At 42.2% G+C, this 112,261-nt stretch carries 124 protein-coding genes and 8 pseudogenes (2 of these 132 running past the window's edge); 75 read left to right on the top strand and 57 right to left on the bottom strand.

Annotated elements, in window-relative coordinates; translation table 11 throughout:
* Together ACRQ5D_RS24475 and ACRQ5D_RS24470 are read left to right on the top strand one after the other, a co-directional pair.
* Positions 1 to 1,089, top strand: a pseudogene (locus tag ACRQ5D_RS24475) (SulP family inorganic anion transporter); its annotated part reaches 23 nt to the left of the window's first position; the annotation flags it as partial.
* The gene (locus ACRQ5D_RS24470; RefSeq protein ID WP_431200858.1) at positions 1,078 to 1,701 is read left to right on the top strand and encodes an STAS domain-containing protein; all 624 of its coding nucleotides are present in this window, start codon (positions 1,078 to 1,080) and stop codon (positions 1,699 to 1,701) included. The pseudogene ACRQ5D_RS24475 and the gene ACRQ5D_RS24470, both read left to right, overlap by 12 nt.
* Before the next feature lie 8 nt (positions 1,702 to 1,709).
* On the opposite strand, the gene ACRQ5D_RS24465 is transcribed toward ACRQ5D_RS24470, so the two are convergent.
* The 7 genes from ACRQ5D_RS24465 to ACRQ5D_RS24435 all read right to left on the bottom strand — a co-directional run bounded on the left by ACRQ5D_RS24465 (position 1,710) and on the right by ACRQ5D_RS24435 (position 5,481).
* Complete coding sequence (locus ACRQ5D_RS24465; RefSeq protein ID WP_091164133.1) at positions 1,710 to 1,946, bottom strand: hypothetical protein; 237 nt, start codon at positions 1,944 to 1,946, stop codon at positions 1,710 to 1,712.
* A gap of 93 nt (positions 1,947 to 2,039) precedes the next feature.
* Entirely contained in the window at positions 2,040 to 2,216 is a 177-nt protein-coding gene (locus ACRQ5D_RS24460) for a histone H1 (protein ID WP_091164135.1), read from the bottom strand.
* A gap of 140 nt (positions 2,217 to 2,356) precedes the next feature.
* Positions 2,357 to 2,737 carry a glycine cleavage system protein GcvH gene (gcvH, locus tag ACRQ5D_RS24455; protein WP_091164137.1) on the bottom strand — a complete coding sequence of 127 codons (381 nt, stop codon included), beginning with the start codon at positions 2,735 to 2,737 and terminating at the stop codon, positions 2,357 to 2,359.
* Between the two features lie 98 nt (positions 2,738 to 2,835).
* Positions 2,836 to 3,429 (bottom strand): class I SAM-dependent methyltransferase, encoded by a 594-nt coding sequence (locus tag ACRQ5D_RS24450; protein WP_091164138.1) that lies wholly within the window; start codon positions 3,427 to 3,429, stop codon positions 2,836 to 2,838.
* A gap of 45 nt (positions 3,430 to 3,474) precedes the next feature.
* On the bottom strand, positions 3,475 to 3,996 hold the full coding sequence (locus tag ACRQ5D_RS24445; RefSeq protein WP_176844399.1) for a class I SAM-dependent methyltransferase: 522 nt from the start codon (positions 3,994 to 3,996) through the stop codon (positions 3,475 to 3,477).
* A gap of 65 nt (positions 3,997 to 4,061) precedes the next feature.
* A complete protein-coding gene (locus tag ACRQ5D_RS24440; RefSeq protein ID WP_129570022.1) occupies positions 4,062 to 4,442 on the bottom strand; it encodes a hypothetical protein in 381 nt (126 codons plus the stop codon).
* A 16-nt stretch (positions 4,443 to 4,458) separates the two neighbouring features.
* Positions 4,459 to 5,481, bottom strand: coding sequence for an LLM class flavin-dependent oxidoreductase (locus ACRQ5D_RS24435; RefSeq protein ID WP_091164142.1), 1,023 nt, complete (start codon positions 5,479 to 5,481; stop codon positions 4,459 to 4,461).
* Between the two features lie 486 nt (positions 5,482 to 5,967).
* On the opposite strand from ACRQ5D_RS24435, the gene ACRQ5D_RS24430 reads away from it, so the two are divergent.
* The 5 genes and pseudogenes from ACRQ5D_RS24430 to ACRQ5D_RS24410 all read left to right on the top strand — a co-directional run bounded on the left by ACRQ5D_RS24430 (position 5,968) and on the right by ACRQ5D_RS24410 (position 10,205).
* Positions 5,968 to 6,453: a helix-turn-helix domain-containing protein gene (locus ACRQ5D_RS24430; protein ID WP_431200638.1), complete on the top strand. Its 486-nt coding sequence runs from the start codon at positions 5,968 to 5,970 to the stop codon at positions 6,451 to 6,453.
* 73 nt (positions 6,454 to 6,526) lie between these two features.
* Positions 6,527 to 7,068: pseudogene (locus ACRQ5D_RS24425) on the top strand (YbhB/YbcL family Raf kinase inhibitor-like protein).
* Between the two features lie 18 nt (positions 7,069 to 7,086).
* The gene (locus ACRQ5D_RS24420) at positions 7,087 to 8,010 is read left to right on the top strand and encodes a ketopantoate reductase family protein (RefSeq protein WP_091164147.1); all 924 of its coding nucleotides are present in this window, start codon (positions 7,087 to 7,089) and stop codon (positions 8,008 to 8,010) included.
* 549 nt (positions 8,011 to 8,559) lie between these two features.
* Positions 8,560 to 8,811 carry a hypothetical protein gene (locus ACRQ5D_RS24415; RefSeq protein ID WP_432326889.1) on the top strand — a complete coding sequence of 84 codons (252 nt, stop codon included), beginning with the start codon at positions 8,560 to 8,562 and terminating at the stop codon, positions 8,809 to 8,811.
* Positions 8,790 to 10,205 (top strand): hypothetical protein, encoded by a 1,416-nt coding sequence (locus ACRQ5D_RS24410; protein WP_432326887.1) that lies wholly within the window; start codon positions 8,790 to 8,792, stop codon positions 10,203 to 10,205. The genes ACRQ5D_RS24415 and ACRQ5D_RS24410 overlap by 22 nt, the downstream gene beginning before the upstream one ends.
* 383 nt (positions 10,206 to 10,588) lie before the next feature.
* Here the strand turns inward: ACRQ5D_RS24410 and ACRQ5D_RS24405 are convergent, their stop codons facing one another.
* The 5 genes and pseudogenes from ACRQ5D_RS24405 to ACRQ5D_RS24385 all read right to left on the bottom strand — a co-directional run bounded on the left by ACRQ5D_RS24405 (position 10,589) and on the right by ACRQ5D_RS24385 (position 13,554).
* Positions 10,589 to 10,756, bottom strand: coding sequence for an ATP-binding cassette domain-containing protein (locus ACRQ5D_RS24405; RefSeq protein WP_431200637.1), 168 nt, complete (start codon positions 10,754 to 10,756; stop codon positions 10,589 to 10,591).
* Between the two features lie 4 nt (positions 10,757 to 10,760).
* Positions 10,761 to 11,159: pseudogene (locus ACRQ5D_RS24400) on the bottom strand (ATP-binding cassette domain-containing protein); the annotation flags it as partial.
* A gap of 1 nt (position 11,160) precedes the next feature.
* Positions 11,161 to 11,877, bottom strand: a complete 717-nt coding sequence (locus tag ACRQ5D_RS24395) for an ABC transporter permease (RefSeq protein WP_431200636.1) — start codon at positions 11,875 to 11,877, stop codon at positions 11,161 to 11,163.
* 67 nt (positions 11,878 to 11,944) lie between these two features.
* Complete coding sequence (locus ACRQ5D_RS24390; RefSeq protein ID WP_431200635.1) at positions 11,945 to 12,418, bottom strand: hypothetical protein; 474 nt, start codon at positions 12,416 to 12,418, stop codon at positions 11,945 to 11,947.
* Entirely contained in the window at positions 12,415 to 13,554 is a 1,140-nt protein-coding gene (locus tag ACRQ5D_RS24385; RefSeq protein WP_091164158.1) for an efflux RND transporter periplasmic adaptor subunit, read from the bottom strand. Before ACRQ5D_RS24385 ends, ACRQ5D_RS24390 begins: the two co-directional genes overlap by 4 nt.
* Positions 13,555 to 13,778: 224 nt before the next feature.
* Between ACRQ5D_RS24385 and ACRQ5D_RS24380 the strand changes: the two genes are divergently transcribed.
* The 5 genes from ACRQ5D_RS24380 to ACRQ5D_RS24360 all read left to right on the top strand — a co-directional run bounded on the left by ACRQ5D_RS24380 (position 13,779) and on the right by ACRQ5D_RS24360 (position 18,835).
* On the top strand, positions 13,779 to 15,191 hold the full coding sequence (locus ACRQ5D_RS24380) for a L,D-transpeptidase family protein (RefSeq protein ID WP_091164161.1): 1,413 nt from the start codon (positions 13,779 to 13,781) through the stop codon (positions 15,189 to 15,191).
* A 188-nt stretch (positions 15,192 to 15,379) separates the two neighbouring features.
* Positions 15,380 to 16,636 carry an NRAMP family divalent metal transporter gene (locus tag ACRQ5D_RS24375; protein ID WP_431200634.1) on the top strand — a complete coding sequence of 419 codons (1,257 nt, stop codon included), beginning with the start codon at positions 15,380 to 15,382 and terminating at the stop codon, positions 16,634 to 16,636.
* A gap of 59 nt (positions 16,637 to 16,695) precedes the next feature.
* Entirely contained in the window at positions 16,696 to 17,196 is a 501-nt protein-coding gene (locus tag ACRQ5D_RS24370) for a response regulator transcription factor (protein ID WP_431200633.1), read from the top strand.
* Positions 17,193 to 17,747 (top strand): Crp/Fnr family transcriptional regulator, encoded by a 555-nt coding sequence (locus ACRQ5D_RS24365; RefSeq protein WP_431200632.1) that lies wholly within the window; start codon positions 17,193 to 17,195, stop codon positions 17,745 to 17,747. The genes ACRQ5D_RS24370 and ACRQ5D_RS24365 overlap by 4 nt, the downstream gene beginning before the upstream one ends.
* 575 nt (positions 17,748 to 18,322) lie before the next feature.
* Positions 18,323 to 18,835 carry a flavodoxin domain-containing protein gene (locus ACRQ5D_RS24360; RefSeq protein ID WP_091164168.1) on the top strand — a complete coding sequence of 171 codons (513 nt, stop codon included), beginning with the start codon at positions 18,323 to 18,325 and terminating at the stop codon, positions 18,833 to 18,835.
* 110 nt (positions 18,836 to 18,945) lie between these two features.
* On the opposite strand, the gene ACRQ5D_RS24355 is transcribed toward ACRQ5D_RS24360, so the two are convergent.
* The gene (locus ACRQ5D_RS24355) at positions 18,946 to 19,959 is read right to left on the bottom strand and encodes a zinc-dependent alcohol dehydrogenase family protein (protein ID WP_208102480.1); all 1,014 of its coding nucleotides are present in this window, start codon (positions 19,957 to 19,959) and stop codon (positions 18,946 to 18,948) included.
* A gap of 357 nt (positions 19,960 to 20,316) precedes the next feature.
* On the opposite strand from ACRQ5D_RS24355, the gene ACRQ5D_RS24350 reads away from it, so the two are divergent.
* Positions 20,317 to 20,700, top strand: a complete 384-nt coding sequence (locus ACRQ5D_RS24350; protein WP_112653711.1) for a hypothetical protein — start codon at positions 20,317 to 20,319, stop codon at positions 20,698 to 20,700.
* 112 nt (positions 20,701 to 20,812) lie between these two features.
* On the opposite strand, the gene ACRQ5D_RS24345 is transcribed toward ACRQ5D_RS24350, so the two are convergent.
* The 12 genes and pseudogenes from ACRQ5D_RS24345 to ACRQ5D_RS24290 form a co-directional block, all read right to left on the bottom strand.
* The gene (locus tag ACRQ5D_RS24345; RefSeq protein WP_431200631.1) at positions 20,813 to 20,983 is read right to left on the bottom strand and encodes an SDR family oxidoreductase; all 171 of its coding nucleotides are present in this window, start codon (positions 20,981 to 20,983) and stop codon (positions 20,813 to 20,815) included.
* Between the two features lie 20 nt (positions 20,984 to 21,003).
* Entirely contained in the window at positions 21,004 to 21,192 is a 189-nt protein-coding gene (locus tag ACRQ5D_RS24340; RefSeq protein WP_432329851.1) for an SDR family NAD(P)-dependent oxidoreductase, read from the bottom strand.
* Positions 21,193 to 21,196: 4 nt separating this feature from the next.
* A complete protein-coding gene (locus ACRQ5D_RS24335) occupies positions 21,197 to 21,571 on the bottom strand; it encodes an SDR family NAD(P)-dependent oxidoreductase (RefSeq protein ID WP_432326882.1) in 375 nt (124 codons plus the stop codon).
* A 172-nt stretch (positions 21,572 to 21,743) separates the two neighbouring features.
* Positions 21,744 to 22,319, bottom strand: a complete 576-nt coding sequence (locus ACRQ5D_RS24330; RefSeq protein WP_431200629.1) for a hypothetical protein — start codon at positions 22,317 to 22,319, stop codon at positions 21,744 to 21,746.
* 1 nt (position 22,320) lies between these two features.
* A complete protein-coding gene (locus ACRQ5D_RS24325) occupies positions 22,321 to 22,737 on the bottom strand; it encodes an MlaD family protein (protein ID WP_431200628.1) in 417 nt (138 codons plus the stop codon).
* Between the two features lie 3 nt (positions 22,738 to 22,740).
* Positions 22,741 to 23,490, bottom strand: coding sequence for an ABC transporter ATP-binding protein (locus ACRQ5D_RS24320; protein ID WP_091164175.1), 750 nt, complete (start codon positions 23,488 to 23,490; stop codon positions 22,741 to 22,743).
* 3 nt (positions 23,491 to 23,493) lie between these two features.
* Positions 23,494 to 24,263, bottom strand: a pseudogene (locus ACRQ5D_RS24315) (MlaE family ABC transporter permease).
* Between the two features lie 243 nt (positions 24,264 to 24,506).
* Positions 24,507 to 25,841, bottom strand: coding sequence for a putative PEP-binding protein (locus tag ACRQ5D_RS24310; protein WP_432326879.1), 1,335 nt, complete (start codon positions 25,839 to 25,841; stop codon positions 24,507 to 24,509).
* Between the two features lie 38 nt (positions 25,842 to 25,879).
* Complete coding sequence (locus ACRQ5D_RS24305; RefSeq protein WP_431200626.1) at positions 25,880 to 26,128, bottom strand: PEP/pyruvate-binding domain-containing protein; 249 nt, start codon at positions 26,126 to 26,128, stop codon at positions 25,880 to 25,882.
* Between the two features lie 41 nt (positions 26,129 to 26,169).
* A complete protein-coding gene (locus tag ACRQ5D_RS24300; protein WP_432326876.1) occupies positions 26,170 to 26,907 on the bottom strand; it encodes a PEP/pyruvate-binding domain-containing protein in 738 nt (245 codons plus the stop codon).
* A 69-nt stretch (positions 26,908 to 26,976) separates the two neighbouring features.
* A complete protein-coding gene (locus ACRQ5D_RS24295) occupies positions 26,977 to 27,189 on the bottom strand; it encodes an Hsp20/alpha crystallin family protein (RefSeq protein WP_432329849.1) in 213 nt (70 codons plus the stop codon).
* 2 nt (positions 27,190 to 27,191) lie between these two features.
* Positions 27,192 to 27,407: a hypothetical protein gene (locus tag ACRQ5D_RS24290; protein WP_432326874.1), complete on the bottom strand. Its 216-nt coding sequence runs from the start codon at positions 27,405 to 27,407 to the stop codon at positions 27,192 to 27,194.
* A 143-nt stretch (positions 27,408 to 27,550) separates the two neighbouring features.
* Here ACRQ5D_RS24290 and ACRQ5D_RS24285 point away from each other — a divergent pair, with 143 nt between their 5' ends.
* From ACRQ5D_RS24285 to ACRQ5D_RS24275, 3 genes are all read left to right on the top strand, one after another.
* Positions 27,551 to 27,691 (top strand): hypothetical protein, encoded by a 141-nt coding sequence (locus ACRQ5D_RS24285; RefSeq protein ID WP_432326872.1) that lies wholly within the window; start codon positions 27,551 to 27,553, stop codon positions 27,689 to 27,691.
* Between the two features lie 4 nt (positions 27,692 to 27,695).
* Positions 27,696 to 28,988 carry an MBL fold metallo-hydrolase RNA specificity domain-containing protein gene (locus tag ACRQ5D_RS24280; RefSeq protein WP_431200624.1) on the top strand — a complete coding sequence of 431 codons (1,293 nt, stop codon included), beginning with the start codon at positions 27,696 to 27,698 and terminating at the stop codon, positions 28,986 to 28,988.
* A gap of 216 nt (positions 28,989 to 29,204) precedes the next feature.
* Positions 29,205 to 29,438 carry a hypothetical protein gene (locus ACRQ5D_RS24275; RefSeq protein ID WP_091164184.1) on the top strand — a complete coding sequence of 78 codons (234 nt, stop codon included), beginning with the start codon at positions 29,205 to 29,207 and terminating at the stop codon, positions 29,436 to 29,438.
* 86 nt (positions 29,439 to 29,524) lie between these two features.
* On the opposite strand, the gene ACRQ5D_RS24270 is transcribed toward ACRQ5D_RS24275, so the two are convergent.
* From ACRQ5D_RS24270 to ACRQ5D_RS24260, 3 genes and pseudogenes are all read right to left on the bottom strand, one after another.
* Positions 29,525 to 30,520: an AAA family ATPase gene (locus ACRQ5D_RS24270; protein WP_432326869.1), complete on the bottom strand. Its 996-nt coding sequence runs from the start codon at positions 30,518 to 30,520 to the stop codon at positions 29,525 to 29,527.
* Positions 30,507 to 30,971 carry an AAA family ATPase gene (locus ACRQ5D_RS24265; RefSeq protein WP_432329847.1) on the bottom strand — a complete coding sequence of 155 codons (465 nt, stop codon included), beginning with the start codon at positions 30,969 to 30,971 and terminating at the stop codon, positions 30,507 to 30,509. The genes ACRQ5D_RS24270 and ACRQ5D_RS24265 overlap by 14 nt, the downstream gene beginning before the upstream one ends.
* Before the next feature lie 144 nt (positions 30,972 to 31,115).
* Positions 31,116 to 31,394, bottom strand: a pseudogene (locus ACRQ5D_RS24260) (ATP-dependent metallopeptidase FtsH/Yme1/Tma family protein); the annotation flags it as partial.
* A 759-nt stretch (positions 31,395 to 32,153) separates the two neighbouring features.
* Here ACRQ5D_RS24260 and ACRQ5D_RS24255 point away from each other — a divergent pair.
* The 6 genes from ACRQ5D_RS24255 to ACRQ5D_RS24230 all read left to right on the top strand — a co-directional run bounded on the left by ACRQ5D_RS24255 (position 32,154) and on the right by ACRQ5D_RS24230 (position 36,881).
* Positions 32,154 to 32,669, top strand: a complete 516-nt coding sequence (locus ACRQ5D_RS24255) for a BON domain-containing protein (RefSeq protein ID WP_431200622.1) — start codon at positions 32,154 to 32,156, stop codon at positions 32,667 to 32,669.
* Positions 32,670 to 32,671: 2 nt separating this feature from the next.
* Entirely contained in the window at positions 32,672 to 32,821 is a 150-nt protein-coding gene (locus ACRQ5D_RS24250; RefSeq protein ID WP_431200621.1) for a BON domain-containing protein, read from the top strand.
* A 20-nt stretch (positions 32,822 to 32,841) separates the two neighbouring features.
* Positions 32,842 to 33,351: a nicotinate-nucleotide adenylyltransferase gene (locus tag ACRQ5D_RS24245; RefSeq protein WP_091164189.1), complete on the top strand. Its 510-nt coding sequence runs from the start codon at positions 32,842 to 32,844 to the stop codon at positions 33,349 to 33,351.
* 87 nt (positions 33,352 to 33,438) lie between these two features.
* Positions 33,439 to 34,275 carry a universal stress protein gene (locus ACRQ5D_RS24240; protein WP_091164192.1) on the top strand — a complete coding sequence of 279 codons (837 nt, stop codon included), beginning with the start codon at positions 33,439 to 33,441 and terminating at the stop codon, positions 34,273 to 34,275.
* A gap of 762 nt (positions 34,276 to 35,037) precedes the next feature.
* Positions 35,038 to 35,307, top strand: a complete 270-nt coding sequence (locus ACRQ5D_RS24235; RefSeq protein ID WP_432326866.1) for a response regulator — start codon at positions 35,038 to 35,040, stop codon at positions 35,305 to 35,307.
* A gap of 206 nt (positions 35,308 to 35,513) precedes the next feature.
* The gene (locus ACRQ5D_RS24230; RefSeq protein WP_091164199.1) at positions 35,514 to 36,881 is read left to right on the top strand and encodes a sensor histidine kinase; all 1,368 of its coding nucleotides are present in this window, start codon (positions 35,514 to 35,516) and stop codon (positions 36,879 to 36,881) included.
* Between the two features lie 192 nt (positions 36,882 to 37,073).
* Here the strand turns inward: ACRQ5D_RS24230 and ACRQ5D_RS24225 are convergent, their stop codons facing one another.
* From ACRQ5D_RS24225 to ACRQ5D_RS24205, 5 genes are all read right to left on the bottom strand, one after another.
* Entirely contained in the window at positions 37,074 to 37,754 is a 681-nt protein-coding gene (locus ACRQ5D_RS24225) for a phytoene/squalene synthase family protein (protein WP_432326864.1), read from the bottom strand.
* The gene (locus ACRQ5D_RS24220; protein WP_432326862.1) at positions 37,738 to 37,911 is read right to left on the bottom strand and encodes a squalene/phytoene synthase family protein; all 174 of its coding nucleotides are present in this window, start codon (positions 37,909 to 37,911) and stop codon (positions 37,738 to 37,740) included. The genes ACRQ5D_RS24225 and ACRQ5D_RS24220 overlap by 17 nt, the downstream gene beginning before the upstream one ends.
* A 357-nt stretch (positions 37,912 to 38,268) precedes the next feature.
* Positions 38,269 to 38,979 carry a MerR family transcriptional regulator gene (locus ACRQ5D_RS24215; protein WP_431200620.1) on the bottom strand — a complete coding sequence of 237 codons (711 nt, stop codon included), beginning with the start codon at positions 38,977 to 38,979 and terminating at the stop codon, positions 38,269 to 38,271.
* Between the two features lie 320 nt (positions 38,980 to 39,299).
* On the bottom strand, positions 39,300 to 41,816 hold the full coding sequence (locus ACRQ5D_RS24210) for a cation-translocating P-type ATPase (RefSeq protein WP_091164206.1): 2,517 nt from the start codon (positions 41,814 to 41,816) through the stop codon (positions 39,300 to 39,302).
* 415 nt (positions 41,817 to 42,231) lie between these two features.
* Positions 42,232 to 42,708 (bottom strand): universal stress protein, encoded by a 477-nt coding sequence (locus ACRQ5D_RS24205; RefSeq protein WP_432326860.1) that lies wholly within the window; start codon positions 42,706 to 42,708, stop codon positions 42,232 to 42,234.
* A 126-nt stretch (positions 42,709 to 42,834) separates the two neighbouring features.
* On the opposite strand from ACRQ5D_RS24205, the gene ACRQ5D_RS24200 reads away from it, so the two are divergent.
* The 4 genes from ACRQ5D_RS24200 to ACRQ5D_RS24185 all read left to right on the top strand — a co-directional run bounded on the left by ACRQ5D_RS24200 (position 42,835) and on the right by ACRQ5D_RS24185 (position 45,007).
* Positions 42,835 to 43,320, top strand: a complete 486-nt coding sequence (locus ACRQ5D_RS24200; protein WP_091164210.1) for a hypothetical protein — start codon at positions 42,835 to 42,837, stop codon at positions 43,318 to 43,320.
* An 8-nt stretch (positions 43,321 to 43,328) separates the two neighbouring features.
* Positions 43,329 to 43,814 (top strand): CDP-alcohol phosphatidyltransferase family protein, encoded by a 486-nt coding sequence (locus tag ACRQ5D_RS24195; protein WP_432326858.1) that lies wholly within the window; start codon positions 43,329 to 43,331, stop codon positions 43,812 to 43,814.
* A gap of 123 nt (positions 43,815 to 43,937) precedes the next feature.
* Entirely contained in the window at positions 43,938 to 44,453 is a 516-nt protein-coding gene (locus ACRQ5D_RS24190; protein ID WP_431200618.1) for an AI-2E family transporter, read from the top strand.
* An 11-nt stretch (positions 44,454 to 44,464) separates the two neighbouring features.
* Positions 44,465 to 45,007, top strand: coding sequence for an AI-2E family transporter (locus ACRQ5D_RS24185; RefSeq protein ID WP_431200617.1), 543 nt, complete (start codon positions 44,465 to 44,467; stop codon positions 45,005 to 45,007).
* Here ACRQ5D_RS24185 and ACRQ5D_RS24180 read toward each other — a convergent pair.
* The 6 genes and pseudogenes from ACRQ5D_RS24180 to ACRQ5D_RS24155 all read right to left on the bottom strand — a co-directional run bounded on the left by ACRQ5D_RS24180 (position 45,004) and on the right by ACRQ5D_RS24155 (position 49,683).
* Complete coding sequence (locus ACRQ5D_RS24180) at positions 45,004 to 45,540, bottom strand: cation transporting ATPase C-terminal domain-containing protein (RefSeq protein WP_432329845.1); 537 nt, start codon at positions 45,538 to 45,540, stop codon at positions 45,004 to 45,006. The genes ACRQ5D_RS24185 and ACRQ5D_RS24180 overlap by 4 nt on opposite strands.
* Positions 45,541 to 45,567: 27 nt before the next feature.
* Positions 45,568 to 47,181 (bottom strand): annotated as a pseudogene (locus tag ACRQ5D_RS24175) (cation-translocating P-type ATPase); the annotation flags it as partial.
* Positions 47,156 to 47,344: a hypothetical protein gene (locus ACRQ5D_RS24170; protein WP_432326856.1), complete on the bottom strand. Its 189-nt coding sequence runs from the start codon at positions 47,342 to 47,344 to the stop codon at positions 47,156 to 47,158. The pseudogene ACRQ5D_RS24175 and the gene ACRQ5D_RS24170, both read right to left, overlap by 26 nt.
* On the bottom strand, positions 47,335 to 47,688 hold the full coding sequence (locus ACRQ5D_RS24165; protein ID WP_431200615.1) for a cation-transporting P-type ATPase: 354 nt from the start codon (positions 47,686 to 47,688) through the stop codon (positions 47,335 to 47,337). Before ACRQ5D_RS24165 ends, ACRQ5D_RS24170 begins: the two co-directional genes overlap by 10 nt.
* A gap of 255 nt (positions 47,689 to 47,943) precedes the next feature.
* A complete protein-coding gene (locus ACRQ5D_RS24160; RefSeq protein ID WP_432326854.1) occupies positions 47,944 to 48,585 on the bottom strand; it encodes a universal stress protein in 642 nt (213 codons plus the stop codon).
* Positions 48,586 to 48,645: 60 nt separating this feature from the next.
* Positions 48,646 to 49,683 (bottom strand): zinc-dependent alcohol dehydrogenase family protein, encoded by a 1,038-nt coding sequence (locus tag ACRQ5D_RS24155; RefSeq protein WP_091164219.1) that lies wholly within the window; start codon positions 49,681 to 49,683, stop codon positions 48,646 to 48,648.
* Between the two features lie 907 nt (positions 49,684 to 50,590).
* On the opposite strand from ACRQ5D_RS24155, the gene ACRQ5D_RS24150 reads away from it, so the two are divergent.
* Genes ACRQ5D_RS24150 through ACRQ5D_RS24120 form a run of 7 tightly spaced genes read left to right on the top strand, consistent with a single transcriptional unit; the run spans position 50,591 to position 54,567 of the window.
* Positions 50,591 to 51,016 carry a ubiquinol-cytochrome c reductase iron-sulfur subunit gene (locus tag ACRQ5D_RS24150; protein ID WP_091164221.1) on the top strand — a complete coding sequence of 142 codons (426 nt, stop codon included), beginning with the start codon at positions 50,591 to 50,593 and terminating at the stop codon, positions 51,014 to 51,016.
* 12 nt (positions 51,017 to 51,028) lie between these two features.
* Positions 51,029 to 51,457 carry a thioredoxin family protein gene (locus ACRQ5D_RS24145; RefSeq protein ID WP_091164223.1) on the top strand — a complete coding sequence of 143 codons (429 nt, stop codon included), beginning with the start codon at positions 51,029 to 51,031 and terminating at the stop codon, positions 51,455 to 51,457.
* Positions 51,454 to 52,401 (top strand): FAD:protein FMN transferase, encoded by a 948-nt coding sequence (locus tag ACRQ5D_RS24140; RefSeq protein WP_243770778.1) that lies wholly within the window; start codon positions 51,454 to 51,456, stop codon positions 52,399 to 52,401. The genes ACRQ5D_RS24145 and ACRQ5D_RS24140 overlap by 4 nt, the downstream gene beginning before the upstream one ends.
* Before the next feature lie 3 nt (positions 52,402 to 52,404).
* Complete coding sequence (locus tag ACRQ5D_RS24135) at positions 52,405 to 52,632, top strand: DUF4266 domain-containing protein (RefSeq protein ID WP_090526062.1); 228 nt, start codon at positions 52,405 to 52,407, stop codon at positions 52,630 to 52,632.
* Positions 52,633 to 52,646: 14 nt separating this feature from the next.
* Positions 52,647 to 53,870, top strand: coding sequence for a DUF3570 domain-containing protein (locus ACRQ5D_RS24130; RefSeq protein ID WP_091164228.1), 1,224 nt, complete (start codon positions 52,647 to 52,649; stop codon positions 53,868 to 53,870).
* Between the two features lie 6 nt (positions 53,871 to 53,876).
* Complete coding sequence (locus ACRQ5D_RS24125) at positions 53,877 to 54,092, top strand: VIT1/CCC1 transporter family protein (protein WP_432326851.1); 216 nt, start codon at positions 53,877 to 53,879, stop codon at positions 54,090 to 54,092.
* Positions 54,007 to 54,567 carry a VIT1/CCC1 transporter family protein gene (locus tag ACRQ5D_RS24120; RefSeq protein ID WP_432326849.1) on the top strand — a complete coding sequence of 187 codons (561 nt, stop codon included), beginning with the start codon at positions 54,007 to 54,009 and terminating at the stop codon, positions 54,565 to 54,567. The genes ACRQ5D_RS24125 and ACRQ5D_RS24120 overlap by 86 nt, the downstream gene beginning before the upstream one ends.
* Positions 54,568 to 54,570: 3 nt before the next feature.
* Here ACRQ5D_RS24120 and ACRQ5D_RS24115 read toward each other — a convergent pair whose 3' ends face one another.
* A complete protein-coding gene (locus ACRQ5D_RS24115) occupies positions 54,571 to 55,233 on the bottom strand; it encodes a cytochrome b/b6 domain-containing protein (RefSeq protein ID WP_091164233.1) in 663 nt (220 codons plus the stop codon).
* Between the two features lie 141 nt (positions 55,234 to 55,374).
* Here ACRQ5D_RS24115 and ACRQ5D_RS24110 point away from each other — a divergent pair, with 141 nt between their 5' ends.
* The 7 genes from ACRQ5D_RS24110 to ACRQ5D_RS24080 all read left to right on the top strand — a co-directional run bounded on the left by ACRQ5D_RS24110 (position 55,375) and on the right by ACRQ5D_RS24080 (position 60,838).
* Positions 55,375 to 56,049: a response regulator transcription factor gene (locus ACRQ5D_RS24110; protein ID WP_091164237.1), complete on the top strand. Its 675-nt coding sequence runs from the start codon at positions 55,375 to 55,377 to the stop codon at positions 56,047 to 56,049.
* Positions 56,049 to 57,299, top strand: a complete 1,251-nt coding sequence (locus ACRQ5D_RS24105; RefSeq protein WP_129570051.1) for a sensor histidine kinase — start codon at positions 56,049 to 56,051, stop codon at positions 57,297 to 57,299. Before ACRQ5D_RS24110 ends, ACRQ5D_RS24105 begins: the two co-directional genes overlap by 1 nt.
* Before the next feature lie 116 nt (positions 57,300 to 57,415).
* A complete protein-coding gene (locus ACRQ5D_RS24100; protein WP_091164241.1) occupies positions 57,416 to 58,174 on the top strand; it encodes a hypothetical protein in 759 nt (252 codons plus the stop codon).
* Positions 58,175 to 58,303: 129 nt separating this feature from the next.
* Positions 58,304 to 58,474, top strand: a complete 171-nt coding sequence (locus ACRQ5D_RS24095; RefSeq protein ID WP_432326846.1) for a cation-transporting P-type ATPase — start codon at positions 58,304 to 58,306, stop codon at positions 58,472 to 58,474.
* A 101-nt stretch (positions 58,475 to 58,575) separates the two neighbouring features.
* Positions 58,576 to 58,881 (top strand): HAD-IC family P-type ATPase, encoded by a 306-nt coding sequence (locus tag ACRQ5D_RS24090; RefSeq protein ID WP_432326844.1) that lies wholly within the window; start codon positions 58,576 to 58,578, stop codon positions 58,879 to 58,881.
* A gap of 23 nt (positions 58,882 to 58,904) precedes the next feature.
* A complete protein-coding gene (locus ACRQ5D_RS24085) occupies positions 58,905 to 60,137 on the top strand; it encodes an HAD-IC family P-type ATPase (protein ID WP_432326843.1) in 1,233 nt (410 codons plus the stop codon).
* Positions 60,077 to 60,838 (top strand): HAD-IC family P-type ATPase, encoded by a 762-nt coding sequence (locus ACRQ5D_RS24080; protein WP_432326841.1) that lies wholly within the window; start codon positions 60,077 to 60,079, stop codon positions 60,836 to 60,838. Before ACRQ5D_RS24085 ends, ACRQ5D_RS24080 begins: the two co-directional genes overlap by 61 nt.
* A gap of 97 nt (positions 60,839 to 60,935) precedes the next feature.
* Here ACRQ5D_RS24080 and ACRQ5D_RS24075 read toward each other — a convergent pair whose 3' ends face one another.
* The gene (locus ACRQ5D_RS24075; RefSeq protein ID WP_176844400.1) at positions 60,936 to 61,805 is read right to left on the bottom strand and encodes a universal stress protein; all 870 of its coding nucleotides are present in this window, start codon (positions 61,803 to 61,805) and stop codon (positions 60,936 to 60,938) included.
* A 147-nt stretch (positions 61,806 to 61,952) separates the two neighbouring features.
* Here ACRQ5D_RS24075 and ACRQ5D_RS24070 point away from each other — a divergent pair, with 147 nt between their 5' ends.
* From ACRQ5D_RS24070 to ACRQ5D_RS24040, 7 genes are all read left to right on the top strand, one after another.
* Positions 61,953 to 62,771, top strand: coding sequence for a universal stress protein (locus ACRQ5D_RS24070; RefSeq protein WP_091164247.1), 819 nt, complete (start codon positions 61,953 to 61,955; stop codon positions 62,769 to 62,771).
* Between the two features lie 196 nt (positions 62,772 to 62,967).
* A complete protein-coding gene (locus ACRQ5D_RS24065) occupies positions 62,968 to 64,242 on the top strand; it encodes a hypothetical protein (RefSeq protein ID WP_431200609.1) in 1,275 nt (424 codons plus the stop codon).
* 28 nt (positions 64,243 to 64,270) lie between these two features.
* Positions 64,271 to 64,444: a universal stress protein gene (locus ACRQ5D_RS24060; protein ID WP_431200608.1), complete on the top strand. Its 174-nt coding sequence runs from the start codon at positions 64,271 to 64,273 to the stop codon at positions 64,442 to 64,444.
* Complete coding sequence (locus tag ACRQ5D_RS24055) at positions 64,407 to 65,150, top strand: universal stress protein (protein WP_431200607.1); 744 nt, start codon at positions 64,407 to 64,409, stop codon at positions 65,148 to 65,150. The genes ACRQ5D_RS24060 and ACRQ5D_RS24055 overlap by 38 nt, the downstream gene beginning before the upstream one ends.
* 617 nt (positions 65,151 to 65,767) lie before the next feature.
* Positions 65,768 to 66,238, top strand: coding sequence for an LOG family protein (locus ACRQ5D_RS24050; protein ID WP_432326837.1), 471 nt, complete (start codon positions 65,768 to 65,770; stop codon positions 66,236 to 66,238).
* Between the two features lie 28 nt (positions 66,239 to 66,266).
* Positions 66,267 to 66,398: a PAS domain-containing protein gene (locus tag ACRQ5D_RS24045; protein ID WP_432326835.1), complete on the top strand. Its 132-nt coding sequence runs from the start codon at positions 66,267 to 66,269 to the stop codon at positions 66,396 to 66,398.
* Entirely contained in the window at positions 66,352 to 67,455 is a 1,104-nt protein-coding gene (locus tag ACRQ5D_RS24040; RefSeq protein ID WP_432326833.1) for an ATP-binding protein, read from the top strand. The genes ACRQ5D_RS24045 and ACRQ5D_RS24040 overlap by 47 nt, the downstream gene beginning before the upstream one ends.
* A gap of 90 nt (positions 67,456 to 67,545) precedes the next feature.
* Here ACRQ5D_RS24040 and ACRQ5D_RS24035 read toward each other — a convergent pair whose 3' ends face one another.
* Positions 67,546 to 68,163: a universal stress protein gene (locus ACRQ5D_RS24035; RefSeq protein WP_431200855.1), complete on the bottom strand. Its 618-nt coding sequence runs from the start codon at positions 68,161 to 68,163 to the stop codon at positions 67,546 to 67,548.
* Positions 68,164 to 68,228: 65 nt separating this feature from the next.
* Complete coding sequence (locus ACRQ5D_RS24030) at positions 68,229 to 68,405, bottom strand: hypothetical protein (RefSeq protein WP_431200602.1); 177 nt, start codon at positions 68,403 to 68,405, stop codon at positions 68,229 to 68,231.
* Positions 68,406 to 68,628: 223 nt separating this feature from the next.
* Between ACRQ5D_RS24030 and ACRQ5D_RS24025 the strand changes: the two genes are divergently transcribed.
* From ACRQ5D_RS24025 to ACRQ5D_RS24010, 4 genes and pseudogenes are all read left to right on the top strand, one after another.
* Positions 68,629 to 69,060 (top strand): Hsp20/alpha crystallin family protein, encoded by a 432-nt coding sequence (locus ACRQ5D_RS24025; RefSeq protein ID WP_091164265.1) that lies wholly within the window; start codon positions 68,629 to 68,631, stop codon positions 69,058 to 69,060.
* Positions 69,061 to 69,138: 78 nt separating this feature from the next.
* Positions 69,139 to 69,723 (top strand): HdeD family acid-resistance protein, encoded by a 585-nt coding sequence (locus ACRQ5D_RS24020; RefSeq protein WP_143020713.1) that lies wholly within the window; start codon positions 69,139 to 69,141, stop codon positions 69,721 to 69,723.
* Between the two features lie 94 nt (positions 69,724 to 69,817).
* Entirely contained in the window at positions 69,818 to 71,005 is a 1,188-nt protein-coding gene (locus tag ACRQ5D_RS24015) for an acetate/propionate family kinase (RefSeq protein ID WP_091164270.1), read from the top strand.
* A gap of 20 nt (positions 71,006 to 71,025) precedes the next feature.
* Positions 71,026 to 73,412, top strand: a pseudogene (locus ACRQ5D_RS24010) (phosphoketolase family protein).
* Positions 73,413 to 73,719: 307 nt separating this feature from the next.
* Here ACRQ5D_RS24010 and ACRQ5D_RS24005 read toward each other — a convergent pair.
* The 5 genes from ACRQ5D_RS24005 to ACRQ5D_RS23985 all read right to left on the bottom strand — a co-directional run bounded on the left by ACRQ5D_RS24005 (position 73,720) and on the right by ACRQ5D_RS23985 (position 76,947).
* Positions 73,720 to 74,211: a hypothetical protein gene (locus ACRQ5D_RS24005; protein WP_143020714.1), complete on the bottom strand. Its 492-nt coding sequence runs from the start codon at positions 74,209 to 74,211 to the stop codon at positions 73,720 to 73,722.
* A 56-nt stretch (positions 74,212 to 74,267) separates the two neighbouring features.
* Positions 74,268 to 74,651 carry a BON domain-containing protein gene (locus ACRQ5D_RS24000; RefSeq protein WP_431200601.1) on the bottom strand — a complete coding sequence of 128 codons (384 nt, stop codon included), beginning with the start codon at positions 74,649 to 74,651 and terminating at the stop codon, positions 74,268 to 74,270.
* 140 nt (positions 74,652 to 74,791) lie between these two features.
* Positions 74,792 to 74,935: a BON domain-containing protein gene (locus ACRQ5D_RS23995; protein ID WP_432326829.1), complete on the bottom strand. Its 144-nt coding sequence runs from the start codon at positions 74,933 to 74,935 to the stop codon at positions 74,792 to 74,794.
* Between the two features lie 480 nt (positions 74,936 to 75,415).
* On the bottom strand, positions 75,416 to 76,159 hold the full coding sequence (locus ACRQ5D_RS23990) for a sensor histidine kinase (RefSeq protein ID WP_431200599.1): 744 nt from the start codon (positions 76,157 to 76,159) through the stop codon (positions 75,416 to 75,418).
* Between the two features lie 26 nt (positions 76,160 to 76,185).
* On the bottom strand, positions 76,186 to 76,947 hold the full coding sequence (locus tag ACRQ5D_RS23985; RefSeq protein WP_431200598.1) for a PAS domain S-box protein: 762 nt from the start codon (positions 76,945 to 76,947) through the stop codon (positions 76,186 to 76,188).
* A 343-nt stretch (positions 76,948 to 77,290) separates the two neighbouring features.
* Here ACRQ5D_RS23985 and ACRQ5D_RS23980 point away from each other — a divergent pair, with 343 nt between their 5' ends.
* Positions 77,291 to 77,737: a pyridoxamine 5'-phosphate oxidase family protein gene (locus tag ACRQ5D_RS23980; protein ID WP_091164280.1), complete on the top strand. Its 447-nt coding sequence runs from the start codon at positions 77,291 to 77,293 to the stop codon at positions 77,735 to 77,737.
* A 108-nt stretch (positions 77,738 to 77,845) separates the two neighbouring features.
* Here the strand turns inward: ACRQ5D_RS23980 and ACRQ5D_RS23975 are convergent, their stop codons facing one another.
* A complete protein-coding gene (locus tag ACRQ5D_RS23975; RefSeq protein WP_091164283.1) occupies positions 77,846 to 78,856 on the bottom strand; it encodes a metal-dependent hydrolase in 1,011 nt (336 codons plus the stop codon).
* Between the two features lie 279 nt (positions 78,857 to 79,135).
* A complete protein-coding gene (locus tag ACRQ5D_RS23970; protein WP_091164286.1) occupies positions 79,136 to 79,990 on the bottom strand; it encodes a universal stress protein in 855 nt (284 codons plus the stop codon).
* 476 nt (positions 79,991 to 80,466) lie between these two features.
* Here ACRQ5D_RS23970 and ACRQ5D_RS23965 point away from each other — a divergent pair, with 476 nt between their 5' ends.
* From ACRQ5D_RS23965 to ACRQ5D_RS23930, 8 genes are all read left to right on the top strand, one after another.
* A complete protein-coding gene (locus ACRQ5D_RS23965; protein ID WP_176844401.1) occupies positions 80,467 to 81,570 on the top strand; it encodes a S1C family serine protease in 1,104 nt (367 codons plus the stop codon).
* Between the two features lie 252 nt (positions 81,571 to 81,822).
* On the top strand, positions 81,823 to 82,215 hold the full coding sequence (locus tag ACRQ5D_RS23960; protein ID WP_432326826.1) for a helix-turn-helix domain-containing protein: 393 nt from the start codon (positions 81,823 to 81,825) through the stop codon (positions 82,213 to 82,215).
* 239 nt (positions 82,216 to 82,454) lie between these two features.
* Complete coding sequence (locus ACRQ5D_RS23955; protein WP_091164354.1) at positions 82,455 to 83,135, top strand: BON domain-containing protein; 681 nt, start codon at positions 82,455 to 82,457, stop codon at positions 83,133 to 83,135.
* Between the two features lie 253 nt (positions 83,136 to 83,388).
* Positions 83,389 to 83,736, top strand: coding sequence for a DUF3943 domain-containing protein (locus ACRQ5D_RS23950; RefSeq protein WP_176844402.1), 348 nt, complete (start codon positions 83,389 to 83,391; stop codon positions 83,734 to 83,736).
* A gap of 120 nt (positions 83,737 to 83,856) precedes the next feature.
* Complete coding sequence (locus ACRQ5D_RS23945) at positions 83,857 to 84,222, top strand: hypothetical protein (RefSeq protein ID WP_176844403.1); 366 nt, start codon at positions 83,857 to 83,859, stop codon at positions 84,220 to 84,222.
* A 104-nt stretch (positions 84,223 to 84,326) separates the two neighbouring features.
* Complete coding sequence (locus tag ACRQ5D_RS23940) at positions 84,327 to 85,163, top strand: universal stress protein (protein WP_091164364.1); 837 nt, start codon at positions 84,327 to 84,329, stop codon at positions 85,161 to 85,163.
* A 34-nt stretch (positions 85,164 to 85,197) separates the two neighbouring features.
* On the top strand, positions 85,198 to 86,046 hold the full coding sequence (locus tag ACRQ5D_RS23935; protein WP_091164367.1) for a universal stress protein: 849 nt from the start codon (positions 85,198 to 85,200) through the stop codon (positions 86,044 to 86,046).
* Between the two features lie 366 nt (positions 86,047 to 86,412).
* Positions 86,413 to 87,459 (top strand): response regulator, encoded by a 1,047-nt coding sequence (locus tag ACRQ5D_RS23930; protein WP_091164371.1) that lies wholly within the window; start codon positions 86,413 to 86,415, stop codon positions 87,457 to 87,459.
* 396 nt (positions 87,460 to 87,855) lie between these two features.
* Here the strand turns inward: ACRQ5D_RS23930 and ACRQ5D_RS23925 are convergent, their stop codons facing one another.
* The 6 genes and pseudogenes from ACRQ5D_RS23925 to ACRQ5D_RS23900 all read right to left on the bottom strand — a co-directional run bounded on the left by ACRQ5D_RS23925 (position 87,856) and on the right by ACRQ5D_RS23900 (position 94,884).
* Entirely contained in the window at positions 87,856 to 88,152 is a 297-nt protein-coding gene (locus ACRQ5D_RS23925; RefSeq protein ID WP_431200594.1) for a hypothetical protein, read from the bottom strand.
* 34 nt (positions 88,153 to 88,186) lie between these two features.
* Entirely contained in the window at positions 88,187 to 89,149 is a 963-nt protein-coding gene (locus ACRQ5D_RS23920) for an efflux RND transporter periplasmic adaptor subunit (protein ID WP_431200854.1), read from the bottom strand.
* Between the two features lie 179 nt (positions 89,150 to 89,328).
* Complete coding sequence (locus tag ACRQ5D_RS23915) at positions 89,329 to 90,585, bottom strand: TolC family protein (protein WP_431200853.1); 1,257 nt, start codon at positions 90,583 to 90,585, stop codon at positions 89,329 to 89,331.
* 54 nt (positions 90,586 to 90,639) lie between these two features.
* Positions 90,640 to 93,679, bottom strand: a pseudogene (locus ACRQ5D_RS23910) (efflux RND transporter permease subunit); the annotation flags it as partial.
* Positions 93,680 to 93,772: 93 nt separating this feature from the next.
* Positions 93,773 to 94,156, bottom strand: a complete 384-nt coding sequence (locus tag ACRQ5D_RS23905) for a hypothetical protein (RefSeq protein ID WP_091164379.1) — start codon at positions 94,154 to 94,156, stop codon at positions 93,773 to 93,775.
* Positions 94,157 to 94,500: 344 nt separating this feature from the next.
* Positions 94,501 to 94,884: a DUF302 domain-containing protein gene (locus ACRQ5D_RS23900; protein ID WP_431200593.1), complete on the bottom strand. Its 384-nt coding sequence runs from the start codon at positions 94,882 to 94,884 to the stop codon at positions 94,501 to 94,503.
* Positions 94,885 to 95,465: 581 nt separating this feature from the next.
* On the opposite strand from ACRQ5D_RS23900, the gene glgP reads away from it, so the two are divergent.
* Positions 95,466 to 97,130 (top strand): alpha-glucan family phosphorylase, encoded by a 1,665-nt coding sequence (gene glgP / locus ACRQ5D_RS23895; RefSeq protein WP_091164382.1) that lies wholly within the window; start codon positions 95,466 to 95,468, stop codon positions 97,128 to 97,130.
* A gap of 224 nt (positions 97,131 to 97,354) precedes the next feature.
* Here glgP and ACRQ5D_RS23890 read toward each other — a convergent pair whose 3' ends face one another.
* Positions 97,355 to 97,714, bottom strand: coding sequence for a DUF1304 domain-containing protein (locus ACRQ5D_RS23890; protein WP_091164385.1), 360 nt, complete (start codon positions 97,712 to 97,714; stop codon positions 97,355 to 97,357).
* A gap of 353 nt (positions 97,715 to 98,067) precedes the next feature.
* On the opposite strand from ACRQ5D_RS23890, the gene ACRQ5D_RS23885 reads away from it, so the two are divergent.
* From ACRQ5D_RS23885 to ACRQ5D_RS23820, 14 genes are all read left to right on the top strand, one after another.
* Positions 98,068 to 98,445, top strand: a complete 378-nt coding sequence (locus tag ACRQ5D_RS23885) for an RNA polymerase sigma factor (RefSeq protein ID WP_431200592.1) — start codon at positions 98,068 to 98,070, stop codon at positions 98,443 to 98,445.
* Positions 98,351 to 98,647: a sigma-70 family RNA polymerase sigma factor gene (locus ACRQ5D_RS23880; RefSeq protein WP_431200591.1), complete on the top strand. Its 297-nt coding sequence runs from the start codon at positions 98,351 to 98,353 to the stop codon at positions 98,645 to 98,647. The genes ACRQ5D_RS23885 and ACRQ5D_RS23880 overlap by 95 nt, the downstream gene beginning before the upstream one ends.
* A 177-nt stretch (positions 98,648 to 98,824) precedes the next feature.
* A complete protein-coding gene (locus ACRQ5D_RS23875) occupies positions 98,825 to 99,991 on the top strand; it encodes a FecR family protein (protein ID WP_091164390.1) in 1,167 nt (388 codons plus the stop codon).
* A gap of 290 nt (positions 99,992 to 100,281) precedes the next feature.
* Entirely contained in the window at positions 100,282 to 100,698 is a 417-nt protein-coding gene (locus ACRQ5D_RS23870) for a hypothetical protein (RefSeq protein ID WP_431200588.1), read from the top strand.
* On the top strand, positions 100,698 to 103,643 hold the full coding sequence (locus tag ACRQ5D_RS23865; protein ID WP_432329842.1) for a SusC/RagA family TonB-linked outer membrane protein: 2,946 nt from the start codon (positions 100,698 to 100,700) through the stop codon (positions 103,641 to 103,643). Before ACRQ5D_RS23870 ends, ACRQ5D_RS23865 begins: the two co-directional genes overlap by 1 nt.
* Positions 103,644 to 103,652: 9 nt before the next feature.
* A complete protein-coding gene (locus tag ACRQ5D_RS23860) occupies positions 103,653 to 105,146 on the top strand; it encodes a RagB/SusD family nutrient uptake outer membrane protein (RefSeq protein ID WP_091164398.1) in 1,494 nt (497 codons plus the stop codon).
* Positions 105,147 to 105,165: 19 nt separating this feature from the next.
* A complete protein-coding gene (locus ACRQ5D_RS23855) occupies positions 105,166 to 106,020 on the top strand; it encodes a DUF4843 domain-containing protein (protein WP_176844404.1) in 855 nt (284 codons plus the stop codon).
* A gap of 11 nt (positions 106,021 to 106,031) precedes the next feature.
* Positions 106,032 to 107,468, top strand: a complete 1,437-nt coding sequence (locus ACRQ5D_RS23850) for a PKD-like family lipoprotein (RefSeq protein WP_091164408.1) — start codon at positions 106,032 to 106,034, stop codon at positions 107,466 to 107,468.
* Positions 107,469 to 107,616: 148 nt separating this feature from the next.
* Positions 107,617 to 108,741 (top strand): TlpA disulfide reductase family protein, encoded by a 1,125-nt coding sequence (locus tag ACRQ5D_RS23845; RefSeq protein WP_091164411.1) that lies wholly within the window; start codon positions 107,617 to 107,619, stop codon positions 108,739 to 108,741.
* A 6-nt stretch (positions 108,742 to 108,747) separates the two neighbouring features.
* The gene (locus ACRQ5D_RS23840) at positions 108,748 to 108,969 is read left to right on the top strand and encodes a hypothetical protein (protein ID WP_431200587.1); all 222 of its coding nucleotides are present in this window, start codon (positions 108,748 to 108,750) and stop codon (positions 108,967 to 108,969) included.
* A 32-nt stretch (positions 108,970 to 109,001) separates the two neighbouring features.
* The gene (locus tag ACRQ5D_RS23835) at positions 109,002 to 109,325 is read left to right on the top strand and encodes a hypothetical protein (RefSeq protein WP_432326820.1); all 324 of its coding nucleotides are present in this window, start codon (positions 109,002 to 109,004) and stop codon (positions 109,323 to 109,325) included.
* Positions 109,313 to 110,626: a protein-disulfide reductase DsbD domain-containing protein gene (locus ACRQ5D_RS23830; protein ID WP_432326818.1), complete on the top strand. Its 1,314-nt coding sequence runs from the start codon at positions 109,313 to 109,315 to the stop codon at positions 110,624 to 110,626. Before ACRQ5D_RS23835 ends, ACRQ5D_RS23830 begins: the two co-directional genes overlap by 13 nt.
* A gap of 9 nt (positions 110,627 to 110,635) precedes the next feature.
* Positions 110,636 to 111,193 carry a TlpA family protein disulfide reductase gene (locus tag ACRQ5D_RS23825; protein WP_091164417.1) on the top strand — a complete coding sequence of 186 codons (558 nt, stop codon included), beginning with the start codon at positions 110,636 to 110,638 and terminating at the stop codon, positions 111,191 to 111,193.
* Positions 111,194 to 111,555: 362 nt separating this feature from the next.
* Positions 111,556 to 112,261: the 5' portion of a S1 family peptidase gene (locus ACRQ5D_RS23820; protein WP_432326816.1), read on the top strand. 416 nt of this gene lie beyond the right edge of the window; only the first 706 of its 1,122 coding nucleotides appear in the window; its start codon is at positions 111,556 to 111,558; the stop codon falls past the right edge of the window.

The raw sequence follows: 112,261 nt of genomic DNA, 5'->3' as shown, positions 1-112,261 counted from the left end.
GATGAATTTGTTCAGGCCCAAGCTGATTGACACCCTTAAAGGTTACACCCCTGCACAATTTTATAAGGATGTTGTTGCCGGAATAATTGTAGGTGTTGTTGCTTTGCCCCTGGCGATAGCTTTTGCAATTGCTTCGGGCGTGTCCCCCGAAAAAGGAATTTTTACGGCTATCATTGCGGGGGTAATTATATCCGCTTTGGGAGGCAGCAAGGTACAGATAGGAGGACCCACAGGCGCATTTATCGTTGTGGTTTATGGGATCGTTCAGCAGTTCGGTGTTAGCGGGTTGGTTATTGCCACATTTATTGCCGGAATCATTTTGATCATTATGGGGGTAGCTAAATTAGGTAATACTATTAAATACATTCCCTATCCGCTGGTCATTGGTTTTACTACCGGCATCGCCGTCATCATTTTTCTTCAGAAGTTAAAGACTTTTTAGGGTTGAAAATGGGAAATGTCCCTGCTGATTTTATCAGTAAATGGATCGACTATAGCCGGCACCTGTCTTCGTTGAACCTTTATGCCTTGTTTATCGGGGTTTTTACCTTACTGGTTGTTTTGCTGTGGCCCAGGGTAACCCGGAAAGTTCCTGGTTCGCTGATCGCAATTGTTATAAGTACACTGGTTGCCAGGTACTTCCATCTTTCGGTAGAGACTATTGGCAGCCGTTTCGGAGTGATCACTGCTACTTTACCGCACCCGGTCATGCCAGATGTAAGCCTGGAAACCATCCGGCAGCTGATCAGGCCCGCTTTTACCATCGCTTTGCTGTGCAGTATTGAGTCTCTATTATCAGCTGTTGTGGCAGATGGCATGACCGGCGGAAATCACCGGTCTAATACGGAGCTCATTGCACAGGGAGTGGCCAATATCTGTTCATCTGTTTTAGGGGGAATTCCGGCCACCGGCGCAATAGCAAGAACGGCTACCAATATTAAAAATGGCGGAAGTACACCCGTAGCTGGGATCATACATGCCATTACCTTACTTCTTATTATGCTTTTTATAGGCCAATGGGCAGCGTTGATCCCCATGGCAACACTTGCAGGTATATTGGTGGTAGTAGCCTGGAATATGAGCGAACTTGGGAATTTTATAGACGTATTTAAAGGCTCAAAAAGTGATGCTTCCGTTTTGTTGATCACCTTCGGCCTCACCATCTTAGTAGACCTGACCGTAGCTATTGAAATTGGGATAATTGTCGCCGCTTTCCTTTTTATGCGCAAAATGATGCAGTCCAGTTCCGTACAGCATACTATTTTGGCTCCGGATCAATTATCTGATGATGAATTTAACCAATCAGTTATCCCAAAAGGGGTCGACGTTTTTGAGATCAATGGCCCTTTGTTCTTTGGTGCGGCCTATAAATTTAAAGACACGATGAAAGTGCTGGAAAAACCCGCCCGGGTATTGATTATCCGGATGAGGAATGTACCCGTCATTGATGCAACCGGTATTAGGGTATTAAGGGACGTTCATCAGGAAATAAAAAAGAAAGGAACTAAGCTTATCCTGTCGGAGGCAAACAGCGAACAGGTAACTGGAGCACTAAAAAAGACGCGTTTATTATTTCAAATCGGGAAAGGTAATGTCCGGGACACATTTGAAAAAGCATTAAAACGAGCAGATGAAGTTTTATCGGACACTGATCCCTCAAAAAATCCTATGCAGGTTAATAAAGGCTTTGATCTGTTATAATCCTGTTATTAAATAGGGTAACGCAAGGTCACCGCTCTGCTTATGGCCAGCACCAACCCCTGATCAAGAGGACGATCTTTATCCGGGTCTTTTTCGATCCATAGTTTATTTAAACTCAGAATAAAGGTGTAACTTTTAGCATCTAAAAGAATTTCAAGGGTATGGTTCTTTTTACTCGGGGCAGCGATGATATAATAAATAAAATCTTGCTGCTGATAAGTAACACGTAGCGGAAATCCGATCATATATTGAAAAGAATGATTTATCTGGCTGTTCCTGATAAAATAACCAGGTCAGCTTTGACCTGGTTATTTTCCCAAAACAGTTCTTAAACTAATTTATTTATTGTTTTTCTTTTCTGTTATTTCTTTACGGATATCTGTTGCCATAACTTTTAATTGCTGCATAGCATTTCTAACCCTGGTTCCTGCAGCTTTGTTGCCTTTTTCGTAAAAGCTGAACATGTCTTTCTCTATGGCATCTATCAAATCTTTTGCCGCTCTAAATTTTTCCATTGTGTTTTGTGTTAAATAAATGATGTGTTTGATTCTATTTTTTTTAACCGGAAAGGTTAAATATTCGGCTTAATGTCCTCAAATCGCAACCCGGGGGATAGGCTCCATTCTTGTTGATAAAAAGGTATTTCCGCGGAGGGTTAGTTGCTTCCGATCTGTGCCAGGTATTGCTCTGCTGTCAACAGCGATTCGCGGTCGTCTGATAAGCTTACCAGCACTTTTATCATCCAGCATCCATAAGGGTCCTGGTTCACCAGCTCGGGGTTGGTTTCAAGCAAAGGATTTACAGCTATTACTTTGCCATTTACCGGCATGAAAAGGTCTGATACTGTTTTTACCGCCTCAACTGTGCCAAATATGGCCTCTTTAGCAATGATCTTATTCAGGCATGGGATATCAACGTAAACGATATCACCTAATTCCTTTTGTGCAAAATCGGTAATACCGATCAATGCATGGTCTTGCTCGAAGCTGATCCATTCATGGTCTTTGGTGTAAAATAAATTTTCGGGGTAATTCATGATTTTATTTTTTATCGTTCAATTATTATTTAATAAATATTGCCGCGTTCATCAGGCCTGATCTGAATGTTTTATATAGCAGGGCTGAACCAGCTCTTTTACTTCTTGATCCACATTTTCAGCACCGGGCTATAGGAATTGTTCATTAATTGATAACTAATCGGAATCTGTTTTTCCGGTGCATGGAAGGTAACCAACCGGGTACCGGCCGGTCTTTTGTTCAGCATTTCGTAAATGAACAAAGTATAGTAATTGTACAGATCAAACGAGGTATTGACGTTATAATCGATCCTGATGCTTGGTTCTATGTTTTCATAAAAAGGATTGAAAAAGTAAAAATGATCAAACAGGTCGTAGTCCAGGTTAGTAAGGTTACCATGCATAAACTGCACATTGGGTACACCTATCTGCGCTTTGGCTGATTCTGCATAATTGAACAACGCTTCCCGTTGCTCTATGCCATAAAAGGTAGCTTCCGGATGATAAACGCCAGACGCGATACAAAATTTACCGACACCGCTGCCAATATCCAGGATTCTGGCCCCCGGGGTTGCAAGGAAATTGCTGGCTTCGAGCGAAATGTCCAGGCCTGTCCAGTGCATTTGTGATAGTTCCCGGATATGTATCGGATACAAAGTATCGAAAGCCGCGTCTTTGCGGAAATAAGAAATGCTTATTGTATCGCTATACATAAAAAGGGAACTGTATGTTATTTATGTGTTTAAGTTAAATCCTAATTAATCTTTGACCCATAACTGAAGTAAGGAATCATAAGCGAGATCTTTCATGCTGTAATCTATCGGAATAATTTCTCCGAAACTCTGATAGGTTACTACTCTGGTACCCGAAGGTTTATCATTCAGCATCGATTTTAAATACCGTGAATAATAAGCGTAGAGGCCGTAAGAAGTCTCTATATGATCATCAATAGCATTCTCCTGGTCTAAATTTTCAAAGAAAGAATTATAGAAATAGAAATGGTCAAATTGATGAAAGTTAACCTGAGTGATATTGGCATGTATGAAACTGACATTGTTAATATCCAGGTATCTTTGTGTGGTTTGGGCGTAATGCACCAGTTCATGCCGCTGTTCAACCCCGAAATAAAAAGAATCAGGATAAAAATGCGCCGCGGTTAAGCAGAATTTTCCTATGCCGCTACCAACATCCAGTACTTTGGCGCCTTTTACTGCTAAATATTCGGCGGCCTTTTTGGCGATGGCAATAGGCGTCCATTGTTTTTGTGATAACGACTGCAAATGCTCCGGGTAGAGCCAGTCAAATTCCGCATCATTGCGGAAAAAACAATCATTGGGATTTTTTCTTAAAAAGTGTCGTCGCGCGCTGCTGCTGTTCTTCGGAACGGGCGGGAAATGCTGAAAATGGATATTGTGTGGGCACATGCAAATATATCCGCCATTACAGGCCGCTTTACCTGCAAGAAATCAATGATAAAGATGATATTTATCAGTTTTAGGTAGCAGGGTTTGGATAATTGAGGCAGGAATGATCCGACCGTAAACAAGTGCCTTCGCGACATTGTTGGCGAAGGCACTTGTTCAGTTAAACCATATGGCCCGCCACCGGCAGCAGGGAGAGCTATCACATCTGCAGGTGTGCCGAAAGCCGCCGCCATGATTTCATGGGCATACAATTCGAAGCGCGAATCATAGGCGCCTGCCATCAGGATGGCTGCATTCTGCAAGCGCTTATCAAGTGTTTTAACGCCAACCCAGCCCGGGAGCTACATGCTCCAGGATCGAAGACAGCACATGCACATTGTAGTCAACACCTAAGGTGTTAGGTATTGTCAAAAGCACCGTATCTGCTTCCTGGATGGCTTCATCTTTAGATAATTCGGCGATCAGCCGGTCCGGTTCGGCGGCGTAACTTCTGCCGAAGACCGCCCGCTTGTCTGCCTCGATATAACCGAAGCTGTCTGCTCCTTTCCCTTGCTGGCCAAAATAAAGCCTGTCCTGGTCGTTTACCAATGCAAAAACAGAACGGCTTACTGACACCCTTGGCTCGCGATCATGACCGGCCTTCTTCCACGCCTCTTTATACGCTCTGATTTGCTCGGCCTGCTGTACATGGAAAGGCTTGCCGCTTTCATCGAACTTTAATGTAGAACTTTGCAGATGCATTCCCTGTTCGGCTGCCCAAACGGCCGTGGCGTTCGAAGCGGCGCCCCACCAAATGCGTTCCCGCAGTCCTTTTGAGTAGGGCTCCAAACGTAACAAGCCCGGTGGATTTGGAAACATAGGGTAGGGGTTTGGCTCGGCGAAACCAACACCTTTTAATTTATCCAAAAAAGCCATCGCTTTTTTACGCCCCATATCCGCATCATTTTCGTCCTCAGCAGGCTCATATCCAAAATAACGCCAGCCCTCGATCACCTGTTCCGGAGAACCGCGGCTGATGCCCAGCTGTAACCGTCCGCCCGAGATCAGATCGGCCGCACCTGCGTCTTCAACCATATAAAGCGGGTTCTCATACCGCATATCTATCACGCCTGTGCCGATCTCAATCCGGCTTGTTTTTGCACCGATAGCCGATAGCAAAGGAAAGGGAGATGCCAGTTGAGATGCGAAATGATGGACACGGAAATAAGCGCCGTCAAGGCCGATTTCTTCGGCAGCAACCGCCAGGTCAATAGATTGCAGCAAGGTATCGGCCGCGGTACGCGTCTTATATGCAGGGTGGTCGGACCAGTGTCCGAATGATAAAAAGCCAATTTTCTTCATACTAACAACAAATCTAAGGAATGAATCGCTGGTTCGGTATCAGCGAAAAGTCAAGGTTTTAGTTCATGAACCGCGGGTTTTTATCCGCACTCATTTTGGATTGAGCGTATTTTGCGGTTTATTTGTTCCAAAAAACAGCATGGAAATCATACAGGTACCGGAAGTTACACGTCACCATTCCCACATTTCGGCTGGTGAGATCACTTTCGTGGATTATCATGATAGGGGCAGCGCTTTCCGTACGCGCGTTTTTTTAGCCGGTGCGCAGTCAGCTTTGTACAAAACGGTCAAAAACAGATCTATCGCGCTGCCGAAAACACTATTCTTACTCCGGGTTACGGCATGTTGATACCTGAGGGCAATTCAATTATTGCAGAGCACAGCAATAATGCCGAGCCCTATGGTAGTGTAATTGTCTTTTTCCGCGCAGCATCGGGCAGGAATTCACGGTAAGCCGCCCCGGCAAGGGGAGCCAGCGCCAGCGATATGCCGTATATTTATTTCAAGACCAATGCTTATATCAATGAGTATGTGCGCAACATCAAATCCCTGATCGCCGGCAGGCAAAGCCTTTCTTATGAAATGGCCTTACTCAAACTTACTGAATTGCTCACCGCGTTGCACGAGTTGGCGCCAGAACTTTTGAGCGGCATGTTCGGTACCCCTGCAGATATATCCCTTAAAACTGTTGTTGAAAATAACCTGTTGGGCAGTCTTACACTCGATGAACTTGCCTTTCTGAGTAACCGGAGTGTCTCGTCATTTAAGCGTGACTTCGAAAGAGATTACGGGGTAGCTCCTCAAAAATACATCCGGGAGCGGAAACTGGAAATGGCATGTACCGAACTGCTAAAAGGCAAGTCGGCCAGCGAGCTCTACCTGGACTACGGTTATCAGCACGTGTCCAATTTCAACACGGCTTTCAAAAGGAAATATGGCGTAACTCCGGCGAATTACCGCAAAACGCCATAATTTGAGCTTATCTCAATATATTCTGAACTTTCCGCAACAATTACCTTATGCAATGCGCAGGCATATTTGAGGCATGAAAAAGTTTATCCTCTTTTGCGTCTTTGCAATCAGTTATTACTGCTCTTCAGCACAGACATTCACCCTTAAAAGTGCAGACCTTGGCGGTCAGTTTACCAATGAATTTGTGGCCGGCAATTTTGGCTGCAACGGACAGAACCATTCGCCGCAGCTCGGGTGGTCAAACGCACCTGCAGGTACAAAAAGCTTCGCGGTTACCATGTATGACGCTGATGCACCCACCGGGAGCGGGTTCTGGCATTGGGTGATTGTCAATATCCCCCGATTGTTACAGAACTGAAACGTGGAGCAGGTGACCCCGAAGCCGGCGCGGTGCCGGCCGGTAGTTTGCAAAGCATTAATGACACGGGCGCCGCCGGCTACCAGGGTCCCTGCCCTGGTGAAGGAGAAGCACTGCATCGCTACATCATCACGGTTTACGCGTTGAATACAGATAAACTTGGTATTGTAACTGGCACGCCGGCTGCGTTATCAGGATACCTGCTTAACAAAGCGGCCCTGGCTAAAGCTTCCCTCGTGGTTTATTGCAAACGATAACCTGGAAACACAACAGATATGAAAACGATATATATTGCCGGAGCGGGCGTCATTGGCCGCACACTCGCGGTTATATTAAAGCATGCCGGTAAGAATGTGCTGTTGATCCGTGGAACTGTTGATGGCTTGCCGGGCACATCTGAAAGGATCAGGATTAACTTGCCCGACGGATCAGAAGTAAGTGAAAACATTGATGTAAAAACTTTCAGTCAAATAAAAACGATTGATGGTATTGTTGTCATCACCGCCAAATCATTTGCTAATAGCTCGTTAGCGGCGAAGTTAGCTTTGAAGGGAGTCCGTTATCCTGTCGTCCTTTTGCAGAATGGTTTGAATGTGGAAAAGCCATTCATCATGCTTGTTTTTACGCAGTTATATCGTTGCGTGTTGTTTGTGACGGGCCAGTTTACCGCCGATAACGTGGTACGGTTCAAGCCGGTAGCAACCTGCCCGGTAGGGGTGATCAATGGCAATGAGGAAAGTCTGGCAGCAGTCGTGTCAGAAATAAACAGCCCTGCATTTTCCTTTAAACCAGAATCAGACATCCAGGCAGTGATCTGGAAAAAAGTGATCGTCAACTGCGTGTTCAACTCTGTGAGCCCTTTGCTGAACATTGATAACGGTATTTTTCACCGTAATAATGAAGCACTGGCAATCGGAAAACGAATAATTAAAGAGTGTATCCAGGTGGCTAACGCTTGTGGAGTATCCCTTCCGGAGGAAGAGGTAACCGAGACCTTACTTGCCATCAGCCGTTCATCCGATGGACAATTGATATCTACCCTTCAGGACATCAATGAACATCGTCCTACGGAAATCGCCACCCTCAACCTGGAGATCGCAAGGATAGCCAAAGAGCTGGGTATGGAAGATATGGTAAAAGAAACGCGCCTTTTAGGAGAACTGACAGCAATCAAGTCAAGCTTAAGCCTGATTCAATAATTAGCCGGCCTTATATCTATCTATACTACAAACCGAAAGCAACTGACCCGGACAGTGTATTATTTTGCGCGGTTCAAGTGAGGGGCAAAATCTGTGGAGTTTTTGATAGTTGTCGTTTTATTTCGTGAGATACGCAAGGCAAGACAGCGGTTGATCGACCGGGTTTGCTCTAAAAGTGTTCGGAAGAAATAAAAAAAGCGAGGATTGTGCGATTCCCTCCCCTGGGAGGGTGTAGGGAAGGGTTTCATTCACAGACTTATCCGCCCGAAATGACGTATAAACCGCCCCCTGCCACCACGAAATCCAGCCGCACCCCTCCCAGTGGAGGGAATTAAAAATCTTCCGAACACTTCTGGGGTTTGCTCCGACAGACAGTTGGGGACGGTTACGGATACGCATTATATATCTTAGCAGGCTGTTTGAAAAAATCGAATTATTATAACTTAGCGGTTGCAATCGCTATAAACCAGCCAAACGGAATACTTGATCATCCGCGCGCAAAGCTACCGATACCTGTGCCCGGAAAATAAAATAAAAGCACTATCGTTTATGAGATTTAAAACTCTTTTGATCTTCACTTTAGCGGTAATGGCAGCGGTCGTTACCACGCCTTTATTCGCTCAAAAAACAAAGCCAGGCAATGCGCCTAAAATCGTTAATATTGTCAATTTTATCCGTGATATCGAACCACGTGATGCGAACATCACCAAAGATGTCCTGTACCAAACCGTGGTGAACCAGATTGCGCTGATGAAGCAATATCACCTGGGCGGAACTTTTTGTTACAGTACGATGCCCTGATCGATAAACGTTACCAGGAATTGCTGAAAACACTTCCGAAAGGCGAGTTTGAGATTGGAGGATGGTGGGAACTGCCGCAACCGCTGATTGAAAAAGCCGGGATCAAATGGCGGGGAAAATATGCCTGGGACTGGCATTCAGACATCGGTTTTTCTGTGGGTTACACGCCTGCCGAACGCGAAAAGATCATCGACGTTTATTTTGCTGATTTTAAAAGCATATTCGGGTATTATCCCAAATCCATCGCTTCATGGGTCATCGATGCGCATTCGCTGAATTACATGTATGATAAATATAAGATTGTTGCCTCCGCCAACTGTAAAGACCAGGTAGGTACCGATGGTTTCACCCTTTGGGGCGGTTACTGGAACCAGGCATATTACCCCAGCCGTTTGAATGCTTATATGCCTGCTCAGCATGCAGATAAGCAGTTGCCCGTGCCCGTATTCAGGATGCTGGGCAGCGACCCTATACGGCAATATGCCGATGGCAGCTCGGTAACCACGCTTGAGCCCGTTTACCCCTATGCGGGCGGAAATGAGCAGTGGATCAACTGGTTTTTGCAAACTTTTGCCGATGATTCCTCGCTCGGCTACAATTATACGCAGGCTGGGCAGGAAAATTCATTCACCTGGGATGCCATGAAAAAAGGGCTGGAATGGCAGATGCCGGTTATTGCCCGTCTCCGCAAACAGGGTAAGGTTCGCGTAGAAACCATGGCACAGTCGGGCGAATGGTTTAAACGTACCTACAAGGTAACCCCGGCTACTACTTTTACGGTAAGCAGGGACCTGGCAAACAGCGATAAAAAAACCGTTTGGTATAACAGCAGGTTTTACAGGACTAACCTGCTTTGGGAAAATGGAACGTTGCGGATAACCGATATCCACCTGTTTAACGAAACAGTGCCGGATAAATACCTGAATAACGTTACTACCGTTAATCAAAGTTTCTTTTACACGCTTCCGCTGGCAGATGGTTTTCAATGGGGAAAGCGCGGCAAACCCGAGGGCTTTCGCCTGATGATGAACGACGGGGGCGGGGAGGTGCCGGTTCAGGGAGGAGATCCTGTGTTCACAAATCTGAATACGACGACGGCCCATGCTTCATGGCCTGTTGGTAAAGGTTCTTTCGAAATCAATATGAGCGAGAAATCCCTGACCATCACGGCTGAGAACCACCCGGCCGGCGACTGGTTCCTTGACTTGTGCATCGCGGAAGGCGCTAAAACCCCGTTTAAACAATTGACAGGCAATAGCGCCCTGTATGAATTTGATGGGCATACCTACCGGCTTGCTATGCAGCAGGGCACTCTGGAAAAAAGCGCCAATGGCAGTTTATACCGCATCCGGCCACAACACCAGCGAGTTGTATTATTACTGGCAGATCAATAAAAGATCTGCCGGTAGCAGCTGCCGCCTGGTTGTGAGGCCGTGTCAAAATAAATTGATCCAGCCTCTTAATTTAAACCCGTTTTTGCCAATAGATCACTATAATTATAATAGCTGTAACTGTGAAATAATTTCAGGATGGCCCAATTCGTTGATTGGGAAAATGACTTGGCAGATCGTTCGACAAGACCAGGAAAGCCCGGATAAAAGCAAGAAAACCTTGGATGATGAGACTCGGCTGAGAAGCATTCTTACATGCCGATGCGGTTGCTGTTTTTTCAATTAGTTTATGATGGTTCCGTCTTCCATTTCAATAATTCTTTGGGTCTTACGCGCAAATTCACTGTCATGTGTAACTACAAGTATCGTCTGTTGATAATTGGTAATCAATTCGTTAAAAATATTAAAAACGATTTCAGTGTTTTTTTATCCAAATTACCGGTTGGCTCATCAGCCATGATGATTAGCGGATCATTGATCAATGCCCGTGCAATGGCTACCCTTTGCTTTTGCCCGCCGGATAATTGATTCGGCTTTTTTTGCTTCCGTTTCAATGCCTAATACTTTCAATTTTTCAAAAGCCCGGTGTTCAGTTTCTTCTGCGCTGTATTTCCCAAGTCTCAGGCCTGGGAGCATCACATTTTGGAGTACAGAGAATTCATTTAACAGGTAATGGAACTGAAATACGAAGCCTATTTTTTCGTTTCTTACGTAAGCCAGCTCCGGTTCGTTCTTTTGTTTCATACTGATATGATCAATCCTTAGGTCTCCTTCATAATCAGTGTCCATGGTTGAAAGGATATATAATAGTGTTGATTTGCCGCAGCCTGATTTTCCCATAATTGAGGCGAATTCGCCTTTATTAAGCGAAAAATTAACATCCCTCAATACTTTTACCGCTTTGGGTTCATAAAAGGTTTTTGAGATGTTTAAAGCTTCTAATATTATTGAGTCCATGTTATTTCCCTCTTATAATGATTACAGGATCAACTTTACTTGCTTTTTTAGAGGGAAAATATCCCGCAAAATAGGTGGTTAGAAAAGAGAACAGACCAGCGATAAAATAAAAACCTATGTTGAAATCAATGGGATAGGTTTTAATTGTGGGAAGCGCGGTTGTATTAAATGGGATGTGGTTTATGATAACAGATAAGATGAAACCCAGTATCAGCCCTGCCAGGCCGCCAAAAATACCTATGCCTAATGCAATTGTACTAAATATGCGACTTACATCTTTGCCTGAAAATCCTGTGGCTTTTAATATTGCGATTGAATCGAGCTTTTCATAAATCATCATATTTAGAATGTTATATATCCCAAAACCTGCTACAATCAGTAAAGTTACCCCAACTGTGTAAGATATCAGCGAGCGGATAAAGCTACCGGTATCAAATTGTGAATTGGCCGTTTGGATATCCATCGCATCTATATTAAATACCTGCCTGTAATAAGCTGCAATTTTCGGTGCTTCGGTGATGTTTTTTAATTTGACCTGGATGTCTGTGATATAATTGTTTGATTCGTCAAGTAATTTTTGAGTTGTTGCGATAGAGGTATAACTTTGCTTGTTGTCAATCTCTTCAAGACCGGATTGATAAATTCCTACTACTTTTAAAGGCACCTGGTTGCCATTAGCCGGGGTTACGTGAATGATGTCCCCCAGATGGACTATCATTTTTTTGCAATGCCTTTTCCTAAAATAATACTGTTGGGAGTGTTTTTCAGGTCAATGAATTTGCCCGCTATAATATAATCCCCAAATAAAAAAGTTCATTTTCCATATTCGGATCAATCCCGTTAATAAGCCCGGTGATATTAACCTGTCCGGTATTGTAGAATATTTGCGCGGTAATTAGCGGTGAAAGTCCCTGCACGCGTGGATCGAGTGCGATAGCCTCCATTATAGCCTTGCTATTGTAAATGCCCAGGCGCTTGTTCTGCGGCTTGACGGAGCTTACAAAGTTGTAACTGTGACGATATGCGTTGGTAAGGTCCACTGGTTGATGCCGTGCAGCTGCAATTTCATTATACAATCTGATATGGGGAGTGCGGTTTATTACCAGCCCATCTAAAAGCTTGTTTAAGCCACCCATAAAACTCAATAGGGCAATAAACATTGTTATGCTAAAAGTTACACCGGTTGCGGCAACAATCGTCTGTCTTAAGTGAGCTAATAATAAAGCTACCGCGATGTTCCAGGTCAGCTTAAAATTCATGGTATCGGTTTTATTAGTTCATCATTTAACTGGAGACCAGAAATTACTTCTACTTGCAGGTAATCACTAAGACCTGTTTTTATTTTAAGTTTTTCACCGTCGCTTCTTATCACAACGGAATCATTGAGCAAGTAGCTTCTGGGGATAAGCAAAGCCTTTTTTCGGGTTTGGATAATTATATTTGCTTCCAAGGTAGTGTTAGGATATAATTTTAGCGGCGGGGTAGTAAAAATAGCTTCAACTCGAAATGTTTTGGTGTGTTCGTTCATTTCCGGATATATTTTGGTCACTCTGGCTTCAAATACCTTGCCTCTGTAACTGTCCATCGTGACAAAAACGGTAAGCCCCGGATTTACCTTAACGATATCATATTCGTCCACTTGTAATTCAAGCAAGAAACTGTCGGCTTTGCCAATGAGGGCCAGCGGCGTTTGCGGGCCAACAGTTTCGCCCGGATTTTTGTAAAGGTTATATACTATTCCGGCTATATTGCTTTTAACAGTAAAGTCGCTTTCCTGTTGTTTGTTAATGCTGAGATTGTTTATGCTTTGCGCGGCGTTATAACGCAATTGCCTTTTCAATTCTGTGAAATTAATTATCGCTGTTTGTAAGGCTGTTTTTGAATTGACTACAGCTAATTCCCTTTCCTCAAGCTGTACTTTAGTACCGATCTGCTGCCCCCACAGTTCTTTTTGCCTGACCAACATTACCGAGTCGTTAAGCATCCTGTACCGGGCCTGATCAACCACGATTGCCGCTGCGGCCAGTTTATCTTTATTTAGCTTAAAGTCGGCAAATGAAGCCGATATCATCGCGTTTTCAACATTTAGCTTTTGATTTTCTTTTTTAATAGATATTAAGGGGGTGCCAGCAGTAACATATTGGCCTTCAGTTACAAATTGCTCCTGAATGATACCGCTAACTGAGGCAAAAGCTTGATATTGATCCTCGCTTTTAATTATGCCGGACGCATATACAGACTCTGATATGGAAGCAACTACCGGCCTTATTTTATCGCCTTTTAATTGACAGGAAACGCTGAACAGAAACGTGGATGCAGTAATTATCGCTTTTACAATATTTATTTGATGGTTTGTTATATTATCAGTAATACTAAAGCTCCTAACAATTTTCATATTGCTAATGTCATCACTCTTAAGTGTTTTAAGTTTGATAAATATCAGGATGAATAGTGACGGTGATCACACCAATTTAGTGGCAGTCATGATTTTATGATCTGCATCAACAAGCTATTTGATGTGTGTCATTCTTTTTGCTGAGTGTTATTCAAAACTTTACACAATATCAAGGTAGCCTTGGGCTGCACTGAAGAAGATTTGGATACTCACAAAATATTGCAATGAAAAAGTCGGTTCTTTTGTTATTCACTTTCAGTTCGTTTTTTCTGGTTAATGTATTTGCCCAGGAAAAGAAGGGGATTACCAATTACGCAATTAACGAACAGCTCAAAAGCGCTGCTACGTCGCAACAATTACATTACCCACAAAGCGTTACACGGTTTTATCGCCAAAACAATTACCTTCCGGTATGGACTAATCCGGAATCACGTCAAAACACCGGGAATGCAATGGTGCTTTTAGATTGTGTGTTACAATACGGATTATCGCATGATGATTTTCATCCTAAAGAGCTTCAGTTTGATATGCTCCGCGATATTTTGGAAAATCCAGGTTCGGTTAGTGACTCCTTAAAGGCACAGTTTGATGTTTTGCTTACAGATGCTGTCATTACCATGCTAAACTATTTGCATTATGGAAAGCTCAATCCTGACTACGGATCCGACAGGGTAGATCATGGAATGGATGTACCATTTCATGCAGAAGCTAAACTGCAGGACATTATACATTCGCCGGAGTTTGCGAAAGATGTTTTGGAAGTACAACCTAATGCAAAACTCTATACTGCTTTTCAGGAAATGCTGCACATAATCAGAGGACAAGCTCCGGATGATTGCTATGGAACCCCAGGAAATGATGTAATGAAAATCGCCGTCAACATGGAAAGAATCAGGTGGGCAAACGTTGATGACGGGGAAAAATATATACAAATCAATATCCCTACCTACGAGCTGACATTTCATTTGCCGGATACATTGGTGGTATTTAAAGCTATTGTCGGGACGCCACAAACTCCCAGCCCGACTTTGCAGAGCCAAATCACCTATTTTACTTCTTTTCCAGACTGGCTTGTTCCTGACCGGATATTTATCCGCGACATCCTCCCGAAAGCAATAGCTGATAGTTTGTTCCTTGATCGGCTTCAGATCAGCATTTATAATAAGGCTGGTCAATTAACAGATATCACTAACGCCCAACTTAAGAGCATATTGGCTTCACCCCAGGGCTATTACGCTAAACAGGCTCCCGGCTGTGATAACACCTTGGGATCGCTGGTTTTTCATTTTCAAAATGTGTACAACATATACTTAAACCAAATTGCTGATCAAAAGCTGTTTGAAAAAGATAAACGTGATTTAAGTAATGGTTGTATCTGGTTAGATAATGCTGCCGGGCTCGCCGCGTTATTGCTCAAACATGACGCTTCAGACCAAGGCGACAAATTGTTTAAAATTCTTAAAAAATCAAAGACACATAATTTCGTGCTTAATAAACCTGTTCCTATAAAAATCACTTACCTGACATGTGACATAAAAAAAGGTGAATTAATCAGGTTTGAGGATATCTATAATATGGACACAAGCCTTGAATTGGCTATTTACGGCAAGCTTCAACGCAATACGAGCATAAGATAAGCTTCGTTTTGCGCAAAAAATGTTAAATCAAATTTTGAACCTTTAACTTATAAGCGGCCACTACTACCAGCGTCAAAACATAGTAGGTGATCAGAAAATTCATCATTTAGTGTATGGGAATAATATAATTTTCTGATATTCAAAACCATGAAAGGTAATCAACAGGTTAAGAAAAAAAGAACCGCTTTTTGAGATTTTTTTCAATTTTAGGCCCGGGCCTTACTACTGGTGCTGCTGATGATGACCCCTCTGGCATTGCTACTTATTCGCAAACCGGCGCACAGTTTGGCTACAATCAGCTGTGGACAGCGCTATATATGTTACCTTTTATGATTGCCGTTCAGGAAGCTTGCGCACGTATTGGCATGGTAGCAGGTAAAGGCCTATCAGCTGTAATTAAGGAACATTACAGCAAAACTGTTTTATATGCAGTTGTCGGCCTGGTATTAGTGGCCAATACAATCAATATCGGGGCCGATATAGGAGCTATGGCAGCTGCGGCCCAATTACTTATCCCAGCCTCATTTGTTGCATTAACATTGTTTTTTACACTGTTAACCCTTCTTCTGGAGATTTTTACTTCTTATCATTCTTACGCCAGGATACTAAAATGGCTTGCAGTAACTTTGTTGGCGTATCCCATAACTTTGTTTATTGTACATCAGCCATGGCTTACCGTCCTGAAAGCAACTGTTATCCCTCATTTTGAGTTAAATTTTAATTTTCTATTTATCATAACCGGGGTATTGGGAACCACAATTTCTCCATATATGTTTTTTTGGGAAGCCTCACAGGAAGTGGAAGAACAGAAAGAAAAAGAAAGGCTTTCGCGGCATAAACCCAGGCCCGGTTGGATGCAAATTAAAAAAATGCGTATTGATAACACTATCGGCATGATATTTTCAGAATTCACAACCTGGAGTATTATAGTGGTTGCTGCAACCGTTTTGCACAATAGCGGTGTAACTGACATAAAAAGTGCGTCTGATGCGGCAAGGGCAATAGAGCCGTTGGTGCATACCTTTCCTAACGCCGGATTTTTAGCCAAATTAATTTTTTCGATCGGTATTATAGGCCTTGGTTTATTGGCTATTCCGGTACTTTCAGGCTCGGTAGGATATGCCGCTTGTGAGGCTTTTAACTGGAAGGCCGGGCTTAATTTAAAATTGAAAAAGGCGCGCTCTTTTTATGCCGTCATATGCATTGCCACTTTAATTGGATTACTAATCAATTATATTGGCATCGATCCTGTTAAGGCATTAGTTTATGCGGCTGTATTAAATGGGATAGCAGCGGTACCACTATTGTTCCTGATTGCCAGGATCTCCTCTAACCCCAAAATCATGGGAGAGTACAATAGCAAGTTTATTTCCAAATTGCTGCTTTGGAGCAGTTTTGCTGCCATGGGGGCAGCTGCAATAGCTTTGTGTTATACATTGTATTAGCACGGGATTTGGACACTTCAATTTAATGATTTAAATTACACAATATACTGCTCACCGATATGAGTTTTAAAATCTTGATCATTGAAGATTCCGCGGATATTCGCGAGGGTGTAGTTGAAATACTGGGGCTGGCCGGCTACACCGTATTTTCAGCAAGTAATGGTAAAATGGGATTGGAATTGGCTAAAGTCCAGTTACCTGATTTAATACTTTGCGATGTCATGATGCCGGAAATGGATGGGTATGGTGTGCTGTTTATGCTCGGAAAATCGGCCGACACGGCTAATATCCCTTTCATTTTTCTTACAGCCAAAGCCGAACGGATCGATTTACGTAAAGCCATGGAAATGGGTGCTGACGATTACCTGACCAAACCTTTTGATGACGTCGAATTACTTAATGCAATTGAAAGCAGGTTGAAAAAGAAAAAGCAACAAAAGGAATTTTACAGTAAGGGGTTGGACGAACTCAGCAATATAGTTGCCAGGACTGATGGGTTGAACGAACTAAAGCGTGTTATCCGGGAACGCAAGATCCGTTTTTTAAAAAGAACCAGGTGATTTATTATGAAGGCGACAGAGGAAATGGACTATACGTTGTTCTTAGTGGAAAGATAAAGACCAGTAAACTGGCAGACGATGGGCGCGAATTGATTACTGGTTTACATATAGCGGATCAGTACCTTGGTATTCAGGCATTGCTTGCCGGCGAGGCATATTCAGAAACCGCAAGTGCCCTTGAGGATAGCCAATTGTGCCTCATACCAAAAGAGCAGTTACAGGAAATGTTGAACCTATACCCTGAAGTAACGGATAGTTTTATCAAATTGATGGCAGGCCAGATAAGGGAAAGCGAAGAGCGGTTACTACAACTTGCGTATTACTCTGTCAGAAAAAAGATGGCGGACGCGATTCTAAGGCTTTATCGCCAAAGCGATTCCCCAAATGAAGGCGTCCGGATCTCGCGTGAAGACCTGGCTGCACTTGCAGGTATGGCTACTGAAACAGTGAGCCGTACCCTGTCGGATTTTCGTAACGAGGGCCTGATTGAAAAGAATGGAAGTGTGATAACAGTGCTTGATCTGCAGCGATTGGTTAAAATGAAAAACTGAATTTGTCGAAAAAGACAGGCGTGCAATAGGGACGCTATTCGCAGAATTTCTGCGCTGAATTTATCTGTTTTTACCAATTAAAAATTACCACGGATAACCATACACTTTAATACCAGACAAAATCATCATCAGTACTATTATTGCTATCAAACTGATAGCAATCCAAAAGGTTATTGCAGTGTTTTTGTGATTCGTAACCATAGCTAATGAGTTAGTGTATGTAATTGATAAGATGGAACCTGCACCAGACCTTGCACAGGTAGCTTCAAATAATTGAATGCTTTTTCTAAGTGACTTTCTTGATCTGTTCTCATGCTCCCTGTTAATGAGTAATTAATATGTAAATAAACTATATATCAGCGATGTATGCTGTGATTTCTGTCAGCAAGATCATTGATTCTCGTCATGAATAACAGGGGAGTGGTACTCATAAAAGCTTTATGTATCTCGTTTCGGGTTAAGAATCGACCGACGCTATAGTCGGCTTTGGTGTAATTGATGGTTTAGGGATGACCATTGTCATTTTTGCATAAGCTCCGGTTCAGTAACTTGTATAACCAAATCAAATTACCGGTATGAATGGAATTATTATTTATCAGGGCAAATATGGTGCAACCAGGCAGTATGCGCATTGGCTTGGAGAAACATTGCAGATGCCGGTATCAAAAGTGGAGAATGTAACACCTGCAGTTTTAGCCCTTTATGATACCATTGTTATAGGCAGTTCAGTTTATATCGGCCGGCTGGTACTACGCGATTGGTTAAAGGAAAATGACATCAGGCTAAAGGACAAAAAGCTTTTCATTTTCATTGTTTGCAGCTTCGCAGTTAATGACATAACGCAACAACTGGAGATAATAAAAAATAATCTTGGTACCAAGATCAAAGATGTTGCCGAAATATTTTTCCTGCCCGGCAGGTGTGTCGTTTCCGGACTATCGTGGAAAGACCGGCTTATGCTAAAATTGGGCGCCTGGATTGAAAAAGATCCTGAAAAGAAATCAGTGATGCGTAATGGGTTTGATCATCTTGAGCGGAGCAACCTCAAACCGCTCATCGAAAATATTCACCGTATGGCTGATGACTGACTTTTATAGGTTTGTATGCATAAAGCAAGGTTTGTAAAAGGAGGTATTTATCGATAAAAGTAGCTGCTTATCCCAATATGTACACGTATGCCCAGTTAGCGAAATGTTAATTACATATCGTTCATAACCAATACAGCAGCTCCGCTAATTTGGCCTGATCTGAATTGATTTATCGCCTCATTGGCTTCAAACAAGCGGAATACCTTCGTTTGTGTTAATACTTCGATGTTTTTTAAAATAGAAAAGAAATTCAAACCATCCTGACGGGTTAAATTAGCTACCGACTTAACAGACCGTTCGCCCCAGAGCAAGCTATATGAAAATTCGGGTACATTGCTCATATGGATACCACCACAGATTACCTGGCCTCCTTTGTCTACATCTTTTAAAGCTTTGGGAATAAGTTCCCCTGCGGCAGCGAAAATTATGGCCGCATCCAACACTTCGGGTGGTACGTCGGAACTTCCGCCAACCCAGTGTGCACCCATGGTCTTTGCAAATCGTTGCGCACGCTCGTCCCCATCTCTGGTGAACGCGAATACTTGTTTACCCTGCGCTATAGCTACCTGGATCAAGATATGAGCAGCAGCACCAAATCCATAGAAACCAACATTTTTGGCCGATGGTGCGATCATGCTATAGGAACGAAACCCGATCAAACCTGCACAGAGCAGGGGCGCTGAAGCCGGCTGATTATATCGTTTGTCTAATATAAAACAAAAACGTGCGTCGGCAACCGTATATTCGGAATAACCGCCATCAATAGTGTATCCCGTAAATAAGGGGGCATCACAAAGGTTCTCCATGCCCAACAGGCAAAATTTACAACGCCCACAGGTATGACCGAGCCAGGGAACACCCACTAACTGACCGGAAGAAAGTTCAGTTACTGTACTGCCTGTTTTGACGATGGTTCCGATAATTTCGTGGCCGGGTATCAGCGGAAGCTTTGGTTTATCCAGTTCGCCATCTAATATATGGAGGTCGGTACGACAGATACCACATGCAATTATTTTGATCAGTACCTGATAGTCAGAAGGCTGAGGAATGGGAACCTGGCGATATACCAGTGGCCCGCCGGCTTTTTCAAGCACCATTGCCTGCATGTTACCAGTGTGTTTCATATTAATCTTTTATTACTTTACAATAATCTTAATATCCTGTTTCAGAAAGTTACCTGTTCATTAATATACCATTTGAGAGTAACCGATATATCGCAGATCTCCGGCTCTGTTGCCAGTAGATGGTTAGAGAAAAACATTTCCTCCGGCGAGGCATACCTATGCGTTACATTGCCGGCGCGCCAACAACCATAAAAATAGATTTTCGGCAAGTAAAAAAAGATGATATTATCGGCCTTTGAAAATGATAGTGGTCACTTGTCTTAAAATCAGCAACAATCAGTAATAACATGACCAATATCATTATCCTGGTTGCCGGATGTCATTCATCCGGAATAACGCGCGTTGTAACCTTGTGTTATGAAAAATCAAATCAACATTAAGCACATTAAGAACCTTAACAACGATGTGTTAAGGGGCATCGCGTTCTACACACAGGAGTTGGCTATTTTACAGGAAAGGTTGCAGGAGATTGCCGGCGACAATACGGCCCGCGAAGTACAGGAACAAGTGGAACATTTTCAGAATCAGTTCATCATCCATGAAAAATGCCTTACGGAGCTAAAACAAGACATTCACCGTAATGACCTTGACATAAAAGCAGATCTTTTGCTTTCCGGTACTATGGTTTCTGAAAGTATAGCTGCCGAACATTCCAGAGTTCATGAGCGCTATCTTAACGAAGAAAAAATATTCAACGATTTGCGCCACGAGTTTAACCGGTTTTCTGCGGAGTGGTTGTAATTGATTTAAGGAATAGTGACTACCGGGGTATGTTTCCTGTTGCTGCCACTGTAAAAACCGGTGGCAGCAATTAAACCAGAAAAACAAGCCAGAATTGTTTCTTGAACAAAGCTTAATATGCTGTCCAGCCTCCATCCGCTGTTAGCACGGAGCCATTAATAAAGCTTGATTTTACCGAAGCAAGGAAAAGGGCAACTTCAGCAATTGCTTCGGGAGCCGCAGCACCTGGTGCATTGCCTGTTCCGGCGTTCATCCTTTCAAAGCCAAACGGATTGGGTTCCATGCCAAAAACGATATTGGTATTTACTCCCCCGGTGCTATAGCGTTGCAGCGGATATTTTTATCCGCATATTGATATCCTATGTTTTTAGTTAAACCGATTATTGCATGCTTAGATGCTGTATAAGCGGCACCGGCCCGGCCTCCCTGGAAGCCGCTGATGGATGCAATATTAATAACTGTACCGGAGCCGCTTTCCAGGAAAAGAGGTATAGCTTCACGGCAGGCAAAAAAACAACCGTTCAGGTTTGTTCCTATTACTTTCTCCCATAATCTCGTCTGTTACATCGGTCACCGGAGTAAAATTGTCCATAACGCCGGCATTATTTACCAAAATATCAAGTGTGCCGAAAGTGTTGTGAACATGCTTCATCACCAATTGCACATCGCCCTTTACGGAGATATCTGCAGCGATACATGCTACCATACCGCCATTTGCGCGAATTTCAGCCGCGACGGCTTCAATATTTGATTGATGGATATCGGTAAGCATAACTTTTGCGCCCTGTTCGGCGAAAAGCTTTGCAATGGCTTTTCCAATCCCTGATCCGGCCCCGGTTACAAGGGCCACTTTTTGTGATAGTTGTTTCATAATTGGTTTAACTTACATATACAAAAATCACTTGTAAACAACATGTAGAGAATGATTCCGGTCATTAAAAAATGTGATTAGAGGCGAATTACAAAATTTTAAACATGTTAATAGTCATTTGCCACTATATGCTATTTATGAATTTGCATATTAAAATATATTGCCCAAATGCTTATTGAGATTGCACAGCCTGTTGTTTTCTTTGCGCTTTTTCCTGGCTTTTGAAATAGCCCCTAAAAAGGAAATTGTGCTTGAGCGCTTCCATGTTTTTATTGAATCCATCTGTGCCCTGGCGCAGGTTATACATAGTTGCCCTTAAGTCTTTGGCAAATGCTGAATCTTTTAAAATCATTGGCAGCGAGCCATTCCCGCTGTTTAAATGGCCGTTTACGGTACGCGCCAGGTTATTTAGCTGCCAGGTTAACGAATCGGCGTTATCGCTTGCTTTCCTGATACTCGAAATAGCCGCCTGTAGGTTGCCGGCAGCTATGGTGTCCCTGAGCAAGACCCCCGCCGCTCCTTTTCCATTTTTTATCCCGACAATCAGATCATCTATGCCATTGGTAATTTTGATAGCATTTGCGCTCGCTTTGTTTAAATTTTGCAAAGAGGCAAGTAAGTTGCCGGAGACATTTTTATCGTTCAGCAGGGCCATGAATGTGCTGCCGTTAACCTTCAGGACAGTACCCTTTAACGCTTCTGAGATAACTGCAACGTTATTATTGGTTTTGGACAAGGTCTGCAACATTTCATCGGTACTGATTTTTTTGCGCTATAAGAAGATCATCTTCAGTAACTTGTGCGCTTGGTAAGTTTGAAGGAACTATGTTTACTATTTTATTGCCCATCAGCCCTTCTGTGCCAATTGAGGCGACCGCATTTTTATGAATATAGGATGTGAACTTGTTGTCGATTGATAATGTTACCTCAATTGTAGTATCATTGATCATGTTGATCTTTTTTACCGTACCAGATTGAATTCCGGAGAACTGTACGTTATTGCCAACGGTGAGGCCATTGAGGTTAGAAAACCTCACCCGTATGTTGAAATCGCTACCAAACAGGTTATGATTTTTGCCGATAAGATAGAAGGCAAGTATTAACACAAATAGGCCTGATAGTACGAATGCGCCAAGTTTTATATTGCCTGCTGTTTGGTTTGCCATAATTTATTCGAAAAATTGATGAATATTTGGATCTGTCGAATGTTCGAAATCAGTGTATGTACCTTGTGCATAACAACGACCGTCCAGCAGCAGAGCCACCCGGTCGGCGGTGTTTTTTACACAGTTCATGTCGTGTGTGATGATAATGGATGATGTATGGTATTTATCCTGCAGTTTCAAAATTAATTTATCGATTTCCCGGGCTGTAACCGGATCGAGCCCTGTTGTTGGTTCATCATATAATATCACTTCCGGTTTAAGGATCATGGTCCTGGCAAGAGCGACACGTTTTAGCATGCCGCCGGATAATTCTTCCGGCATCAGATCAACAGTATGCGCCAGCCCTACGTTTTCCAAAGCCTCCATAACCAGGGCTTCCACCTCGTTCTGCGAAGCAGCAATCCAGTGACGGCGTAAAGGAAATTCCAGGTTCTCACGAACGGTCATGGAATCGTACAGTGCGTTGCCCTGGAAAAGAAAGCCAATGCGGGCGCGGACCTGATCGAGTACTTCATGAGACATATCAGGGACATTTTGACCAAAAACTTTGATGTTTCCGCTATCAGGTTTCAATAAACCGATAATGCATTTGATCAGTACTGACTTGCCGGATCCGGATTTGCCAAGCACTACCACATTCTCTTCTTTTTTGACTGATAATGCAAAGTCTTGCAGCACGGTATGATCGCCGAAATGCTTACAAAGTTTCTCTATCACAATCACGTTGTTTTCGGTGGCTGTTTGTGTTTTCATGCTTTAATTTAAACCAAGCAGATCCGTGAGTTGCACAGCCAGCAAGTCGATGAAAAAGATTACTACAGATGATAATACAACAGCTGAGTTTGCCGAACTTCCAACACCTCTGGTACCTTTGCTTGATGTGTAACCTTTATAACAACCAACGATTCCAACAGCAAAACCAAAGAAAAATGTTTTAAAAAATGCAGGAAGTACGTCGCCGAAACTGAGACTTCTAAACACCTGAATAAAAAAAGATAAAAGCTGGTGGCCGACCTGATATTAACGCCTATGTATGCTCCGAACAAGGCGATAGCGTCGCCCAGGACAGTGAGCACGGGTAGCATTAATGTAGTTGCCACGGTACGCGTAGCGACAAGGTACTTGAATGGATTGGTTCCGCTTACCTCCATTGCGTCAATTTGCTCTGTGACTTTCATGGATCCAAGTTCGGCTCCTATACTGCTGGCTATTTTACCTGCAAATATCAGCGCTGTTATAACCGGACCTATCTCCCTAACTATGGCAATGCCTACCATCACCGGAAGTTGAGATTCAACACCATAGGCAACCAGGGATGGCCGCAGCTGCATTGTAAGAACAAGGCCCATAATAAAACCTGTGAGGCCGATAAGCGGCAACGATTTATATCCAATTATATAGCATTGGTTTAATAATTCGCGGACCTCAAAGCGCGGTTTAATTCCGGTAGAGAAAAACTGGCCGGCAAATCCTGCGATATCCCCGGTGTCATTCAAAAAGGCTTTGATATTTTTAGTGAAAGCCATCGTTATATCTGTTTAACTTGATTTGAAAAAATGATCTACGGTAAAATTAATATGGGCCCGAAGAAAAATTTGTGATATCGGACAGCATTTTTTTGATATCTATACCACTGATAAGTGACGCAAATCATTTTTAAGCCCGACGGAACAACTGTTTAACCAGGATATAAAAGATGGTTTTAACAGGTGTGTCATAGGCAAAAACCGGTTTGTGTTTATCCAAGAGATAGCTCATGGTTCCCTTTCTTATACCGCACTTGGTTGAGACTTGTTCTTGCAGGATTTCAAGGCATCATTAATATTTTCAATACCTTTAATCAATGCGTCCGCGTTAAAAGCGATGCTGTCGATGCCGGTTTCAACCAGTAGCCTGGTGAACGTTTCTGAATCGCTTGCCGCCTGGCCGCACAGGCCTACTTTTTTCAGTTTATTTGCCTTTTGTATCATCATGACGATCAGTTGTTTGCTCGCGGCGTCCTGTTCGTCAAATAAGCCTGCTATGAGTGCTGAATCCCGATCAATGCCTAATGTTAATTGTGTAAGGTCATTTGAACCAATTGAGAAACCGTCAAATACTTCCGCGAATTCCTCGGCAAGTAATACATTGCTGGGAATTTCTGCCATAACGAAGATCTCAAGGTCATTCAGGCCCCGTTTAAGCCCGCAGGACGACATCAGATCGATGACTTTTTGCCCCTCCTTAACTGTCCGGCAAAAAGGGATCATCAATTTAATATTATTGAAGCCCATTTCATCACGAACCACTTTCATGGCCTCGCATTCAAGCAGGAAGCCGTCGCGGTAATGATCATCATAATACCTGGAGGCCCCCCTGAAGCCAATCATCGGGTTCTCTTCCTTTGGCTCAAAGTACCTTCCGCCAATGAGGCCGGCATATTCATTGGTTTTAAAATCGCTCATCCTCACGATCACATCTTTCGGGTAAAATGCCGCTGCTATCGTGGCAACACCCTGTACAAGTTTATCTACAAAATAAGCTTTTTTATCGGCATAGCCAGCTGTTAGGTGAGCGATTTTTACCCGTTCCTGCTCGTCCAACACCCGGTTAAAGTGTACGAGCGCCATTGGATGTATCCCAATTTGGTTCGCGATAATAAATTCAATTCGCATCAATCCAACACCGTGGTTGGGAAACATCGATAATTTAAAGGCCTGTCCGGGATCGGCTATGATTAGTTGGGCTTTCGGGTGTACCGGCAGGTGGGTTTTGCTTACATCACTGACCGTTTCAGTCCACTCCAGTTTGCCCCTGTAAACCATCCCCGTCTTTCCTTCGGCGCAGCAAATGGTTATCATCTCACCATCTTCAATGTTATAGGTTCCGTTTGTTGTTCCAACTACAGCCACCGCGCCGAGTTCCCGGGCTATAATAGCGGCATGGCTAGTGCGGCCGCCATTATTAGTAACAATTCCCGCTACCTTTTTCAATACGGGGTCCCAATCCGGGCTGGTTGTTTCGGTAACCAGAATTTCGCCTTCTTTAAGCAGGTTAGCCTGGTCAGGAGTTTTGAGCACGCGTGCCCTGCCGGCTGTAATGCCATTGCCTATGGCAGCCCCCATGGTTATAACTTCTCCTTTTTCGGCAATTTTGAAACTTTTTACCTGTATCTTTTTTCTTGATTATGTACAGTTTCGGGACGAGCCTGGATAATATGGAGTTGGTGATCGAACCCGTCCTTAGCCCATTCAAAATCCATAGGCTGACGGTAATGGTCTTCGATGATCAACGCCCAGTTGGCAAGCTTTTCAACTTCCTGATCGCTGAGTACAAATTTTTGCCGGAGTTCCCAGGGCGTATCCTGATTTATTGTTGGATTGGTTGCATCGTCGGTAGTTGCGCAAACCATGGTTTTGTTTTTGCTGCCAAGGTTTTTTTGGATAATGCACCTTAAATTTTTTTAAGAGTTGGTTTAAACACCAGGAATTCATCAGGCGTAACAGTACCTTGTACGATATTTTCCCCTAATCCCCACACACCCGAAATATGTATAATATCCTTGAACCCACTTTCTGGTTCCAAAGTAAACCCGATACCGGAACACCCCATATCAGATCGCACCATTTTCTGGACTGCAACTGAAAGATAAACTTTCTCATGATCAAAATTTTTATCTTCCCGATATTTAATAGCCCGATCTGTATAAAGTGATGCAAAGCATTGCTTTACGGCAGTTAATAAAGCACTATGGCCTTTAATATTCAGGAAGGATTCGTGCTGTCCTGCAAAACTTGCCCCTGGCAAATCTTCTGCTGTGGCACTGCTTCGCACCGCCACAGTCGGTTCTGCATTTTCAAAAATATAATCGTAGGCGTCTATGATTGCCATTTGCAGGTCATTCGGCATAACGGCGTCCATGATCAGTTTTCGGGCTCTGGCGCCGCTTATCGTTAAGTTAGAGAAGTTCTGCCGGTCTAAACCGGTCATCAAATCAATAAGCTTTTTTTCGAGCCGGTTGAACCCGATGAAATAACGAAAAGCTGCTACAGTTACAGCGAAGCCGTTTGGCGTATTTATTCCATTGTTGGTTAGTTGATTGTAAATTTCCCCCAATGAAGCTGTTTTTCCACCAACATCACCAATATCACCTATGGTGATTTCACTAAACTTTCTGATAAAATGTTCCATGTTACTGTTATTAAGCCGGCCGAAGAGCGTCCGGTTGTCAAAATCGCCGGTGTTGCCGACAGAAAATTTTTAGTCTACTTTAATTTCTTTCTTTGCCGCCTGGTTTCTGCCGCTTTTTTTAAGTTCGATTTCCAAAAGGCCATTGTGATAATTGGCATTCACCCCGTCTTCCTCAACATTGTCTGGCAGCTTAAATGTGCGACGGAAGGAAGCAAATGAAAATTCTTTACGTGTATAACTATCAATCTCTTCCTTTTCTTCTTTATTGGTTTCCGCACTGATGGTCAGTAAGCCGTCTTCGGTAATGATTTTGAAATCATTTTTTTAAAGCCCGGAACAGCGACGTCAAGCTTATAATGATTTTTGGTTTCACGGATATTTACAGCCGGGAGAAATTCTCCGCCGCTGGAAGTTTTATCAAAAAAACGGTCTGGACTCCAAAAATTCTCCATCATTGATTTCCATGATGGAACGCGATGTGATTTTATTAAGGCTGTCATAAATTTGTTTGTTGAATGATTGGTTATCCAAATTTCGCCATGGGAGACATTAAGTATAATGACCACTGTCACGCTTTGGTGTGATTCATGTCAGTTTGGCGGTTTCTTTATCGCAATACCTTTATGGTAACAAGTAATAAGCTATGAATGAATCTTTTAATGGCATGGAATCGGCAATAGAAACCGGGCCTGCAATACAAAATGTTTACCTGCAATCATTAGGTGCAGCAGGTACTGTAACCGGATCCAAGCATCTGCTGCTTACCCCCGGGGGAACGTTATGATCGATTGCGGCCTGTTTCAAGGGATAAAGGCTTTGCGGGAAAAAACTGGGAAAGCCTGCCTGTTAACCTGGCTGATATTAGTGCACTGATACTGACCCACGCACACCTCGATCACTGTGGCTATATCCCTTTACTGGTACGGAACGGGTATCGTAACAAGATTTACATGAGCCAGCCGACCAGGGACCTTGTAGAGCTTATTTTGCGCGACTGCGCCAAACTACAGGAAGAAGATGCCCAAAAGGCTAATAAATACGGTTACTCCAGGCATCATCCGGCAAAGGCCCTGTACACTGTGAAAGATGTTGAGGCTGCGTTGCCCTATTTTGAAGTTTGTGAAATACACAAAACAATCAGCCTGGCTAAACAACTAAGTTTTAGTTTGTACCCATGTGGGCACATCGCGGGTGCTTGTTCGGTCAAAATAAGTTGCTTTGAGAAGACAATTGTATTTTCCGGGGATATCGGGCGTGACCAGTCAGAGCTATTACCTGGCCCCGAGCTATTAGGGCAAGCCGATTTTGTAGTCATGGAGTCTACTTACGGCGATCGCCTACACTCTAAAAATGATACTTCACAGGATTTAGCGGGTGCTATTAATGATACTGTTTTTAATAAGGGGAATGTACTGATCCCATGTTTTGCAGTTGGCCGGGCCCTGGAAGTGATGCACCTGATTTATCGCTTAAAACAACATAATCTGATTCCGTCATCCATTCCGGTATACCTTGATAGCCCGATGGCCGCAGTTGCCGGAAAGACCCTGGTACACTTTCCCGAATGGTTTACTATTGATGAAAAAGAATGTGCCGACATGTTTAACAGTGTAACTATCAACAAGGATTATAAGGATACCGAAAAGATCATTAAAAGGGCAGGGCCTAAGATCGTTCTTGCGGCAAGTGGAATGCTAACCGGAGGCCGTGTGCTGGAATATTTGAAGCGTTATCTGGGCGATGAGCGTAACACTATACTCCTGATTGGTTTCCAGGCCGAGGGCACACGGGGAAGGGCGTTGCTTAACCATATCCACGAATTGAAAATTCATGGTCAATATTACCCGGTGGTGGCGAAGGTACAGGAGATAGAAGGTTTGTCCGCTCACGCCGATCAGTCCGAATTGATTACCTGGTTAAAGCAGTTTCACAATTCGGTATCCGAGGTTTACCTGGTACACGGCGAACCATGCGCACAAGACACTCTTCGGGTTAAGATCCAGGATGAGTTGAAACTAACAGTAAAGATTATGAAGCCTTACCATAAGGAACTTTTATTCACTTTAAATCAACAGTTGTAATGTGATCCGTGGTACTGTGTAATATCCTGGTTTTGAATGCAACAATACTGTTAATCGGTGCCTGGTGCTGTAAATTGACTGTATTGGTTAATTTAATGATAAGCGTCATTTTTCTTTAGCCGGTATTTATCAATATTTGGATACTGGTTACTTTCTAAGCCATTTAAAGCAGGGTTGTTAAATTGCAATGTTACGCGAACTTATTAAGTGCGGATCATGGAAAAGCTCACATTTAATTTTTGTCATCCCGTAAAAGGTCTCCTCAGGCTTTTGAATAAACTTTATCCGGCAGAAATACGCGTAGTACCAATTGATGACCAGCACGGGGGCTTAATTGAAATTTCGGTAACAGGTCTCTGCAGCGGTAAATGGAAGGCAATGCTTGAGTGGGAACATGATGGCATGAATTATTATTATGAACAAGAATTTGAGATACCCGAAGTAAATTGAGTTTTAAATACCTATAATCCCCATTATAATTCTGGTGAAAATAATTGATTACCGACAATCAATCCCAAGCTCCTTATAATCACTTATTAAAGTATGGGTAAATGAAAAAAATCGGACCGTGTGCCTAAAATCTTTTCGAGGTCACCTTTATCTATTTCTTCCTTAGTTAACAATAGGGTTGCTAACTGGTCCAATAAAGGCTTCTTTTTGGCAAGAATTCCTTTCGCGTTCTGATAGGCCTGTGCCAGCAATCCTATTATTTCATCGTCAATAATTTTGCTGGTAGATTCGCTGAAGGGTTTTTGTATTGCCAGATCGGTTTGACCGGTTGAATCGTAATAACTGACGTTTCCAAGCTTTTCGGCAAAACCATAATACATGACCATTGATCTTGCTTCTTTGGTCGCTTTTTCCAAATCATCCAACGCCCCGGACGATATTTCGCCAAAAGTAAGTTCTTCTGCCGCCCTGCCTGCCAGGGTAGCACATAGATGTTCCACGAAAGCAGTTTTGTTACGCAGTTGCCTCTCTTCTGGCAAGTATAATGCCGCGCCTAAAGATTTCCCGCGGGGAATGATCGATACCTTAACCAATGGTTCCACATTTTCCAACAACCAACTCGCAACTGCATGGCCGGCCTCATGATAAGCGATTACTTTCTTTTCGGCCGGCGTAATGATTTTGCTTTTCTTTTCAAGCCCTGCAATTATACGGTAAATGGCTTCTGAAAAATCGGCATTTTGTATACTGTCGGCTTTTCTCCGAGCAGCAATTAATGCTGCCTCATTACAGATATTTGCAATATCTGCGCCTGAAAAGCCCGGCGTTTGGGCCGCGAGCATAGGGATGTCAATGGTATCGGCCATGGTTAACCGCTTGGTGTGCACTTTGAAGATAGCTACTCGTTCCGTTAAATTGGGTAACTCAAGGTAAATATGACGATCAAATCTTCCTGCCCTAATTAAGGCTGGGTCCAGCATATCAGCCCGGTTGGTTGCCGCCAACACAATAACCCCAGCATTGGTAGCAAAACCATCCATCTCGGTCAATAGCTGGTTTAATGTGCTTTCACGTTCTGTCATTGACACCGCCTAAATAAGCACCTTTGCCTCTTGAACGCCCGATTGCGTCAATTTCATCAATAAAAATGATACAGGGTGCCTTTTCTTTGGCTTGTTGAAACATATCGCGCACCCGGGAAGCACCAACACCAACAAACATTTCAACAAAGGCAGCTCCGGAGATTGAAAAGAACGGCACCTGCGCTTCGCCGGCCACTGCTTTTGCAAGCATTGTTTTACCTGTTCCTGGTGGGCCTACTAAAATTACACCTTTAGGTATCTTTGCCCCGAGTTTGGTGAATACGTCAGGCGTCTTTAGAAAGTCGACAATTTCACTTACTTCTACCTTGGCTTCTTCCAGCCCGGCAACGTCGGCGAAGGTGACAGTGCTGTTTTGTTTTTCAATCAATGTAGCCCTTGATTTTCCGAAGCTAAAAATCGAAGATCCCCCGGGCGCTCCGGTACCCGCCATACGCCTCATGATGAAATTCCAAATAAGAAACATCAGAATGAAAGGTACAGTCCAACCGAGGATATTAACGAACCAGTTGCTTTTGTTAATGTACCTTACCGAAACCCTTTCACTTAAGGGAAAACCTTGCTCCGCTTTATCGAGATTAAGTTCAAAAGATTCAACTGATCCTATTGTAAAAGTGTAATGTGGCCCGTAGTTCAGGCCCTTGCCAACAACTGGTTTAAATGCGGCTTTGAAAGCGGTATCGCCTGCAAATGAACTTTTGATGTATACGTTAACATGCTCTTTATTGATCACCTCTAACTTTTCAACAGCTTTTCGGCTTAGCATATCTTTTGAAAATTGCTGCCACGTGATCTCTTTGACATTATCTCCAGACAAGAATGGGGAAAGAATCAAATACAGCAAAATGATCACATATACCCAAGCCCAACTGAATGTTGGTTTATATTTTTTTTAGTGTTTTTATTTGCTGGAGGCATCGCTTTTTTCATAAAATAAAGATGGGTTGAAGCGTACAAACCTGAAATGACGGTTGTTTGCCGAAAATGTGACTTGTGTCGTGATGAAGTGTGACAAAACTCCAATAGTTTGGAGCAAAAGAAAATTAAAGAAACCAGTATTGCTCCCCGAGTTTATTCATGGGTAGGGCCACTTGAACAGGTTGCATATAACGCAGGTGGCGTCATGCTCCGCTTGGCCTGGGATGGATAGCTGAACTATCCTTTTAGCTAAGTTCAGATAACCATCTTTTTTTCAGAAGTATATTATAATATAAACGGGGGAGATCTGACACAGTAACCCGGCTTCGTGGCTTGTTATTTTTTCAATAGCTCAATCGCCCGGGCCTGCTCGTCTTTTTCGCACATGGGATATTCTTTTTTAACTGATGTTGATAGTTACTAAATGTCTCCGGCTTTTTCAGGTCGCACTTTTCTTGATTTTTCATACGATAAATTTTGGCAGCACTCTTTGGTCAATAAATGACCAGAGGCATGGTAGCAGCTAATAGATGGTACTTCGGCGGCCTGATAGTAGCCAGGTTAAGGAAACTCAGAAAGATAATGTTTAGGGGGCTTATCTCATTGATGATGAACATCATATCAGTTCATGATCGCCATCATGGTGATAGCTGCCGGCTATTCGGTTCTTTGTTGTAGTTAATTACATTCAAAAATCATGAGAACAGACAATCAAATCCAAAAAGATGTAATGGATGAATTGAAATGGCAGCCATTTCTAAATTCATCTGAAATTGGCGTTGCTGTAAAGAATGGCATTGTGACATTATCAGGCAATGTAGATTCCTTTTCCAAAAAGCTAACTGCCGAGCGGGCGGCCAAAAAAGTTGCCGGTGTCAAGGCTATCGCTGAAGATATTCATATTGGTGTGTCGCCAGCCTACTGGAGAACAGACGCGGAAATTGCTGAGGCAGTACTAAATGCACTTAAATGGCACTCGGTAGTACCTGACGATAAGATAAAAATTAAGGTAGAAGATGGTGACGTTACCCTGGAAGGTGAACTTGAGTGGGAATACCAGCGTGTTAATGCCCAGACGGCGATTCAATACCTTTCAGGAGTACGTTCGGTGTTCAACCGGATCACCATTAAACCGAAATTAACCCCATTGGAGTTGGAAAAAAGATTGCAGATGCTTTCCGCAGGAATGCAACTGTCGACGCCAGCAAAGTAACTGTGGATACAATCGGAAACAAAGTTGTCCTGACCGGGAAGGTACGTTCCCTTACCGAAAGTGAAGATGCCGAAGATGTTGCGTGGGAAGCTCCCGGTGTACGCCATGTAGAAAATAAGCTGACTATTGAAGAACCGGAATTTGTCTATTAATTCATTAAAAACAAAACAACATGAAAACGTTCAAATCCATGCTTATGCTAACCGCGCTGATAGTCGGTTTTGCTCTATGCTCATCGGCTCAGGTAATTTTACCTGAAGTGCGGATCGTTGCTTCAACTTACAAATATTTAAATGCTACGGATAACCGTGAAATGTCGCAACCAGTTAGGATGCTCGAATTTAAAGCTGCCAGTTACGATGTGAAAAAATCAGAATTTTATGATGATGACTATGATGGGTATTATATCTCATTTTATATACCTGACGGGAAAATACTCGCGGCTTATGATAAAGATGGCAAACTCCTTAGAACAGCCGAAAAGTTTAAAAATACAAAATTGCCCGAGGCAATCAGGACTGCTGTTTCGCAACGCTTTCCAAACTGGCGTATTTCGCAGGATGTTTACCAGGTTAATTATTTTGATCATAAGGATAAGGCTGATAAAACCTTCAAGCTCCTGCTGGAAAACGGCGATAAACGCATGAAAGTAAAACTCAACGAAAAGGGAGAATTTCGCTAAGTAACTTACCTCAATACCTTGCATCCCTGTCACAATAAGGGAAGCTCTGGCAGTCAAAGACGGAAGCTTCCCTTTAAACAAACGGTTATGAAAAAGATTATGCTCGCGTTAAACGCAGAAAAGCCGGACCCACAATCTGTGGCATTCGGTGTTTATTTGGCCCGGTTAACAGGATCTCAGCTTTGCGGAATATTCTTGGAAGATCAGACCCCTACGCACGAGGCTGGTGTTAAATTCGCCTACGGCAGTGTTTATGTAGAAACCATAGATGCAGATGAAGAACCAATAAAGGCTTTTAAGGAGAAAGCTGCTCAATTGAACATACGCGTGTTCAAAGAAGCCTGCGAAGCCCAGGGTATCAATTGCAGGGTCCATCGTGATCAGGGTGTCCCGCAAACAGAATTGATCAATGAAAGCCGATATGCGGATGTCCTGGTTTCAGGGCCTGTATTGTTCGCTTCGTCCGCTCTCGAAATGCCGGCTGGCTTTGTAAAAACATTGCTGGCCAAGTCAGAATGCCCGGTAATTATAGCACCACACCATACCCATCCAATCAATAAGATCCTTTTTGCTTTTAACGGCAGCGCTTCGGCTTTATTCGCAATCAAGCAGTTCACCTATCTGTTTCCGGAGTTGAAGGACACGGAGCTGGTGGTAATGCAGGTTGACGAAGATGCTGTATTCAATGAAGAGCAAAAAGAAAAACTTTATGAATACCTACGCGTACATTATAGGCTGATCAACTTTAAAGATTTACGGGGAAAACCAAAGGATGAGTTATTTGATTATTCCCTTAGAGAGAACAATGCATGCCTGGTTATGGGAGCGTATGGGCGTAACTGGCTGTCTAAATTTTTTAAAGATAGTACAGCAGAGTTGATTATTAAATTGAATAATCTTCCTGTATTTATTACCCATTGGTAACGCCGAAACAAGTTGATTGGTTTGAAAAAGTTTAAGTGAGCTGTTGAGTAAATTATCTTTACGCAATTGAAGCTGCTACACAAGCTATACACCCAAAGTGTGGAAAAGCTATCCGGATAAAACCTCAACTAAATAACAGCCATGACCATGAAAACAAAATATTTAACTCAAATTGCCCAAAAGTCGCCCAACTGGTTGCGCGGCAATTGGCCGCTTATTCTTTTGCTCTCATTTGTATTACTTATCATTATAGGAATGGCTGTGTTTCTCTTTTTTCCTGACAAATTGATAAAACGATCGGCGAATGCCGATCGGCCATGAGAAGCACACATTCAATTAACGGCACCTTTTGTTAATTTGTAAGTTCGTAATTTTTTAATGCTTATTTACTATTAGTTTTTGTTTAAAACTTTTGGGAATTTTTTTTAACTTTATTAAACAATCGCAAAATATCTTATACCCAAATCTCTCGTATTATGAACGAGTTAAATACTTTATCTCTTGAAAATGAAGCGGGGTTTAAAGCTTTATTTCAGTACACTACAGTTGGGGTTTTGGTGATAAGTGAAGGGGGGAGGATCGAGTTATCTAACCCATGTGCATAAAAATTGTTCGGCTATGATAAATCCGAGCTTGAAGGGCAATTGGTAGAATTATTTTTGTAAAACAATACGTAGAGTTATTGAACGGTCACATCAGTTTTATCAGCAACGCTAACCTCGGAATAACTTTCATTATTGAATTTCCAATGAATCTAAGGCTATGAAAACGATCTTACTGGTAGAAGACAATAACGACATTCGCGAAAATACCTGCGAATTGTTGGAATTGGAAGGCTATAACGTCATCCCCGCATTGAATGGAAAAACAGGATTAATATTAGCTATTGAACACCTGCCTGATTTAATACTTTGCGATATTATGATGCCTGAGGCTAATGGTTATGAGGTTCTTAAATATTTGCAAGACAATGCCGCGACCAGGGCTATTCCATTTATATTTTTAACGGCCAGTGCTGAAAAAAGGATGTAGCGATCGGCCTGGAGATGGGGGCGAGCGGCTACATCCGCAAGCCATTTGACCCTGAAGAACTTTTTCAAGCCATCAGGCATTCGCTGCAGGAGTCGGTTTAACTAAATATTTGTTATCAATATGTGATAAACTATTTAAAATAGCGTGCCCAAGGTCATTTGTTCTAATATTCTGAGGAGCGATTTTTGTTGATAAATAAATAATCAATGAAAATCCCTGAAGGAAGCGAAAGCAGGAATATTTTAATCAGGGGAGGATTACGTATAACCAGACAATTGGCCCCAACCGCGCTCAAAAGCTTTCGGTTCGATTTTTACATCGGTTGTGCTGCTTCAATTATACTTGTTATATTAACAGGGGCAGTTTCTTATAATACGTTAATCCAACAAGAAAGAAATGAAAAACGGATAGAACGTACCTACCAGGTGCTCAGAAAAACTGACTCGCTGAACATGCTGTTTAATCAGGCTATGGTGTACCAAACGTATTCAAAGCCGTTAGCGCCTAAAGATAGTTTCGGCTTAAATGCGCAGCAGTATGACGGGCTTAATACAAAAGTTAATTCCTTAAAAGCTTTGGTAATTGATGATAATCAATTAACGCAGGTTATTAACTTGAAACATCAAATAGACACGCTGCGGAGAACGACCTTTTCAGAAAGCGGTAGCATCAGGTTACAAATTGAAAAAATTAACGAAACCATCCGCCGCTTTAAGCACCTGGAAGAAATGTTCCTGTCTTCGCAAGAGGCCGGTTATAAACTATCCTCTAAACAAACCAGGGTTGTTATAGTTGCCGGTTCTGTTTTGATAATGGTTATTGTATCTTTTTTAGTTTATCTAATTCTGAAGGAATTAAACGCCCGTATCAGGGCATATAGGGAAGAGTTTGAATTAAACCAATTAAAAAGCACGTTTGTGACTTTGGCATCACATGAATTTCGTACACCGTTAAGCTCTATTTTACTGTCAGCTACCCTAATCGCTAAATACCTGGAAAAAGATGAAAAAACATCAATTGTCAAACATGTTGCCAAGATCAAACAGGTAGTTCACAATCTTGAAGATATCCTTGAAGATTTTTTATCTGTTGAAAGGCTGGAAGAAGGTTTGACTGAAGCCGAATTTTCATCTTTCGATTTGGTACCGCTTTGTGAAGAGATTATGGCTGCTATGAAACAAATGGCCCGGCCCGGCCAGGAATTAACTTACAAACCGGTTCAGGAAAATGCCGTTGTTTGCCTGGACCGGATGCTGATCTCAAAATCAATCAATAGTCTTTTATCCAATGCCATTAAGTATGCGGGTGATGAAACAAATATCGAACTGGTTACCAATTTGACCGCCGAAAATTTGTTAATCAGTGTGAGAGATAATGGTATAGGGATTGCAAAACAGGATCAAATGCAACTGTTTTCAAAATTTTACCGAATCAATAATACCGGGCATATTTCCGGAACGGGATTAGGGCTTAATATTGTGAAGCGGTATGTTCAGTTAATGAACGGTACACTCCAATTTTGGAGCACCCCCTATAAAGAAACCTGTTTTACGATGATCTTTCCTGTTAAATAAATAGGATAGTTCGGGACAATTTATTTATACTTTAGAAAGGCAGGCACTCCAGATTATTTTCCGGTTTTGAAACGTAGTTTTATAAAAAACAAACCTATGATCAAATATGGGTTTCACTTTTCATTTGCTGCGACAATATTGATAACGTTATAAGGCACATCTCTGAGAAATTGGATATCTGAAAAACGGTTTTTAAAGGTAATTGAGTTGGTGTTTAAGCAAAGTATCAAATATCAATATAAGTTTGCTGCGATTAGAAATTCTGAACCTTTTCGAAAAAACCACGCAGGCGCTCGCAAGCTTAATCTTTTTAAACAACTCGCGATAATACTGGTAAGCCAGATAAACGCCCCGGCGGGAAGATTTTGGTAGCTTTCGGATGTCCTTCAACGCTTCATTGAAGTCTTGTTCAATCTCTTGTTCTATATTTCTTTTATCTGTTTCGGAAAAATGCTTAAGGTCAATCCCCGGAAAGTAGCTTCTGTTGAGCTGAAGATAGTCCGCGCCGATATCCCTCAGGAAATTAATCTTTTGAAAGGCCGCGCCTAAGCGCATGGCTCCCGGCTTAAGAGTTTCGTAACTGTCCTTATCGCCGTTTGTGAACACGTATAAGCACATCAGGCCAACCACTTCAGCAGATCCAAGGATATATTCCTCAAATTTTTGTTGATCATAAAGCTGGTCGTCCAGGTCCATTTCCATGCTATGCAGAAATTGGTTAATCAATTGATGATCTATACGGTATTTATTGACTGTTTCCTGGAAAGCGTTAAGAATGGGATTTAGGCTGATACCCAGTTCTATCGCTTCAAAGCAATCCTTTCTAAATTTATTTAGTAATTCACGCTTGTCATAATTATGAAAGCTGTCCACGATTTCTGTCAGTAAGCCTTACAAAGCCATAGATGGCATAAATAGGCTTATGCAATTCTTTATCAAGAAAATTGATGCCCAGAAAAAAGCTGGTACTGTACCTGCGTGTTGCCAGTTTACTACATTCCGCAGAAAGGCGGTCAAATTTTTCTTTCATCGATTAGATTTTCAGATAGTTTAATAATTGATGTATTGAAACATTGCCATAAAAGCCGGCAGGCGGAACACCTTGTTCTGGTACGCTCGGGTGTCCTGCAAAAATAAGTACGCCGCGGCGCTTAATCCGGCAATGTCAGTGCCTGTTATCGCGTACCCTTTTCGTTCCTTTTTGCTCATATAACCGGCGCGATTATTTGTTCAAAATCCGGAAGCGTTTCCAACCAATACACGTTTTTGGGAAAGTGAACGCTATTTATAACTTGCTTGTTGCCAGATAAGTATATTTTAACAGATTTGAAAGTAGACGCGAGCTGGTCAATATATGCCTGTGCATTAGCAATTGGCCTTACACGCGTCATAAAAAAAGGAGGTTGTGAGGTTGCGTGCTTTCAACCGTATGGTTTAAAGCCAATATGGGCACCTGCGCACCTAAATAAATCACCCGATGGCCGGCAGTCCGCAACATATAGCTTGAAAGGAGCAGGCCAATATCATGATCTTCGTCTTCCGGTAAAAATAGCAGCCATAACGGTTTGCTATTTTGCTGTTGCTCCAAACAATCATTGATTGCTGAAAATAGCTTTTGCCTGATGATGGACGAAAGAAAATGCTCCTGTGATGGACAAAGCGAATTGTTTAGCCACATTAAACCGGCACGGACTAACATGGGGTATATCACGAATTTATATGTTCCTAAAACTCCATTCTGCTCGAACGATTTGGTTATAAGTTCATTTACCGCATACTCATGAAAAATTAATGCATTGCTGATGATCTGAGAAATGAAATACTCATGCTGATGTTGCGCGGGCCGCGTTTTATCTATTTCATTCTTGAGTAGTTTGTTCATTTCCTCCCGGCTTAATGCGCAGGCTTTAGAAATTTTGTAGCCAGCGTGGTAAAGTCCGGCTATGCTCAATAATTTCTTTAGTTGGTCATCATCATAAAAGCGCGTATTCCCAGCTGTTCTTGAAGGGGTAAATGCCCGGTACCTCCTTTCCCAAATACGGATATTATGGGCCGAAACACCTGACAATTGCTCAAGATCAGAAATGGAATAATTCATTTTGTCTAAGTTTTATTAATTCAAATTTAGACAAAAAAATGAATTAACAAATGTTTCTTTATGAAGTATGCCAAATTTCTTAAGCGTAAGTATTGTAGGGAATATACAGGTTGCTAAGCACGGAAAAACCCGAGGTGGTGACAAGAGGCACAATGAAGCTGTAGAACCTCTGAAAAATATTAACCGATACTAACTAAAACCGGTAATATGAAACCGAAGAAGATCATGTCTTAATCAATTGATAAGGGGCGTCATCAGGATTAATTATGCATCTAAAATGCTTGTTTCAAAATCTTAATGTACTATCAACGTACTTTCTATCACGAGGTTTTTACTTCTGAGTCCTTACGTAACCATGCTTTATAAAGCTCGAACCAAATAACGGAGGTAAACCCTATAATTATACTCATCACCAGGTCACTCATATTTAGCGAGTTGAAACCGAAGAAAACTGCCAAAGGGCGGATGTATATCAGGGAACATGATATAAAGATTGTAAGCCCGATAACCAGCAGCACAAGGTTATTTTTATATTTGATAGTTGTAAACAGCGAGTAGTAAAACGAACGATTGACTAAAGTGAGCAAAATATTAGCCGATATCAGAGTGGTAAATACCATGGTACGGGTTACTTGTTCATCTGCTGCTTTGCTTATGGCATATTGGTAGACCGTTAGTGTTCCGATTGTGATGGCTGCCCCTTGTACTATGCTGGTCGCCAACTCTTTCCAATTAAAGAACGTGGTGCTGAACGGACGTGGCTTTTGCAACATTGCATTCTTTTCTATGGGCTCGTTTTCATAAATGATCGAACAAGTCGGCCCCATAATCAGTTCCAGGAAAATAATATGCACCGGTGAAAAAATATTCGGATAAATCCAACCTAAAGCCAGTGGTATAAATACCGTTAATACGATGGGAATGTGGATAGAAATAATATACTGTATGGCCTTTTTTAGGTTAGTGTAGATACGCCGGCCCATGGCTACAGCATCAACCATTTTCGAAAGGTCATCCTCCAATAAAATTAATGAAGCAGCCTGCTTCGCTATCTCTGTGCCCTTTTTTCCCATCGCAATGCCAATATGCGCCGCCTTCAGTGCGGGGCCGTCGTTAACTCCGTCTCCGGTCATAGCTACTATCTCATTTTGGGCTTTTAAAGCATTGATGATCTTTAGCTTGGCATCCGGGAACATACGTGTAAAAATGTTCGCTTTCTTCACTTTCTCCCTAAGTTCCTGTTCTGACAATTGCATCAGCATGTCTCCGCTGATGCATTGGTCTGCTCCATGGAAGTCAATTTGCTTCGCGATAGCGCCGGTGGTTTCTGCATTATCGCCCGTGATGATTTTAACCTTAATGCCAGCTTTGTAAAAGCCCTGTAATACAGCAGTGATGTTTTTCTTGGGCGGATCATAAAATGCAACCAGCCCTTTGAATACAAAATGAAACTCCTGCTGTGTAGCAGGAAAATCACTTCCCACAAAATTTGCTTCGCCTACGGCCAATACCCGGTAACCTTCGATAGCCAAAGCCGCTATTGCAGCAGTCACGTGTTCTTTCTCGATTTGATTTAGGTTGCTGACGCCGATCAATGCTTCAGGTGCACCTTTGGCTGCGATAATGCGATTCCCTTTTCCATTTTCAAAAAGGTGGGTCATCATAGGCGGCTTGCCGCCCAGCGGATATTCGTGGATCATTTTATAATCCGAACGCTCATCTGCCCGATTTGTGTGGGTGTAGGCATTGTGCAGGGCAACTTCCATCGGATCAAAAGGGATCGGTTCGCTGGCCCACATGGCAAGCGCGATTAGCTCTGTTGCTGCGCCGGTCGATAGCTTTTCATTAAGATTGTAAATGCAATCCTCCTTCAGGACATACGCTTTCGCCAGGCTCATCTTATTCTCGGTTAGTGTGCCGGTTTTATCAGTGCATATTACCGATGCGCTGCCCAAAGTCTCCACCGTTTTCATTTGCTTGACAACGACCCCAATTTTCATAAGCCGCCAGGCCCCCAGCGCCATAAAAGTGGTAAATGCAACAGGGATTTCCTCGGGCAGGATACTCATGGCCAGCGTAAGCGCTTTAAGGAGACTGTCTAAGATATTTGCCGAATGAAAATAGTTTATCCCCCACACCGTCAGAAACACAATTACCCCCACGATCACCATTTTCTTTACGAAATTGCTGATCTGTATTTCCAGGGGTGTTTTTTCTTCCGCTATAGATTCGAGGCTCCTGCCAATTTTACCTAATCGTGTTTGGTTACCTATTGCCGTTACGGTTGCAATGGCCAGTCCGCTTGCTACTGTTGTGCCACTGAAAATCAGATTGTCTGCTGAGGAGCTGTCTTTAAAAACAGCCAGGGATTCGCCTGTGAGAATGCTTTCGTTGATTGAAAAATCATTGGAATGTTCAATAACACCATCAGCAGTAATAAAAGTGCCTTCCTCTACTATCAGGCTGTCGCCAATAACAAGTTCTTCTTTTTTTACTTCTAAAACTTCTCCGTGCCTGATCACTTTGCATTTAGGTTGCGAAAAGTCCTTCAATTTTTCGAGCGCGTTCCGGCTTCTGGAGTCCTGATACAAAGATATGCCCGACACGAGTACAATTGCTGAAGCCAAAAAAATACCGTCGCCCGCCTTTCCGCTAATAAAATAAATACATGAGGTAACTAACAATAAGATTACCATCGGTTCTTTTGTCAATCCTATCAACGCATTAACAAATCCGTTTTCTTTCTTAAACGAAAGGCTGTTCGCTCCGTATTTAGATCTCGCCGCAAGTACTTCCTGTTCGCTCAGGCCATGTATATTGAAATTATTTATTGCCATTTATCTAATCAGCTAATAGTTAGTTACGAACTGATCAGATCATTTCAGACGGAATGACCATCAGAGGTAAATGCTGGTTGTCTAAAGCGGCCACCGTTGTAGACTTGTCAAACAGCCCCGACAAAAAAAGTTTTGATGATGAACAAGTGTAAGTATATCCGATCCGTTATCTTTGCATAGCCTATTTAATCGTTTAATCACGTCTTTTCCCCTTATTTCCTGAAAGGTTATATTATCCTGTTTGATTGCATCAATATGGTTAAGTAAAGCCTTTTCTTTTACAGTATCGCCTTCCTCTTCTATGGCGGATACGTGGACAATTTCCAGGTGAAAGTGTAACTGTTTTTGTAAGCCGGTTAAGTAATTGATTGCATTGATATCGGCCAGTTCGAAAGCCGTGGCTAATGTTACTCTTTTAAGCTGGGCTAAATCCGCTTTTGGCGGGATGATCAATACGGGGCGGGACAGAATGATCTATCACCTGCATCGTATCTCTGCCGAAGATTAAGTGGTCTAAAGAGCTATCTGTACTACTGCCGATTACAACAAGATCAATGTTATTATCCTGAATAACCGCCGCTGTATTTCGACCAAGTGAACCTTCACCAATTTGATAATCAATTTTAGGTTCAACGCCTTCTATAGTTAGATCTGCAATAATATGCCTTAGTTGACTAGCCAATTGGCCCAGCCTTACCTCGCTTTCGTCTTTACGAAAAACGAATTCTTCTACCACCCAGGGGCCACCAGCATATGTAGGAAGTATAGGGTGGTCATAATAAGTGTTGTAAAGCAATATATCTGCATTTAAATTCCTCAGAGCTTTTGCGGCGGTTTTTGCGGCGTGGTTTGCATTTTCCGAAAAGTCAGTGAGCATTAGAATTATGTTCATGGTGTAATTCTTTAGATTGTAAAGCTATCCGTTCATTATTCGCCAATAAATGATTAAGATCATTTATTGGCTTGATTACTATTATTTAAACAGTGCTATTAGTTGATCACCTTTGATAAAAAAGTCATGAACCAAACACACATCCACCTGCTGATCACGCACCTGCCTATCGTTGGTACGGCTTTGGGTGCATTTGTCCTGATCCATGGAATATGGAAAAGAAACAAAGGTACACTAATCGCTGCTTATAATGTTTTGATTGTCTCAGCAATTGGGGCCGGTATAGCCTATGCAACCGGCGAGGGTGCTGAAGAAACCATTGAACATTTAAAAGGGATATCTAAATATCTCATTGAAGATCATGAGGAGTCTGCCCTGGTATCTTTGATCGCTTTAATACTTACAGGTGGGGTTTCTCTGATTGGGCTCTTTGCAACATTGAAAAATACATCACAGGTTAGGCGTGTAGCCTTAATAGCGCTCACTGTATCCTTGATAAGCTTTGGACTGATTGCAAGGACGGGCTATTTAGGTGGGCAAATCAGGCATTCGGAAATCAGAACTGATACGATGTCTACATCAAAAGAGAAAAATGATAAGGATAATGATTGAATAGAATTATGTTTGTCAACCTTGCGCATAAACGGAGTTATTATATAGTAAATGCCATTACCTTTTATAGGTTATTGACGGCTCCGTTACTTTTGACATTATTATTTTATGAACGGCTTTCAATTTTTAAATGGTTGCTTATTGTAAGTTTTCTTACAGATGCGGTGGATGGCCATCTGGCGCGCAAATTCAAGGTGACCAGTGCGTTTGGTTCAATTCTGGATTCTGTCTCTGACGACCTTACCATCGCGGTAGCGATTATCGGTATTGTTTTGGTGAACCCTGCGTTTCTTAGACAGGAACTTGTATTAGTTGTAATTCAAGTGTTTCTCTTTTCGCGCAGATCGCGGCAGCATTATTTCGCTACCGTAAGATTAGTAGCTTCCATACCTACCTGGCCAAATTTGTTGCGGTTTTTCAGGCTGTATTCCTTATGCTCTTCTATTGGTTACCCCAACCGGTTTACATATTGTTTTACTTTGTGTCAGCTTTAACCATTCTTGATTTGTTAGAGGAGATAATACTCGTACTTATTATTCCGAAATGGGAAACTGATATAAAAGGCTTATATTGGGTAATCAAAAAAGCGCACTTCCAAAAGTGTAAAACTGCACCCCATGGTAAAAGAAATGCCGGTGACCGTGAAGCGGGCCATAGAACTAATTGGCCTGTTTGTTTTAGGAACTATTATCATAGCTGGTAATACGATCATTATGCCTTTGTTAATGGCGTTCTTCTTCAGCCTGGTACTTTTACCCGTCTTTCGTTTTTTCAGGAAGCTCAAAGTACCGGAGGTTATTGCGGTTTTTTTGCCAATATTGTTATTGACGATTGTCGTAGCGCTGATCATCTGGCTGTTTTCCAGTCAGATAGGTGCTTTGTTGGATGATTTTCCGCAGATTCAACGTACCGTGGCCAAACACCTGGATGACCTAAGTATCTGGATCAGCAAGTCATTTGGATATTCCCCGGCAGAACAAGTGAAATTCATTAATGTGCAAAGCAAAAAGTTATTCAGTTCCTTAGGCGGAGTTTTAAGCGGCGCGGCTGGATCTTTGTCTGGCATGGTTATATTTATTGGGTTATTGCCGATCTATATCTACCTGATCATTCTATATAGAAACCTTTTTTAAGATTTCTGCTGATGTGGTTTAAAAAAGAGCAGTATCTAAATGTAGAAGAAGCAGTAAGGCAAACTGAAAAAATGGTTAAAAGTTATCTTGTGGGCCTGCTGATACAGATTACCTATATCATTATTCTTTTAGGTGGCCTATTATGGTTTTTCGATATTCAGAATGCACTGCTCATTGGTATTATCTTCGCTTTTCTGAACCTGATCCCGTACCTGGGCGCCCTGATCGGCAATATTCTGGGTGTGCTGTTAACGCTCGCTTCGTCAGATAGTATTGCAGATGTGCTGATTGTATTGGGAGCTATTACAGTAGTACAATTTCTGGATAACAATATTTTAATGCCGCGTATCGTAGGGTCGCAGGTAAAAATTAATCCGCTTGTTTCCATCGTTGGTATTATTATTGGCGGAAGCATGGCGGGGCTTTCGGGCATGTTCCTGGCGATGCCGGTACTATCCATTTTAAAGATCGTGTTTGACCGTAGCGAAAATTATAGGCAATGGGGTGTATTATTGGGCGATGAGCGGCCTGTAAAGAGCCAGATGCACGTTTAACTCTCTCGGCTATATATTTTCTGGAAAGCCTTGTAGCCCTGAAAAATAACTAATGGTAACAGGCTGGCTGTTGTAGCGGACAGCCACAACTTAAATGAGAGCTGCGATAACCCTAATACTAAACGCAGGCCGGGCAGTGCAAAAACCAGTAAAAGAAGACCGCTGCAAATCAAAATGGCAATCCATATCCATTTGTTCCGGGTAATTTCATTATTTATAAATCCGGAGCCTTCCGAAGACATGTTGAATACGTGAAATAGTTGAGCAAGGGTAAGAGTGATAAACGCGATATTATTGCAGGTTTGATCATCACTATGCAGCGCTACTTTGCAATAAACAACCGCAATGACCACAGTTGAGGTGATTGAAGCCGAATGTAGTGCTATTGCCAGCCACTTTTTGTTGGTGATGATATTCTTTCCTGGTGCTCTTGGCGGTCTGGACATCACAGTCTTATCCCCTGTGCCCAAGCCCAGCGCCAATGCAGGAAATATGTCTGTCACCATATTCAGGAACAGAATTTGTAATGGCAATAACGTGGCACCAGGTATAATTATACCTAAAACGGTAACAATGAATATCTCGCTTAAGTTGCAAGATACCAGGTAGACCACAAACTTTTGAATATTTTGAAAAATCTCCCTCCCGTGCGCCACTGCCTGAACGATTGATGTAAAAGAGTCATCTTTCAAAACAATACTCGCCGTCTCTTTCGCTACCTGGGTGCCTCTGATACCCATTGCAATACCCACATCTGCATTCTTTAATGCCGGGGCATCGTTTACACCATCTCCTGTCATTGCAACTATTGATCCGGCTTGTTGAAATACATGAGCGATTTCCAGTTTCTGTTTGGGTGAAACCCTTGCAAAAACAGCAGCAGCCAAAATACGCTGCCGCCAATCATTTGTCAATAGCTCGGCCCGTGGTAACTCAGTGCCGGTAATTACCTCTTTGTCGTCCTCATCAATTAAGCTTACCTTCCGGGCAATGTTTAAAGCAGTTTTCGGGTGGTCGCCAGTGATCATCACTACCCTGATGCCTGCTTTTCTGCAACTAAGCATAGCACCTTTAATATCTACCCTGGGTGGGTCAAGAAAGCCGGTCATTCCAATGTAAATAAGGTCATTTAAATAATTGTGCGTATCAAGGTTGTTACCCGACCGGTAGGCAAATGCAAGCACCCGCAACCCTTCAGCCGCCATCTTCTCCGATTGTAGCAGGATGGATTTACGGGATGCGCTATCAAGTATTTTGATGTGTGCACCCGACTGTAAATAGTTGCATTTATCCAGCAATCTTTCAACCGAGCCTTTGGCAGCAGTGAAGTATCCTGACGATGTTTTATGTAAAGTTGCCATCATCATGATCTCCGAACTAAAGGGTACTTCTGCAATACGTACAAATTGTTTGCTTAACAAATGGTTGTCTAAACCCGCTGCAATGGCCGTTTTTATTAAGGCAACTTCTACAGGGTCACCGGAAAGTTGATCCGGCTCAGGATATTTTTCTTCAATAGTAGCATTATTGCATAAAATACCGGTTAAAAGTAGTTTGTCCAGATTTTCGGCGCTTTTAACTGCTCCGTTAGGAAATTTCAGCAGGTTGTTTTCTACTTGTGCTTTTACGGTTTCTTCCGGAAACGCCAAAGTATCGGTAAATATCTTGTTTTCGGTTAGGGTCCCGGTTTTATCAGTCAGGATAACCCCGGTGCTTCCCAACGTCTCTACGGCAGATAGTTTCTTGACAATTGCATTACGCCTGGCCATCAATAGCATACCATAGGATAACGCGACGGTAGCAACGATAGGTAAGCCTTCCGGTATAGCTGCCACTGCCAGCGCAATTGATGTTTCTATAATGGTTAATATGGCTTTGCGTTGGATAAATCCGGTTATTGAAAATATTGCGGTCATGACCAGTGTAACCCAAATCAATTTCCTACTTAACCTGTTCAGCTTTTTATCCAGCGGGGTGATTGTATCCACCGAAGTTTCTACAAGCGAAGTTATTGTGCCCAACTGTGTATTTGCCGCTATACCGGTTACTACCATTTTACCGTTACCATTAATAACTGAGGTACCCTTAAAAACCATGTTATGCTGGTCGCCAACAACGGTGTCTTTTTTTAATGTTTCAACAGTTTTATCAGTAGGAAGGGACTCGCCGGTGAGCGATGATTCTGTCGCATTGTAAACGGTTTACAGCAACTAAACGACCGTCTGCAGGTATAATATCTCCAGCTTCGAGTGGAATCAGGTCGCCTGGTACTAATTGTTCGGAGGGGATCGATCTGGATTTACCACCACGAATAACCTTTGCCGTTACTATATCCATTTTTTTAGCGCATTCATAGAGTTGCGTGCCTGAAACTCCATAAAAAAGCCGATCAGCGCATTAATTAAGATAACGGCCAGGATGGCTGTGGTTTCCAAAATATCTTTAAAGTAAAGTGAAGCGAGTGATCCGGCTATAAGGAGATAAACGATGGGGTTTTTGAATTGATATAGCAGAATTAACCAGAGACTTTTTTGTTTTTGAGTTTTATAGCTATTTAAGCCATAAACACGGCTGCGTTTTTTTGCTTCATAATAAGTAATCCCCTCAGCAGTATCGGCTTGAACCAATTTAGCAACTTCTTCAACTGTTAACGAAAACGGCTGATCTATCGGGTATTTCATGGTCATGCTGAAAATGGTTTTATTTACCGCTACTCAGGGACGGGACCTTGGCAAAATTATTTGCCATCCTTTTTTTAAAGGTTAGTAAAGGAACCTTTCCATAAAAGGAATATTCTGTGGCATTAGAAGGGAAAAATAGCTTTTCGAGCATAGGCCTGGACTGATGGGTGAATAAGACCAAAAGGGACGGTTTGCTGATCTTAACAGCGTGATCTATATCTTCCAGTAAATTATTGTTGACATCTCTTTGCAGGTTTAAAAGGCTAATTTTATAACTATTTTTTTCTGTAAGGTGGCTTCAGCCAACTCTTTGTCAAAAGCAAATTCATTAGGATAGGCGATATGTACCATCTCGACACTGGCACCAATTGGCCTGGCAAAATCGACAACCTCTTTTAATTCGTTTTCATAATCAGTCATATCCGAAGCATACAGGATGTGTTTCAGTTCTTTTAAATGGTATGCGCTTGGTATGCATATAACAGGGACAGTTGAACAGCTGATCAATTTTGCGGTATGCGTGCCGAATATTTTTGCAATAGTTCCCGCTCCACGAGTACTGATGCAGATATAAGAACAACTGTTCCTGCTGGCATAATCTGTGATGCCATCAACTACATCGATATTGGATACTAAAACTAATTCGTAGTTAATTTCGCGTTCATCGATATCATGATAAATGCCTGCAATAAATGATGACAATCTCGTCTGTCGTTTTTTTCTGAATTCAGTTGTATACGCCGCAAAAGCGTGGTCTGTCCATTTGAAGGGTTTTAAAAGATGGTATACGTGAAGGATGGTTAATTGCGCTTTACGCTGACTGGCCAGTTTAATCGCAAAACGGATAGCCGCTTTGGAATTAACGGATTGATCTGTTGTAACTAATATCTTTTCCATGATTTATTCGAGGTTTAACCGTTGTGATGTTGTTTTATTCGGCATGTATATGCGTGTTGTTTAAGAACTTAAAATAACTTTCAGCGCTTTCTCTTCGGCTGCATTGCCAAATGTATCGTATGCTTCTGCCACCTGATCTAATCTGAAACGATGTGTGATTAGTTTGGCGGGCGCTATTTTCTTTGATTGTATCGTTTTTAACAACATTGGTGAAGTCACTGTGTCCACGAGCCTGGTCGTGATAGTAATGTTTTTCGACCACAGGTCTTCCAGGTGTAAACGGACACTTTTTCCATGAACGCCAATGTTGGCGATACGGCCGCCAGGGGCAATAATCGCCTCACATAGCTCGAATGTCTCGGGAATGCCGACAGCTTCTATCGCCACATCAACGCCGGTTTGGTTGGTGAGTTTCATTACCGCTTCAATTGTATTTTCATTGCGGCTATTAATAATCTGTGTTGCACCGAATTTTCTGGCCACATTGAGCCGGTTATCATCCTGATCGATCATGATAATTTCCGCAGGTGTATAAAATTGAGCGGTAAGTAAAGTGGCAATCCCGATAGGGCCGGCACCTATTATGGCTATTGTATCTCCAGGTTGTACCTTTCCGTTCAACACGCCGCATTCAAAGCCTGTAGGTAATATATCGCTTAACATCACCAATGCTTCTTCGTCAGAACCGCTGGGTACCAGAAAAAGGCTGTTGTCTGCATGGGGGATACGAACATATTCTGCCTGCGTGCCATCAATCAGGTGTCCTAATAACCAACCGCCATCTGTACAGTGAGAATACATGCCCTTTTTACAGTAGTTACATTTACCGCAAGATGTGATACAGGATATAATCACGTGGTCGCCCGGCTTAAAATTACTAACAGTGGTCCCCACTTCTTCGATCACGCCCACGCCTTCGTGCCCTATGATCCTGCCATCGGCAACTTCAGGAACATCACCTTTCATAATGTGCAGATCTGTACCGCAAATCGTTGTTTTCAGGATTTTTACAATGGCATCGCTTGTTGATAGCAGTACCGGTTTGGGCTTTTCTTCCCAGGCTTTCTGACCTGGGCCGTGATAAACTAATGCTTTCATATTTTCTGCTTTAACTGCTTATGTTAAGCACAAAATTGCTGTTGTTTTATTTTTTTATGATGCTGGTCGTCAGGTAAATAAATGATATATATCACTATTTAAAAATGAGAGGTAATTGACTCGTTATTTGTATATTAAACATGTGGGCGGTTTATCTGCAATGGTATTGCACTTGAAGGCCTTTAGACATGTCTGCAAAGGGCAAATCATTTTGAATGATGAGGTCACCATTATAGTTGATCTTTATCCTGGCCAGGCTTAGGGCGTCGGATTAACTTTGTATCAACCGATGGATGGAATTTATTCCTGTTTCGGTAAATGATCGCGGGCAGGGATTGAACCATTGTCCGACGTCGTTGCGGAACCGGAAAAACCGGTTCCGCTTTTTTTAAATATTGCAACAGGCTTCATTATCAACCAAAGGGATTCTCTATCTTTCTCCCCCGCAGTATTATTATACCATCTGTAAGTTGTTGGCTTATAGTTTATTATTTGCTCTGTTTTTTCGTGAAATGTGATTCCGACAATCTGAATGGATATTGAATGGTGATCGTTTTATGTACATTAAATGGCAATAATTGTGTTTACAATAAGCCAACATAGTTTTGAAATATAGTTGACTTTAATTAACTCCAGTAGCAAATTTGATTTTTACCGTGATCTTCTGCGTACCTTTTTTAGCGCCAGGTCTTTTTCTTTTTCTCGCCCCTTTTTTAATATTTTAAAATTCGCGATCTGTTAAAATCTGTTAAATACCCGAGATTTCATCTAAACTACAGAATGTAAAGATACTATTGCAATAATTAAATAAACGCACCTGAAGCTGAATTGCTTTACGCAGAGATTTACCTTCAGGAGGCTTGTTTAAGTTAGTTGAGATTTATTGATATACCCCGATCTTAAATTTATGGACAGAAAAGAATTTCTATCAATTGCCGGAATTACGGCAGCGTCATTCGCACTGATTAACTGTATGGGCTGCAGTAAACAATCCGACAATGCGTCGGCAGGTATCACCGGGCCAACCGGCGTGGATTTTACACTTGACCTCAGCCTTTCGGCAAACTCGGCTTTACTCGTGAACGGCGGCTATCTTGCCTCAAAAGGTGTAATAGTGGCTAAAACAACAACCGGCAGCTATATTGCTGTTCAGCAATCTTGCACCCATGAAAGCTATCCTCTTATTTATCAGAGCAGCGGACAGCAGTTTTTTTGCAATAATCATGGTTCCGCTTTCACGGAAGCCGGAGTTGTTAAAAATTCGCCTGCAAACCGCAACCTTACCGTATATCAAACAACTTTAACCGGCACCTCGTTGCGGATATTCTCTTAACCAGTTAATAAAATGAAATTACTGATCATCTCATTATTGTTGTTTACAGGCAAGCCGGTTACATGGCTTGGTGATTTTAAGAAAGCGCAGACGGAAGCGGCAACGTCGCATAAGCTCATAGTAATAAATTTTTCCGGCTCTGATTGGTGTGGCCCTTGCATCCGGCTGCGGAAAGAGATTTTGGAATCCGAAAAATTTAATGATTTCGCTGCAGATAAACTTGTTTTGGTAAGGGCTGATTTTCCCCGCCAAAAGAAAAATCAACTAAGCAAGGAGCAGGTACAATTAAATGAAGCGCTTGCAGATAAATACAATCCTGACGGTAAGTTCCCATTTACGCTGCTTGTTGACGAACATGGTAAGGTACTAAAAGAGTGGGACGGCTATCCAAATGAGTCCACTGAACAGTTTATTGACCAGATCAAGGCGTTTGTCCAATGACAGCCATTGGCAGCGGGGCAACCGTACATCAACGTGTGCTGAAACTGATGGGTAACCGTTTTGAGATAAGCGTTGTAGGAGATGACGGGCAATGGGCCGCAAAATGTATTGATCAGGCTGTAGCGGAGATAAGCCGCATAGAAAAATTACTAACTACGTTCAGTGACGATAGCCAAACCAACCAGATCAATGCCGCCGCCGGAATAAAGCCGGTAAAAATAGATCATGAGGTTTTTCAACTTATTCAGCGTTCGCTAAGGATATCAGAGCTTACGCAGGGAGCATTTGATATTACTTACGGATCAATTGATAAAAGCCTATGGAATTTTGATGTAAATATGAAAAGTCTGCCTAATGCCGAAACCGCGCGAAATGCTGTACGACTGATCAATTATAAAAATGTGATCATGGATTCTGATCACATGACTGTGATGCTTAAAGAAAAAGGTATGCGTATAGGTTTTGGAGGAATAGGAAAGGGGTATGCAGCTGATAGGGCGAAAGCCATTTTACAGCAAAATGGAGTAAACAGCGGGATAGTAAATGCAGCCGGCGACCTGATTACCTGGGGAACACAACCTAATGGTAAGCCATGGACTATAGCAATAGCAGATCCGAATAAGCAGATGACGCCGTTTTCAACGCTCAATATCAGTGATATGGCTATTGCCACATCCGGTAACTATGAAAAGTATGCTGTGATAAATGGAAAAAAATATTCCCATACCATCGATCCTAAAACAGGTTTGCCGGTAACCGGAATTAAAAGCGTAAGCATTATTTGTCCGAGCGCGGAGTTTGCCGACGCTATGGCCACACCCGTAACAGTAATGGGGATCAGCGTTGGATTGGACCTGGTAAATCAACTACAGCAACTTGCCTGTGTGATCATCGACGACAATAACCGCCTTTACACCTCCAGTAATATTAATATTAAAAATTAGTACATGAAAAAAATACCCCTGATTAAATTAATGCTGGTAAGTAGCTTACCGGCGCTCGGCCTTACATCTTGCATGTCGGTAAAAGCATATCAGAAAAATCGCCTTAATGATGCAGAGATGGAGCTATCAGCCCGTAAATCGCAAAAGTTTGAGCAAAGTTTCCAATTGTACCGTGAAGGTGGTTCAGGAGCAAATGGCGGAAAGAGCGGCGGTGGCTGCGGATGTAATTAAAACGGCGACCGGAAATGAGGAAAATATATTTATGCGTTGCCGCTCTGTATTTAGGAATAGTTGCTTCGCATGCGCAAACTAAAGCCTTGCCCGTTAAAGATAGCAGCAATTACCAGGCACGTAAGCTTAAAATTGATGAAATTAACATCATATCTGCCTATTACCACCAGGATGGTAACAACTCGGCAGTTACGGGTGGTATCGGCACAGAAAAACTAACTGATTTTGCTAATACCTTCGATCTGCAATTATCCAAATATGGAATAGGAGGAAATAAACACACTTTTACTTTTGAATTGGGTGTTGACCATTATACGTCCGCTTCTTCAGATAAGATCGATCCCTATAGTATTTCTTCCGCATCAAGACAGGACACCCGTGTATACCCCTCGCTAAATTGGACAGTATCTAATGATAAAACGGGAAATGCATTTGGCTTAACCGGGTCTTATTCACATGAGTTTGATTACCAGTCTTTCGGTGGGGGTATCAACCTAACCAGGGTATCAAAAGATAAAAACACGCAGTTTGATTTTAAGGGACAGGTGTTTCTTGATACGTGGAAGGTTATATTGCCGGTTGAATTAAGGCCCCCTGGATATGGGTCAGGGTCAGAGAGGGACGGGCGGGGTAACGTAGACCATAGCCCCCGCAATTCATTTAGTACATCGTTTTCAATTTCGCAGGTGCTTACCACACGTTTACAGGCTTTGTTCATTATCGAACCGTCCTATCAGCATGGGTTACTGGCAACAAAATATCAACGTGATTATTTTACCGATGGATCCGAAAGGGTTGAAAACCTGCCGGGTAGCCGTTATAAATTGCCAATTGCAGTAAGGTTCAATTATTTTCTGGATGATCATTTTGTGATTAGAACGTTTTACAGGTACTACATGGACAATTGGGGGATCCGGGCGCACACAGCCGAATTGGAGATACCCATAAAGCTTACCTCTTTTGTATCGGTAAGTCCATATTATCGGTATAATAATCAGAAGGGTACAAGGTACTTTGCACCTTATGGGCAACATGATCCAACCGCTGTGTACTATACCAGCGATTACGATTTGTCAACACTCCATAGTAACTTTGTTGGTGCCAATATCAGGTTATCACCGCCAACCGGCGTATTTGGATGGCAGCATTTCAATTCGCTGGAGATCAGGGCGGGGCATTACATGCGCTCGACGGGCTTAAATTCAAATATTGTAACTTTAGCAATGAAGTTTAAATAAAGCCTTATGCATCGGGAACATCATGTAACAAGTTCAGAAACCATCAGGGATATCGTTATCGGTATGTCTGATGGTTTAACCGTGCCTTTTGCACTTGCAGCCGGGCTAAGCGGAGCAGTAAGTCTCGTCGACCCTGGTGGTTACCGCGGGTATCGCCGAAATAGTAGCCGGATCTATTGCCATGGGGTTGGGCGGATATCTTGCCGGTCGAACAGAAGCTGACCACTATCAATCCGAGTTGAAGCGGGAATATGATGAGGTTGAACGTGTACCTGAGCAGGAAAAGGCAGAAGTAAAGAAGGTATTTGCAGATTTCGGACTTTCAAATCATCTACAGGACGAGATTGCAGATGAGATGGCAAAAGACAAGAAACAATGGGTTGAATTTATGATGCGTTATGAATTGGGCCTGGAGGAACCTAATGCAAACCGCGCTACCCAAAGTGCCATCACTATTGGCATTTCCTATATTGTGGGTGGTATCATCCCGCTTTCACCCTATATCATTATTCATGAGGCGCAAGAGGCACTTTATTACTCATGCGGGGTAACAATAATTTGCTTGTTCATTTTTGGCTATTTCAAAAGTAAAATGACCGGCCAGCCTGCGTTAAGTGGCGCGTTAAAAGTGGTATTTATTGGAGCTCTTGCCGCAGGGGCCGCGTTTATTATGGCAAAGCTGATTACCGGTAAATAATGGTTATTTATCATTACCGCCGTTGATCATGTCTGAAACTATACCCTTGTCATCTTTCCGCTCAGCCAAAAATACGCCGGTCAAATGAACGAGTATAAACGCGATAATCAGGTACATACAAAAGCCGTGAACTTCTTTAACACTATGCCTGATAGCCTTAAATGGCGCTAACAGATCTTCAAATGCCAGAAATAAACCCGTTAATGCCATTATAATAAGTAAGATATAGAATGCTGCATAAACGGCTTTCACAATGAGCTCATGTTTGGCAAGTTCACGCTCTTTTCTTGTGGAATGAAACTGACGATAAAGGTCCTTTATCCGGCGGATGAATTTTTGATCGGTTACTTGAAAAAGTTCAAGGATGAGCCTGAACAGTAATAATCCCGCTAATACATAACCAAACCAGGTATGTATGCTCCAAACACTATCGCCAAGCGCATGAGCAACCGAGCCAGATTGATCGTCGGTTATTGTGGCGCCCTGGGTTTTCAGTTGCGTTTTAATTATTTTTGTTAAAGTTCTTCTGTCAGTAATAGTGGAATTGATCAAAACAGTAATTAATGAACCACTAATAACTATTGTGTTTGCCCAATGCCAAAAACGCAAGGGAGCTGAGTATACCCGGCGAGTGAGAGGCCGACTATCAGGTTGGATTATTGCCATAGTTGTTTTAACTGGAATCGGGTTATTTGTATCCTCATTTAAAATGTTTGTAAATTACCTGATAATTTTGAAGTAAGTCTGTAGTGTTGGTAATACTTCAGGTTCTCTTCAGTTTCAATTTTTAAATTTGATTAAAAAGCTTTGAAAATACTGGTAATAGAAGACGAGCAAGGTTTACGCGAAAACATCACGAGTTATTTGAATGTAGATGGTAACATTTGTGAAAGTTGTAATGCATTGACCCCCGCACTGCAAAAACTATCTGATTATGATTATGACTGTGTTTTGCTTGACATTGGCTTACCCGATGGCGAAGGGTTTGGTGTACTTGAATACTTAAGCACACAACAAAAAAGCGAAGCTGTTCTGATTATTTCTGCCCGCAACTCGCTCGATGATAAATTGAAGGGGCTCAACATAGGCGCAGACGATTACTTGACCAAGCCTTTCCATTTGGCCGAACTTAAAGCCAGGCTGATGGCTGTTTATCGCAGGAAAGCGCTAAATACCAGCAGCAAGCTGGTTTTTAATGAAATTTCAATTGATATACAGGGGCGCACTGTCGAGGTTAATAAAAATACGATAATATTAACCAGAAAAGAATATGAAATGTTACTGTACTTTATTGCCAATAAAGGTAAAGTAATTTCAAAAAATGCAATTGCGGAACATCTTTGGGGTGACGAGATGGACATGTATGATAGTTTCGATTTTATTTATACCCATATTAAAAACCTCCGGCGGAAAATTCTGGATGCGGGAGGAAGAGATTATTTAACATCTATATACGGACTTGGCTATAAATTCACTGATTGATGAGGCTGTCAGAGCATTATACCAGGACGAGTTTCTATATCACCCTGGCTGTGTTAGTGATAGGAGCAGTGATTTACTACTTCGCTATAAGTTACATTGGCACACAGCAACTTGATCGGGCGCTTCAACAACAATTAACAGAGGCTGAAGAGTATATCAGGAGCAACAATGGCAATCCGCAGCAATATGACCTTGACCGCGATCACGCTGTATTTGTTAAAACTTACAAGCAACTGTTACAGAAGCGTTTTTTTGACACTATTTATTTAAAACCGAAAGAGCAGCGATGGGAAGCGGGTAGGGCCGTAGAAGACCTCGTAAAATTAAAAAACAGCAACTACAAGGTTACAATTACTATTTCGAGGGTTGGGCAAAAAAATCTGATCGAACTCATTTCTATTATCACGCTTGCATTACTTGCCGGTTTATTGACGGTACTCTTTATAACCAATAAATATCTGCTAAATGGCCTTTGGAAGCCTTTTCAACTCACCCTAAAAGAGATCAAACAGTTCAATATCGCCGACGTTGATCAGTTTAAAGGTAAACCAAGTAAGGTGGACGAGTTTACAGAACTTAATGAAGCCATACGGGAAATGTCTTTAAGGGTAACTCAGGATTATCTTAGCCTGAAACAATTTACAGAGAATGCATCACATGAAATGATGACACCACTGGCTGTTGTAACCACCAAATTGGATACGCTAATACAGGACGAAACATTGAATGCAGCGCAATTGGCACAAATCGCAGATATTTACAGCTCAGTAAACAAGTCCAGTCGGCTTAATCACTCATTATTACTGCTGGCTAAACTGGAAAATAAGCTGATCGTTGAAGAGGAATCGATTGAACTCGATGTAATACTTGAAAGGAAAATGCTCCAATTTCAGGAACTTATGCAAAATAAGAACCTTACTGTCCGTTATAAGCTGCACCCGAAGCAGATATCGGCCAGTAAATACCTGATAGATATTTTACTAAATAATTTGTTTGGTAATGCAATCCGCCATAATGTGCCGGGTGGTGAAATTTTTATTGGTCTTGACCCATACCAACTTTCGATAAAAAATACCGGTATTGCAAATGCGCTGAACGGGCAACAAATTTTTGAACGTTTTCACAAAAGCAAAGATTCACAAGGTGCCGGACTGGGATTAACACTGGTTAAAAATATTTGCCAGCACTACGGGTATGGCATCCAATACCAATATGACGAGGGAAAGCATGCGTTTGTCATAACCTTTTAATTTCATAGCCTGTTTGTCACGTTTCTTATACATAAGCTTTAACTCCAATTTTACTTCAGATTGTCCCGATAGTTTTAACGCTATACTATTTGTATACAAGTTAAAACCGACTATTGATGAAATATTTATGTTTACTGATCTTAGTGTTTTACGCTCTGGAACTTAAAGCGCAAGATAATTATGAGATTCAGGTTTACGGTTCTGAAACCGTTGAAAAGGGTAAAACAATGTTTGAATTGCATAGCAATTATACGTTAAACGGTAGTAAAACTGTAACAACCTGGGAACTTCCTACCAATCATGTTGTACACGAAACGGTAGAGATCACCCATGGTTGGACAACCTGGTTTGAAACAGGTTTTTATATCTTTAACTCTATTGGAGATGCGGGCAGGACGGCTTACGTCGGCTCTCACATCAGGCCCAGGGTTGCCGCTCCTTCAAGCTGGAACTGGCCCGTGGGGGTAAGTATATCTACAGAATTTGGCTTTCAGAAAGCTGCGTTCTCGGCAAATACCTCCACGCTGGAAATCAGGCCAATCGTAGATAAAAAATGGAATAAGTTATATGTTTCCTTAAATCCTACCCTCGAGAAGAGTTTCAAGGGGCCCGATCAAAACCGTGGATTTACCTTTTCACCAAATGTTAAAGGGAGTTACGATGTAACAAAAGTGGTTGCCCTTGGCCTCGAGTATTATGGTAGTACCGGGCCATTTTTTCACTACGACCCAATTAAACAACAAGATCATCAGTTGTTTGTAGCCACGGACCTCAATGCAGACCCTAAATGGGAGTTTAACGGAGGAATTGGCTATGGATTTACATCGAATTCGGACCGTGCCATTGTCAAAATAATTATTGGCAGAAGATTTTAGGTGTATTAAAATGTTCTGATAACAAATAGTGACCTGAATCATTTTTCGGACTGATCAGAAGCATTCGGTTTTTAATTTGCAATGGCTCAATTTGTTTAGAATTTTCTAAACCTCTTTTAGCCCAAACTGATGGAAAGCAAAACTAACGATCAACTGAGTAATTTTTGGCAACTTTCTATTAATGATGCATTTAAACTCCTTGAAACTCAGGCAACAGGTATTGGCACTGCCGAAGCTATTAAAAGGCTTAAGCAATATGGCGCCAATACGTTAAAAAAGCTAATAAATTTAATAACCTGATCATATTATTTTCTCAGTTTAAAAGCCCGGTAACATTGTTGCTTATAGCTGCTGCTTTACTTTCCGCAGCCCTGGGAGATACCGCCGACACATTAATCATTATGATCATCGTCCTGATCAGCAGCCTTCTTGGTTTCTGGCAGGAAAAAGGTGCTGCAAGTGCGGTAAGTGAACTGTTGAAGATGGTTCAGCTACACTGCACCGTGCTACGGGATAACAGGAAGACAGAGCTTGAGGTAACTGCCGTTGTACCTGGAGATGTGATTTGCCTTTCTGCGGGAGATATTATCCCTGCCGATGGCCTTGTTTTAGAATCTGAGGCCTTGTTTGTTGATGAAGCGGCATTTACCGGCGAATCTTACCCGGTAGAAAAAATCCAGGAGTTGAAAGTGTTGACGCCCCCTTAGCCAGGCGCAACAATTGCCTGTTTATGGGTTCGAGCGTGGTAAGCGGTATTGGAAAGGCACTCATCGTGACAACGGGCCAGCAAACCGAATTTGGGAAAATATCAGATAAGCTGTCATTAAGAATTCCTGAAACTGATTTCGAAAAAGGGATAAGAAAATTTGGATATATGTTAATGGAGATCACGCTTTTGTTAGTGTTGGTGATCTTTGCCGTTAATGTGTTGCTGCATAAGCCGGCGCTTGATTCGTTTTTGTTTTCACTCGCGTTGGCGGTCGGGCTTACACCTCAATTGTTGCCTGCCATCATTAGCGTTAATCTTTCAGTTGGTGCCCGCAGCATGGCCAGCCAAAAGGTGATTGTAAAAAGGCTGAGCGCCATTGAAAACTTTGGGAGTATGAATATCTTGTGTTCTGATAAGACAGGGACAATTACAGAAGGTAAAGTTACTTTAAAAGAAACACTTGATTTTGAAGGTGTACATAGTGATAAAGTTTTTAAATATGCCTGGCTTAATGCCAGCTGCCAGCAAGGGTTTGTCAACCCGATCGATAAAGCCATCTGTTCTGTTCATTATGAGGGAAATGAAGCGAAGGATTTTTCGGCGATTACAGAAGTGCCATATGATTTTGTACGTAAACGGCTTACAGTACAAGTGAAAATCCCGGCAGCTAATATAGCCATCACGAAAGGTGCTGTGCGTCAGGTTCTTGATATTTGCAATCGGATTGAAACATCGGCAGGTATTCTTGCGGATATAGGCGACCATAAAGAAGCGATTTTAGCTCAATATCAGCTTTTAAGTGATTCGGGATTGCGCACGCTTGGAGTGTCATATAAGGAAGTGGGTCCTGATCAAATTTTCACCAGGGAAAATGAGCATGATATGGTTTTCCTTGGGTTTATAACATTGTTTGACCCGCCGCGTGCCGGTATGTCTGAAACTATTCAAAAGCTGCAACATCTCGGTGTCAGACTTAAGATTATTACAGGGGATAACGCACCGGTAGCAAGAAACCTGGCTAAACAGCTTGGGCTTTCATCCGCACAGGTCCTTACCGGTCAGGAAATACGTAATATGAGTAGTGCAGCATTGCGTCATAAGGCGCCCCTGACCCATATTTTTGCGGAGGTTGAGCCCAGCCAGAAAGAACGTATCATAAGTGTTTTAAAAAAGCAGGGAACGTGGTTGGTTTTATGGGAGACGGTATTAACGATGCGCCAGCGCTGCACACAGCCGATGTGGGTATATCAGTAAATTCGGCGGTTGACGTTGCAAAAGAGGCAGCTGATATCGTTTTATTGGATCAGGACCTAAATGTGTTATGTGACGGGATTATAGAAGGCCGTAAAACATTTACAAATACCATGAAGTATATTTTTATGGCCACCAGTGCAAATTTTGGTAATATGTTTAGTATGGCCGGTGCATCGTTATTTTTGCCCTTTTTGCCTTTGTTGCCAAAGCAGATATTGCTTACCAACCTGTTGACCGATTTTCCTGAAATGACCATATCTTCAGACAAGGTTGATGATATCAATCTTAAAACGCCGCAACGGTGGAACCTCGGTTTTATTAAACGATTTATGATCGTTTTCGGTTTATTGAGTTCCGTTTTTGATTATTTGACATTTGCCGTGCTAATTTTTATTTTGCATGCTAATCAAAGAGTTTTTCAAACAGGGTGGTTCACCGAATCGGTGGTTTCTGCAGTTTTAATTGTTTTGGTAGTACGTACCCGACTGTCATTTTTTAAAAGCCTTCCTGGCAAATATTTATCGATAACTACCATCGCAATATTGCTATTGGTGTTAATGATTCCATATTCGCCATTGGCGTCAATATTTGGTTTCGTAACACTGTCCTGGAAATACTATATGTTGATGCTTGCAACCGTTACTGCATATATTCTATCGGCTGAACTTGCCAAGAGATGGTTTTATAAAAAAATTAAGTAACCTCTTTGTCCGACGTATATAGTAATAGCTGTCTGCAAATCGCTATCATATCTTAAGATGATATTGTACCCGTGTATGGTAATGCGCATGTTAAATTCTATTTCGCGTTTAATATCAGCAACGGAATATTAATGTTTTTAGCCATTTCAAGGGTATGGCTGCCATGAAAAAGTCTTTTTATAAAGTTAAAATGGTGATGTACCATTGCCAGTATATCTATACGTTCGTTTGCGCAAAGCATTGAAAGCCCAGTCTCGATTTTGTCGGCTCTTATAATTCTTTTACTCAAGAAAGAGCATTTTTCCTGATTGGCAATAGCATTAAGTATTTGCTCTATAAATTGTTCGTTTAAGCCAGTACGGTCCGGGTGGTTGTTTACTGATGTTAAAATTAGTTCCGCAGTGAGTGGTTCTATCAATTTGTTTAAAGATTCAAGAGCAATTATATCATCCTTGGTACAAGTTAAATCGGTGGCAAACGCGATCCGTTTTATGTCATTAAACCCTGCAGTTGGTGGAACAAGTAATAACGGGAAATCAAAGCTGTTCATCATGTTTTTTACCGTGTTCCCTTGTAAAAGCGTATTTAAGCCGTCTTTGTCATGAGTGCCGGCAACCACCATGACAATATCATTTGTGGAGGATAGGGCCTCTATCATGTTATTCAAGTCTCCAAAAGAACTCTTAATGGATATGCGTGGATTGAATCTATTATCGACGTTCAAAGTTTCTGACCAGGTTGCAAGCTGGCTTTTTAGCAATTCCAGCATATCGGTACTTTCCTTGCTTAACATGTCGTATTCTTCAATCGGCCATGTGATGGTATAAGGGCTCGGTATATCAATTGGCAACAGGCAAGCATTACATAATACCAAATCAGCTTTTAAACCAAGTGACAGTTTTAAAGCATAATGCGCTGCATGCGTTGCGTAGGGAGAAAAATCAGTGAGGGAAATTATTGTTTTCATTGCCATTTTTGATATAAATGTGGAGGATAAGGCCTGCAAAATGTATGAGGAAAATCATGTAAATCGTTGATTTACATCAAGTGGATAAAATGTGCCTATGCCTAATTTTGCTATTGTACTTCAATTATTAACCTGAAAACACAGCCTATGAAAACGATCCTGGTAATTGACGATGGTTCTGCGTCTGCTACAAATGCCACGCATCTTGCCTTCAACATAGCAAAGCACATTGGAGCTAATTTAGTTTTGGCCCGGATATATCCGGTAAAACAACCATCGTTTTCTAAAGCATTGCAATTGGCGGGGCACGTTGCCGCAGATGGTTACATACCCGGTCCGTTACGGGGCCAACCGGCCAATTTTTCCGTAAAAGAAGGTGAACATATGCCGCTAATTGAAGAACTTGAAGTATCAAGCGATACGGAAGCGCAATTGATTGCTTACATCAATAAAAATTGCGTTTGGATGGTTATAAAAGGGTTACCGGAATCGGCACCATTTAATCGGGACGTTAAGGTGCAGGCGGTTTTAAACCGGATATCTTGCCCGGTGATGCTTGTTCCCCTGAAGTTTGATGGTGGTTTTGAGCGCTTGGTTTACACCGCTGATTTACGATATTGCCGGTTAAATGTTTTGAAACATCTTGCTTCTTTGGCCCAGGCCTTTCAGGCAGATCTGTTACTTGCTCATATTTCGGCAAAGGGTTTGCCCCATATAGAACAAAATTATGCGCTAACACTCTTTAGCGACGAGATAAGTAAAAAAATAGGCTATGAGAGGCTGTTTTTTAGTAATACAAAAGAACGTGATATGTCACGGGCTGTTGATGTTATGATACATAATATGCATGCCGATCTGCTGGCGGTTGTACATCACCGATTTCATTGTGAGCAGTTGAGAACCGAGGGGAGCGATACTTCTGTTCCTGTACAAGTAGGCATCCCGGTGCTTGTCTTTCCATATTGATTTACAAAGTTGAAACTGTTTTGAGTGTTCAGGATCAATTGGATAAATGACCGTCGTCACTAATTTAACCTACCAGGCATTGCATTTTTACATCATAAAAAAGATATTATGAAAATAGTTGAAATAAGCTTTGCCGCCAGTAAACAAACCCTTATTTGGCTGTTTGTTTTGTGTGTTTTTTATGCCGGTAGGAGCCATGTCAAAAAGCTATGCACCAGGAAAAACCATTATTTGCAATACAAGTGATACTTCGATCACAGCGCAGATCGCCGGGCAACTGAATGATAAGGCATTGAATAATGGCTTGTATTTTCCTGTTTCAGCTAAGCGGTTTTACGAAAAACGGGCTTTTGCTCCGGTATGGACAGTTGAACAAAAAGATCAAAATAAAACATGGGCTGCCATGCTCCTGATTGATTGTGTGTTGCAATTTGGTTTAAGGCACGAAGATTATCATCCTAAAGAGCTGCAGTATACCACCTTGCACACTATACTCGAACAACCCGGTAAAGTAAGCAACAAGCAAAAGGCCCGGTTTGAGATATTCCTCACCGACGCTATGCTCGCTTTTATGAATAACCTGCATTTCGGCAAACTGAACCCGTATTATCCGCCAGCAAAAATTGATAGGGCAACCATTAACGGCTTTAACAGCGAAGAAATATTAACTAATGCGCTCAAATTACCTGCCTTTATGGATGCAGTAGTAAAAGTGCAACCTTTAAACAAAGAGTATGCAATATTTCAACATCAGTTGCATTTGATTAAAGGGCTTTATGAAGGAGACTGCTATGAAACGCCTGAAGCCGATGTGAGAAAAATTGCTGTGAATATGGAGCGGCTACGGTGGGCCGAAATAAACGATAGTACTTATATCCAGATTAATATTCCAACTTATACATTAAAATTAGTCCTGCCGGATACAACGTTTAATTTCAAAATAGTTGTAGGGGCTCCTGCTACACCAACACCCTTAATGGTAAGTACGCTTACAGATTTTGCTACCGGAACAGGCGCTGTAAATCCCAAAACTAATCAGAGAGACAAAATGATTCCGTATAATCTGTTTTTTAAACAAAAAACAGGCAATCAAAAAAATGGTACTTATATCTATTTCATGCCCGGCAATAAGGCCGGTATAGAGTTGTTGGGTTTATCTGACAAGAATTTATTCAAGAAGCAAAAAAGAGCGACGAGTAACGGGGCGATAAGAATTGAGCGGGGAGAAGAACTTGCCAAATTGTTATTAACTACAGCTGGAAATAAAACTGACATAAAATCCATGCACCGAGCCCTGATGGATCGGGAAATTAAAGTTTTTCAACTTAAAAAGCCTGTCCCAATCAGGATCACTTATATCACTACTGCTATCGTGGATGGCCAGATTGTGAAATATGAAGATATATATAACCTTGACAGTAAGGTCGAAAATCAGCTTTATGGCCTTAAACCCGTCAATAAAACAAAGTGAGCGGTTTTAATTATGATTTTGAAAAATTATGAAAACGATTTTAGTTCCAACAGATTTTTCGGCGCAGGCAAAAAATGCGGCAAGTTATGCTGTAAATATTGCGCAAATTATCAGAGCAGGCGTAATATTATGCCATGCTATAAAAGTACCTGACGAGATCACCGATGGCAAATCAGGTGGCCTGGCCGCTCGAAGATTATAATTCCCTCAAAGAAGAGACAACGCAGGAACTGCAAAGCTTGTCGGCTGCATTATTGCATGACATCCACTCAGATGAAGCGGTCGGCGATCGCGAGTTTATAAACACGCGTAGTGCTACAGGTGATGTGGTGGATGTAATCAGAAACGTGGTAGAAGAGCAAAAATGCGTTATGGTGGTTATGGGCATGTCGGGAGCCGGGGCCATAAGCAGGTTTTTCTTGGGTAGCAATACACAGGACGTGATCAATAAAGCTTCCTTCCCGGTTTTGCTGATCCCGGCAAATGCTCATTTTCATCCCATATTTAAAATCGCTTTCGCTACAGATCTGAACGATAACGACATTGAACTAATTCATTCGGTAGCAAGCCTTGCCTATTATTTTAATGCCGAATTATTAATAGCACATATTACCGATGATAAAATTGAAGAGGGAGATGATAAGCGTAAAGTAGATGATTTTTTGAAGGAGGTGACCTGCAAAGCCAATTACGCTAAAGTTTATTACAGACATATAAAAAGTGTAGATGTAATGCATGGCCTCGACTGGCTAAGCGAACATGGCACAGTTGATATGCTTGTTACGGTGCACCGTAAAGTAAATTCGCTTGAAAAGCTTTTTGGCATCAGTTATACCCAAAAACTTTCACATCATATAGAGATTCCGTTGCTGGTGCTGCCTGAGGGATTATCTGCCGTACATTTTTAGTGTTTTTAGGCCGTGAATTAGGATCGAAAACTTTTACGCAGCAGGGATATATTATAAAATCTCACGCCCATCTTAACAGGCGTTTGCAGCCTTAAAAAAGCAATATGAAGTCATATTAATAATGGCCGGTAATATATGGTAAGCCTATTGTTTGTTCTGTCAATTTGTAAGCCTACCGAAACATATGGAATCGTTAATAAACCTGATGACCTGATTAATTTAACATGTAACGTCACTAATGGTCAAATTGAAGAGTTTAAGGCCAATTGCTATCAGAGAGAGGGCGTTGGCATATATTCAATGTTGCGGCAGGTTAAATGGAATAAAGATAAAGCTTTGTTTTAATTATAATTAGTGATGTCTAAAGAGAGCAATAAATCTGAGATCGCATTCCTGGAGGGACCCCATTCGCGATTTAAAGAGCTACGTTTTACGGTCGAAACAATGTGGGAATTTATAAAAGGATTCCGTGCATTACATTTTATTGGCCCCTGCATTACGGTATTTGGTTCGGCCAGATTTAAGGAAGACCATCCTTATTATGAACTGACCCGGAAAGCTGCTGCCGAATTTGCGAAACTCGGTTTTACAATTATGACAGGGGAGGGCCCGGACTTATGGAAGCGGCTAATAGGGGAGCTAAGGATGTTGGTGGCCGGTCTGTTGCCTGTAATATCCAGCTTCCTGTAGAGCAGAAGCCTAACCAATACCTCGATAAATGGGTTTACATGAAACATTTTTTTGTAAGGAAGGTGTTATTGGTCAAATACTCTTTTGCCTTTGTTGTTATGCCTGGGGGATACGGTACTATGGACGAATATTTTGAAGCGCTTACCCTGATCCAAACACACAAGATAAAAGACTTCCCGGTGATTATTTTCGGTAAAGAATACTATTGCAAACTTGTTGAACATATCGATCTCATGAAGGCTAATGGAACAATAGGGCCTGGTGATATGAAGTTGTATCTGATAACTGATGACATAGCAGAAGCCGTTAGTTTAATTTCCGAAAAGTGCATCAAAACGTTTGGGCTAAAGCCGGCAAAGCCAATCACTCCTATAAAGTGGCTTTTGGAACACATTTAATAGTTTTATTATCAATATCGCTATCAATATGAATGATCTGAATTTCTTAAAAGCCGTTATACAGCATGTGATAGATGGTATTATTATAATTGATAAAACCGGACAGATCATTTATGCAAATCCAGCTGCTGACAGAATTGTTTGGATATCAGTCGGGTGAACTGTGCAGTTTGAATGTTGACTATTTAATGCCCGTACAGGCACGCATATCACACAACCGCAGTATAGATGTTTATAAAGAAACAGGTTATGCGAAGATAATTAACAAAGGCCGGGAGATTGTAGCATTACGAAAAGACGGAAGTTCCTTCCCTGCAAGACTTTCAGTAAGTGAGGTTTTATTTAAGCAGCAAGCGGTGTACGCCGGTGTAATTCATGACCTTAGCCTCGAAAAAGAAATTGAAGAACAGCAAAGGCAATATACTTCAGAGCTCGAGACAATTGTCGAAAAGCGTACAACCTTCCTGAAGAATATCGTCCAGACGCTTGAACAGGCAAAAGAAGAAGTAAACGCCTCTTTGAATAAAGAGAAAGAGGTTAATAAAATGAAAACCCGTTTTGTATCGATAGCTTCACATGAATTCAGGACCCCTCTTAGCCGCATTCAGTTATCTGCATCGCTGATAGAAAGGTATTTTGAAAGGCTGGACAAGGGCAAAATATTCGAGCATCTTGCTAAAATTAAAGGAGCTGTGACAGATCTTACCGGTATCCTGAATGATTTTTTGTCAATCGAACGCATCGAATCCGGAAGTGTAAATATTCATCGTGTAATCTTTAACCTGGGAGCTCTGATAAAAGAAATAGCTGCGGAGATGTCATTGCTGAAAAAGGCCAATCAGCAAATTATTGTTAATGACGATATCGACACTATCGATGTATTGCTTGACAATCAATTGATCAGGCATTGTCTTATTAATCTCATTTCTAATGCTATTAAATATTCCGGGGAGGACGGTATAATCCATATAAATGCCCAGCTTGTAAAAGGTGCCTGCACCATTAGTATACAGGATAATGGTATGGGAATTCCAACCGAAGATTGTGATAGTATATTTCAGCCATTTTTCAGGGCCGGTAATACAACTGACATAGATGGGACCGGCCTGGGGCTTAACATTGTGAAGCGATATGTTGAGCTGATGAACGGAAGAATAAGCTTTAATACGAGTCTGAGAAATGGCACCGTGTTCGAAATGAAATTTCCGGCTCAATAAGCCGCTTCATGTAATTGATACCAATGGTCCATTCAAAGTATGGATTGTACCCATTTTTGAATGGACCGCTTTTAATAAACTGAACCGGGTTTAAATAATAGTAGGGAAAATGAACAGCGGCAATTTTAGGTCGCTAAGAGCTTCTTTGGTAGTGCTATGTTCAAAATAGCGCCTGAAAAAAGAATGTTGGTGATGAACTACCGCGAGGAGATCAGGTTTTTCTTCAGCGCAATGACGGTGTAGCCGGTCCGCAACTTCGCGGCCTCCGAGGTTCTTGAACGAAATATGGTCATACCCGAATTTGGCAATATGTTTTTGGAAAGCTTCTTCCTTTTCAATTTGCTGTTTCTTATCTTTTACCGGCTGATTTACATGTACTACTTCAATACTGAACTTGAAGATTTTTCCCAGGCCAATTAAGAAATGTAGTGGCGTGATATCCGCTTCATCGAAGGTAGTAGCGAATATTGTCTTTTTAATATTGTTAACACTGGTATTGGCTGGTACAACCAATACCGGGCGTTGTGTATGTTGAATTATTTTATTTGTTTCGCTGCCGAAAAACAAGTGTTCGATAGAGGTACCTGACGGAGCCCCCATCGTTATAAACATAATTTGGTTTTCATCAATTATTTGTTTGAGATTATCTTTCAGGTTACCGTCACCGCTTAAGCCTTTGAGCGTTGGCTTTCGTTCGGTTTTATCAATCCCATCTGCAATGTATTGTAGTGTATTTAATTGATGATCAAGTTTTTTCTTTGTTTCGGTAGTGGCTAAAAAAACTCTTCTTCTACGTAGGGTCCTCCTGAAAAAGTAGACGCTACCGCTATGGTTTCATAGTTATGATACAAAAGTACGTTGGCATGCAGTTTACCTGCCAGTAGTACAGCCGAATTTACAGCGTTTGATGAATTATCGGAAAAATCGGTGAGTGCGAGGATAGTTTTCATGATAATGAATTGAGTTTTTAAGTAACTGATTTGATTACACAAATATTCACATCTCGCTCCTCATTATAAATGACCATGATCATGACTGAGCTTGACTTTAAACATGAATGGTTAAATGCAGCTTGCATTTAATGCTCAAAATCATAGCTCTTTGTGAGCAAGGTCATGTGAGGTTGAATAATCCATTCCGAATTTTGATCCATAAACTTAAATATACAACGCTATGTCAACATTAGTAAAATCAAACAACATTCCCTCATTGCGTTCAATGATGGAGGATTTCTGGAACAACGACAATTTCTTTAATCATCCTTTCTTCAATCGGGAGCTATTACCGGCGGTAAACATCCGTGATAAGAAAGAGAACTATGAACTTGAAGTTGCCGCCCCGGGTTTTAAGAAAGATGATTTCAATATTGGTATTGAAAATGGTTTGCTGACTATCAGCGCCGAAACCAGGGAGGAACATAATGAGGAAAAAGAGAATTACACCCGCAAAGAATTTTCAAGCAGTTCCTTTACCCGAAGCTTCAACTTACCGGAAGATGTGGACGATGAACACATTAAAGCAAATTACAAGAACGGGTTGCTGACTATTGATATCCGTAAAACAACCCCTGCTGTTGCAGAGAAAAAGAAAATTAACATTGACTGATCAACCGCGTTGCGCCTGTACTTTGATTGTACAGGTGCAACTTCTTCTTTGATCAAACGCCGCAAAAAATATCAAACTATGGAAGCTGTAGTTTATAACAGGGTAATTGTCCCGTCCAGATATTGGATATTGATGCTGTTATCTGGTATCCTGCTTTGTGTTCTTGGTTTTTGGGTGATTTTATCGCCGCTGCAGTCGTATCTTTCACTTAGTATTACGTTTGCCGCAGGAATGATGATGACCGGCCTTTTTGAAACTGTTTTTGCAATGATAAGTATCCGGCATATTGAACGCTGGGGATGGCTGCTGGCAAGTGGACTGATTGATTTAGCTATAGGTAGTTATTTGTTTACCTACCCAACAATAACTATGATGTTGCTTCCGATTATTGTTGGATTTTGGTTGCTTGTAAGAGGCATAATGGGTATAGGAAGCGCGCTTGATATGCGTGCTTACGGTATCGAGAGTTGGGGCTGGATCATGTTTAATAGCTTGGTTATCATTTTCTTTTCAGTTGGCATTCTTGCTTATCCTGCTTTTGGTATCGCGAACCTGATCGTATGGACAGGAATGGCGTTCTTGGGAGCAGGTATTTTCAGAGTGGTTATTTCTTTTAAGGTTAGGCATATCATCAGTCTTTCTTCGGGTAAATCCAAAAGTTAACTAAATGCTGTTACTCATCGGAATTAGTGATGGCGGTCATGTTTTGAGGATCCCAGCCATTCGATATTTGTTGATAATGTTAAATCCCTGAATAATGAATCCTGACAATTCAAAATCAGCTGCCTTACTTGTCTTCAACGCCGGCTCTTCAAGCATCAAGTTCTCTTTCTTTCGACTGTCAACCGGCATTCAGAAAGTTGGGGAAGGGCGAATAACACGTATTGGTTTGCCAGGAACATCATTTATATTGACAAGACAGCAATTTACCGAGATCGAAACAATACCTGGCGATGTAACTGACTTTATATCAGTCATAAAATTTCTCGCCAACTGGATCGAATGCCAGCCCATGTTTTCGCAGGTGAAAATAATCGCACATCGGGTTGTACACGGAATAGAAGATAGTTCCCCCGCGCCGGTTACAGAAAACTTACTAAATGAACTGAAACAGGCTGCCGGTGACAATCCCGAACATTTGCCAAATGAAATTAAACTGATTGAAATATTCCGTCATCGTCATCCGCAGTTACAGCAATACGTTTGTTTCGACTCTTACTTTCACCAGAATATGGCACCCGTAGCGAAACTACTTCCGTTGCCGGATCGGTTTAGGGCTACAGGATTAAGACGTTTTGGTTTTCATGGCCTTTCTTATCAATATATTATGCAAAAGTTAAACTCGGAGGGTAAGGGTTACGGTAAGACTATCATAGCGCATTTAGGTAACGGTGCAAGTTTAGCCGCTGTAAACGGCGGGAATTGCATAGATACCACCATGGGGTTTACACCGGGCTCCGGTTTGCCGATGAGCACACGGTACGGAGATATAGATCCTGGTGTAGCATGGTATTTGATGAAAAAAGAAGGGCTCTCGGCCGACCAGTTTATTCAAATAATGAATCATGAATCGGGCCTTTTAGGTGTTTCAGGCTCCAGCGGCGATATGCAGGATCTTCTTTTGCGGGATGCAACCGATTTTAAAGCTGTGGAAGCAATAAACCTTTTCTGCTATTATATAAAAAAGGCCATTGGCGCATTTACGGCAGCCTTGGGTGGAGTTGACACCCTGGTTTTTACAGGTGGCATAGGTGAAAACGCGCCTGTGATAAGGGAGCGGATATGCACTGGCCTTGATTTCTTGGGACTTAAACTTAACGCTGAAGCAAACACTAACCAAAATAAAAATATATCTGCAAATGATTCAAGGGTAAATGTCTATATTATACCAACTGATGAGGAACTGATGATGGCGCAGATTGTGAATGAAATAATCCACATTTAAAATTATTTAAAGCAATTAAAATGACAATGATAACTGATATCACATCAATCGATAACGCGCCGTTAACCGGTGAATGTTTGGAAAAATTAGATGCTTATTGGCGCGCAGCTAATTATTTGTCTGTCGGCCAGCTTTATCTTTGCGATAATCCGCTTTTGGAAGAGCCCTTAAAAATAGAACATCTCAAGAAAATGCAGTTAGGCCACTGGGGTACCACCCCGGGCAGAATTTTATTTATACTCACCTTAACCGGATCATTAACAGATATGATTTAAATATGCTTTATATTTCAGGACCCGGGCACGGCGGACCTGCAGTAGCAGCAGGTACATACCTGGAAGGGACCTACAGTGAAGTTTATCCGGAAGTTAGCCAGGACCGCGCGGGGATGAAAAATTTATTTAAACGGTTTTCATTTCCAGGTGGTGTATCCAGTCATGCCTCACCCCAAACACCAGGATCAATGCATGAAGGAGGCGAACTTGGATACTCGTTAAGCCATGCATTTGGCGCTGTGCTGGATAATCCGGACCTCATTGCCGCTTGTGTTGTAGGCGATGGAGAAGCCGAAACAGGTCCGCTGGCAACTGCCTGGCATTCTAATAAGTTCTTGAACCCGCTTACCGATGGCGCTGTATTACCAATTTTGCATTTGAACGGCTATAAGATTTCAAATCCTACGGTTTTGGCCCGTATTCCTCACATCGAGCTCGAACAATTATTTCATGGTTATGGATACTTTCCTTTATTTGTCGAAGGTTCGGACCCCGCAATTATGCACCAGGCCATGGCTGCGGCCTTAGAACAAGCGGTACACTTTCTAAAGCAAATAAAATATAATGCCATAGAGCATCCAGGGCAGGAGCGACCAAAATGGCCAATGATCATATTAAATTCACCAAAAGGATGGACCGGGCCAAAGGTTGTTGATGGAAAGCAGATAGAGGGCACATTTCGCTCTCATCAAATACCGCTTACTGTTTCTGAGTCAAGCCCGGAGAGTCATTTGCAAATGCTCGAAAGCTGGATGAAGAGTTACCGGCCCGGAGAGTTATTCGATACTAATGGTTGCTTAAAGAAAGAAATTGCGGAAATAGCACCAAAAGGCAATCGAAGGATGGGAGCAAATGCTCACACAAATGGGGGGCTTTTGCTCAGAGAATTAATTCTTCCAGATTTTCAGCGCTACGCATTTAACGTGAATTGCCCCGGTATTATGGGTGAAGGAGATGTGCATGTAACCGGCCGCTTTTTGCGCGACGTAACATTACTTAATCCTCAAAATTTCAGGGTTTTCGGCCCCGACGAGACTGTCTCAAACAAGTTAGAGGCAATTTTTGAAACTACCAGCCGCCAGTGGAACGCTGATATTAATATAAACGATGAATATCTTGCTCCGAAGGGGAGGGTAATGGAGATGCTTAGCGAACATCAGTGCGAAGGTTGGCTCGAAGGGTATTTGCTAACCGGCAGGCACGGGCTATTCAATTGTTACGAGGCGTTTATACATATCGTTGATTCGATGTTTAACCAACACGCCAAGTGGTTGAAAATGACGCGGGAGATACCATGGCGGAGAAAGATAGCATCCCTGAATATCCTGCTTACTTCAACTGTTTGGCGCCAGGACCATAACGGTTTTACCCATCAGGACCCGGGATTCATTGATCACGTCATCAATAAAAAATCAGAAATTGTGAGGGTTTACTTGCCGCCGGATTCTAACAGCCTTTTGTCGGTTATGGCTCATTGCCTGGGCAGCAAACATTATGTAAATGTTATGGTAGCAGGGAAGCACCCTTCTCCTCAATGGTTAAGTATGGATGAGGCTGTGGTTCATTGTTCAAGAGGCATTGGGGTATGGGATTGGGCAAGTAATGATCAGGACTGCGATCCGGATATTGTCATGGCTTGCTGCGGTGATGTGCCTACATTAGAAACATTGGCAGCTGTATCTATATTACGTGAACATTTTCCGGATTTAAAGATAAGGGTTGTAAACGTTGTGGACCTGTTAAAGCTGGAAAGGCAATCCAGCCACCCGCATGGTTTGAACGACCATGATTTTGATGCACTTTTTACTGTCGATAAACCCGTTATCTTCGCTTTTCATGGCTATCCATGGCTTATTCACAGGCTTACCTACAACCGGACCAATAATAACAACATTCATGTAAGAGGTTACAAAGAAGAAGGCACAATAACGACATCTTTTGACATGACCGTACTTAACGAAATGGATAGGTTTCATCTCGTAATGGACGTAATCGATCGATTGCCGCATTTGGGTAGTAAAGGCTTATATCTCAAACAAAACCTAATGGACAAATTGGTTGAGCACAAACAATACATCAATATGAATGGTGAGGATATGCCTGAAATTAAAAATTGGCGGTGGAAAGCTTGAAAGGTGGTTACTTCCGAAAAAATAGTTTGGGCTTCTGATAGTTCTTTGGTTTTTTGTACGCCTTTGCTCACCGGCAAGCAACAACTTTTATTGATAAACAGCAATGAAGTTTTCCAAAAGCCGGCTCCGTTAAGCATGCGGATTGCATGTAAAGTATAATGCTTGTTGTGTTTTAAGGCCTGTTTTGTTAAAATATTTCAGTATAAAAATAAGGCAGGCTATGGTCAAAGCAAAAGGCATTATTTAAGTTACATTAGTGGCCGGCGCCAGGGCGCTTTGATCACAGGAGCTGAACCTTTATATCCGGTTAAAACTCTTTTTTGGGTGACTCACCTTTAAGTTGTGTCCATAAAAGTTTGCCCTTGTCTGTGCCAATTACTTTCCACGTGGCAAAGGCTACTAAAAGTGGAAAAGGAAATGCCGAACCAAATCCTAAAGGCGTAATTGCCAGCAAAAAAATAATAGCTCCGGCGCAGGCGAGCGTTACCCAAATTCCTTTATATGCCAAACCAATGGCAATCAAGGCCTGGCCAATGGCAATTGCCGTAACCATTTGAATAATATGTAAGCTGAACCAACCATTTATGAAACCGAGATAACTAAATGCATACCTGCTAAAACCAAGGTACGTATTTGGATGTGCCCTGCAAACCGTATAATTTGTCCAGGCGGCCCAGGCAAAAAGTAATGCAAGGGCCAGCCGCGTTATCCAGGGTTTTCGGAAAGATGACCAAAGAATCAGCAGTCCGATTATGTTTGAAAAGCCATACGCTACCAGGAGCATCGGAGATTGTTCCATATCTATGAGATTATGGGTAGTAAAGCGCCGCTCTTAACAGGCGGCGCTTTCTGGGATTAAAAGGCAAGCTCTGGTTCTTCAATGTCAAGATTATTGACCACATGAAATACGCCTGGAGCAGCCCAGGCCACGTCTGCCGCATCTTCACTTTCGGCAAATGAACGTACCCTACCGGTTAGAGTAACAGTGTTGCCGCTGATGCCGGCATGTACCTTAGTTGCATCAATGTTTGCGCTGCGCTGAAAAGCAGCACTGATCTTTTGTTCCAGTTCGGCAGGAGATATCCTGGGCCTTAGGGTTATAAGATTGATGACCGAACGCACGCCGGTGAGATCTTGAATCGCGGTCTTCGCGCTAACCCTCTGATATTCCCATTCCAGTTCGCCCTCCATAGTTACGGTGCCATCTTCTACTTTGATTTTGATTTTGTCATCAGGCACAGCTGAATGCCATTTAAGCGCATTTAGCACTGCTTCAGCTATCTCTGTGTCGGTTTTACGGTATACCGGCGAAACGCCGATCTGGATGTCTTCTGCTATAGCTTTAACTCCGATAACTTTTTTAGCCGCCCTTTCAGCAGTTATTTTTTTGAAAATGTATCCACTGTACCCGAAAGGGTTACAATGCCATTTTTAACGGCCACACCAATTGCAGATGAGTTTAGAAATGGCTGCCATTTCAATTCATCCATTACATCTTTTTGAAATTGACTGTCTGTTTTCATGACTTGATGATTAAGTTAAGAAATTGTTTATTGTCCCTCAAAGTACTTGTAAAACAGTGTGATATGCCATGATTCAAATCAGTGATTTCGATGATGTTCATCAACTTTGCGGGTGCTGCAGATAAGCCATTAAGCACCCCGCTAACAGTGGTAAAGATTACTGGTTATTGCTTACAAGCTAGGCTGCAATTAGCGCAAACAAGTAAGTGCAACACCTGTCCAATCATCTGAAAGTATATAGGATCCAGTTTTAAAAACAGTTGGTTATGCCAGTAAGTGGATCCGCCTGAAAGCTGTTGACATAGCCGTTTTGTTCAGATAGCCTAAAAACTGCAATGCGATGGTGCATAGGAAAAGTTTCAAAAGCACCATATCATAATCAATGATCCAATTTTTGACAACGACATGTATTGATTGGGTGAATGCGCTAACCTATATCATTCATCTGTGTGGTACCTTCATTTATACATAATCCCCGCTTTAGCTAACGCTTAGCCGGGGAAAACGAAGTGTGAAAATGGTTCCTAATCCGGGTTGGCTTTCAAATTTGATGGCTCCATTCATCAGGCCTACATACCGCGCTACGATATTCAGGCCAAGGCCCGTTCCCTGGGTTGTACCGGTGTTACTTGCTCGAAAGAAAGCACTGAATAAATGTGCCTTATCCGCTTCCGGAATTCCGATGCCCTGATCTGTAACTGATAAACTGCATTCTTTTGAGTTAAGTTCTGTGTCAAGGCGGATCAGCGTGTCTTCACCGGAATATTTGATTGCATTTGACAAAAGGTTATTGAGGCAGTTTTTTAACAATTGCTGGTCGAGCGTTACCATTTCAAATCTTCCGGAATGCGTATAAATAAGTTTTTGACCAGGTTTGGCCAACATCTGCATTTCTAAAATGATTTCCCGGCAAAATTCTGCGAGATTAAATTCAGATGCCGAAATGCTGATTTTTCCTGATTCCAGTTTTTCCAGAGAAAGGAAATCGCCGAGGATGGCGGAAAGGTCGTTAACAGCATTCTTGATCTTGTCGGTATGTTTAATAATATTCAGGTCGTGATAGGTTTCAGCATATTTGCCGATGAGGGAAGCCGAAAGTTTTACGGCGCTTAAGGGGGTGCGGAATTCGTGGGATGCCATTGACACAAAACGACTTTTCAACAGCCCCAACTCCTTTTCTTTTTGCAGGGAAAGGTTAAGCTCTGCGGTACGCCGGGCAACCATATCTTCGAGGTGTAAAGTGTAATTTTTTATCTGTTCTTCCGCTTTTTTTGCCTGCTGATGTCACGGGCTATCGTTGATGCGCCTATTATTCGGTCCCGGGCGTCACGGATTGGAGAAATAGTCAGTGAAGTTGGAATAATGACACCGGCATTTGTTTTACGCAAGGTCTCAAAATGTTCTACCGTCTTACCGCTTCTTATCGCCCTGATGATTCTCTTTTCCTCAGTCAGCTTGTCGTTTGGAATGATAAGTCCGACATGTTTTCCGATTACTTCATGAGGTTTGTAGCCAAAAATCCGTTCAGCGCCACGGTTCCAACTGGTGATTTGCCCGTACAGGTCCTTGGCGATGATAGCATCTTCGGATGAACCTACTATTGCGGCAAGCAGGGCCTGTTGTTTTTCATACCTGCGCTGGGTAGTAATGTCACTGAGGGTATGGATGGAGCCATCATAATTGCCATCTTTATCGCGTACAGCTATAGATGATACAAGGATGTAGCAGTCGGCGCCGCTTGATAACTGAAACCGGATCTCTTGCCGGACGCTATCCTTTCGGGCTCTAAGTCCCGTAGTCAATGGTTTATAATTTGTATTAATAAGATGCCCTTCCTGGTCGTATTTGGTTAAAGTCGGATACCAGTCATCGTTACCTTTAAGCGGTTCTATTTCAAAGAGGGTCGCAGCAGCTTTATTATATGCTATGAGCAAATCGTTTCGATCGCATAAATAAACCGCTACCGGTAATTGCTCATAATATTGAATGAAGGTGGCTTGTTCATCATTCATTGTAAATAATATTTAACAGAGGTCAGATTTATTTATAAAAATAGTTATATATATATGGAGTTGTTAGGATTTCTCACTTTATGTAAACTTATGAAATCGGGCCTTATTGTGTTTAAAGGGCTTTAAGGTATGATCTAAGGTCGTTTACTAATGTAAATATTAAGTTGGTTTTTTCCAAAAAAATTAATGAGGTATTAAACGTAAAATATCAAACGTGACAGAAATCATTGAATGGATGTTTGGTTTAAATTAAATTTGCAAGTATGGTTAACCATTATTTTGTCTTTATCCATAAGTCACGTAACGGGTTTTGTACCATAACCTTAACGCAAAAATAAATGATATGGCAAAAGAACTAAACGAAGAGAGAATAACACAATTGTTAAGCGAACAAATCGTTGGAAGGATCGGTTGTCATGCTGATGGCGTCACCTATATTGTACCCGTCACCTATGTTTATGATGGCGAATTTATCTATGCGCATTCAAAGGAAGGTATGAAGACGACGATCATGAATAAAAATCCAGATGTTTGCTTTCAGGTTGATGAGATACTAAACCTTGCAACTTGGTGGAGTGTGGTTATTTGGGGGCGTTTTGAGGAGATTCACGGAGACGAAAGAGAAAAAGCTATAAAATTGCTAATAGAAAAAATAATGACACTCCTCGAAGAACGTCGTAGTTTGCCTGCTCATGGAGCAATTGAGCATGCACAGGCTGCTGCTGTACGTGAAGCTATATGGTATAGAATTAGAATTATCAACAAGACCGGTCGTTATGAAATAAATTAACAGGTATCCCACAATAAATTTAAACATTCAGTTGACAAATAATTTTTGTTTTCCCGACAAAACACTACGCAGGTCTCCTAACAATAATGGTTATAGATTTTACATGATTTAGTCTCCCTTAATGCGCCTGTATAGTGATTTGGCAGCCTGCCAGTTCCAGCCGGCAAATCTGCCGCGCTGTACAACGAGTTTGTTCTGCTCAGGGTATTGGATAAAATAATGAAATGCAAAACCGGCATTAGGGTTCTGCCAGCCTGTAATTTGACCAAAACGTAAATCATTGAACACAGTTGTGTCCTTCCGTAATTCCACAGTATAAAATTGTTGTGAAAACTGCACGAGCCTGCCTATATCTTTTTGATATTTAGTGCTATTAAGTAAATGCGTATTACGTGGGAAATAAGTTAACGCTAAATGTTGTTTTCGATCAAATACAGATCGGTATCCGGTATAATAACCGCTATCTGTCCCCGCGGTAATGTACCATAGCCAATTTTGAAGGGGGGCCGGAGTGGTAAAATACCTTGTGTACCGGATGTTTTGCTCTTTTAGCAGCGCCTTAACCGAGAGGTCCATCACCAATTTGTGTTTGTAACAGTATAACAAGTAAAAGCAACTTATACCCAAGCCTGCCGTATACCATATTTTTCTTCTCTTATAATCCTGTTTTAAATAAAGCAATGCGAGGCATGCAACGAGTGGCCAAATAGTAAAAAAGGGATCAGCGACGTAAATTAGATTGAACGCTATACGGGCTTCGTTAAACGGTTCGAACCAGCCAACTCCGTAATTATTGAGTGCATCCAACCCATCGTGCAATAATAAAAGCGACACGAAGAAGACACACCATTGCCGCCGGGATATATTTGAGCTCGGTGTCAGACGGTTGGCGGCAATCGTCAGCAAGGGACAGATCATCGCACAAAACAAAAAAGAATGGGTGAAGCCGCGATGCGCCAACAGAGCTCTTGGGGTGGAGAACCAGAACGTGGTCAGGAAATCAATGTCTGGCAAGCTATGGATTGTTGCTCCCCATAACATTGCACGTTTACCCAGCCGGCGGCCGGCAAACGCTTCGCCTACGCAGGCGCCGATCGTAAGATGTGTTAGTGTATCCATAGCAGGGTTAAAATAATAAAAAGTAATGCGTGATATGCTGCTTTAGAACATCAAATCGGGTGAGCATAATCATTTTAAAAAACATTTTAATAAAACGATGAACTTGAATGTACTTTGAATGGACCGCTGAACCATCTTACAGATATCGAGATAGATGTGGATTAAGATGCTTTATCGGTGGCTTTATCGTTTGGATTTGCGGGCATGCAATGGGCTGACAAATAATGTTAGTAAAGTTAATCATCAATTAACACCTAATGATGCCAGAAGCAACAGCTTTCAGACAGACTTGTTAAAAGCAGGCGGAAAAACCAGAACCGCCGATTGTTTGTCGGTGATTGCGGTTAAGGATTCACTCTGGCTAAAAAGTCTCGAAATTAAAGAATGGTGACCATGAGTCATTGCTAATACATTAGCGTGATGTGCCCGGCAATATTCATGCAAGCCCTTATGTACGTTTTTGCCAGGTATTTGGGTACAACTGAGTCCGCGTTGGGCAAGAAACTTACTGAAGGTAACTTCCGGGACAATATCGGCAGCCACTTCATTGGACTGTACAACATGCACAACATCGAGATGAAAACCGAGCGTTTCAGATAAATCAATTAAAAAATCTATCGCCGGCAAATCAGCGGTATTAAAATCGGTTGCAAAAACGACGTATTGAGGTATATACTGTTCAGCGCCTGTCGGTAAAATCAGCACAGGTTTGACAGCCTTGCGAATAACCGCTGCTGTATCGCTGCCCGTCAATAAGTGCTCCAGGGCGCTGTCGGACCTTCCGCCCATAATTACCATTTCAATTTCACGTTGGCCGGAAATTTCTTCTATTACATCGCTCAGGGTACCTTCGCCGTTTTTTAACTCAATATCCGGGTGGTAGTGCGGTACACTACCGGCAAGTTTTTTCAGATGATCGGCTTCGCGACTTAATCTCTCCCTGGCATCGGCAAACAGCATGCTCGTGGTTTCTGTTACATAAGGACCCGCAGTGTCACTGGGAATCAACGGAATGAACGGCAGGGTATGATACAAAACAATGCCCCAGCCAAGCTTGGCCGAATACCTTAATGCTGCAGCCTCCGCATGTGCAGCGTTCGGTGAAAAATCCGTGAGAACCAGTAGCTTTTTCATTTGAATCTTAATTTAAGTGCTGTGATTGTACATGTGTTTTCGCATTTTTTATGCTTCTGTCTGCAGTTTACCGCAGGCGGTTATTATTAAAGGTAACCTGCGCGGTCGCTCCTGGTTGACAGGTTTTTTAAGTCAATCAAATGTATTTACGCGCAGTTTGATTATAAATGATGATCAGCATTAAAAAAAATGATATTCAGCGTAACACAATGATGATGTGAGCAAAGTTATCTATTTGGATGATGGGGGTCATTGTTACCGGTTTGTAACTATGTTTAATTTGGGCTTGAAAGAGACAAATATGGCTACAACGCCCAACCCGGAAATTCGTGAGATAATCAATACAGTGCATTACCGCGCTTGGCTATCCATGAAAACCCGTATCAATTCAAAGAATGAATTCGCCAATACAGTCAGAGTTGCTGCCGATAAAGCAAAAGCGGAATTGTGCAGCTGTTAATTTTATTAACTATAAAATGAAGAGGCTTATTATCTACTTGTTAGTGATGTTACCTGCAAGGGGAAGCGCCCAGGCTACAGTGACCGACTTAAGCCTGGCAGCCGCAAGAGCGTTGCCCGCGGTGGTAAGGGTTACCTCTTACCTTTCAGACAGCTTATTATCCAGGCGCCCGCAATTGCCCGCGCAGATTGGTCAAAGATTCGACAGATCTGCTTATGATACACCTGTTAGTGATGCTTCAGGCGTACTTTTAAGTACTAACGGCTACATTATAACAAACGCCCATGTAATAGCGGCAGGAGATAGCGTGGTTGTTATATTACAAGATCGCAGGGCTTTCCACGTAACAGTGCTCGGGATAGATGCTGCGGCGGATTTGGCATTACTAAAAATACAGGCTGATGGCTTACCATTTTTGGAAATAGGAAATTCCAACTTGGTTCGCATCGGAGACCCTGTACTCGCTGTTGGAAATCCGCTGGAATTAAACTCAACGGTTACAGCCGGCATTTTGAGTGCCCGTTTCCGCGGAATTGACGATCTGGGCGCTGCGTCGGGTGTTAATTCATACCTGCAAACAGACGCTGCCAGTAATGAAGGCATGAGTGGTAGCGCACTTGTAGATGTGTCTGGGAAATTAATTGGTATAAATGCTGCAATACTTTCTCCTACGGGTTCATTCTCTGGCTATTCATTTGCCATTCCCTCGGGGATTGTAAAAAAGGCATGGCTGGATTTGGTTGCCTTTGGCGAGGTTCACCATGCATCACTTGATATTGTTCTCCGCGATATGGATGCCAGACAGGCGGGCCGGTTAAAGACGAAGAATGTAAACGGCGTGCTGGTAAAAGGCGTGATAAAGGGAGGAGCGGGGGATCTGGCAGGTGTTCGGAAAGACGATATTCTGCTGATGCTCGATAAAATTACGCTTGAAAATACCGCCCAATGCAGAGAAATGCTGGCGGAACGAACTCCGGGAGATCGCATTACCCTGGTTATTTGGCGAGATAACGGGCAAATATCGCTGCCTGTTAAGCTTTCGGCGGATAATAACAGCCGGAATGTCGCAGGCAGCAAAGGCGATGCATGGCCTTTACTGCGCACTGTTCATAGAAAATAAATCAAGCTTGAGTATGACTTGTTTGGAAAAAGCGGCCGAACTAATTTATGGAAGTGCGGTGTGTATGAGAGACGTTAAATTGACGAAGGTTATTTGCTTGATCTTTTGGTCCGAACAAATATGGTGATACAACTTGCCCAATATTCTGAAGCAATCTTTAGTTGGCATAAGTATATTTTATTAAATATTAATTTTTGATTTGGAAGCCTGGCGGGGCGATAATTTATTCTTTATGAACAGTGAAAAAAATCAATGTCTGGCGAATTTGGGAACAACAGCCCTGGCAACAATAGGGGGTGCCTGCATCGTGGTCGTGTTGTTGAACTCGTCATACGCCGGAATTCCGCGAGCATCAGCGATATTGCCAGGGCGCTGCAGGTAAGTCGCCGGACGCTTTACAATTGGTTTGAAGCAGAGGATCTGGATTTTGAAATTGTTTGCAAAATAGGATACGTCTTAAATTATGATTTTACAAAAGAGTTTCCTCAAGAACTGCCTGAAAGGTTAGGGGCCGTCAACATACAAACATTGGGCGGTTTAGATGAAGGTAGCGAAAAGCCGGATGATCCGATCTATTATTGGATGAGAAGATACATTAAGTTATTAGAGGCATTTAATGAAAAACTTATGTCAGGAAAAAACTGATCTAATAGTTTAATAATAAATTTTGATTTGCCATGTATTTACAGGACAGATTGGCTATTCATTGTTTTTTAACCGGGGAAGGCTTTTAATTTCGCTACCTGAGGGGCATCAAATATTACGCCGCGGACACTTTGCAAAGCTGATCAAGGTCAGGTCGCCAGGTGATTCCGGTCATGTCAACTCTCGTTACTTTACGGTTTATTTACTTCAGCAATTACAAGTTATTTATTCAAAAAAACATGAAAACAGATCTTGAAATTCAGAAAGATGTGATGGACGAGCTTAAATGGCATCCTATCCTTCATGATGCAGAAATCAAAGTAAGCGTAAAAAAAGGTGTAGTAACACTTTGCGGGCAAGTGGATACATATGGCAGGAAATTAGCTGCTGAAAACGCTGCCAGAAAGGTAGCCGGCGTGAAAGCGCTGGCTGAGAATATCCAGATTGGAGTATCTCCTGCGTACAACACAAACGATGGGGTAATAGCCGAGGCCGTGCTGCATGCCCTTAAATGGCATACAGGGATTCCTGAAGATAGTATTAAAGTAAAAGTGGAAAATGGTATTGTGATGTTAGAAGGAGAGGTGGAATGGGACGTTCAGCGTAACAGTGCCAGCACCGCTATACAGCACCTCCACGGTGTAAAGGCCGTAAATAATTCTATTACCATACGCCCAAAGGTAAGCGCTGATGATTTGGCAAAGAAAATAAGTGAAGCTTTTCTTCGCAGGGCCGCAATAGATGCCGCCAGGATTACAGTTTCTGTAAGCGGGAACAAAGCGACACTTACCGGCAAAGTGCGCTCTTTTGCCGAAAAGGAAGAGGCGGAAGATATCGTGTGGGCTGCGCCCGGAGTTACCAGCCTGGACAGTAAGTTGATTGTTGAAGAGCCTGAATTAATGTTGCAGTCACACATCTGAGAGGATATGCAAGTAATCATGTAGCCGCAACTTGTTGTTTAAACTATGTGCCGCCCGGTTTGTTTACTGTTATGCCTGATGATTGTCAGTACGGTTGCTTCCGGCCAACGGAAACGGAACTACTGTAGCAGATACGGCCACGCAAACCCATTTTAAGCGCGCTGCGTTTCAATTGGCGCTGGGTTAGCTCATTCCCTGGTCTGTTGACCGGTATGTGCGAAATGTTGATTTCGCCTATATATCTTTCAGCACTGTGACTCATAATCTGCAACCGTCGAGCTGGACCTGGGATAACGGCGCTTTCGGCACAAATCAGTTCGCGCATCCTTACCATGGCAGTCTTTATTTTAGTGCGTTCCGTGCAAATGGTTATACATTCTGGCAGTCGGTACCGCCAACGCTAATCGGCAGTTATATTTGGGAGGCCGCTGCCGAAAAACAATACCCTTCACCGAACGATTTTATCAATACCTGTTTCGGCGGTATCGCCCTCGGTGAAATGACCTACCGTTTATCTAACCAGATTGTTAATAATCATACGCGCGGTTTTAAGCGGCAGTTTAGCGAAATATTAGCACTGATGGTGGCTAAACAAAGTTGAGCATAATCCTCAACTTCTTACCTTATCCGCAAATTATGACTATATTCAAAATGGGGCTGTTTTAATAGCGCGCAAAGTGTCAAATTGAATTGGATTTCAGCTTTTACACTTAATAAGCAGTTGCAAGTCACAGCGAGCGCAGGCGGCTGGTCGGTGATACTGGCCGCCGTGCCCGATCCTTACCATTTTAAGGGCCGTAACTATGATTATGGGACCGGAGTAGGCTTTTACGGGCAATTTGGGGCTACCATGTTTAATCGTCTATTTTTTCGCTTCAATTACCGGGGCGGACTAATCGGTACCGTCAATGGCAATGCCTCGCATTACGTATTGCGAGCTGTAACGGGCGAAGTTGGTCTTCGCTTGTGTAATGGTGTATCGGCCTGTTTGGAACTGGCTAGTTTTATTTGCTTGGGTATTATCAAAAACACCCAAAGATCACCGCCCGCTATCCCTATCTCCGGTTTTCTTGCCGGTACAGCTTGAATTTTAACTAAAACGGATATGACGCAGATCACTGTGACTGCTGACTGTCATCATATTGCACTGCTCTTCAATAAATTACATTTGACATATCATATAGAAATAATATGAAAAAGATCAGTGCAGCATTTGACGGCCTGAAATTCTCGCAGGCAACCCTTGACTACGCTATTGAACTGGCAAGCCGCGACCATATGGTAATTAACGGGGTTTTTTTAGAGGACTTTCTCTATCATAGCTTCGATATTTTTGACATGGTGGGAAGTCAGGGTGTTTCAGGAGATAAGCTGAACCGGTTGCTTAGAAAAGACCGGACAACCTGTGATAGGACTATCGCCCTATTTGAAAAGATATGCGCTGAAAAGCAGGTTAGTTATGTAGTGCATAAAGACAAAAGTTTTGCGATCAACGAGCTGATCAAAGAAAGTATTTACAGCGACCTTACAGTTATCAACGTTGTCGAAACTTTAAATCACTATCATCAGGAAAGGCCTGCACCCTTTATTAAAGAGTTCCTGGCCAGTGCTCAGAGCCCGGTATTGGTTGTTCCGCCGGTTTACCATTCAGTCAAACGGATAATTATTTTGTACGACGGTCATCCGTCCTCTGTATTTGCGCTAAAAACATTCAATTCTTTATTTCCATGGGCAAAAAAATACCCCGCCGAGGTTGTTTGCGTAAGCCAACGCCCCTTGGCTTTACTACCCGATGGAAACCTGATTGGTGAATATGTACGATGTCATTACGATGACCTAGTAACAACGCAGTTGACAGGTGATCCGGAAGATGTATTGCTTGACTGGTTGAAAAAAGCCGATCCGGGAGCTGTTGTGGTTATGGGGGCTTACAGCCGGGGAGCTGTTTCTCGAATGTTCAACAATAGTATGGCTAATAAACTAATGGAAGTTTTGGACCTGCCGTTATTTATAGCACATAGCAAATAAAAACGGAGCTATTTACCTTATTAAATTGACAATTATGAAGACATTGATGATCGCGACTGATTTTTCAGCTAATTCCAGTCATGTTGCAAATTACGCTTACCGGCTTGCACAAGCCCTGGAGGCTAAGTTATTACTTTGCCATACCTTAAATGTACCTGCAGAAGTACCACAAAGCGGAACTGTTGCCTGGCCGGAGGCAGTTTATGACGATATAGACCGCGATAGCAAGCTGCAACTTTCCAAAATGAAAGAGGATATGATTGTAACAGGAAACATTGACAGCTATAAACCAGAGATATTGTGTATTCAGGGCCCTGGTTTCGTTACTGATGTTGTAAATACGGAAGCTGATCGGTATAAGGCAGACCTGATTATCGTTGGTGCCCACAGTAACGACCATTTAGGGACCTGGATGGTTGGTAACCATAGCCGCAAAATGATAGAGTCGGCTGTACGCCCCTTATTACTGGTTCCGATAGGTGCGAAGTTTCAGCCAATCATGAGGATAGGGTTTGCCACCGACCTCAAACATATCAACAACGATTTGGACGCGTTGAAGAATGTGGTGTTGCTGGCAAGATCCTTAAGCGCAGAATTAATATTAGCGCATATCCATTGGGATGTTGATGATCAGGATTACAGATTGGTGATTGATGCTTTAAAAGACGGAATCATGACCAAATACGGTTATGAAAAAGTCAGTGTCAGAACAGTCAACAGTAAGCATGTCGCCAATGGTTTAAATTGGCTCATAGCTCACGCCCACATAAACCTGCTCGCAATGGCTCATCATCAACATGGTTTTTTTGACCAACTTTTCCATGGAAGTCGGACCCAACAATCTGCAGGCCACATGCCAGTGCCTTTATTGGTGGTAAAGTAGGCAGATAATTTGAAATTAAACTGAGAGGAAAAAAGATTAATCAAGTATAGAATAAGCGGGCAGCCTCCGCACCGATCAGGGACGAGAATGGAATAGTGGTGCCTGGGCTGGCCGGCAGCGGCAGCATAATGCAACTATAGACGGTACCGCGCTAAAAATGGTAAATCGACACAGTTAAAAAACAGGTGCAGATTACGTTGCCACAACGAATTTTCTTTTTCCTGCTTTGCATGTTCTCTGTTTATTGGAAATAGTTTATTGTTTAAATAAGTTGAAGATCACATAATATCATCACGGCGTCTTTACTTATCCAGGAAAAAGCATTAGAATATTTAATAAATCATTTGTTCAATTGATTATAATATTATGAAGACAATCCTTGTCATTGAAGATAATAGCGATATTCGGGAGAGTACTGCTGAAATTCTCGCGATGAGCGGTTACAAAGTAATCACGGCCGAAAATGGAAAAAGCGGCGTTAAGACAGCCATCAGGCAGCGACCGGATCTGATACTCTGCGATATCATGATGCCTGAACTTGACGGATATGGTGTACTGAACATTCTGAATAAAAGCCCTTACACGGCAACTATTCCTTTTATATTTTTAACAGCTAAAACCGGAAAGCCAGATCTGCGAAAAGGGATGGCTATGGGGGCTGACGATTATTTGACCAAACCGTTTGACGATAAAGAACTACTGCACGCAATCAACTGCCGTCTTCAGAAGCAGGAAAACCTCAAGACATTTTATAGTCGCTCTCTGACAAGTTTACAACGCCTGGCTTCCGAACATGTTCTTGGTAGCGATGAGTTAAAAAGATTGATTGCCGAACGAAAAGTGAGGCAGCTTAAAAAGAAACATATTTTGTACTATGAAGGCGATAATCCAGAAGGCATTTATTTGGTATTGGAGGGTTTTGTCAAGACGTTTAAGCTTGTTGAAGATGGTCGCGAATTAGTGACCGGGCTTTACAAAGCGGAAGAATATGTGGGGATTAACGAGCTATTCACAGACAAACATGTCGACACCGCTGAGGCGATAGATGATTCGGTGGTGTGCCTCCTGCCCAAGGATATGATCATGGATCTGATTTCACAATATCCGGATATTAGTCAGCAATTTATGAGAATTTTATGTAATAATATTCGTGAAAAAGAAGAGCAATTGCTGCAATTTGCATACTCTTCTGTGCGAAACCGAATGTTACAAGTGTTATTGCGCCTCCAGTCGCAATTTCCGGATCATAATGATTTTAAAATATCGCGTGATGAATTAGCAGCTATGGCTGGTATGGCCACAGAAACCGTTAGCCGTACACTTAGCGATTTTAAAGAAGAAGGCTTAATTGAAAGAAAGGGCAGCCATATACGGATATTGGATGCCATAAATTTTGCAAAAGCCAGACACTAAGCTACTTTCGGATGTTTTTCTCACTCAGATAACGCAACATGCCGATGTCCCTTGTATCGCTGGTCCGGTACACCGAAGCAGTTGAAGGTGCACGTGCGCTCAATCTAATCACTATAATAACCAGTTAATGGCTGCGGTCCTTGAATCAAATAAATAAGCAGATCAGGATATAATGTAATTCTTTACACCAGAAAAGCCAAACTGCAAAAATCGATCTGCAATCTGCAGTGCTTAGCAATTTATCCCATTACGACAACGTGCCTGAGTGAAACAGAAAATGCCAAGAGGCATTTTCTGTTTCCGGACTTAATTTAACGAAGGGGGAGTAGTATTTGATAGTTACTTTCGTCCCGGTATCGCTTTCTTACAGTAATATCAGTGTCCGCTCCCACTGCTTTATGGGCAGGATTCAAAAACCAGATGCTGTAAAGTGATATTGCCCGGGGGTAATTGCCTAAAAGTTACACTTCCATCAATAGCGGAAAGCTGCATTCCTTGATATGTAATGTTGCCTGAGTTGTCTTTTTCAGGCATCCCGGCATAGTAATAAACAGGAATATCTGGCACAGGTTGTTGGTTGTATTGTACCATAACATTAACATTCCCATTATATACAATAGCTTTTTCGCATGATGATAATATAGTGATGGTGACTACTGAGATGACTAATTTCATCGTGATATTAGTTTTCATATTTGACAGGCCTTAGTTTAAACTTTATTTAATTTTATTCCGCCTTATTCTTCATCATCATTAATAATGAATACGCGCCTTTGGTTACAAAAACAGCGTTCGCGGTCATATCCTTTGTTGGCAACAGTATTTCGGTAAAGCCGTTTTCACTTTCGCCTATGTTAACCTCGGCCATCTCAAACTGTCGGTTCCCGATAACTTTATAGATATACTGTTTACCTTCAAACTGAACAATGGCTTCGTTAGCTATGGCATATGCCTTAGTATTTTTTACTTGTACTTCTGCATTCATATAAGTACCCGGAACCAGTGTTTTATCGTAGGTTTCAAAATGGCAATGCACATCTGCGTTCCTGTCGGCAGAAAGATCCCGGCCAATCAGTAATATCTCGGCTTCGTGTTTTTTTGCGGGTTGGTTGTTGGTATAGGCCACCAGTTTTTGACCGATATATAATTTATCCAGATCCTTCTCATATACTTTCAGCGCCAGGTGTATATCTGTTGGGTTGACCAACTCGAACAGCACCTCCGTCGGGGACACATATTTGCCGATATTGACATTTACTTTAGATACAAAGCCGGTTATAGGAGAGTATATATTGACGCTCCTGGATATTTTTGAGGCGCTGATAGTTCGTACGTTGATACCAATGAGTTGTAATTTCTCAGCTAATGAACTAATTAACACTTGCTGGCTGCGGTATTCGGCCTCGGCCTGCTGAAAAACCTTGTCACTGCTCGCTTTGCTTTGGTTAAGGTCTTTTTGGCGGTTATATTCATTTTCCAGGTATCCTATCCGGGCCTTTGCTGTAAGATAATCCTGTTGTAACTGGATATATTGCTGGTCCTCTATCATCGCTATGGCTTCACCTTTATTCACATGCATGCCCGGCAACAACTTGGTTGATTTTAAATACCCACCAAGGGGGACACTAATGGAAACCATATTTTGCGGCGGAACATCGATTTTTCCATTGAGTTTTAACACAGATGATATTTCCCTTTGCTCAAGCTTGCCTGTAAGTATCGATGCATTTTTTAGCTGCGCATCCGTCAGGGTTACAATGTTAGTATTCTCTGCTTTACCTGTATTATCTGTTGCCGGTTTTTTCGCCGCAGGCAGATAGCAGAATAATGATGACTGATAAATATATAATGGGTTTCATGATCATATTTTTAGTTGTTTGAAAAATAGTTGAGTTGAATGATGGCCTCGTTAAGGTTGCGAACAGCATCCAGGTAATCATTTTTAATAGTAGTGGCCTGGTTAATCAGTTGTGTCCATTCCAGGTAGTTGATGTTTCCGGCGGCAATTTGCTGGTTGGCGGTAACGGTTATTAAAGCGGCATTTTTTAACGGCTTGCTTTCAAAATACTGAACCGTTTGCAGGTATTTGTGGTATTGAAAAACGGCAGATTGGTAAGCTGTTGTCATGCTTTGAAGTTCCATAGCATAACTACTTTCGGCTATCTGTTTGTTTACTCTCGCGCTGTTGATCCGCGCCTTTTGCGCCCCGGCAAAAATAGGTATGCCGATACCCAATTGCACTGAATTAAACCGGTTTGAGCCATTATAAAGCTTATTATCGGCACCAATACCCTTGATGCTGGTATTGTTATATCCTATGGCCAGATCAGGCAAAAGCTTGCTCTTTTCCATGCGGATAGCAGCGTCTGCAATTTGCTGCTGCTGAGCTATTAGTTTTATTACCGGGTGGTTTTTCAAGGTCAAGGTGTCTGAGGCCAATGTAACGGCTAATTTATAGTCGGATTTATCTGGTGTTAAGGGCTCTGTAGAATTAAGCAACAACTGGAATTGCAGTTGTATGATGGCCACATCTTCCTTTAACTGGTTTAGCTGCATCTGCACTTGTCCCAATAATGTTTCAGCACTTGTTTTCTCCAGTATATTGGCTTCGCCTTTGGCCAGCCGCAACTCGGCTTTTTTATAAAAGCTCAAATACAGGCTATCGGCATGCTGTAGTAACATCCGCTTGTTTTCCAGATATACCAGGGTGTTAAAAACCTGGCTAACCTGCTTTTTTAACAGCACCTCATTTACCGCGATATTCAGTATGCTGTTTTTCCAGTCTTCTTGCAAAAGTTCTTTCTGCCTGCTATAGACAGTCGGAAAGTTGAAAGACTGGGAAATACCGAATTTGGTATCGTTGTAGCTGCTGTTGATTTGTCCAACCTCCCCAAACAGCGTAGCCTGCGAAATATTGGCTGATGTGCCGATCAGTACCTGCTGATACTTCGACTTTAACTGTTCATGTTTAACTTGTAAGTTGTTTTTTAAAGCAGTATCTATAGCGGCTTTAAGGGTAATGGGTGTTTGCGCCGCCGAGGTTTGGCTTATTACAGTCAGCAAAGTGATGGAAAGTACAGTGCCCGTTTTCTTCGATAGCACTGTTTTAAAGCCTTTTTCAAACATGATATATAAAACGGGCAATACAAACAAGGTGAGGAAAGTGGCGATCAGCAAGCCACCTATTACTACCGTAGCTAACGGCCTTTGTACTTCGGCACCGGCACCGTTACTGATAGCCATGGGAAAGAAACCCAGGGAAGCCACAAATGCTGTCATCAGTACCGGCCTTAGCCTTACCTTGGTGCCTGATAACACAATACGTTTCAAATTGGTCATACCTTCTTTTTTAACCGGTTAAATTCCGATATCAATACAATACCGTTGAGCACGGCCACGCCAAACAGAGCGATAAAGCCAACACCTGCGCTGATGCTGAAAGGCATACCGCGCAAAGCAAGGAACAGGATGCCCCCGATAGCTGACAATGGAATTGCGGAGTAAATCAATAATCCGTGCTTAATGGAGTTGAAAGCAAAATAGAGTAGTAAGAAAATAAGCAGTAACGAAACCGGCACGGCTATCATCAGGCGCTGTTTGGCAGCATTCAGGTTTTCAAAGGCACCACCATAGGTTACATAATACCCCGCCGGGAATTTAAGTTGTTTATCTACCTTGGCCTGCAGCTCGTTTACGATTGTTTGTACGTCCCGGCCGCGCACATTAAAGCCAACTACGATACGGCGTTTGGCATCCTCGCGCTGTATTTGGTTGGGGCCGTCCTTGATTTGTACATCGGCCAGCTGATATAAAGGGATCTGTGTACCCCGCGGTGTCGGGATGAGTAAATTTTGAATATCCTTCAAGTCTTTTTTTGCTCGCTGCTTATTCTGACCACTACTTCAAAGCGCTTTTCACCTTCAAACAGGGTTCCGGTGCTTTGTCCGGCGAGTGCGGTGTTAACCACCTTGTTAATATCGGCGATATTGAGGTTGTATTGTGCTATGGCATTGCGGTTATAATTAATGATAATCTGCGGCATGCCGGCAACTGCTTCCACAAACAGGTTTTTAGCGCCGTCAACGGTATTGATTATTTTACCCAGCTTATTCGCATAAGCAGCGAGGGTATCCAGGTCTTCGCCGAATATTTTACAAACCACGTCCTGACGTGCACCGGTCATCAGTTCGTTAAAACGCATCTGAACCGGGTACTGAAAGCCTGCGGTAACACCCGGAACCGCTTGTAAGGCCTTACCCATTTTTTCAGACAATTCATTAAAGGTTTTAGCCGATGTCCACTCGTTCTTGGGTTTTAGTATCACCATCATATCGCTTGCATCCATGGGCATAGGATCGGTCGGCACTTCGCCGCTGCCTATTTTGGTCACCACCTTTTCAACTTCGGGGAATTGGCTTTTTAAGATGTGGGCGGCCTTTTGGGTATTGGTAATAGTAGTATTCAGGCTACTGCCGGTTAGCACCCGCGTATCAACCGCAAAATCACCTTCTTCCAGTGCAGGTATAAACTCACCGCCCAGTGTGGTTAAAATATAGGCTGAAAATATAAACAGACCGATAATAGTTAGTAATGCAGCTTTGGGAAATGCAATTACCCCGCTTAATGTTTTTTGATATATTCTTTCAACCTTCGCCATTAACCTATCCGAAAAATTGGGCTTGTGCTTGATCTTCTTACTCAGGAAGACGGCGCTCATCATAGGGATGTAAGTGAGTGATAAAATAAAAGCGCCCAACAGCGCAAACGCTACGGTTTGCGCCATAGGTTTAAACATTTTACCCTCGATTCCCTGCAAGGTGAAGATCGGAAGATATACTACCAATATAATTATCTGGCCAAAAACAGCGCTATTCATCATTTTGCTGGCAGAACTGTTCACCTCCTGATCCATTTCTTTCTGCCCAATCTTGTCAGTTAATGTAAAATGTTTGCTATGGCTAAGGGTATGCATTACGGCTTCTACAATAATTACGGCCCCATCTACGATCAAACCGAAATCAAGCGCACCAAGGCTCATTAGGTTACCGCTTACACCAAAAAGGTTCATCATAATAATGGCAAACAGCATCGACAACGGGATCACAGAGGCAACGAGTAAACCTGCCCTGAAATTGCCAAGGAATAATACCAGTACAAATACCACAATGAGTGCCCCCTCAAGCAGGTTGCGCTCCACAGTACCGATGGCGTTGTTCACCATTTTGGTACGGTCCAGGAAAGGTTCAATCTCAACGCCTTCTGGCATAGTTTTCTGGATTTGTGCTATACGTTCCTTTACGTTTTTAATCACCTCGCTGCTGTTGGCTCCTTTCAGCATCATGACAACCGCTCCCGCAACTTCGCCTTCGTCGTTATAGCACATCGCACCATAACGGGTAGCATAGCCTATTTTAACATCGGCCACGTCTTTAATAAAAAGCGGCGAGCCATCGGCAGTATTTTTAATTACCGTATTATTGATATCTTCCATATTGCCAATCAGTCCCTGGCTACGGATATACACCACCGTTGGGCCTTTTTCAATATAGGCGCCGCCGGTATTCTGGTTGTTACTTTCCAGGGCCTTAAAAACATCGGTTATGGTAATATTATGGGAAAGTAGTTTATTAGGATCAACTTCAATAGAATACTGTTTAAGCTTCCCGCCAAAACTGCTCACTTCGGCTACGCCTTTGACACCGAGTAACTGGCGGCGAACTATCCAGTCCTGTATAGTACGGAGTTCGGTTTCGTTATACCTATCGGCATAGCCCTTTTTAGGGCGCACTACGTATTGGTAAATTTCGCCCAGCCCGGTGCTTACCGGGCCAAGCTCGGGTGTGCCAATACCGGCAGGTATCTGGCTTTGCACTTTTTGCAAACGTTCGGCAACCTGCTGCCTCGCCCAGTAAACATCTGTAGCGTCGTCAAAAACAATGGTAACCAGCGACAGGCCAAACCTGGAAAAGCTTCGGATCTCTTTTAAGCCCGAAATATTGCTGTTCGCCTGCTCTATTGGATAGGTAACCAAACGTTCGATATCTGTAGCTCCGAATGATGGGGCGATGGTGATAACCTGTACCTGGTTGTTGGTAATATCGGGTACGGCGTCAATAGGCAGCCTTGTAAACTGGTAGCTGCCATAACTAATAAGAGCGATAATAAAAAGCCCTATGATCAGCTTATTCCTTACGGAAAAAGCGATAATATGATTTAACATAAAATAAGATCTTGAAAATTAGTAATTCAAAAAGCAGCGCATAGCAGGAATAGCCAGGCTAAGCGCTGCAAACAACATAAAAACGACCGCTAATTAGGATTTTGGCGGCTGCCAGATGCTGGATAAATAAGTTGAGTGGTTAAACCACTGATCGAAGGCATGTAATTTCGTTTTCGTTGAGAATGCCAGGGGAGGGACGAGTGGCTGGAATAATTGAGGAACCAGCACCGGTGATATCGTCGCTGTGCAATTATCTGCTGTTTTGAAAGGCAGCTTCATGTCTTCCCTATAGTCTTTATCCTTCGGGTTGCCATGCATGTAATGCATGTCCAGAAATTGCAGGAATGAAATGCTCTTGTTTTCCTTCCGGTGTTCGGCAAAGTGTTCAAAAACCACAGGCAATTTCAGCAACTGGTGGAGTTCAGTTGTTGAGAACAGGAAGGTTGTTAAAAGCAATATGGCCGTGAACTTTTTCAAAACTATACAAAAGTAACAATTAATAAACAATCGTTTTTGACGCAGATCATATGATTATTAAGTTTTATTCATTTATTAATATGCGCGATCGGCTCAAAATGAGGTCCGGAGGTCATCGCAGCCGCATTTGGTCCTTTTTTCATATTCAGCCTTCGGTTCCAATACGATACCAGGCTGTATTTCTTCATATACTGAAGCCCGCTAAAAAAATAACTGTCATACCGGGCGATTTCTTTGTCACTCGTGGGAATTATATCTCATTTAGCGGTCATTGGGATTGCCTGCGAAGCATGCCTAATGATGACGTGTATTAATGATATATCCCTGTGTTGAAGGTGCATAATTCATAGTTCCTTGATAACCTTTTTTAGTTTGTCTTTTACTTCAGTTGCGATCCTATGTAAATCTTTGTTTAGTATGAGCTTCATGGATGCTGCCGGGTTTATGGCGGATACTTCCACTTTGCCAGGTTTTTTTCCTGTACAATTATTACAGGGCAGCATGGTACCGATCTTATCTTCGGCTAATAAGGCATTGTAAGCAAATGACGGGTTACATGCACCCAATATTTTATAGTTGTAAAAACCTACACCCAGCTTTTTCTTTAATGTCGCCGTTATGTCAATCTCCGTTAATAGGCCAAACCCTTCTTTGTTTAAGGCGCTCGTAACCCGTTGAATTGCTTCTTCGAAACTTCCGGTTATTTTTTTGTTGAAATAGTATTTCATTTTTTGTGGATTTATTACTACACTTTTTACGCTTTTAAATTTCCTGGTTTAATGACTCAAAATAAATGACTTAGCTCATTTATGAGATTGATGTAAATCATCGGTGGCAAATCATTGGCTGCGGAGGTGAATCGAGTTTGAATAAAGCTGATTTCATTTTTTTATGCCTGATGTTCCTGCCTTTGCTGACGAATTTTAAACCCTAAAGAAACCAAAACCCAAGACTGGGAAATGGGGGAATGACGAAAAGTGCTGACATGGAAGGGTATCATTGTGAAAGAATTGTTGTAAACGGAAATATTAACAGCGGCTGTATGTTTTAAAGGATGTAGGAGTGAGGTCAGTTATTAAAGTCAATTGCGGGCAGGTTTCAAATTTGGCTGTTAATCCATCGTTTGAATTTGAGTATTTTGTGCGTACTGTCATATAATACCCTGATCCGTGTCATTCCCGGTTAGCAGAGAAACACCAACATTTGAAAAACATTCATCAGAACTTGTGAAAAACAGAAATTAAAATAGTCTACAATACTAATATACTCGTCAGTTTTAAAATAGCTACGGATCTTTTTTTTAAATCATATGAACTTCTCCTTTCAGCATCCTTACCCAATAAACCCGGAATACAAAACGCCGGTCGCTTATCTTTGCATGGAATATGCCGTCCATCAGCCCCTTAAAACCTACTCAGGTGGTCTCGGCTATCTTGCAGGCTCTTTAATGAGGAGCGCCTATGAACTCAGGCAGAACGTTATAGGTATCGGAATCTTGTGGAAATATGGGTATTATAACCAGGGAAGAAAGGGCGATGAAACCATGGAGGTACTCTTCCAGGAAAAAATATATCACTTCCTCATTGATACCGGCATTAAATTTACTATCAAGGTATCCGGCCATGATGTTTGGGTTACAGCATTTTACCTGAAGCCTGAAATTTTTAAAACGGCTCCTATGTTTTTCCTGACAACAGATCTGCCGGAGAATGACTATCTGGCTAAAACCATTTCACATAAGCTTTATGACAGTAATCCTGAAACGGGGACTGCTGCTGCGATATTGCTGGGCGAAGGTGGGGCACGCTTATTAGAAGCAATCAATTTCCAACCGGATATTTATCACCTGAACGAATCACATGCCTTACCCATCGCATTTTATTTATATAAAAAATATCAATCCGTTGAGGAAGTAAAAAGAAGACTGGTTTTCACTAACCATACACCCGAACCTGGCGGCAACCAACGGTCTGATTTGTTTCTGCTTAATAAAATGGGTTTTTGGGGGGATATTCCAATAGATGAGGTAAAGGAAATAGCGGGTTGTCAGGGCGACGTTATGGATCATACCTTAACTGCGTTTAGGTTCTCCGGCAAAGCCAATGCTGTGTCAAAAATGCATTTAAACACACTACAGGGAATATGGAATGGAAATAACGGCATTTGTGAACTTACTTCTATAACCAATGCCCAGAGCTATTCTTATTGGGCAGACAAGGAAATGTATGCGGCATTGGAAACTAATCAGATTCAAAAGCTGGTGGAAAAGAAAAAGGCAGGTAAGCGTGCACTTTTTGACGAGGTAGCGGACCAATGCGGCGTTCTACTCGATCCTGAAGTGCTCACCATTGTTTTTGCGAAGAGGTTTGCCGGGTACAAAAGGCCGGAATTGCTATTGCATGATATGGACTTTTTTCACCAACTGCTAACTAACAATAAAATGCCGATCCAAATGATATGGGCAGGAAAGCCTTATCCAATGGATTATGATGCGATAGCCAGTTTTGATAAGATCGTAAACTTATGTAAGTATTACCCTAACTGCGCGATTTTAGTAGGGTATGAATTGCGTTTATCACGACTGCTTAAACAAGGGGCAGATGTCTGGCTCAACACGCCGCGGCTGACCCACGAAGCTTCAGGTACGAGCGGGATGTCGGCTGCAATGAACGGATGTATTAATGTTTCGATTCCTGATGGCTGGTTTCCGGAATTTGTTGTGGATGGCGTGAACGGTTTTGTTATACCCAATACTGAAATTAGTGAACATAAATTTCAACAGGATGAAACCGATGCGCATAACTTGTACAATTTGCTGCAAAGAACAGTCATTCCCCTGTATTACGATCATCCGGATAAATGGATTGAAATAATTAGGCACAGCATGCAGGATATATTCCCTCACTTTGACAGTAACCGGATGGCAAAAGAGTATTATAAACAGCTTTATACTAACGGTACTAATATTTGTTAATGTGGGCCCATTCGCTGCTTCCCACAACCTTTTGAGCAATAGGATCACAAGCCCTGGGGGTTGATGCCACGTTTGGTCGTAAGGTCGACACGTTGTTGGTATTTATCCAGGCAGTAATCGAAACCGTGAATTGTTTGTTGTAACCGGCTATAGCGAGACCAATCCCTTCATAGTTTTTTCCATTGCGACCCGGATAAAAGATTGCGTAAGGTTGATAAATGCGCTCACCTCATCATGATTAATACAATGACCAGTATTGCAGGTACGGCCTGTATATAGAAGATCTTTTTGGTTACTGTAAGTGCCCCGTAAATACCAGCTACGGCAACACAACTCAGGAAAAACAGGGCCACATAGTTATGCCATTGTGCGTCGCTGATAAAGAATGTCCAGATCAGACCCGCTGCTAAAAATCCGTTGTATAAACCTTGGTTAGCCGCTAAAACTTTGCTGTTTTCCAGTTCCTGCAATGATTTGTTGAATGCCTTGGGGCCGCGGGTTGTCCAGGCAAACATTTCCAACCATAATATATAACAATGGATAAAGGCTACCAGGCCGATGAGTACTTTGATAATAAGATCCATAGATTTTGATGTCTTAAGTATAAATGTAGTAAATGTTATAGGATATATTGTACCGGGATTCTGTTACGCCATTAAGCCTTAAACCTTACACTTATTCTGTAGGGGGCATTCAAGTACAAATGAATAACCGTGCAAATTACAATAATTAAGAAAGCGGCCATCAGATAAAGGTTAATCGGAGCATTCTTGCCATGCTAAGCTGATAATTCTCTGCCATCGGGGTTAAACCCGTTTATAAGATTTTATTTTGCCAGATAATTTCTATATTTGGATTTGACACATATACAATGAGCATTAAAACACCATGATGTTTGTGTAATTAACCTGATCAATATAGGAAATTAAAATAACGCATGGCCCCTCTTGACTTGTCAGACGACGATGCCAAACTTCTGAAACTTATTAGCGAAGGCAGCAAACCTGCCTTTGATGTATTATATACCAAATATTGGAAGCAGGTTTATAATGCAGCATACAAACGGGTTAACGATATAGAACGCGCTCAGGATATTGCTCAAGACGTATTTGTGCAGTTATGGGTGCGCACGTCAACGTCGCCGATTGAGAACCTTCCGGCTTATTTATTGGTTGCCGCTCGCAACGGCGTTTTTAAATATATGGAAAAGGAATCGCGCTATGCAGCCTTGCCTGATACAGTCCATGAAATTGAAAGCCATCTTGGTCGCGCCGATGCTAATGTGCTTCATGACGAGATTTTTGAAAGCTTTTAATGAGCTTATAGATACTTTACCGCCCCAGCAGCGTATTATATTCAACTTGCGCTTTAATGAAGGCCTCTCAAGCCAGCAAATCGCCGATCAACTGGAAATATCCCCCAAAACCGTTCGTAATCAAATGGGGAAGGCCCTTGCAACACTTCGTAAATCACTTTTCTTACTCCATGTATTGCTTTATTTTTATCAACAAGGTTGATAAAACGTTTTTTCTTTAATGAAGATGCGCTATTTTTATCAATTATGATGATTGGTTGATGATATTTTATCATTTTGATTTTAAATGCGCATTATTTTTAAATAAAACATTAAAAATATTTTCAATTAACATGGGCTATTTTCATTTTGCCGACTCATGTATATATAAAGGATGTAAATGGACGAGGCGAACAAGCAATATTTTATACAAATACTAGCAAAATACAAACGTGGCGAGGCTACCCAAGAAGAAATTAAATTCCTGGAATCGTACTATAACCTGTTTGATTTGAACGATGACCTCATTACTGATGAAAATGAGGCCGACTACCTGTATCTTAAAGATGCTATTAAAGCAAAGGTTGATGAGAGGATAGCGCAATACGAAAAAAAGCCGGTTACCATGCCTTTAAGATCGGGTTGGACCAGATATGCCGTGGCCGCCTCAATTCTGTTGTTTATTTCGGTTGGTGCTTACTTTTTTATTCGTAACCGGTATAAGGCCGATAATTTGGCCGCAAACTCATACAAAGGCATAGTACCTGGTACCAACAAGGCTACGCTTACTTTGGCCAACGGCACAACCATATCGCTTGATGATGCTGCCAACGGACAAATAGCTAAACAAGCCGGGGTTAAAATCACCAAAACGGCCGATGGGCAGATCGTTTACCAGGCCGAAGCGACCGGACAGAATCAAGCCGTTCAAAATATGGTTACCACCCCTAACGGCGGGCAGTACAAGGTCATCCTGCCCGACGGCACTAACGTGTGGCTTAACGCGGCATCGTCAATAACTTATCCAACCGTGTTTAAGGGAGCGGAACGTGAGGTAACGCTCAATGGCGAAGGCTACTTTGAAGTAACAAAAAATAAAGCAATGCCATTCAGGGTAAAATCGGCATTGCAAACTATTGAGGTGCTCGGCACGCATTTTAATATCAATGCTTACGGCGATGAAGCTTTGGTTAAAACCACCCTGTTGGAGGGTTCGGTAAAGGTAACATCGGCAACAAACTCAATACTTATTGTTCCCGGTGAGCAGGCTGTAATAAGCCGTACTGGTAACGGTACGATAAGTAAACAACAAGTGAACCTTGACAAAGAAGTAGCCTGGAAAAACGGCATATTCTCATTTGCAGATGAGGATATCCGCGAGGTTATGCGCCAGGTAAGCCGCTGGTATGATATTGATGTGGTTTATGATGGCGATATGCCAACAGAGAAATTTTTCGGTGAAATTTCAAGGAGCAGCAACCTCGCCGATGTTTTCAGGATACTGGAGCTTAATAACATGAAATTTGCGGTTGAGGGCAAAACAGTGAAGGTATCCTACAGTAAATGATATTTAACTTAAACTTTATACTTACAACTAAACAAACTAAATGCTAATCACTAAAACAAAACTTAATGGATAAACAACTACGATAAATCTCAGATCAATCTCATATCAACAGACCAAAAATTAACCGGAAGCCTCTCACCGCTTCCGGTTTAAAATAGGTCAGGCAGCACAAGATGTCGAAGCCCTGGGCTGCATTTTATTAACCCAATCTTATTCAAAAATATGAAATTAACTTTTCTTTACAACGCCGTATGCGCAATACGGGGGTAAAGTGCAAATTCTTATTAGTATTGAAACTCACCACTATACTGTTGCTTGTTGGCGTGTTGCACTTATCCGCAGCAAGTTATTCTCAAACGGTAACCATATCCGGTAAAAATAAGAGCCTTGAATCGGTTTTTAAGGATATAAAACAACAAACAGGTTATTTGTTTTTTTACAGCGAAAAAGTGAATATAAAAGGCAAAACAGTGGATGCCGATTTTCATGACACGCAGCTTGTTGACGTGCTCAGCGCCTGTCTTAAAAACTTCGATCTGAGTTTTACTATTGTATCTAAAACCATCGTAATCCAAAATAAAATACCTGAACCGAGGACGGAACCGGTTACTATCAACAAGGTTTCGGTGAGTGGCCGTGTGTTGGATTCGGTAAGTAAAACCACCTTACCGGGCGTAAATATTGCCGTTAAGGGGGTAGGGGAGTAATAGGCCAAACCAATGATAAGGGGGAGTTTAATGTACAGGCAGATGCAGGGCAAACATTAATATTCTCATTTATGGGCTACAAATCGGCGGAAGTTAAGGTGGTAGCAGGCCAATCGATTGTAGTGAGGCTTTTGCCTGATATTAATAACATTAAAGACATTGTGGTAACCGGTTACCAGGTTATCAAAAAAGATAATTATACCGGTAATGCTATCACAGTAAGTGGTGCCGATCTGAAGCGTAATAATCCGCAAAACGTGATCAAAAGCATAGCCTCGTTTGATCCGTCGTTTAAAGTACTTGATAATAACTTTATCGGTTCGGATCCAAACAAGCTGCCAAAGATCAACGTAAGGGGCGCCACAGCTATCCCTTCCATCAATGATAAAATACTTGACCGTAACAATCTTTCAAGCAATTATAACCTGCCGGCCTTTATCCTTGATGGCTTTGAAGTATCGCTTCAAAAAGTAGTTGACCTGGATATTAACCGGATCGAATCGGTTACCTTATTGAAAGATGGTGCAGCTACCGCGGTTTATGGTTCAAGGGCAGCCAACGGTGTAATGGTGATCACTACCAAAGCGCCTGTTGCAGGAAAGCTGCAGTTATCATACAATTATGAGCTTACTTTCAATGGCCCCGATCTGTCCGACTATCACGTGCTTAACGCAAAACAAAAGGTAGCTTACGAGCAGCTTGTTGGTTTATATGATACAAAGACATCTACCAGTGGTGATACCAAACAGGACGAGCTTGATGCCCAGTTGTTCACGCGGCTAAAAAATGTAGCTAGCGGTGTTAATACTTATTGGTTGTCGCAGCCTTTACGAAATGCCTATCAGCAAAAACATTCGGTATACGCGCAGGGCGGCGATCAGTCATTCAGGTATGGTATCGATTTGCGTTACCAGACACAGCCTGGGGTTATGAAAGGCTCGGATAATACCCGGTACAGCGGCGGTGTAAATTTTACCTATAATCCAAGCTCAAAACTTATCATCAGGAATGATTTGACCATTACGCAGGTTAATCAGGCCAATTCTCCATATGGTGATTTTTCGAAATATGTAAACGCCAACCCATATTTCCCGATAAGAGACAGCACAGGCAGATTGGTGCAGGAGCTTGCCAACTGGCGTGTAAATACTTTTCGCGAGGGAAAAGATCAATACATTACCGAAAATGTATTTAATCCCTTGTATGAAGCCAGCCTGAGCAGCTTTGATAAATTGGCATATACGGAGATCCTGGAGTCGTTTTCAGTCGATTATAAATTATCAAAAAGTTTGCGTTTGAGGGCATTAATGAGCGTAAATAAAACCGGCACAACATCTGATAAATACGTGTCACCGTTAAGCAGTGTTTTTTACAATTTTGCCGCCGATCAGGCGAATAACAAAGGAACCTACGATTATGGTACCAATGCCAGCCTTAACCTCGACGGTAACGTAACCATCGGCTATAACAAGCAACTGGGCGATCATTATTTCAACCTTGTGTTAGGTGCCAATATTTTAGCGTCAAAGGCTGATGTTAAAACATTTTCGGCCCAGGGTTTTTCAAACGACAGGTTCACCAATATAGGTTTTGCCCGCATTTATAAAGAAAACTCAGGCCCTTATGGCGATGTAACCAGGTCAAGAACGGCCGGCGCTTTCTTTTCGGGTAACTACGCGTTTCAAAACAAATATCTCTTAGATGCATCCGTAAGGGTTGATGGTTCATCGACTTTTGGCGCCGACAGGCGTTATGCTCCTTTCGGCTCGTTAGGTATCGGCTGGAACATTCATAAGGAAAGCTTCTTTCGGGGTTCAAATGTAATAAGCCAGTTGCGCCTTAAAGGAAGTATTGCTACCCTTGGTTCTATCAGCTTCCCGGCATACCAATCGCGTTCAATCTACCTGTATGATACACAACACTGGTATTCAACAGGTATTGGCGCTACTATATTAGGCTATGGTAACAGCAACCTGGAGTGGCAAAAAACCCGCACAACCGATGTAGGTATGGACATCGGTTTGTTTAAAGACAGGATCGTTATCTCGCCAAGATACTACTACAAACTTACCAAAGGGTTGATCACCGATATCAACCTTGCGCCATCAACGGGCTTCAGCACTTATAAAGATAACCTTGGCGATATGTCAAACAAAGGTTATGAGCTTTACCTTGTAGCACAGGTTTTTCACGCATCGGACTGGAATATAAACCTGACGGGTAACCTTGCTCACAACGTTAACAAAATAGTAAGGATATCTGATGCCTTGAAGGCATTTAACAGCAATATAGATAACTTCCAAACCAACAAGGACAACAACGCTTTTTCAACGCCGCTAACCCGGTATGTTGAAGGCAAATCATTGAATACCATTTATGCAGTTAAGTCATTGGGTATTGATCCTGAAAACGGCAAAGAGATCCTGGTGAAAAAAGATGGAACCCTAACTTATATATGGGATGTTAAGGATGTGCAGGATGTAGGTAATACTACGCCAAAAGCCGAAGGATTTTTTGGCAGCACGGTATCATACAAAAGGTTTATGCTAAGCTTTAGCTTCCATTACCGTTTTGGCGGGCAGGCCTTTAACCAAACCCTTATTGACAGGGTTGAAAATGCCGACCCTCGCTTTAACGTAGATAGCCGCGTACTGGAGCAAAGGTGGAAACAACCTGGCGACCACACGTTTTTCAAAAACATTACCGACCTCACCGATACCTATGTATCATCACGGTTTATACAAAAAGATAACCTGATCGAACTGCAGTCGCTTTACCTGTCATATGATTTTAAGCCAAATGCCATTCGCCGTTTAGGACTTCAAAATCTGAGGCTGGCAGCCACAGCGAACGATATTTTCAGGGCTTCAACTATTCAGGCAGAACGGGGTATCTATTATCCCTTCGCCCGCAGCTTAACATTTTCATTATTGGGTTCATTTTAACACATAACCATGAAAAGATATTTAATTTTTATAATCCCCTTGCTGATGTTTACATCATGTAAAAAGTTTTTGGATGTACAGCCGGAATCTGATGTAGATAAAGAGCAGTTGTTTAATACCGAAGATGGTTTTGAAGAGACTTTAAATGGTGTTTATTCCAGGTGCACAAAGGCAGACCTGTATGCAGGAAACCTTACGTTCAGCAACCTGGATATCATGGCGCAGAACTATACGTTCTCCAATACCGATTTTCAGAAGATCGCTTCTTTTCAGTATAGCCAAAACATTTTAAAGGATAAAAATAGCCAGATCTGGTCGTCGGTATACAATGCCATTGGCAACTGCAATGAGATACTGCAGGTAATAGATAAGCAAAAGGCTGTATTTTCGGGTAACAACTATGCCATCATTAAAGGCGAGGCACTTGCCCTGCGCGCGTACCTGCATTTTGATCTTTTACGCATGTTTGGGGCTTCGTATAAATCTAACCCAAATGCTAAAGGGATACCTTATGTAACCACAGTAAGCATTAAAAGTACACCGTTTTCATCAGTAGGTGAGGTAATTAACAACGCCATAGTTGATCTGCGTAATGCACGTGCACTTCTGAGTAGTACAGATCCAATTCTTTCACCCGCTTACATTGTCGGATATCCTAATAAAACCTATCCCGACGGCTATGTTGGCCCTAAGCAAACGGAAACAATGGTTAGCAGCTTGTTTTTGCAAAACCGTAGGCACAGGCTTAATTATTATGCAGTGTGCGGTGAACTTGCAAGGGTTTACCTGTATAAAAATGATTATCAAAATGCCCTCTCTAACGCTACCGACGTAATAAATGCCAACAAATTTCCCTGGACACAAAAGGACGATGCCTTTAACAACAATGTTGAGCAAAAAGACAGGGTGTTTTACAACGAACTGGTGTTTGGTTGGTATGCGCCTCAGGCTAATGAAAATAATGCGCTGGTTACCCTGTTCAGCGCGGCTAACGTTGCTCAATATCAGCCAACACCGCTGCAGTTAGATAACATTTATGAAAAGAATACCGTGGGTGCCGAAGACTGGCGCTACAGGCAATGGTTTTTTACAGCCACAGATGTAACCCCAAACCGCAGCTACCTGGTTAAATATTTGGTGAACAGTTCGCCGTTAAAAAATCTGCACCCGCTGATGGCCCCGGGTTTTCGTTTAACAGAAGCATATTACATTGCTGCTGAGGCTATTTATGATAGCAATCCGACCAAGGCAATAGAGTACTTAAATACCGTCCGTACGCACCGCGGCATTATTGATCTGTTGCCCGCTACTTTAGGCAAAACAGCTTTTATCAATGAATTGGTTAAAGACGCCCGGAAAGAGTTTTACGGCGAGAGCCAGATCTTTTATATGTATAAGCGGTTAAATCTTGATATAGTGGCGGCCAGCGGCCAGATCTATCCTGCATCAAACAGCATTTACGTGTTCCCGATCCCCGATGACGAGGCGGCTTACAATAATTGATCCCATACCATTTATAACAATGAAAAGAAAGATATTTTATGTTTTAGTGGTCGTAGCGGCTCTTTTTAGCTGCAAAAAAGACCAATTACTTACGTATGGCTCCAGGGATAACATTTATCTGAATTATAAGAATAAAGACGGCAGCCAGGATACATCGATATTAACCTATTCCTTCGCCTATAATCCTACCCTGGCGCAGGATACCATTTGGGTGCCAATAATTATTTCGGGGCAAAGATCAAAAACTGAAAGGAAGTTTGCGATAACCGTAGTTGACACGGCTACCACGGCCAAATCTGGTTTGCATTATGAAGCGCTTAAGCCATCGTACGCTATGCCTGCTGATTCGGGTACTGTAAAGGTACCGGTGATCATTAAAAACAGCGACCCCGAACTTGCAAATAAGTCTGTAATGCTTACCATTCTTGTTTCGGGTGGTCAGGATTTTAATTCGTCATTGCCTGTGGCATTAAGGACACGATCTATCCTCTATTCGTCGCGTTTGGAGCAGCCGGCATGGTGGATTTACTGGATGGGTAACCTGGGCCCTTATAGCAGGATAAAACACCAGTTGTTCCTGATCTCTTCGGGCACTACCGATCTGGTTGATATGTCAAAACCGAACGCTTATCTGCAGATTCCGCGTACACTGTATTATATAGATAACGTGAGGACCTTTATTAATGATCCGTTTGCATGGGTAGCAAGATACCCGGAAAAAGGTTATGTGCTTACCAAAAGGGCCGATGGAAGCAACGATTATGATTTTTATAGTTCTTCTTCGCCCGGTAAGAAGTTTTACCTCAAGTATTATGCGCAGGCAGGTAAGTACTTTTTTGTTGATGAAAATGGTCAGCAGGTTATTATCAATTAAACACTTAGGTCATGAAATTTAAATCGATAGCTCTATTGGCGCTCATAATGGTATTTTATACTTCATGTAAAAAAGACCTGGGCAATTATGTATACTCGCCACCTTCCGAGCCGGTAGTTACCGGCATTAATAACGCCACATTTGCAGCCCTGCTGGGCGATACGCTCACCATAAACCCCAAGGTTACTTTGGCCGGTGCGGATCCCTTAAAGGATCTTGATTTTGAATGGCACATCACCGTACAAGAAGAACTCCGGGAAGCAGTTTACAAAGGCTACCCTTTGAAAATGGTCTACAATTTAGGCCCCGGCGACCGCGCATGTAAGCTTACAATTACCGACAAACGGAACGGATTATTTTATACGTTCCCTTTCAAAATTACAGGTACGACCCAGTTTTCGGCAGGTATTTTGGTGTTGAGTAACGATAATGGGGTTACCAAACTATCATTTGTAAAACCCGATAAAACGGTGTTGGGCGATATTTATAAATCACTTAATAAAGGCGATTTGCCTATCAATCCGGTTCAATTGTACTATTCAAAACCACTCCCTTATCAACCCAATACCAAAGAGGAATATTGGGTGCTAAGCAACGATCCTAATAAAAGCGGGGTGGTGCTTGATGCCAGTACTTTATTAAAACGAACGGATTTTGCAGCGCAGTTCTTCTCGCCGCCGGCCGTCATCAATGCGGGTTATCTGGAACCATTTTTAGGCCCCGTACAAATGGGAACAGTGCCAACGGGGGTTATCAATGGTAAGCTATATGTAGGTGTATCCTCAACAGCTCCTTTTGCTGATGACTACGGCAAATTTGCCAACGAACAGGGCGGTGATTACACCATGTCTAAATATTTTACACATGGAAGCTCGTTTTTTATCGGTTACAATCTTAAAGGAAAAGCCTTTATTACCTTCGGGGCCGATGGTACTTACTCTGGCACCAATTACCAGATTGATACCGCAAGCACTGGCTTTGACCCTAAAAATGTAGGATACGATAATTTGTTGTTCATGAAACCTACAGAAGGTGGCCCTTCCTATGCTTTCTTTAAAACAGCGACAGGTACCATAACCGAACTAAGTTTTAGCTACCCTATGGGCGATGACCGGACATTTAAAGGGCTGGGCAAACGCACATTTAAAGGCAGCGCCTTAATTGATGATAATACCAAATGGGTGGTGAATAGCTTAAATGTGTTTTATTTTTCATCAAAAGGGAAAATTTACCGCTATAACCCAATTAATGAAGATATAAGACAGCTCGACGCAGACTTTGGCGGTAAAAAGGTATCCATGATGAAGATCAGTTTGGATGACAACACCCTTACTGTTGGCGCAGACGGGGCAGTTTATACACTTGACGTAAGTGTTTCTAAAACCGGTAATATCACCAAAACAATAACCGGTATACCGGGCGAACCGGTTGACATTGTGAGCAGATAAAAAACTAACTAATCAAAACCACATAAAAGATTAACCAACAGCATGAATGATTTTTGTGTTTTTGGCCGCAGTCATGACATTAACAAGAGCGTTTCATCCTTGAAAAGTATAACGTAACCTGTCGACTCGATGTATAACATATAAAGAAATGAAAAAACTACTAAACTTAATTTTGAGCATGGCTGCGTTGAACGCCGCCGGCCAAACTAACCAGTTCGCTATTAATGGGCAGATTGGCAATCTCAACGGTCAGAAAGTTTATTTAAGCTTTATGACAGACGGCAAGGGGCATGAAGATTCGACCACATTAGTTAACGGCGCTTTTCATTTCACAGGTAGGATGAACTCATACAGTTCTGTACGCCTTGCACTTGATCATAAAGGCGCCGGCCGGGAGATTGCCACCCATGGCGGCGATATTCTCTACTTTAATTTTTCTAATGAAACGCTTAATATAGTTTCTAAAGATTCCCTGGCAAACGCCCAGATGAGCGGATCCAAAACATATGATGAATATTCGGCTTATGTGAAAGCTGTAGGACCGATGCCATGGGACATCGATCATATTTCTAATGCTGAAATTGCGGCAGCGCCCGAGTTGGTGAATGATACCGCATTTACCAATTCGGTTGCCCGCCATCACTATAAAATGATTGCCGATTTTCAGCGCAAAAATCTCGATTTTGCCAAAACGCACCCCGATTCGTTCTTTGCACCGGTAGCGCTGTTCGGCACTGCATCTAATGAAAAAACGGTTACAGTAGCCGAACAGGTGTTCAAAACCTTCAGTCCGGCAATCCAGGCAACTGATAATGGTAAAACTATCAAAGAATTTATTGATGCACATTACCGTTTAAAAATAGGTGGCCCGGCGCCGGTTTTTACTCAGGTCAACCCTGCTGGCAAACGCTTATCGTTAGCCGATTATAAAGGTAAAATCGTTTTGGTCGATTTTTGGGCAAGTTGGTGTTCACCTTGTCGTCAGGAAATCCCAAATCTGTTAAGCCAGTATAAAATGTACAAGGATAAAGGGTTCGAAATCCTTTCGGTATCGCTTGACAACAGCCGTGACAAATGGCTGAAAGCTCTGCAACAGGAGGGTATGACATGGCCGCAGGTTAGCGACTTGAATGGCAACAACAACAGCGTTGCCCGTCTTTATGGCGTTTCGGCTATACCTGCTACATTCCTGGTAGACCGCGACGGCAAACTTATTAGCACAAATCTGCGCGGGGAAGACCTCAATAAGAAACTTGCCGAACTTTTTAATTAAGCAGGTATGAAAAAGATCATTTTGGCTTTTCTGCTTTGTGTTATGTTTAGCGTAGCCTCTTGGGGTGATGTAATAAAACATAGAGTTGGCAAAATGGCACTCCATGTTTTATATGTAGGATATGATCCCGCAAAACCTAAGCCCGAACATATTACTTACTACAGCACAGCCGCGGGCGCGGTAGATGAGGCCTGGAAAACCCGTATGGCCGATTTTAAAACTTTTTAGAAACGCGCTTTGACAAAGTTGAAGTTGTGGATGTGAGGGATTACGATGCCTCGATGTCTGCCAATGTCGACGTAACAATTGCCGATGCGGGGCCGATAAAATTACCTGCCAATTTTGACAGGCCTATTATTTTGATGCATCAGCTGGCTCCCGATGTGGGCATGCCGATAGGACTTAAGTTTGATTGGTATTGTCAGTGTTTGGAAGACGATGCGCTGAACATCAAAACCAGTCATGTCATATTTAATACACCTGTAAAAGTGAAGTTAACTTTAGTTAACAGGCCTACGCCGGGTTCTTTTTTAACGGCTTTCAGGGAGCAACTACCCCGAAGGAACTGCCTATGTGGAAGGTGATCAAAGAGGATCCTGCAGCTAAGGATAAATACATTATCGGCATGGTGGCACATGGCGAGGGATTTAACGATTCGCCGGATGCCGAAGCTATAAGTGGCGGTGTTTGCTTAAAAAATGCTGAAGCAGTAGCGTTAGGCCGTCAGGGTAATTATTTTATGTGGGGCTTTTCTGCTTCGCCAAATCATATGACCGATGAAGCTAAAGATGTATTTGTGAACACAGTTTGCTACATCAAAAAGTTTGATCACCAGGCGCCCATCATGAAAAAAGTACAAATTGAAAACCGTGAGTGGGTAAATGAAATGATTTACCGTAGCGATAAAGCGTTATATCAAAAAACGCTGATAGCCCGGAAAGAAGGTAACGCCCGCTTGCTAAAAATGCAGCAGGAACTTAAAGATCGTAAAGCCAAAGGCGAGGATATTGGTAAAGGTAACGAGGCGTTTTTAAAGATGCCCGTATCCGATGATGTACAAAGTTTTGATGAATATCTTAAAAGCTGGACCGGCAGCGGCATGTATGATGCTTTTGGTACTAACGTAGAGGCCTATCATAAGTACTATCGGGATAACCTCGAGTATTTTTATCCGGTTGATGCTTACTCGTTACAGGTGGATGAGGATGCAAAGAAGCTGGGGATCTCTAACCGCAAAATCGAGCTGCTTGAAAAATGTATCAATATGCTTGAGAAAGGAGAGGAGCCTGCCCTGGCCCAAAGGGTATTGGAAAGATATACCACCGAAAAATTCACATCTGCCAAAGAATGGCGTGAATGGCTAACCAAAAACAAGCCCAACTTTTATTATACAGAAGCCGGCGGGTTTAAGTTTATGGTGAATACCTACAAAACAGAAACAGCGGCAATTGTGCCCGTATCAACCGGCAACATTAAAACTGCCAATGCTGCAACTATCCCAACCCGTACCGATCCGGTGACGGTGAGCGCAACATTGATTAATGAAGCAAACGGAAAAAAGCAGGTAGTTGTTAAGGCTGAGATTTTGCAAGGCTGGCATATTTACGCCTATGTACCTAAAGACAGCCCTTTTATTACTACACAACCTATTATTGAGTTGCCCGAAGGTGTAACAAGCGGCGAGTGGCAAGCATCGGCCGGGGTACCATTTACCGGTGGCGAAGGCATGTTTGTTTGGGAGGGCATTGCAACATTTAAAACGGAAATAAGCGCAGCCTCATTAAAACCCGGCGTTGTAATTAAATGCGGGCTTTATTACCAGGTTTGTGATAACAACAAATGTTTTCCGCCTAAAAGAAAAATAATTGAAATACAGGTTTTATAATCAAGCCCAATGAAAATAAACTTTAAAAGGTTGCTGTTGGTAACACCCGTAGCGCTTGCCCTAAGCACCGGATGGAAGGCGGATGGAAATGCTTCATCATTAAAAAAGCAGGATACTGTTACAGCAAGTCAAAATTTAATAGCTGGAAAACCTTTGCCGGCTTTTACGTTACAAACTGCCGATGGCAACTTCATCAAATCACCGTTGGTTAAGGGTAAAGTGGTGCTGCTTGATTTTTGGGCCTCGTGGTGTATGCCGTGCAGGGCGGCTATTCCGCACCTTAAGGAGTTATATAAACAATACCACGCTAAAGGATTCGAGATAGTTAGTATTTCAATTGATCAAAACAATAAAGCCTGGAAAAACGCCATGCTTAAAGAAGCAATGCCCTGGCAACAGGGAATAGATAAATATGAGGATGGCAAAGATACATCAGTGATGATGAATGCTTTGGGTATCCAGTCGGTACCCTTTGCAATTGTGCTTGATGCTGAGGGGAATGTGATTTTAATAAATCCCACTTCCTCTGATATCGATATACAGCTCAAAAAGATCTTTAACAATTAAGAAATTATAAGGATAGCACTGGCTATCATAAAGACAGTCCCGGTAGGACGTTTTCCATCAGTTTTAGTTTAATTTCCGGAGAGCCGGTTTTGATACCGGCTCTTTTTACATCGGCAGATACCCTAAACAGCAGCGTTTGGACAACGCTACGGTTCAATTATAATGTATAATGACAAAACGGTTTTTATTATTTTTTTCCTGCAGTGCTTATGGAACCTGCAGGTTACTAACGCGCAAAATGTTGATAAGCGGATACAAAAGCCCGGAGCTACGCAACTACATGACAATATAAAAACTGCGATAAAAAAGGTTATGCTGCCAGTGTATTGATGTGGGAATATGACACTTTACAGTATAGCCGGATGAGTGCGCAGTTTAGTGGTGTTGTAGTCTCCAACGGAGGAGAGATCTTAAGCGCAGCACATGTGGTAATGCCCGGCAAAACCTATCAGGTAATATTTCCCGATGGGAAAATGTGCCTGGCCCGTGGTTTGGGCCGTATTACCATTGCACCAACATTTATGCTGCCGGATGCTGCCATGCTCAAAATAATCCAAAAAGGGGATTGGCCGTTTGTCGAAATGGGCTGGTATTCGGATGTCAAAATCAACCAGCCATGTATTAGCATTGCTTACCCGGAAAGCATGGAACAACGCAAACCTGATGTAAGGTTTGGACATATCACTAATTTAAATAACAAGTATGGTTTTATGGAATCAACTTGCGTGATGGAGCCGGGAGATTCGGGCGGCCCCCTGTTTGATCTGTCTGGCCGTTTGATCGGAATCCATAGCGGCATCGAGCAGTCGGAGGATGTTAATTATGAAATCCCCGTAGATACCTATCGTAAATATTATACAGCACTAACCCGTTTAGAGAATTATACTTCCCTGCCTTTGGATACAAATGTAGTTTCAAAAAATCAGCCGGCCAATAATTTTCCGGCAGCTGAAAATCCAGATAAGTATTTTAAAAGTGTGAACAAGCGTTTTAAAACAACTTGTGTAAATATTAAGAGTGTTATTGATGGTAAGGAACAGATTATAGCAGGGACCATTTTTTCTTTAG

The organism is Mucilaginibacter sp. P25 (assembly GCF_050859465.1).
Lineage (GTDB): Bacteria > Bacteroidota > Bacteroidia > Sphingobacteriales > Sphingobacteriaceae > Mucilaginibacter > Mucilaginibacter gossypii.
This window is presented reverse-complemented; position numbering and strand designations above follow the sequence as displayed.

Excerpts from the sequence above, each read along its gene's own strand:
- ACRQ5D_RS24255 (WP_431200622.1), top strand. The coding sequence starts at position 32,154 with ATGAGAACAGACAATCAAATCCAAAAAGATGTAATGGATGAATTGAAA.
- ACRQ5D_RS24150 (WP_091164221.1), top strand. The coding sequence starts at position 50,591 with ATGGACAGAAAAGAATTTCTATCAATTGCCGGAATTACGGCAGCGTCA.
- ACRQ5D_RS24330 (WP_431200629.1), bottom strand. The coding sequence starts at position 22,319 with ATGTTGCAGACCTTGTCCAAAACCAATAATAACGTTGCAGTTATCTCA.
- ACRQ5D_RS24020 (WP_143020713.1), top strand. The coding sequence starts at position 69,139 with ATGGAAGCTGTAGTTTATAACAGGGTAATTGTCCCGTCCAGATATTGG.
- ACRQ5D_RS23890 (WP_091164385.1), bottom strand. The coding sequence starts at position 97,714 with ATGGATCTTATTATCAAAGTACTCATCGGCCTGGTAGCCTTTATCCAT.
- ACRQ5D_RS23915 (WP_431200853.1), bottom strand. The coding sequence starts at position 90,585 with ATGTTTGAAAAAGGCTTTAAAACAGTGCTATCGAAGAAAACGGGCACT.
- ACRQ5D_RS23850 (WP_091164408.1), top strand. The coding sequence starts at position 106,032 with ATGAAATTTAAATCGATAGCTCTATTGGCGCTCATAATGGTATTTTAT.
- ACRQ5D_RS24195 (WP_432326858.1), top strand. The coding sequence starts at position 43,329 with ATGTTTGTCAACCTTGCGCATAAACGGAGTTATTATATAGTAAATGCC.
- ACRQ5D_RS24215 (WP_431200620.1), bottom strand. The coding sequence starts at position 38,979 with ATGAATTATTCCATTTCTGATCTTGAGCAATTGTCAGGTGTTTCGGCC.
- ACRQ5D_RS23875 (WP_091164390.1), top strand. The coding sequence starts at position 98,825 with ATGGACGAGGCGAACAAGCAATATTTTATACAAATACTAGCAAAATAC.
- ACRQ5D_RS23955 (WP_091164354.1), top strand. The coding sequence starts at position 82,455 with ATGAAAACAGATCTTGAAATTCAGAAAGATGTGATGGACGAGCTTAAA.
- ACRQ5D_RS23980 (WP_091164280.1), top strand. The coding sequence starts at position 77,291 with ATGGCAAAAGAACTAAACGAAGAGAGAATAACACAATTGTTAAGCGAA.
- ACRQ5D_RS24025 (WP_091164265.1), top strand. The coding sequence starts at position 68,629 with ATGTCAACATTAGTAAAATCAAACAACATTCCCTCATTGCGTTCAATG.
- ACRQ5D_RS24125 (WP_432326851.1), top strand. The coding sequence starts at position 53,877 with ATGCATCGGGAACATCATGTAACAAGTTCAGAAACCATCAGGGATATC.
- ACRQ5D_RS24140 (WP_243770778.1), top strand. The coding sequence starts at position 51,454 with ATGACAGCCATTGGCAGCGGGGCAACCGTACATCAACGTGTGCTGAAA.
- ACRQ5D_RS24460 (WP_091164135.1), bottom strand. The coding sequence starts at position 2,216 with ATGGAAAAATTTAGAGCGGCAAAAGATTTGATAGATGCCATAGAGAAA.
- ACRQ5D_RS24470 (WP_431200858.1), top strand. The coding sequence starts at position 1,078 with ATGAGCGAACTTGGGAATTTTATAGACGTATTTAAAGGCTCAAAAAGT.
- ACRQ5D_RS24310 (WP_432326879.1), bottom strand. The coding sequence starts at position 25,841 with ATGGGGGCTGCCATAGGCAATGGCATTACAGCCGGCAGGGCACGCGTG.
- ACRQ5D_RS23885 (WP_431200592.1), top strand. The coding sequence starts at position 98,068 with ATGGCCCCTCTTGACTTGTCAGACGACGATGCCAAACTTCTGAAACTT.
- ACRQ5D_RS24220 (WP_432326862.1), bottom strand. The coding sequence starts at position 37,911 with ATGAAAGAAAAATTTGACCGCCTTTCTGCGGAATGTAGTAAACTGGCA.
- ACRQ5D_RS24015 (WP_091164270.1), top strand. The coding sequence starts at position 69,818 with ATGAATCCTGACAATTCAAAATCAGCTGCCTTACTTGTCTTCAACGCC.
- ACRQ5D_RS24300 (WP_432326876.1), bottom strand. The coding sequence starts at position 26,907 with ATGGAACATTTTATCAGAAAGTTTAGTGAAATCACCATAGGTGATATT.
- ACRQ5D_RS24200 (WP_091164210.1), top strand. The coding sequence starts at position 42,835 with ATGAACCAAACACACATCCACCTGCTGATCACGCACCTGCCTATCGTT.
- ACRQ5D_RS23940 (WP_091164364.1), top strand. The coding sequence starts at position 84,327 with ATGAAAAAGATCAGTGCAGCATTTGACGGCCTGAAATTCTCGCAGGCA.
- ACRQ5D_RS24430 (WP_431200638.1), top strand. The coding sequence starts at position 5,968 with ATGCCGTATATTTATTTCAAGACCAATGCTTATATCAATGAGTATGTG.
- ACRQ5D_RS24345 (WP_431200631.1), bottom strand. The coding sequence starts at position 20,983 with ATGGAACCCAATCCGTTTGGCTTTGAAAGGATGAACGCCGGAACAGGC.
- ACRQ5D_RS24050 (WP_432326837.1), top strand. The coding sequence starts at position 65,768 with ATGGAAGCGGCTAATAGGGGAGCTAAGGATGTTGGTGGCCGGTCTGTT.
- ACRQ5D_RS24095 (WP_432326846.1), top strand. The coding sequence starts at position 58,304 with ATGGAAAGCAAAACTAACGATCAACTGAGTAATTTTTGGCAACTTTCT.
- ACRQ5D_RS24090 (WP_432326844.1), top strand. The coding sequence starts at position 58,576 with ATGATCATCGTCCTGATCAGCAGCCTTCTTGGTTTCTGGCAGGAAAAA.
- ACRQ5D_RS24355 (WP_208102480.1), bottom strand. The coding sequence starts at position 19,959 with ATGAAACACACTGGTAACATGCAGGCAATGGTGCTTGAAAAAGCCGGC.
- ACRQ5D_RS24415 (WP_432326889.1), top strand. The coding sequence starts at position 8,560 with ATGAGATTTAAAACTCTTTTGATCTTCACTTTAGCGGTAATGGCAGCG.
- ACRQ5D_RS24285 (WP_432326872.1), top strand. The coding sequence starts at position 27,551 with ATGAATGAATCTTTTAATGGCATGGAATCGGCAATAGAAACCGGGCCT.
- ACRQ5D_RS24370 (WP_431200633.1), top strand. The coding sequence starts at position 16,696 with ATGAGTTTTAAAATCTTGATCATTGAAGATTCCGCGGATATTCGCGAG.
- ACRQ5D_RS23995 (WP_432326829.1), bottom strand. The coding sequence starts at position 74,935 with ATGAAAACAGACAGTCAATTTCAAAAAGATGTAATGGATGAATTGAAA.
- ACRQ5D_RS24155 (WP_091164219.1), bottom strand. The coding sequence starts at position 49,683 with ATGAAAGCATTAGTTTATCACGGCCCAGGTCAGAAAGCCTGGGAAGAA.
- ACRQ5D_RS23880 (WP_431200591.1), top strand. The coding sequence starts at position 98,351 with ATGCAGCCTTGCCTGATACAGTCCATGAAATTGAAAGCCATCTTGGTC.
- ACRQ5D_RS23825 (WP_091164417.1), top strand. The coding sequence starts at position 110,636 with ATGAAAATAAACTTTAAAAGGTTGCTGTTGGTAACACCCGTAGCGCTT.
- ACRQ5D_RS24165 (WP_431200615.1), bottom strand. The coding sequence starts at position 47,688 with ATGAAATACCCGATAGATCAGCCGTTTTCGTTAACAGTTGAAGAAGTT.
- ACRQ5D_RS23900 (WP_431200593.1), bottom strand. The coding sequence starts at position 94,884 with ATGAAATACTATTTCAACAAAAAAATAACCGGAAGTTTCGAAGAAGCA.
- ACRQ5D_RS24270 (WP_432326869.1), bottom strand. The coding sequence starts at position 30,520 with ATGACAGAACGTGAAAGCACATTAAACCAGCTATTGACCGAGATGGAT.
- ACRQ5D_RS24190 (WP_431200618.1), top strand. The coding sequence starts at position 43,938 with ATGGTAAAAGAAATGCCGGTGACCGTGAAGCGGGCCATAGAACTAATT.
- ACRQ5D_RS24080 (WP_432326841.1), top strand. The coding sequence starts at position 60,077 with ATGGGAGACGGTATTAACGATGCGCCAGCGCTGCACACAGCCGATGTG.
- ACRQ5D_RS24390 (WP_431200635.1), bottom strand. The coding sequence starts at position 12,418 with ATGAATTTTAAGCTGACCTGGAACATCGCGGTAGCTTTATTATTAGCT.
- ACRQ5D_RS24305 (WP_431200626.1), bottom strand. The coding sequence starts at position 26,128 with ATGGTTTGCGCAACTACCGACGATGCAACCAATCCAACAATAAATCAG.
- ACRQ5D_RS24335 (WP_432326882.1), bottom strand. The coding sequence starts at position 21,571 with ATGAAACAACTATCACAAAAAGTGGCCCTTGTAACCGGGGCCGGATCA.
- ACRQ5D_RS23855 (WP_176844404.1), top strand. The coding sequence starts at position 105,166 with ATGAAAAGAAAGATATTTTATGTTTTAGTGGTCGTAGCGGCTCTTTTT.
- ACRQ5D_RS24130 (WP_091164228.1), top strand. The coding sequence starts at position 52,647 with ATGAGGAAAATATATTTATGCGTTGCCGCTCTGTATTTAGGAATAGTT.
- ACRQ5D_RS24230 (WP_091164199.1), top strand. The coding sequence starts at position 35,514 with ATGAAAATCCCTGAAGGAAGCGAAAGCAGGAATATTTTAATCAGGGGA.
- glgP (WP_091164382.1), top strand. The coding sequence starts at position 95,466 with ATGAACTTCTCCTTTCAGCATCCTTACCCAATAAACCCGGAATACAAA.
- gcvH (WP_091164137.1), bottom strand. The coding sequence starts at position 2,737 with ATGAATTACCCCGAAAATTTATTTTACACCAAAGACCATGAATGGATC.
- ACRQ5D_RS24060 (WP_431200608.1), top strand. The coding sequence starts at position 64,271 with ATGAAAACGATTTTAGTTCCAACAGATTTTTCGGCGCAGGCAAAAAAT.
- ACRQ5D_RS24070 (WP_091164247.1), top strand. The coding sequence starts at position 61,953 with ATGAAAACGATCCTGGTAATTGACGATGGTTCTGCGTCTGCTACAAAT.
- ACRQ5D_RS24360 (WP_091164168.1), top strand. The coding sequence starts at position 18,323 with ATGAATGGAATTATTATTTATCAGGGCAAATATGGTGCAACCAGGCAG.
- ACRQ5D_RS24205 (WP_432326860.1), bottom strand. The coding sequence starts at position 42,708 with ATGAACATAATTCTAATGCTCACTGACTTTTCGGAAAATGCAAACCAC.
- ACRQ5D_RS24045 (WP_432326835.1), top strand. The coding sequence starts at position 66,267 with ATGAATGATCTGAATTTCTTAAAAGCCGTTATACAGCATGTGATAGAT.
- ACRQ5D_RS23990 (WP_431200599.1), bottom strand. The coding sequence starts at position 76,159 with ATGGTTGCCCGGCGTACCGCAGAGCTTAACCTTTCCCTGCAAAAAGAA.
- ACRQ5D_RS24320 (WP_091164175.1), bottom strand. The coding sequence starts at position 23,490 with ATGAAAACACAAACAGCCACCGAAAACAACGTGATTGTGATAGAGAAA.
- ACRQ5D_RS24055 (WP_431200607.1), top strand. The coding sequence starts at position 64,407 with ATGGCAAATCAGGTGGCCTGGCCGCTCGAAGATTATAATTCCCTCAAA.
- ACRQ5D_RS24030 (WP_431200602.1), bottom strand. The coding sequence starts at position 68,405 with ATGAAAACTATCCTCGCACTCACCGATTTTTCCGATAATTCATCAAAC.
- ACRQ5D_RS23930 (WP_091164371.1), top strand. The coding sequence starts at position 86,413 with ATGAAGACAATCCTTGTCATTGAAGATAATAGCGATATTCGGGAGAGT.
- ACRQ5D_RS24210 (WP_091164206.1), bottom strand. The coding sequence starts at position 41,816 with ATGGCAATAAATAATTTCAATATACATGGCCTGAGCGAACAGGAAGTA.
- ACRQ5D_RS24115 (WP_091164233.1), bottom strand. The coding sequence starts at position 55,233 with ATGGCAATAATCCAACCTGATAGTCGGCCTCTCACTCGCCGGGTATAC.
- ACRQ5D_RS23860 (WP_091164398.1), top strand. The coding sequence starts at position 103,653 with ATGAAAAGATATTTAATTTTTATAATCCCCTTGCTGATGTTTACATCA.
- ACRQ5D_RS24135 (WP_090526062.1), top strand. The coding sequence starts at position 52,405 with ATGAAAAAAATACCCCTGATTAAATTAATGCTGGTAAGTAGCTTACCG.
- ACRQ5D_RS23970 (WP_091164286.1), bottom strand. The coding sequence starts at position 79,990 with ATGAAAAAGCTACTGGTTCTCACGGATTTTTCACCGAACGCTGCACAT.
- ACRQ5D_RS24380 (WP_091164161.1), top strand. The coding sequence starts at position 13,779 with ATGAAAAAGTCGGTTCTTTTGTTATTCACTTTCAGTTCGTTTTTTCTG.
- ACRQ5D_RS24275 (WP_091164184.1), top strand. The coding sequence starts at position 29,205 with ATGGAAAAGCTCACATTTAATTTTTGTCATCCCGTAAAAGGTCTCCTC.
- ACRQ5D_RS24085 (WP_432326843.1), top strand. The coding sequence starts at position 58,905 with ATGGGTTCGAGCGTGGTAAGCGGTATTGGAAAGGCACTCATCGTGACA.
- ACRQ5D_RS24385 (WP_091164158.1), bottom strand. The coding sequence starts at position 13,554 with ATGAAAATTGTTAGGAGCTTTAGTATTACTGATAATATAACAAACCAT.
- ACRQ5D_RS23985 (WP_431200598.1), bottom strand. The coding sequence starts at position 76,947 with ATGAATGATGAACAAGCCACCTTCATTCAATATTATGAGCAATTACCG.
- ACRQ5D_RS24040 (WP_432326833.1), top strand. The coding sequence starts at position 66,352 with ATGCAAATCCAGCTGCTGACAGAATTGTTTGGATATCAGTCGGGTGAA.
- ACRQ5D_RS24325 (WP_431200628.1), bottom strand. The coding sequence starts at position 22,737 with ATGGCAAACCAAACAGCAGGCAATATAAAACTTGGCGCATTCGTACTA.
- ACRQ5D_RS24265 (WP_432329847.1), bottom strand. The coding sequence starts at position 30,971 with ATGGCGGGTACCGGAGCGCCCGGGGGATCTTCGATTTTTAGCTTCGGA.
- ACRQ5D_RS23845 (WP_091164411.1), top strand. The coding sequence starts at position 107,617 with ATGAAAAAACTACTAAACTTAATTTTGAGCATGGCTGCGTTGAACGCC.
- ACRQ5D_RS24185 (WP_431200617.1), top strand. The coding sequence starts at position 44,465 with ATGTGGTTTAAAAAAGAGCAGTATCTAAATGTAGAAGAAGCAGTAAGG.
- ACRQ5D_RS24245 (WP_091164189.1), top strand. The coding sequence starts at position 32,842 with ATGAAAACGTTCAAATCCATGCTTATGCTAACCGCGCTGATAGTCGGT.
- ACRQ5D_RS24075 (WP_176844400.1), bottom strand. The coding sequence starts at position 61,805 with ATGAAAACAATAATTTCCCTCACTGATTTTTCTCCCTACGCAACGCAT.
- ACRQ5D_RS24395 (WP_431200636.1), bottom strand. The coding sequence starts at position 11,877 with ATGATAGTCCATCTGGGGGACATCATTCACGTAACCCCGGCTAATGGC.
- ACRQ5D_RS23935 (WP_091164367.1), top strand. The coding sequence starts at position 85,198 with ATGAAGACATTGATGATCGCGACTGATTTTTCAGCTAATTCCAGTCAT.
- ACRQ5D_RS23965 (WP_176844401.1), top strand. The coding sequence starts at position 80,467 with ATGAAGAGGCTTATTATCTACTTGTTAGTGATGTTACCTGCAAGGGGA.
- ACRQ5D_RS23840 (WP_431200587.1), top strand. The coding sequence starts at position 108,748 with ATGAAAAAGATCATTTTGGCTTTTCTGCTTTGTGTTATGTTTAGCGTA.
- ACRQ5D_RS24435 (WP_091164142.1), bottom strand. The coding sequence starts at position 5,481 with ATGAAGAAAATTGGCTTTTTATCATTCGGACACTGGTCCGACCACCCT.
- ACRQ5D_RS24105 (WP_129570051.1), top strand. The coding sequence starts at position 56,049 with ATGAGGCTGTCAGAGCATTATACCAGGACGAGTTTCTATATCACCCTG.
- ACRQ5D_RS23960 (WP_432326826.1), top strand. The coding sequence starts at position 81,823 with ATGTCTGGCGAATTTGGGAACAACAGCCCTGGCAACAATAGGGGGTGC.
- ACRQ5D_RS24100 (WP_091164241.1), top strand. The coding sequence starts at position 57,416 with ATGAAATATTTATGTTTACTGATCTTAGTGTTTTACGCTCTGGAACTT.
- ACRQ5D_RS24145 (WP_091164223.1), top strand. The coding sequence starts at position 51,029 with ATGAAATTACTGATCATCTCATTATTGTTGTTTACAGGCAAGCCGGTT.
- ACRQ5D_RS24420 (WP_091164147.1), top strand. The coding sequence starts at position 7,087 with ATGAAAACGATATATATTGCCGGAGCGGGCGTCATTGGCCGCACACTC.
- ACRQ5D_RS23975 (WP_091164283.1), bottom strand. The coding sequence starts at position 78,856 with ATGGATACACTAACACATCTTACGATCGGCGCCTGCGTAGGCGAAGCG.
- ACRQ5D_RS23925 (WP_431200594.1), bottom strand. The coding sequence starts at position 88,152 with ATGAAAACTAATATCACGATGAAATTAGTCATCTCAGTAGTCACCATC.
- ACRQ5D_RS23830 (WP_432326818.1), top strand. The coding sequence starts at position 109,313 with ATGTGGAAGGTGATCAAAGAGGATCCTGCAGCTAAGGATAAATACATT.
- ACRQ5D_RS24290 (WP_432326874.1), bottom strand. The coding sequence starts at position 27,407 with ATGACAGCCTTAATAAAATCACATCGCGTTCCATCATGGAAATCAATG.
- ACRQ5D_RS24240 (WP_091164192.1), top strand. The coding sequence starts at position 33,439 with ATGAAAAAGATTATGCTCGCGTTAAACGCAGAAAAGCCGGACCCACAA.
- ACRQ5D_RS24450 (WP_091164138.1), bottom strand. The coding sequence starts at position 3,429 with ATGTATAGCGATACAATAAGCATTTCTTATTTCCGCAAAGACGCGGCT.
- ACRQ5D_RS24160 (WP_432326854.1), bottom strand. The coding sequence starts at position 48,585 with ATGGAAAAGATATTAGTTACAACAGATCAATCCGTTAATTCCAAAGCG.
- ACRQ5D_RS24235 (WP_432326866.1), top strand. The coding sequence starts at position 35,038 with ATGAAAACGATCTTACTGGTAGAAGACAATAACGACATTCGCGAAAAT.
- ACRQ5D_RS24465 (WP_091164133.1), bottom strand. The coding sequence starts at position 1,946 with ATGATCGGATTTCCGCTACGTGTTACTTATCAGCAGCAAGATTTTATT.
- ACRQ5D_RS24350 (WP_112653711.1), top strand. The coding sequence starts at position 20,317 with ATGAAAAATCAAATCAACATTAAGCACATTAAGAACCTTAACAACGAT.
- ACRQ5D_RS24065 (WP_431200609.1), top strand. The coding sequence starts at position 62,968 with ATGTCAAAAAGCTATGCACCAGGAAAAACCATTATTTGCAATACAAGT.
- ACRQ5D_RS24005 (WP_143020714.1), bottom strand. The coding sequence starts at position 74,211 with ATGGAACAATCTCCGATGCTCCTGGTAGCGTATGGCTTTTCAAACATA.
- ACRQ5D_RS24170 (WP_432326856.1), bottom strand. The coding sequence starts at position 47,344 with ATGGATATAGTAACGGCAAAGGTTATTCGTGGTGGTAAATCCAGATCG.